Source organism: Vibrio sp. 10N.261.55.A10, assembly GCF_041470825.1.
GTDB lineage: Bacteria > Pseudomonadota > Gammaproteobacteria > Enterobacterales > Vibrionaceae > Vibrio > Vibrio crassostreae_C.
In genome coordinates, this window is the sequence record NZ_JBFRNC010000057.1 from 1 (window position 1) to 83,197 (window position 83,197).

The following is an 83,197-nucleotide window of genomic DNA, read 5'->3' on the forward strand; positions in this document are numbered from 1 at the left end:
AGATCAACACGCCCTAGTGATGTCATCGTGCGAACTTGACGCCAAATGTAGTAGAAAATACCTAACATCATCAGCATGCTTGGGATGGCGATTGCTGGGTAGCTGTAAAGTGTCAGCTTGCCAAGTTCTTCATTAAAGGCAGCGGTGCCAGCAGGGCTAGTCACAATCCAAGTCGCTAGGAAGTAGTTCATAGCTGAAGAAAATGCGAAAGTACTCGCGAATAGGTAGTTGGATGTCATTAGACAACGATCAAACTTTGCTTGGTTACCGAACTGCTTTAGGCGCTCTTCAATAAGAGAGATATTTAACAGGGCCGGTGTGAAGATAACTTTCTGGATAAACGGGTAGCGGGTGAAGGTAGAGCCAAGAACCGCCAAACCAATTAGACCAGGGATTAATGCTTCTTTTAGTGCTAACCAACGAGTGTCTAGCTCAAAGAAACCAATACCGCCCGTTAATAGCACGCTGACGAAGCCAAGCGCCGCTATGAAGTTGAACTTCTTGTTGCGGATCAACTCCATGCCACCGTAAGCAATAGGGAAGGCTAGTGCGACAAGTAATGCTAAGCCTGTTCCGAGAAGCTCATCTCCACTGAACTTCATTAAAATGAATGAAGGAAGAAAGACGTTAAACACGACTTCGAAAAGAGGACTCGATTTTTTGTTTTCTGTGTTACTCATAATTTCTAAATACATTATGTTATGGATTTATTCTCAGGGATTGTTGTTTACCTCGCCCAAGATGTAAAGCCTTAAGGCGTCATGCTGTGTAACGACATGTGACATCAACGACATCTCTGAGCCTATATAACGCTCAATTTAATACTTTGTGAGGGATGTTTATCTGGTCGACTTGGGGAAATCGAGTGGAAATTTTGGTTTAGTTTATTCAAACCTAATTCAGTTTATTGCGTTGTCGCGTACTCTTACTCACATTCACCGCTCTCAAACGATTGATGAATGTGAAATGAGGGAGAATAGAAAGGAATAGTTATAAGTCCATTATTGGTCGAAAAGTAGGTTAAAGCTTAAAGGGATTTGGTCGGAAATCGCTAATCCACCCACGGTCGCTGAAAGTTTGTTTAGATTCTCTGTCGATATCCCAAAATCAGCGCCGTTGACGATGATTGTCGAAGCTGAGCTAACCATGACAAACCCTGAGGATGGAACCACCACAACTGGGAAATCGATCGTTTTGGTTACGCCGTGTAAAGTAACTTCCGCTGCTACTGTTGTTCTTTTTGGATCACCAGATAGCATCGACGGTTCAACCTTCCCAGAGATCTTCACTTCAGGAAAAGTCATCGATTCAAAGTAGAGTTCATTCAGTCTCTGGTCACGAATAGCGACTCCGGTGCTCACGCTTTTCAAGTCCAATACTATTGAAAACTAACCCTCTTCGGTAAGTCCTCCAGACATAGGTTTGATGGATGCGGGCTCGACAATAAACTGCTTTTTAATGGTCGCGAATGTGATGTTCGATAACTTCGGATCTAATGTGTAGCCCGACTCCGCGAAAGATTGAGCGGAGATAGCGGTGCATAGGAGGCCGAATGTAGAGATTAGTTTTTTCATAAGTTGTCACCAGATTGATGAATTCACAGGTTTACGTTCTTGAGTTGTACGTTTTTAAAATGACTTTTTGGAAAGAGTGATTGAGAGAAGCTTAGTTCAGCATTCGAAAAATTACCGCAGGAAAAGAAGAGCGTCGCTGTATTACTGGAATCATGATCGACGAAGTGACTTGTTTAATTTTGGCTATGTTATAACATAACCAAAATTACTCTTGCCAAGAATAATTATTCTGTTGGTAAAAGGGAAGCGATGAGCATGTATCAAGGAGACGACGTAATGAATGTCGTGTTAACCAAGCCTTTGGCAACCAATAACAACCAGCCACTCAACATTAGTTCAGCTGTGAGTATTCAGGATAAGGCAAATCACAAGCCAAGCTCGAGTGCTTCTGAGCAGCCAACGGTATTAGCGGATATCTACCAAAGTGATATTAATATAGCGGTATGGCAGCGACAGTTTGATGAAGGCTTAACGACGGCAATTAGTGAATTTATCGCCTTGAATCCAAACTTTAGTAAGTCTGTTAGCGTGTCACCTGAAAATGCTTTCGATAAGTTGGAATTTGCCACCGATGGCACCGCCTCTAAAGCGCTGTTAGAAAACATGGCAGAGCTGGTGGATATGTTCTGTTGTTTGTTTGAGCTTGAAGAAGTCGGGTTACGTTTAGCCGTTCTGAATAAAGCGATGTGCCCACGTTTCCATTTTGATCAAGTGCCTTGCCGCTTGGTGACAACTTATCATGGTGTTGCGACTCAATGGTTGCCAAACGACTTAGTCGACCGTTCTAAGCTAGGGCGAGGGGCTAACGGACACCCAGATTCAGAGTCCGGCTTATACAATCATGAGTCAGATATCTAACAACTGTCGACTGGTGATGTGGCATTACTAAAAGGGGAGCGCTGGAGTGGCAACGAAAATGCGGGTCTTGTGCATCGTTCACCAGTCACTTCATCTGACGAGACACGATTGCTGTTAACGTTGGACTTTGGTTGATCAACTTTTGACTATTTAGTCCGCAACCTGTTTCTATTTAGACGTTCAACACATTTAAATACCTTCCTAATGAGCTAACGGTATAGCGCGATCTGTACCGTTATTACTCTCAAACAGAGACACTCATCAGCTGACCTTGATTAGCACATTAATTCAAAATTTAGAGTTTACCATTCTCTAAATCAATGGGTTACGATGCGTGCACTTACTCACATATATCAATATTTCAGTTCATCATCGGTTTCTTAATTTATTTTAAAGCGTAAAATATATCCCGCTTGCAAACCTCTTTGGCAACCAATTTGTTCGCCACGGTTTTTTACTTCCACATTATAGGTTTCCTATGTTCAAGAAACTCTCGCTTAAAAATAAACTGGCGATTTCAGCCAGTATGGCCATTATCCTGGGGGGGATTTTGGTCGAGGCATTGTCTTTTCGTGCTTCACTGCAAAGGTTGGATACAGAAGTTGAACAGCGTTTAGAAGGCGCATCGGCTTCTTACAATCAATATGTATCGGATTGGATCTTATCCAAAGAGCGTGCGCTTACTTCTCTTTCGAAAGAATCCAAACAAGAAAGCTTGGTGACTCACCTAAAACAGGTTCGTGATTCAGCCTCTTTTGATAATGTCTTCTTGGCGTTTCCAGACGGTTCGCAAAAGAACGCAAACGGAGTGGTATTGCCGCCGGGCAATGATGACCCACGTCTATGGGGTTGGTACACCAACGCGGTAGCAAACCCTAGTAAGGTGTTCATGGATAATCCAACCGTTGCAGCTGCAACTGGGGCGAATGTTGTGTCGCTGGGTACTGCCATGCAATTACATGGTCAACAGGTTGTGTTAGGCGCGGATGTTGAAATTACCGACATTCTTAATAGCCTAGAGCAAGTGATTCTTCCGGGTGAAGGTTACATGTTCATCGCGACCAATAAAGGCACGGTTTATACGCACCCTGACACCAAGTTACTGAACAGAAATATCAGCTCACTTGGGTTAGATTTTGCGGACGTACAAAAGGCGCTGACTAGCGGTAAAGACACTTCTATCGAGTTGAACGGCAGCGACTATGTTCTGTACGCACGTGCGATTGATGGAACGAGCCTGATTACTGTGAGCGTTGTTAACCATGACTCTCTGGTTGCGCCACTATTTGATGCAGTGATTGGTCAAGTGTTGGTGACGCTACTTGTGGTGATCGTATGTACCATACTGTTTAACCTGCTGTGTACGATTCTATTCCGCCCGTTGAACCACGTTTCTCAAGCACTGGCGCAAATCGCGAATGGTAGTGGTGATTTAACTCAACGCATTCATGTTGAAAACCAAGATGAAGTGGGCGAGTTGGCTCATAACTTCAATACCTTTGTTGGAAGCTTACAGCAGTTGATTGGCCATATCCGTGGGCAGTCAGAACAGCTAAACAGCCAGTCAGAGCAAAGTGCTCAGCGTGCGAACCGTTCGGTGGATGAGCTTAATCATCAGCAGCAAGAAATCACTATGGTCGCGACGGCCGTAACTGAAATGGCGAGCGCCACGCAAGAGATAGCATCGCATGCCGAGCAAACAGCAAAAGCGGCGCAAGATTCAGCGACAAGTACTAACAGTGGTCACGCTCTGGTTGTGGATACCAAAGGTTCTATCAATAACCTAGCCAATGAAGTGAACGAAGCAGGTAATGTGATCAGCGAGCTAAACAAGCACGCTCAAGAGATCTCGACCGTACTCGCAACGATTCAAGGTATTGCAGAACAAACCAACTTACTTGCTTTGAATGCAGCGATTGAAGCGGCTCGTGCTGGTGAACAAGGTCGTGGATTTGCTGTGGTAGCGGATGAAGTACGTGTGCTTTCACAGCGTACCCACTCTTCAACGGAAGAGATCAAATCAACAATTGATATCCTGCAGCGTACAACGGCGCAAGCGGTTGAGCTGATGGAGAGCAGTTCTAAGTTGGCAATACATTCAGTAGAAGATGCCGATCGAGCTTCGCATGCGCTTGAAGAGATCAATACTGCAGTTGCTTTGATCAGCGATATGGCGACTCAAATCGCGACGGCTGCTGAAGAGCAAACACATGTGACGGGTGAAATTACCCAGAACGTGACGACCATTAAAGATGTTACCGACCACTTAGTTGTGGGCGCACAGGACAGCTTAACTGAGTCGAACGAACTTAAGAGCCAAGCCGCTGGCTTAAGTGACAAAGTGGCGACTTTTAAGCTTGCTTAACTGGTTCGCTCACTGATGCCTGAGCAGTGAGTGCACGTTAAGCAATAAGCCAAAGCGACGTAGATTACGTCGCTTTTTTTGTGTCTGTGAACAATCGAATTCTTTACTAATCCGCTTCAGAAAATTCTCTAAGCGCACTCATTGCGGCTTCAGCTTTGTCTTTCTGAACGAAGATATGGTCGTGATAAAAGCCAGCAATCACGTTGGCGCTAATGCCGTAAGAACCAAGCTTGGTGGCAAAAGCTGCTGTTAATCCAACCGCTTCAAGACTGGAATGTACCGACAATGTAATCAGGCTAAATACACCGTCGAAGTTTAGCTGAGCTTTGGTCGCAACGTCTTCTTCCAGAACCAGCGTTAAACCTTCTTTCTCACGAAAAGTTGAGATTGGATTGAGCTGAACATAGTCTGTTAACGCTCCGTCGACAGTACAGAAAACATAGTTGCCTTCAATGAGTTCTGGTGACATGGACTTTAACAAAATGTCTAAATCGGTAATGGCAGTCATAGTCAGTTTCCCTGCGTTAATAAGCTAATTGATGATGTATGCAGTCACGATAGAAGCAACTGACAGTTAAGTAAAATTAATGATTTTAATTCTGCATCAGTTTTACTAATGGCAAGTTTTCCTCCTTAGTGATGGCATCGTACTTCTACCAACTTGTCGATTGTTCCATCTCGTCAGATAAATGGTCGATAAAGGCTCTTAACAGCGGTGTGACTTGTTTACGCGTTCCATAAATAGCATGAACACCGAGCGTTTTAGGTTGCCATTCAGAAAGCAGTGGCACTAATAGACCATCACGCATCAAGGTTTCCACTGAAGGGAAGGGCAGTAAACAGATACCGTTGCCTTTGAGTGTGGCAGAAAGCAGAACCTCTGAGGTGTTTGCACTGATATTCCCTTTAATCGGAACCGATTCGAGCCCATTGGGGCCATTGAACGTCCAAGCGGTTTTGCCAAAGTAACTGAACGATAAACAGTTGTGGTGCGCTAGATCTTGGGCTTCTGTGGGTGTGCCTTTCTCTTTTAGATATTGAGGCGATGCGCAAATCACGGAGCGGCATTCACCGATCTGCTTCGCGACAATATTGGGCGTCAGTTCGTTGGTTATGCGAATGGCCAAATCGATGCGTGACTCAACCAGGTTGACGGTCTGATCAGTCGAGATAATGTCGATAGAAACCTCTGGCCATTTGGCGATGAAGCGACTAATTGATTCCATCAAGAAGCTATCGACAATCGAGTAGCTCGCAGTAATACGCAGCTGACCTTTTAAATGCTCTCGGTTTTGGTTTCTGATCCCAGCTAGGGATGTTTCCAGTGCCAAAAGTTCTCTGGCGACCTCAAGTGTTTCTTTACCTGCGCTGGTTAAACTCAAGCTTCGTGTTGTTCTGTGAAGCAAGCGTGTGTCCATCCATGTTTCTAACTCACCCAAATAACGAGTGACCTTGGTTCGTGAGAGATCAAGGTGCTCTGCCGCTGCGCTCAAACTGCCACGTTCCACTATGGTGACAAAGACATTCATTGCCTCGAGTTTATCCATTGTTTTATTGCCTAGAGAATTAAACCGACCTCAGTATATGTCCGAAAACTGCAATAGTTAAAGTCAATTTGATATCTATTTCATCTAAAAACAATCAAATAAGATGTTTGGACATTCAACGAGTTGGCAGGTGTTCAACTCCAAGTATCGGAATAAAGCCATGAATACGTTATCGAAAAACCTGTTATCAAAAAGCATGCTTTTAGGAACCATAAGCCTAGGAACCGTGCTGGCATCAAGTGTTGCTTTAGCTGTGGATCTGAACATCACTCACTATAACCCCGGTGAGAACGCGATATTCCCTGCAAGCTCGGTATTGGTTTCGGGTGAGAAAGAAGTGATTCTATTTGACGCACAATTCAGTGTCGCAGACGGACAAAATTTGGTGGAGCAAATCAAAGCCACAGGCAAAAAATTATCGATGGTTTACATCAGCAGCGGCGACCCAGATTACTACTTTGGTTTGGAACCGATAGTTTCGGCATTTCCTAACGTTAAAGTCGTTGCCAGTGAAGCCGTTGTCGCGCATATCAAACGCACCAAAGATGCAAAGCTTGAATACTGGGGGCCTATATTAGAAGGCAACGCGCCCTCTAAGGTGATTGTTCCAATGGTGATGAACGACACAACATTAAGCATCGAAGGTGAAACCATCGAAGTGAAAGAGATAAATACACACCAAGCTTACCTATGGGTTCCGTCTGAAAAAACGGTGTTTGGTGGCGTGTCGGTGTATAGCGGTGTGCATGTATGGATGGCAGATACTGCATCGAAAGAGATTCGTAGCCAGTGGTCACAATCGTTGGAGCGTATGAAAGCACTAGAGCCAGAGGTTGTAATTCCGGGTCACTATTTAGGTGAAATGCCAACAGGAATAAATGCAGTTCACTTCACGAAGGATTATGTGGCTGATATTGAAAAAGCGTTGGCGAGCAAAAGTAATCCAACATCGGTCGAGATCAGTGATTACATGAAGAAAGCCTACCCGAAATTTGAGGCTACGGAAGGCGATTTAGAACTTGGCGCGAAAGTGCTAAGCGGCGAAATGGCTTGGCACTAGAGTTGATTATCTCGGTTGTGTCCCAGAACAGTCTGAAGATTGTATGCTAGATTTATTGGTGATACACAACTGGAGATATCGATGATCTGGCTTTCAGTGAAAGTACTACAGATTGGACTTGTCTATAGATACAGGAAGTATCAAAAAACGAAAAGAGCTCCAGCTTAGGAGCTCTTTTTTTGTTTCGGAGAGACGACTTTCTATTTCAAGTGAGAAAGAAAATCAGCATTTACCCGGTTTACAGTTAGTAGTCAGATTAGCCTAGTAGCCAGATCCGCCCTGCAACTCAATATCACCAATAAGCGAAAGTATGTTGAAAATAGAACCCATTACTCCTCACATCGGCGCTCGTATTCACGAACTAGAGCTTTCTACATGCAGTGCTGATGAACTCGATAAGGTGTATCAGGCACTTATTGCCCATCAAGTGATCTTTCTCGACGGGCAGACTTTGTCTCCAGAACAACACTTGATGATTGCACAGCGCTTTGGAACGTTAGAACCTGCACATCCTTTCTTCCCTCGCGTGGAAAGTGCGCCACAGGTGAGTGTGATTGAAACAACCCGTGGCAATGCGCCAAAGGAAAGTTATTGGCATACCGACTTAACGTGGCGCAGCTTGCCGTCGAAAGCTTCCCTGTTGCATGCTCAACACATTCCAAGCATTGGTGGTGACACTATCTGGTGTTCTATGACTGCGGTTTTTGAATCTCTACATGAAGATATGAAAGCTAAGTTGAGAGGGTTGTCGGCGACTCATTCGCTTGTGGCCTTTGAAGGTATAGAATCAGAAGACATTGATCTCGATTGGCACAAATCCTTGATTAAAACAGCACAGGAGAATCCGCCAGTGGTTCACTCTGTTGTTCAAGTTCATCCTGAAACGGATAAAGAAACGCTCTGTATCAATGAACAGTTTACTCGTTATATCAACGAACTCGACCGCAAAGAGAGTGATGTTTTACTCAGCCAACTGTTTGAAATTGCGAGACGCCCTGAGTTTCAAGTTCGTTTCAAATGGAACAACGGCTCAATGGCGATCTGGGATAACAGGGTAACGCAACATTACGCAGTGATAGATTACGGGGATACTCCAAGAAAAATGCATCGAGTAACAGTGACATAGCGGTAAGCTGAACACAGTTATCAAAAGAACACCGCGCATGCCCATCCCTGAACCAAGCACTCGTACTTAAATTTAAGCGTCAGCAGGGTGCATCATTCATCTACGCTTAATAATAAAAACAAATGCGTTGGTACATATTTGATTGAAACCTCACTGCTCGGACGTGATGTGTAATATAATCGGCGCCAAAATATAAGTATAAAAACCAAATCATAGAATTAATAAACGTCAGGGCTTAGAGAGCAAAGTATTTCGTATGAACGCGATTCGTAAAGTTTACCAGTACGCAGAACCGAATTTAACCCTCGTGGGTTGGATGGGCTTTGTCGGCTTCCCAATTTACTACATTGTGTGGGAGTTTTTGTTCCCGCAACCCTACGAAAACTTAGCGCTTCGCCTGTTTTGCTCGGTATTGTTCTTTGGCATTATATTTCGCAATCGCGTCCCATTTGAATGGCGAAAATACCTTCCGGCTTATTATCAAGTTGCCGTAACTATCTGTTTGCCAGGTTTCTTCTTCTACATGCTGCTAATGAATAATTGGTCCAACGTTTGGGTTATGTCATTCATGTCGGCTATTTTCCTCCATATTTTATTGGTGCACGTGACGAGAGTGATGTTTGCACAAACCTTTGCCGGTATTGGGATTGCCACCTTATGCGCTTGGGTAGCACAAGGCTTCTACCTAGAACTCACAATGGATTGGACGCATGTGCCAATCTTTTTGTTTATCTACTTATTCGGCAACTTGTTCTACTTCCGCAATCAGGTGGAACATGAAAACAAGGTGTCATTGGCGAAGTCTTTTGGTGCGGGTATTGCCCATGAGATGCGAAACCCTCTAAGCGGATTACTTACCTCTATTGATGTCATGCAGTCCATATTGCCGAACCCTAAAAGTGGCGATCAAAAAGGGCAATATGCGTTAAGCAATGAAGAAGTGATTCAGTTGCGTGAAGTGGGCGATGAAGCGATGGAGATCATTCATTCCGGTAACGAAACGATAGATCTGTTACTGACTTCAATTGATGAAAACCGAGTCTCTCGATCTACGTTTAAGAAGCATTCAGCGCAAGCGGTGGTTGAGGATGCGATAGACAGTTTCAATTACAAGCGCTCTGCTGATAAATCAGCAATCTCTTTAGACGTACAGAGTAACTTTGATTTCTTGGGTAGCGACACTTTGTTGAAGTACGTGATGTATAACTTGTTCAAGAACGCATTCCACCATCGCAGCCCTGAAGATTTTCATATTCATGTCACCATGTGTAGTGATGAAGTGGCCAATCAAATAATGGTTACCGATAACGGATCAGGCATCTCAAATGATGTGATTCGACGCATTTTTCAGGACTTTTATACTACTGGCCAATCGGGTAATTACGGCTTAGGTTTGCCATTTTGTCAGAAGGTAATGCGCTCGTTTGGTGGTGAAATTAAATGTCAGTCTGAAGTGGATCAATGGACACAGTTCACGATGACTTTTCCGTCTTTGTCTTCCCATTCGGTGAAAGAAATCAAGAATGAACTGACTAAACTTAAGACTGTGCTAATGGTGAGTGACCAGAAAGTTCTCACCAATAAAATGACTGAGGTAGCCCGTTTTATGGGGTTTGAGCTCACGGTGTTGGATGTAGCATCAGCGCTTAAAAATAAGGAATACCAGTTCGAATTCGACTTGATATTCGTTGACATGGAGAGCTTGGATTTAAGAGCCAATTGCCTCGATAAGATTGAATCTTTACTTTCATTCACTGAAGCTCGAATCATCTATTTGTATGAACATCACCCAATTAAACGTGTCCGAAACGTTGCTTTTGAACCTATTTGGGTGGAAACACAAGTTTGGCTACTGAATACCAAGGCGACCATCGAACGCTTACTTTTCGACTCCAACTATGTGATGCCATCAGTTTCTGTAAAACCGTTAGAGGCTACCAATAAGCGCACGATCATGGTGGTCGATGATAACGAATCTCTGCGCCGATTTACCGCAATGTTATTGGAAAAACAGGGCTTTGATGTTGTGCAAAAAGAAGACGGACAACAAGCCTTAGATGCGCTTGATACCGACGAAATCGACTTGATCCTAATGGATATTGAAATGCCAATCATGGACGGTGTTGAAGCTTCTCGCCGAATTCGCAGTGCCGACAAAGAATACTCTTCGGTGCCGATTATTGCTCACACGGGTGACAGTTCTCCCGTTACTTTGGAAAAGATGGAATCATCAGGCATGTCGGACTTTATTGTTAAACCTGCCGATAAAAACCGACTGTTTGATAAAATTGCTCACTGGATTTAGCGGGTGTAATAGTCTGAAGTTCACGGCCATTGGGTAGACATAGATACAAGAAAGAGCTCAGCGAATGGCTGGGCTCTTTTTGTATCGCGACATGATAGCGTCCATTCAGTCCTGCCGTTGGTGTTGGTTATAAATATGGTTTGAACAAGGTTACACGAACTCTAACTCGGGGTGATGGTACGCTTCGTGACAAACCGTGAGCACATGGTCAATGTCTCTTGGCGTCATGTCGGCATTCACTGAAAAACGGATGATGTTTTTGTTCTTGCCAGTCGCAGGGCGGCAGAATACTGCACCGAACACATCACGCTGTTCTAGGAAGTCACGCACACGTTCAGTGTTTCTTTCATTGCCGCACTCTAGCGCTACAATTTGAGACTCACTGCGGATATTAAAGCCAATTCGCTTTAGCCCCGTAGTCAGCGATTTTGCCCGATTGAATAAGGCTTCTCGTTTGTCTTCCGCACCTTTGATCACCTCCAACGTTTTCTCTAAACGAACCACCTCTTGTGGTAACACCGTCGAGCTAAAAATCGCAGGGTACGCGACAAACGGCAAGGTTCTAGACAGTTGTTTAGGACCAAGGATTGCCCCGGCGCGATAAGCAAAGGTTTTTGCCAAGCTAACGGTGATGAAGTCTACTTGGTTGGTGAGCCCTAATGCTTGTACTAAGCCTGCACCATTTTCTCCATGTGTACCCAGTGAATGGGATTCATCAACGACGACCGCACAATCAAACTCTTGCGCCATTTCGTAGATGTCGCGTAGTGGGGCAATGGTGCCTATTGTGCTGTAAACAGAGTCGACAACAATGACGCCTGAGCCGTGGCGCTCTAACTGTTTGCGTAGGTGATTCATATTGTTATGCATAAACGGATGGGCAACTGCGCCGGCAGCGCGAATGCCTTCCCAGAGTGACATGTGTGCAAGGAAATCAATATACACAGGTGTCCCCGGTGGGCAGATGGTTTGCAATAGCCCAATATTGGCCGCCCAGCCTGATTGAGAAAGCAAACAGCTCTCCATTCCGACATAGTTAGCGAGTTCTGTTTCAAATGCGGGTTTAGACTGCTCATTTTGTAAGAAAATCGCAGACATCACCACGTTGTCATCGTGCTCACAGATCGCCGCTTGATGGGCTTGTTGGATCTGTTTGTTGTGTGACAGCGCTAGGTAATCATTGCTCTGCATCACAACGGAATTACGCTGGGGGCGTTTACCCAATACTAAATGCTTCTGGCTTTGGTTCTGGGTAATCAGGTCTTGAATATAGAAGTTCAAGCGTTCTTCGATAAAGGAAGGTAGTGGTTTGTTTTTTGTTTTATCACTCATAATAGTTCTCTTCAAATACAGGAAAACGCCAGCGCTGACGGCTGTATATTGACGATAAAAAGTGATGTGTCATTAGCCAAGTTGCATAATTTTGTGGGTGCTTGCAAACTCAGCATTTAAGGGTTTTGAGGCGAGTGGGTTTCCTTACGGTTCGGGGCTTTACCCGAATTAAGATAGGAATAATAGCCTTCTTTTTTATGACAAAAGGCTATTAGAATTCGGCATTCGAAGGCATTTAAAAAAGCGGATTTTGAAAGGCTACTTGCTACTTGCTACGTGCTGTTAGCTGTGAATATGGATAAGCTCGATTAAGGCATCCAATTGCTGCTTGGCTCCACCCTCTAACGAATACCCAATATTGATGCGTAAGCAATTGCTGTAAAGGTCGAGAGTGCTGAACAGGTGTCCAAGCCTAATATCAATGTTCTTCTCGGTAATGCCCTGAGCAAAGGCTGACTGGTTCAAGCTTGGGATTTGCAGCCAAAGCACCATGCCACCTTGTGGATTACTTATCTTCACATCTTGAGGAAGGTGCTGAGCCAAATAACTTAGGTATTGTTGGCGCAAAGACAAGATCTGAGTGCATCTTCTCCTCACGTGCTTAGCGTATTGGCCAGATCCAATAAAGTCAGCAGCCGCAAGCTGAGTGGGCAGGGCAACGCCGTAGCTCGCAGCTGAGAACTGAGCCTTGTATTCGTTGATAAACCTGCCCGGCAAGCACCATCCCAAACGGTAACTCGGTGACAAACTTTTCGATACTGATCCACACCATAAGACAAAACCGCCTTTGTCGTAGTATTTCGCGGGGAGCGGCGTGTGTGAGGAGTAGGACAGTTCCAGATACACATCATCTTCAATGATCGGCACTCGATAGTGATTCGCTAATTCAGCCAGTTTCTGCTTTTGAGTGGCTGACATGTTGATCCCTTGAGGGTTCATATGAGAGGTACAAAAGATCGCGGCATCGACTTGTTTATTTTTCAAATGCGCTTCCAGTTGTTGCAAGTCGACACCATCATCTAGAGACGGGATCTCGATGATTTTTCGCGACATTTGTCCGAGCAATTCCAGAATACCGTTGAAACATGGCGAGCTAATAGCGATGGTGTCGCCTTCTTTAGTGCAAGATTCAAGTGCGGCCTTAATCGCAGACATACAGCCAGCCGTAATCACCATCTCTTCAGGTGAAAAGTGCACATCGAGCTTGGCAAAATGAGTGGATAATGCCTGTCGTAAAATCGGCTCACCTTGTGTATCTGGGTAATGGTTAAGCCTGTTGCTCATACGCCTAATAGCGCGACGAAAACTTCGTTCCAGTTCAACGATCGACTGCTCATCATTAGTGGTGCTCGAAACCCCTAAAGGCCCATTGATTGAGTTGTGAGTCGATGAGGTTTGCCTAACGCTGGACACCTTACTCTCAAACTGTGCCCACTCTGGGGTTGAGTGAGCAGGTTTATGAGGAGAAACAAAATATCCCGCTTGCGGTCGAGAATGAATCCAACCTTGTGATTCCAGTTTTTGGTAGCAGCTCACCACGGTCGACATGCTGATCGCCTGTTGCTTGGCGCTACTTAGTCAGTTATGGCTTTGTGTTCGGTGTGGGTATCTGGGGTATGGCTTCATGGTCGATCACTGCTGGTTTATCGTCTGGGCTTTCATCGGTCTTGCTTTCAACCAACGTATTAATCGGCATGGCGGTAGGCGTGTGGTTGTTCAAGGAGAGTGCTTCTATTCGTAAATTATTGGGTGCGATGCGAGCTATGTGTGCATTGGCGGTATTGGTATCTGCAGCTACGGGTAATGTCACCGTTAATGGCGTGATCTTGATTATGATTGCGGCGTGCAGTTGGACCTTGATGGGCGTGATTGTTAAGGCATCGAAAACCACTCAAGCTTTTGCGTTCAATGTCTGGGGGATGCTGTTTGCTCCAGTGCCATTTGCCGTGATGTTACACGGTGACCAAATAATCTGGCAGGGCATCGAACAATGGGATTGGAACACGACGATTGCGGTGCTGTTTCAAGCTTACCCAACCACGCTATTTGGTTATTGGGTATGGAATAAGCTGCTAATCCAATACCCGTTAAGTACGACCGCGCCGTTAACCTTGTTAGTGCCTATCTTCGCATTGATTAGCGGTTACTTTATGTATGATGAGGTGCTGTCTGTGGCTCAGGTTGTTGCATCAATACTGTTTCTTGTCGGGATTGGTTTGATTGTGAAACCTGCGAATGTAACGAATACCAAAGCGACACAAACACTTGCTGAACAAAAATGATTGAAGAAAGCTGATATTGCATGAGCAGCTTTGAATGACAAATAAGACCTCGCACTTGTGAGGTCTTATTCTATGTCGAAGAAGTGAAGTTATTTAAATAACCAACTTACTAAGCAATCAACTAACCATACACGCAAGTAACTGGCTCTCAAGATCATATTCTATTTCTAGACCGATCATTTCTATTCTGATTTCGATACACTCATCGAGTTCTGATTCCGTCAAGCCATCCTCTGTTAAGTTGTAACCGAAAACCTCAAAAGAACATAGGCTTTTATAAGTGAATTCGAATTAAATTCTGAAATGATACAAATCTTATATTTAATAACGCTTATTTAGTAACCTTTGTTGAGTCCCATATCAAATCAAGTGGCTGATTTTATTGGGTATCGGAGAAAAGTCTCAAAAATTATTATTTAGTTCGCTAAAGTTTTAAATTCTATTAATGGTTGTTTGTATGGGGTATAACTCCATTTCGCTACTGTTGAGTAGATGGTTTTTAGCTATATATGTGAAATTTGAAGCGAGTTATCTTTCTGATTTGAAAGAATAATTAAATAGTTAAGATAAAAAAGTTGGCGAAAATCAGAAGCTTGGCATACACTTTCCTTGTAAATGACCTTATCTCATTGATTGAATAGGGTAAATGCTTTGGCGCTACTGGCGATGGTAGCAATGTTTAACATAGCTTTGAGGAAAGTTTTATGGCACTCACGAAGGCCGATTTGGCTGAGAACCTGTTTGAGACACTCGGATACAGCAAGCGGGATGCCAAGGAAACGGTGGAAGTGTTTTTCGAAGAAGTTCGTAAAGCGCTCGAAAATGGCGAACAGGTAAAACTGTCTGGTTTTGGTAATTTTGATCTTCGCGAGAAAAACGAGCGACCTGGTCGTAACCCGAAAACTGGTGAAGACATTCCAATTTCTGCTCGACGTGTTGTTACTTTTAGACCGGGACAAAAACTAAAGGCCCGTGTCGAAAATATTAAAATCGAGAAGTAGCCAAGCAATAGACCACGCCTAGCGTGGTCTTTTTGTATCTGCATAGAGTTTAAGCTAAACGCATTTCTTTAATTTTTAGTAACCTTTCTCAAACTCCATCTATTTACTGTCCGGTAAGAACTTGCTTTAGATGCGAAAACAGAGGCTAGGCCTCTGACTTTGAATCTTCACTCTAAAGGGCTTGTTGAACCTTACTTGCGATGTCTTCAGACACCCAAGGCTTCCATACCTGTGGTGAGCTTTCTAGAAAGTAATACATGGCTTCTTCGGCGTCGGCTTGGTTGTCTTCCATCCAGGCCAGCAACTCACTCATTTGTTTATTGGTAAAACCACGCTTTTCAAAGTATTGGTAGGCAAGAGGTTCGTTATTAGCAAAGGCTTCTGTGGTGATTGTGTGAACCGGTGCTGGTGGATACATGGTCACTTTAGGAGGTTCACAATCAGGTTGTGTCGTACAGTTACGGAATTCCTCAATGTCAGTACCACTTCCGAAATCAACCTTCACCATTTCATACTTACCTAGCACAGGCGTAGGCGACCAGTAATATCCAAACCATGCTTTTTTGCGTTCGTAAGCTTTCGCTATCGTACCTGCTAAAGCGGCGCCTGAGCCGGGATCAACCATTTCAAAATTGTGATCTTCTAACTTAAGCGCATCGAATAGGTGACCGGAGGTAATCTGACAAGTCCAACCCGCAGGGCAGCTATAAAACGCAAACTTCTCATCATCTTCTGGGTGTTCAAACAGCTTTGCGTTTTTAATCACACCTTCAATGGTTGTAAGCTCTGGGTACTGTTCAACAAGGTAGTTTGGTACCCAGAAACCTTCTTCCCCGCCGTTGACCAAAGACTTGCCCGCGTAACGTAGACGCTTATCCGCAACACCCTTATCCAACGCTTCTTTGATGCCATTAGTCCAAAGCTCTGGCGCAACATCAGGTTGACCTTTTTCAATCATTGACGTGCCCGTAGGGACGCTATCACCGGGGATTAAGTCCGCTTCACAGCCGTAGCCGTTATTCAAAATGAATTGGTCGACATGAGCAATAGGCTCGCCGAGTTCCAGTTCATGTCTGCAATGGTGATCTTTCCGCATTCGTCAGCACTAGCGTGTACAGAAAACGCAGCAAGTAGCGCGATGGAAAGCATGGATTTGTTATTCTGCATTGACGTAATTCCTTTTCTTGTCAGAAGCTTATTCGCTATAGAAACAGAAATGTTCGATGGAGAAAAGAGACTGAGATCTAAATTTAAACGATCTGATTATTTGGGATAGGAAGTGGAGAGGCTACTCAACAAGTACTAAAAAGGGCTGCGAGTGCAGCCCTTGTGATGTTTATTGGAATAGCCTATCTATGTGTCAAGCCGCTTTAATGTGCGTTGTAATGTACGGTTGCCATGCTTGTTGGTAAAGCTCTAAAGATTGGCGTCGTAGGCTATTAATTTGTGCCGCTTCGATATCGTTGATTGGGCGATGTTCTGCAATTGCGTGACGCTCAATGCCTTGGATAATTTCGTACAGCTCGTGCTCAGGACCACTTTTCACGTCAGCAATCGCTTTTAAGTGAAGTTGAACCTCTGCAATGATGTTGGTTTTAGGCAAACGAACCAACAAGTTAAGGTCACGGTAACCAGAGTCAGCCGGCGATTTAAACTTATTTTTCAGCTTAACAACGTCTGCTTCACGGCTTAGCGCTTCGTAAACTTCAACCAAGCTCTCTACATCGTTCGCGATGATAGTTGCACGGGCTAAGTCGGTAATTTTTGTCACATCACCATCAAGCTCAAGGGCGATTTTTTCTTCTGCGCGAGCTTGAGATTTAACGCCAGCAAATAGCGCTTCAGAATTGGTGAGTAGGGCAGTACTTTTACAGATAGTTTCTAGTTCAGCTTGGCCTTGATGCGCTTTGCTGTACAAAATATCGAAGTCGGTGTAAGGCTGAGTCGGGCGTGAGTCGAAGGCTTTGATGCCGTAAAGGCCGCTCAAACTATGACGGAATACGTTTGAAGATACTTGGTTTTGCGCAGGAGTGCGCGTTTGATCTGTTGAACTTGTTGAAACAGGTGCTGCTGCGAATGCAGGCGCTCGGCTCAATACCAAAAGCATTAGGGCCGCCGTACGGAGAAATACACTCATTCAAACTCCAAAATACAAGGTTACAAAAAACGGGTAGTCAAAAGGGCTAACCAGTAACGCACAAGAGTAAAAACAGCTTAACTAATTTCACTACATATTAAATGAGGCTAGCTAAGACAGAAACCAATTCTAACGTTTAATATTGCTTTAAAATGTGAAGATATAGCCAAATAACCCAACCGTTAGTTCCGCAATTATCAGAACTTTGAACTTAGCCAGTTTCTGATTTTATCGAAATCAATTTAGTACTTTAAACCAAGCTAAGGTTGCTCTTACCTCTCTATACTGTACCCTTGCATTATGACTGTTTAACATGAACGAAAGATGAATAATCCTGAATTTTGGCACAATAAATGGGCAGCCAACCAAATTGGTTTCCACCTCGAAGATGTAAACCCACTTCTGATTAAATTTTGGGAAAAGACTGAGCCTAGCTACGAGAAGAGTGTGTTTGTTCCACTTTGTGGCAAAAGTGAAGATCTGATTTGGCTAGCTTCAAAGCATGAAGATGTTCAAGGTGTCGAGTTAAGCCAGATTGCGGTTCGCGCATTTTTTGCAGAGCACCTTTATACCCCGACTGTGACTCAAATTAGCGGTCAGCACGAGCTCTACCAATTCGATGAACTGAACATCTACACGGGCGATTACTTTTCAGCGCCAATCCAACCTGTCGATACCATTTATGATCGCGCGTCTTTAGTCGCATTGCCTGAAGAGATGCGAGTGCAGTACGTAGAGCGCTTAAAACAACTGCTGAAACCGGGCGGTAAGATCCTTCTGGTGACTCTGGATTATGATCAAAGCGAGATGGCGGGGCCTCCGTTTAGCGTACCTAAGTTAGAGATTGCTCAATTGTTTGCAGGATACAAAATTACATTGTTGAATCAAGATATAGCGAACGATGAACATCCGAAGATTGCTAAGAAAGGCTTGTCTCGCTTCTGTGAAGAAGTGTATTTGATTGAGTCAGACGCTTAAGTTCAGTCTGCTTAGTTAAGCGAACAGATAACACCAACAAAAAGACGGGCTCGATAGCCCGTCTTTTTATGGTTCAGATTTGAACTCGTGATTGTTCAGAATTGAATAGCAGGTTAGTAAATCACTTTTACTTTTGACGCGCTCTCAATGGCATCTTCAATCGCTGTTTCTGTGCTGTTACGACGAGTAAGCGCCACACCTAAACGACGGCGACCATCGATATCAGGCTTACCAAACAAGCGAACTTGCGTTTGTGGTGCGTCTAGCGCTTCTGCAAGGCCTTCAAAGCGGATATTCGTTGATGTGCCTTGACCAAGGATAACCGCTGATGCACAAGGGCCGTATTGCGTGATGGATTTGATCGGCATACCTGTAAATGCGCGTACGTGTAGTGCAAATTCCGATGAGTCTTGAGACATCAGAGTAACCAAGCCAGTATCATGTGGGCGAGGGGAGACTTCATTGAAGATCACGTGGTCGCCTTTAACGAACAGTTCAACACCAAAGATTCCGTGACCGCCTAATGCGTTAACCACTTGCTCTGCCGTGTATTGCGCCGCTTTAAGTGCGTTGTCAGACATGACCTGTGGCTGCCATGATTCACGGTAATCACCGTCTTCTTGACGGTGACCGATAGGTGCACAGAAGTGAACACCGTCGACAGCACGAACGGTTAGAAGCGTGATTTCGTAATCAAAGTCGATGAAGCCTTCAACGATTACACGACCCGCGCCAGTACGGCCACCTTCTTGTGCGTAGTCCCAAGACTTCTGAATGTCTTCTTCTGTTTTGATAACGCTTTGGCCTTTGCCTGAAGAACTCATTACCGGCTTAACAACGCAAGGCATACCTACGAACTCAACAGCAGCGGCGAAATCTTCAAAAGTGTCTGCAAAGCGGTAAGGCGAAGTGCTCAGTTTGAGTTCTTCTGCCGCTAGACGACGGATACCTTCGCGGTTCATCGTTAGCTTGGTCGCATTCGCAGTTGGAACGACATTTAAGCCTTGCGCTTCTAGCTCTACCAACTTGCTGGTGGCAATAGCTTCAATTTCAGGAACCACATAATCTGGCTTTTCTAGTTCAATGATCGCTTGAAGTGCATCGCCGTCTAACATGTCTAATACATGGCTACGATGCGCAACTTGCATCGCTGGTGCGTCTGCATAACGGTCACAAGCAATAACTTCCAAACCTAAACGTTGGCACTCGATAGCAACTTCTTTGCCGAGTTCACCTGAACCTAATAGAAGTACACGAGTAGCATTTTCACGAGTAGCAGTACCAAACATAGAAATTCCTTCCGATCTTTTGAACGATTGATTGAAAACGGGGTGATCATACTTATTTCAATGACAAAAGCAAACGTTTGCGCAAGTTGTTGCTTTAATTACAGGCATAAAAAAAGCAGCCCTGTTAAATAGGGCTGCTTATTTAAATTTTTGTTAATCAGATGTACTTAGATTGCTAAGTAAGTCACTGGAATGTCGGGATTAATCGCTTCTAATGTAGATTGCGTATCCGCTAGGTGACTGATGCTACCTTCTGCGATTTCAACCAAAGCAGCACTTTCAATTTGTTCGAAATCGAAGCCAGCCAGTTTAAGTTGAATTAACGCGACTTGCAGAGGTGGTAGGCTCGGGTTGAACGCTGCATTTTCAGCGTAAGCACCGGTGAAAACCTCACCCGACGTCAGTTGTAGTGAAACACCACTTAGGTTTTTGGTGTAAGGAGCATGGCTGCGGTTTAGTGCTGCTAGCGCTTCTACAACAATAGGCGTTGTTTCTTCGGTCGTGTATTTATGATCAAGCTTAGTCATTAGGCCAGTTGTTACACCTAAGTCTGCAGGGCCGAACGAGTCTGGCAGGTACTCCTGCAGAGACATTTCATCACGCTGTGGAAGCTGAACTTTAAGTTCTTTTGCTGTTGTCAGTTCGTTCATGAATTGACGACAGTGACCACAAGGACTGAAGTTGATCGTGATATCTGAGATACCTAGTTCGCCTTTCATCCAAGCGTGGCTGATTGCAGATTGCTCAGCGTGAACGGTTTGACCAAGTTGAGCACCAGCGATTTCAAGGTTTGCACCAAAATACAGAGTACCAGACAAACCACGCACGATTGCACCAACATAAAAGTCAGATAACGGAGCGTAAGAATACGCTGCGGCAAAAGGAAGTAGCGCAATACGTAGCTCGTCATCCGCTAGACCACTTGCTTGCAGTAGGCTAGCAAATTGTTCTGGAGACAATGTCGCGTCAAAGTTGTCTGCTAATACGATGTCACTCAAAAGCGCTTTCATTGATGATGGAGCACTTTCCAGCGCCAGGGTAATACGACTGTTCATGTTGAATCCTTAATTGACCTTAGGCTTTAAGTTTATGCATTGCTCAGGAATTTTCTGTGATAAAGATCGCTATTGAGTTGTTGTTGTTACATTGGTTTGCATAATTAGAGTGAGGTCACACTTGAAATCGATTACAAGAGCCATTTATACAGCTGATATCGCACTTATTGCTCGTAAAAGACCGTGACTTGACTGCTATTGCTAAATAAATGCGAATAAAAAGCCCAAACAGACACTGTAATAAACAGCATTCTGGTTGGGCTGAATCGCGTAGTGATCGTTTAGGTTAAGAGTAGAACCAAACCACGAGCGAAAATATACTCGGTGCGATGATTGAGGTAATGACGCCACAAAGCACAAGAGCCAAAGAACTGAATGCTGCATCTTCCTGATTCTTTTCCGCACAAGTCGCGGTGCCTAAAGCGTGAGACACGGTACCCATGGTTAAACCACGGGCGATCGGGCTCTTAATACCAATGAGGTTGTAGATTGGGTAAGCAAAAATTGCCCCAAATAGACCCACAATCAATACCAGTATTGCCGCAATCGCTGCTTCACCACCTAAATGGCTCGATACTTCCATTGCAATTGGCGTGGTGACTGATTTGCCTAACAAGCTCGCAATCAAAGTTAAGTCCGCTTTAAATGCTACTGCGATCACTGCCGTTGTTGTCATCGACATCACACTGCCTAGCGTGCACGCAAAGGTAATGATGCGCCAGTTGGCTCTGATTTGAGGTAGCTGCTCATAAAGTGGGTAAGCAAGTGCAACAACCGCAGGCTGCAGCATGTAGGTAATCCAAGTGTTGTCAGCATAGTAAGTCTCAAACGGTACTCTAAAGAACGTGAGAATCGGAATGATGATACCAATGCTGATAAGCAGGGGGTTACACAGCGGCGAGTTTACTTTTTGACTTACCCAGCGAGCAAATAGGAATACCACGATGGTGAGTAGAATCCACATGATCAGTTACCTCTCGAAAGCAAGCGGTCTAAGAACCATGATAAGGATACTAACACCAATAATGTGCCACCAACGGCGCTCGCCATAATTGGCAATGCGTTCGCGATGAGCATGTCGAAGTGATCCATCAACCCAACACTGATCGGAACAAACAGTAAGATCATTAGGCGGATAATCAAGCTTGCGCCGGGTTGTACCCAGTGCGAAGGAACAATACCAATCACCATGGCGGCAAACAGAATCAACATGCCAAAAATACTGCCAGGGATTGAGGTATCCAAAAAGTGCTGTAACGCGTTACCTGCTGTAAGTGCACCTATGATTAAGGTGAAGGAGATTAAGCAGTAAACCAGTTGGATCAATCTTTCTTTCAAAGTGTTACGTCTCTTGATAATGGAATTAGCTAGCTAACTTTTCTACGTACTGATAAACCGCCTTCAAGATAGCCATTTTCTTCTCGTCGCTTTCATGTTCGTGCGCGAGGTTTTCAAGGTTGAGCATGTACTCTTCTAAACGGCACTCATAAAACTCACGACAATGGTTCGCCCATTTCAATTGCTCAGCTTCGTCGAGCGTCCATGGGAAGTTACGCGCACGGTAACGGAACAGTAACGGTTTAATTCGTTCGTCACTGAAGGTGATATCCAAAGCCGCCAAGTTGTTCGGGTCAGTTTCGCGAATGATGTTCATCGCTGTTTTATCAGCAGGTGAAAAGAAACCGTCGTAAAGGTGTGTATCAACATCATCACTCTTTTCGTACTCGCGCTCTTGTGAATACAGGCCGATCAGTTTTTCGCGGATCTCTGGGTGTTCGCGCAGCAGTGCCAAGTTTTTCAGGCATTGTTGGCGATCGATACCGATGGTTTCAGCATTTTCAGCCGTTAGCGTTTTGGCTGGAGCAAGAATAGGGCACTTGTTTAGCTGAACCAATTTGATGGGTACGGGTAGTTCGTCTTCACCCAGTTCACTGCGTTTGGTATAGAGCCTTTCTCTGAGTTCATCAGCGTCCAGTTCTAACAGTGGGCTTGGATCTTTGGCTAAATCAACCACGATAACCGCATTTTGATTGGTTGGGTGCCAAGCCATAGGCACAATCCAGCTGGTGTAGTTGCAGTCACGGCCAAACATGCCTGAAACGTGCATTAATGGTGTCATGTTTACGATATCAACCAGATCATTCAGCTTACGCTTATGACGCATGTTGTAAAGGTAATCGAACATCTTAGGTTGCGCAGCTTTCAGCTTCTTCGCTAACTCGATGGTCGCAATAACATCGGCCATGGCATCGTGCGCGTTCTCATGTTCAATGCCGTTTGCCACAGATAGGTGTTCCAGTTTGAAGCTTGGATAACCTTCTTCGTTCTCTGGCCAAACAATGCCTTCAGGGCGCAGTGCGTGAACAGCGCGCATTACATCTAATAAATCCCAACGCGAGTTGCCGTTCTGCCAGCTCCACGCATATGGGTCGATGAAGTTTCGGTAGCAGGTGTAACGCGTTACCTCGTCATCGAATCGAATACTGTTGTAGCCAAGGCTTGTGGTGTTTGGTTTGGCTAACTCAGCATGGATCTTAGCGATAAACTCTGGTTCAGGAAGACCTTGTGAAGCCGCTTTTTGTGGTGTGATACGGGTGATCAGTGCAGCTTCAGGCGCAGGGAGGTAATCAGCGGGAGGTTGGCAATAGATAACCAGAGGCTCTCCAATAACATTGAAATCTTGGTCGGTACGAACACCCGCAAACTGACTCGGACGGTCTTTTGCTGGGCTAACGCCCCATGTTTCGTAATCGAAAAAGAAGTAGGTTGGCTGATTATCTGAACTCATTGAATTTCCTGAACAGCAAGCGCGGAACGTTTACTGTGGCTGAAGGTTAGTTTTGTTCAGTATCTGATAGTATGCGGTACGCGTGCAACCCAGATCACAAATAAATTGCCGGAAAACGGTGCTTTACTATTCAATCGAGTCAGTGGGGAAGGTTTTGAAACCAATTGAGGCGGTTTCTTAGTTAATACAATCTGTCTATCGTCCGTTTAATCCGATGGAGGCGAGAGTATCAACTGGACTTTCTGCTTCATGGTTAACTCTCGGTTCTTCAAATCTTTGAATATGGCCTTCCATTCTTGAAAGGTGACCACTATCGGATTAAAACTGTTCACGGGTTTGGTGACGCCATAACGTACAGTTTCAACTTCAGGTTCGAATGTACCAAATAACTTATCCCAGATAATAAGAACGCCGGCGTAGTTCTTATCAATGTATTGCGGGTTTTTGCCGTGATGTACTCGATGATGAGAAGGGGTATTAAAGATGTATTCAAGTGGCCCCAAGCTTCGTATCCATTGTGTATGGACGAAGAACTGCAAACCTAGATTGAGAAGCACCACAAAGATGACCCACTTAGGGGCAAAACCTATGATGACCAACGGTATCCAGAAAAGCCACATCCCAGCAAGTGGATACATTAAGCTTTGACGGAAAGCCGTACTGAAGTTCATGCTTTCTGAACTGTGGTGTGCCACGTGTGCTGCCCACATCCAGCGAACACGATGGCTTGCTCTGTGGAACCAGTAATAGTAAAAGTCTTGCAACACCATCAATACAACAAAACTCAGCACGCCCATTTCAATGTCCATTAAGCGCCAACCAAACATCCAGAGATACAGCTGCACGACCAATAACCCGGTGAGCAAATCGGAGAGTTGATGCATTCCCGCCAGCGTGAAATTACACATCACTTCTGAAAGCTTATAGCTGGAGTTATCAGGCAGTCGACCTTGCTTCTGACCGATAAAATACTCAGCCAACATGCACACCACGAACAAGGGCGCTAATACCAGCAGTAGCCATTCTGGGTAATTGATTAATGCGTCGATATTCATGTTTTATCCTTGTTGAGACGCCATACGCGTTCTTAGTATCAAGTTTACTTAGACTTGCTCGCCTGAAATTCAGTTAGCAAAATTTCGCTACCAGCGAGCAAAGTGATCTTCTGTTAGGCCAAGAACACCATCGAGTTGATGTGTCACTCCATTGTTGTCTTCAATCGAGCCAGAAAAGTGACCAATGAACTGACGAAAGTTACTTTTTAACAGCCATAAATTGAGCTTTTCGCTGCGATTATTTAAGGGCGTAAAGGTCAGGTTTATACGTCCATCTTGTGATGTTATCTGCCAAGGTAAATTGGTGTCTTGGCGACTAAACGCAAACTGTACCGGGTTAAGTAAGTGCCGAGTTCCATTGATCCATAAAACGTTCTCGCAGCCTCCGGTTTCATTGACGCCTGCTGCGAGGTTCAAGCCAATATCTGTCCCATTGGATTGCGTGTTGATGCTTGCCCAGTGCCAACTGGTTTCACGTCTCATGTAACCCGCTGAAAAGTCATAACCGGCACGAGCTTGTTCGAGAACGAGTGATTCTCCCTTGATTTGGATTTCACCGCTGATGCGCAAAGCATTGTGCTTTTGGGTGTAAGTCCAACCTGAATAACCCGTTGGGCTGCACATCGCCATGGGCAAGCTGTCGGTTTCAGGCTCTAAAGAAATATTGGCCTTGATGAATTTCGTATTCAAGCGAACTCGCCATTGTCCGCCCTCGATATAGAAAGCAATGCTTTGATCTGCAATGCTTGTCTTTCCTTCAAATGGTGAAGGCGTTACATGCTTATCAAACCCTAATGGCCTCAACCAAGATGACTCTTGCAGATGGTTGTTTTCTATGTCGTACAGATAACAAAATGCCGAGCCTAAGTAGCGAATATCCGCGATAGCGACGCCGATAATGTGTGTGTCGGTGACGATGCTGACAAATTGAAATTGCTTGTAGTGGAAGTGCTTCTGCCAAAGGTTTGCTTTTGAATCCATCGAGTTTCGGTAGTCAAAGTTCTCGATGTTCAGGTGTTTAAGGATGCCATCGAAATGCCCAATGATCGGCTGACCATTAGAATCAATCAAACTGTGTGGAGCAGGATTCGTTTTTATCATTGCGATAGTTCACATTAATTTAACAACTAAAGCCATTGTGCGATGAGTAGCGTAGAATTGGGAGGTCATATTCGGACAAGAGCGCGTTGCCAATCACGATTTTGTCAGTAGTGTTGTTGAAGCTGAGTAGTCATGTTGATGTGAATGGGCTCGATATAAGGAGAGACTATTGGAGATTATCGCGGAGTATAAGCCAACCGGACATCGGCATCAGTTGGGGACATTAGATATCGCGCTGCTGTTGAATACGTTAGAGCAACGAGGTATCGATATTGAAAGGCTACTCAATGATGTGGGTTTGCCGAATATGGATTGGCGAGACTCGAATGGAAAGCTGACTTACGCTGACAAGCTTGCGTTATTTAGCGCGGCGAATCAGAGCTTTCCTCACGATGGCTTGGGGCTTTGGTTGGGAGAACACGCTAGCTTGAGCCATTTTGGTGTGTTGGGTTATGCGCTATCAACCAGTCAAAATGTCAGGGAGGCCATCAAGTCGGGCTTCAAATATCTGCGCCTGAACGGTCCTATTTTCTCGGTTAAATTGTTTCTAGATTCCGAGCAAGCAGTGATTCAGATTGAGAACACCTTGGAAGTGGGCGATCTCCTACCTTTCTGCAGTGAGTATTTCTTGAGTTCCATCGTCTCTTTGTTCAAAGAACTCACTGGTCATGAATTGGATATTCACACTTTGGCTTTGCCTTATGCTCGCCCTAACTACGCCAAGCTCTATGACGACAGTTTCCAGTGCCCGGTGATTTTTGAGCAAAGCCATTGTGAACTGCGTTTTGATGCCTCGGTTTTATCACAAACCTTATTGACTCATGATGCCGCGACACTGAAGCGCTATCTTGCGTCTTGCCAGTCGATAGTGGAAACGCTGGACTCTGAGCATCTGCTGACTAACCAAATCAAAACGATCTTTTATCAAACCGCAGGCAGTTTCCCGAATATTGAACAACTCACGGATGAGTTTGGTTGTAGCTCTCGTACACTCAGGCGAGAGCTAGTGACCCATGATTCCAGTTATCAAATATTGCTTACCGAAGTTCGAGTGGAACTGGCCAAAGAGCTGTTACTCGGCACAACCATGAGTATCGATGATATCGGTGAAAGGCTCGGTTATAGCGACCCTGCAAATTTCAGAAGGGCGTTTAAAGGTTGGCTCAATAAAACGCCCGCGCAGTTTCGTGACGGTTTAAGTTAAAGCGTTACTTGCTAAAAAACTGTTCTCTGAAATCGGTGACTTGCTGTTGATAGTAACTGTCCCAATCGTGTTGAGTCCAAGTGGCATAACTCGAGCTTCGCTGAGAGTCTAAGGTCGCTTTGAGCTGATCCAGTTGCTCGTGATAACTCATCACGGTTTGTTGCTGTTGTGCGACTTGCTGTTCTCGCGCGGCAATGTTGCTAGCCTTCGCTTCATCTAAGTAGGCATCTTGAAGGTCGGCTTTGACTGATACTATCTCAGCAGGGCTATAGCTGCTGGGTATCAAAGAGACTGCCAATTCATATTTTTGAAGCTGTGTTTCGGCGTTTAACGTGTCCGTATTGTTTTGCCATTCACTAAGCAAATCTTGATAGTAGGCCAAAAACTGGCTCGCTTCGTTTTCTTTAAGGGTGTTTGCGTCGAGCGTAAAATCTAGATGCGCAAACTGGTCTGCGAATAGCTGGTGGGCCAACTCGCCCCATATTTGCTGTGCAGACTGCTTGAATAAGGCAACACGATCTTCAAGAGTCTCTATGGATTCAAGTGGGATGGTACTTTGGGCTAATTGCCAGTCGACTGATAACTGCGGATAGTCGCTCAGTAACTCAAACCATATGCTCGGCAATTCTGATTTCAATCATGCGAGTTGCTCTGCGCAGTCATCGCGTTGTTGACAAAGCTTCCAGAACCCATCGAGTTCATCGAATAAAGCCTTACCTTCGAATTCACTCAAGTTTTCAGCAAGAATTTTACCGTCCAGTGCTCCAGCTTGGGCTTGATTGCTCTGCGATGCTGAATTTCCCGAACTGGTGGTTGCAGTTGGTGTGAAATTATCGTCATCAGTTGTCGTAGAAACACGCGGCTTAGCTTCTGTGTGTTGAGCAGAAGATAGCGGTGTTTCAATTGATTTTGATGACCATGAGTAGCCAACAATGCTCGTCACCGCGACGAGCATTAGGATTAATATAACTCGATGCATTATTGGTTCACCGCGCTACTTGATCACGGCGCTAACAGGGAAGTGGTCTGAAAGGTTGTAGTGCTTCCATAACTCACTGCTTGTTGAACGAGGAACATCAACGCGGTTATTGTTGTGAGTTTTTTGTGCGTACTCCGAACTCACCACTACGTAATCCAAGTATTCGACGTTTTCCCCGCCAGACATAGGTTCGCCTGCAAAGTTGTTGATACGAGGATCAAAGGTGGAAGCAGTATAACCTGAATACTCCGGCTCAGCGGCTTGCAGGTTAGCGAACATTTGTTGGTAGTCGCCTGGGAACTTCAGCTTGTTCACGTTGAAGTCACCGCTATAAATAACCGTCTCTGAAGTTGGTATTTCCAGTGATTGAGCAAGCTGACGCATCTGTTTAAATTGGCGCTGTCGGTAGTCACGAGCGGTATCGGTATCGAATGATGCCGTGTGGGTGCCGAAAACATGGTAAGCCTGACCATTCTTGATAACCTCGGCATAATTCACGCCCTTATCAGCGAAACAATCTGTGCCTGTACAATCAGGGAACACGTATTGCGCTTCGTTGACAATAGGGTAGCGGCTGACAATGATCACGCCGCCGTCATAGATGTTAATCCCATCTTTATCGAGCATTTTAGTTTGATAAGGATACTCTTTTGCAAGCTCACGTAGGAACTTATCTCGTCCGTTGGCAAACACCTCTTGAAGCGCCAGCACGTCGTAGCCCTTTACGTATTGAGGGAGCAGGTCATAGCGGTCACCAATATGTGAAGCGATGGCAGGCAGCGCCCAGATGTTGTAAGTCATGACTTTCAGTGTATTGGCATCCGGCTCTGGCTGCTCATCCACTTTGGGCGGGGTGATGGTGTAATAAATATCATCGTAGCGCGCCGTAGAATCGGCTTTAAGTGCTAGCTCTGCATTGACCCCGAACGCATCGGTTGTGCTGCGATGAATATTACGATCGTCATGCAATGTTAGGTTGACGTCTGCAGCACTCAAACCATGTTGCAGTGTCGAGTTATACCAATGTCCCTTCATGGTTTGGTTGAGCGTGACACTTTCGCCCACAGCGTTTGATACCACAGTGTCAAACTCATAGGTCTTCCCAGATTTCACACCAGTCCAGCGGTTGAAACTTATCAGCTTCTTCGTCTCCCAAGGACCAATCTGTTCAACATGCTGTTGCCACTCATCACCGAGTTGAAGCAGGTCGGTACCAGTGTGGTTGGCTTGAATGGTCATCACTTGATTGGTGTTATTGGTGAGATACACGTCGGTGTCTGCGATCGCAGAGGTCGAAGCGATTGATGTGGATGCCACAAGTGCAGCTAACCAAGTCCATTGAGTTTTCATCGTTTACGTTATCCTTATTGATTGATGTCTAGAATAACGTAGTCAAGAGTTATGACATTGGAGTTATAACTCTATGGCATTTATTCAAATATGAGATATATGCCAAGGTTTTATAAAATTGATTAACCATTGAAAATTAACATATTGTCTTATCGGAATGATAAGTGGTACGCGCGCGAATAATAGGGTCAGTTAATGCTTTCGAGTCGGTGGAACAGCCAATATTGGCGTGCTTAAGTGAAAACTGTGTGTCGCGGTAAAGTGGAGGTTGTGAGCAACAAGAAGGGAATATGGACACAGCTTAGAGCTATCAGCATAAATTTTGCGATTGTTCTGTAATTTACTCTTGTTCAGTAAACAGAAACCTCAAAAACAGGTATGATAGTGCCGTTTTTAATCCTGAACTGGGAAAGTCATGGCAAAGTTAACACTCCAAGAGCAGATGCTTAAAGCTGGCTTGGTAAATGAGAAAAAATTAAAGAAGGCGAAGAAAGGCTCTAAAAAGTCTCGCGTTCAGTCTCGTGAAGCAAAAGCGGCAGCTGAAGAAACTAAACTGGCGCAGCAAGCGAAAGACAAAGAGCTAAACCAACAGTTGAAAGAACAACAGTTGAGCAAAGAAATTAAAGCTCAAGTGAAGCAACTGATTGAGATGAACAAGATCGAACAGAAGAACGGTGAGATCAAATACAACTTCACCGACGGTACGCTAGTTAAATATCTTTACGTAGAAGAGCTGACTCAAAAGCAACTAAGTAAAGGCATTCTAAGTATTGCTCGTCAAGGCGAGAGCTATGTTGTTATTCCAACAGCAGTAGCGAACAAGATTGCTATGCGCGACGAAGAATCTATCGTTGAGACGCAGGCAGGTAGCACAGACGAAGTAGACGAAGATGACCCGTACAAAGACTTCGTGATCCCAGATGATCTAATGTGGTAATCCGTTTTACCTAGCTCCATTTTAATGGTTAGCTAAGTTTACAGGATCTAAGAATGCAGCGAACAATCACTCGATTGGCGCTGCATTTTTTTTGGCGCGAAATGACTTCAACAAATCTTGAATAAAGCTTAGTGTTCTGACATGCCGTAAACAAGGCTATCATTGGCACTTGCATGATCGATAAAATCGGTATTAGCGCGCTGTTCGTGTTGGTCATAGCCATCGAAGTAACAGTCGCCAATTTCATTGCGCGGGCAAACGTGAATGTGGTCTTTGATGACCAGTTCGGTAGAGCAGCATGGGCAGTGTTTTACATGTCCAGTGAGTACCGTAGATCGATTTGGTTTCATACATCCTCCTGATAGGCACTGTAATCTGATTGCCTATTTGCACCCTAAGTTACGCAAATTAGTGTGTCGTTATGATTTCATTTTTAAGTCAATGAAAAACGATTCGTAGAGTGAATGTTTAGGTATTAATGTAAATGTAAGAGCAAGAAAAAATAAAAGAACTAGGACGAGTAGGCTTGAAAGTAGATCGGCCATATAGTCGACTTTCACTGGTATCACATTCAGCCGAAGAGGTTGAAGTAGAGCTCGCTACGACGAATATGTTGGCCAGATGAAACCAACAAGCCCTAGTGAGCTGTGCATCATTTTATCGACTTAAGCTTTCAAAGTAATGCTGAACAAATTTAACGAACACTTGGTGTTTCTTTGCCGGATAAATAACTTGCGGATAGAACAGATAAATACTGTTGCCTTGTTGCAGACATTCATCAGGCAGCACTCGCTCTAATTCTCCCAGTTCGACCTCTTTCGCAACGTAGTAACTTGCAATACGGATGATGCCACTGCCTGCCATAGCTTGTTGCTTAAGCAGGTGGTTGTCATTACTTGAAAGCCAGCCGGACACATCAATATTTACCGATTTTAAAGGCCACTCGGTTTGGTGCAGAGTTGCTAAGCATTGATGATCACTTAAGTCACTCACATTGGTAGGGCGACCAAATTGGTTAAGATAACCGGGAGTCGCGACTAAATCATGTTGATAGCTAATCAAGTGTTTCGCCACCATGTTGTCAGGTGGCGTATTGGTGGCACGAAACGCGATATCGATATCATCTTGATTGAGATTAAAGTTGGTGTAGCTACTGTTTATCTCGAAACGAATCTCAGGGTATTGCTGCCTAAACTGTTGGCAGATATCGAATAGATATACCTCAGTAAACATCTTTGGCGCAGTGAGGCGTAATAGGCCTTTGACGATGTCGTGTTGCTCAGAAACACTGCGTTCAAGCTGTAAGACTTGCGAGCGAATCGTTAAGCCTTGTTGTAACGCGCGTTCGCCTTCTTGGGTTAAACGAACACTGCGCGTGGTTCTGACCAAAAGCGGGCACTGTAAATCGTTCTCTAAACGTTTGATCTGTTCAGAAAGGTAGCTCTTAGAGATACCGAGCTTTTCGGCTGCCTTGGTAAAGTTGAGTTGCTGAGCAAGTTCTACAAACAGGATCAGTCGTTCTATTCTTTTGTGTTCGTTCATTCGCGCGTTCCTACCAATCTATTGTTCGTCATATCAAACAATCATTTCGTAACTAGCATATTCTGTTTTTTAAAAAGAACAATATGATAGAGGCATATTTCTGGTCAGCAAATCTTCTAAGCGAGAATCGATATGACGAACAGCACTGAATCTACAAACAAAACGAATGACAAAAAACGTATCCCATTATCAAATTATCTACCGAATGTTGGGCAAATTGCCTATGGCTGCATGGGGTTAGGTGGTGGCTGGAATGATAATCCAGTGACGAGTGCGGATGTTGCTCAAACACGAAGCGTAATCGGCACCGCGCTAGAATCGGGCATTAACTTATTCGACCATGCGGATATCTATACCTTCAGCAAAGCTGAGCAAGCCTTTGGTCAAGCATTACAACAAGCGCCTGATCTGCGTGAACAGATGTTCATTCAATCTAAGTGTGGGATTCGTTTTGAAGGCGAGGGCAATGTTGGTCGTTATGATTTCTCGGCTGATTGGGTAGGCCAATCGGTAGACGGTATTCTCAACCGATTGAATACTGAAAAGCTTGATGTGCTGTTATTACATCGCCCTGACCCTTTGATGGAACTCGATGAGTTAGCAAGAACGTTAGAGAACATAAAAGCGCAAGGTAAGGTCGATTTCTTTGGTGCGTCGAATATGAACAGCCATCAAATTCAGTATCTGCAATCTGCGCTTGGGCAACCTATCGTCGCGAATCAAGTTGAGATGAGCTTAGCCAAATTGGATTGGTTGAATGATGGGGTGATGATTAACTCGCAAGGGCACCATCAATCAGACTTCGCCGCAGGCACTCTTGAACATTGCCAATTGAATAACATCCAACTGCAAGCTTGGGGCTGTTTGGCACAAGGCCGATTTGCTGAGCAAGGTTTGTATTCAGAACATGAAAACGTGAAAAAGACAGCGCACTACGTGGCTCAGTTAGCGAACCAATATGGCGTAGAAAGTGAAGCGATTGTGTTGGCATTTTTGCTTCGTCACCCTGCTCGTATGCAACCTGTAATTGGCACCACAAATCTAGAGCGAATCAAAGCTTCGGCAGTCGCGACTCAGATAAACCTGTCTCGTGAAGAGTGGTACAACCTATACGTGTACTCACGTGGTCAAGCACTGCCATAAGGAATGAATATGTTGAATCAAAAGATCGCGCAACAACTGGTGTCTAACGCTCTAGACATTGCTGAGCGTAATCAACAAGCAATCGCGGTGAGCGTGTGTGATACGCACGGTGAGTTACTGGCGTTTATTCGCATGGATAATGTGAGTGTTCAAGCCGGATTGTTAGCACAGAACAAAGCTTATACATCTGCAAGAGATAGACAGCCAAGCGGTAACTTAGGTGCTTGGGCGAGAGAAACTGGTAAAGACTTAAGTTACTGGACTGACCCAAAGATCACTGGCTTTAAAGGCGGTGTTCCCATTGAATTAAATGGGCTGGTGATTGGCGCTATTGGTATCAGCGGATTAAGTGAAGATGACGATGAAGCACTTGCTGAGAAAGTGATTCAACTTGTGCTCTAAGTGCTGTTGCTTGTGAAGCAATGGAAGTTAGAAGTAACAGATAATAAAAAACCGATGCATGTGCATCGGTTTTTTGTTTAACGAGACTCAAGTTATTGAATCAATCGAACTCATTAAGCGTTCGCTTGTTCCAGATCTTGTTGCTTGTCTTTCTTACCCAATAGGCGGCTTGTGATCGTACCGGCTGTCATTGCACCAGATACGTTAAGCGCCGTACGTGCCATATCGATAAGTGGCTCGATAGAGATAAGCAGTGCTGCAATCGTTACAGGAAGGCCCATAGCAGGAAGTACGATAAGCGCCGCGAACGTTGCACCGCCACCTACGCCAGCAATACCGAATGAGCTCACTGTGATAATAGCAATCAGAGACAGAATGAAGTTGATGTCCATTGGGTCGATGCCAACCGTAGGTGCAACCATGACTGCTAGCATTGCAGGGTAGATACCCGCACAACCGTTTTGACCAATCGTTGCACCGAAAGAGGCAGACAGGTTAGCAATCGCTGGTGGCACGTTTAGCTTAGTGATTTGAGCTTCAACGTTCAGTGGAATCGTTGCTGCAGAACTACGAGACGTGAAAGCGAACGTCAGTACAGGCCAGATCTTTTGGAAATACTCTTTCGGGTTTACACCAACAAAAGAAACCAACACACCGTGTACAACGAACATCAGTAGAATCGCAACGTAAGATGCAACGATGAAACCCAGTAGGCTGAGGATGTCAGAAGCACTTGATGTTGCAACTACCTTCGCCATTAACGCTGCGATGCCGTATGGCGTTAGTGCCATGATCATCTTAACTAAGCGCATAACGATAGATTGTGACGCTTCAACGAAAGTACGGATTGGAGATTCTAGTTCTTCTTTCTCTGCCATCACTTTACGAGCAGCGATGCCCGTTAGCACACCAAAGATAACAACCGCGATGATAGACGTAGAGCGAGCCCCCGTTAGGTCTGCAAATGGGTTAGTCGGAATAAAGCTGATCAGCATTTGTGGAATTGTTAGGTCTGAAACGCTACCGATGCGGCTTTCAAGTGTTGCGATACGTGCTGTTTCGCGAGCGCCTTCTGTTAAACCTTCAGCAGACAGGCCGAATGCTTGCGTTACAACAATACCAACAATCGCAGAAATCGCGGTTGTTGCTAACAGTACAGAAATGGTGATACCAGAAATCTTGCCCAGTGAGCCGCCTTTTTCAAGCTTCACTACTGCTGCAATCATTGAAACCAATACTAATGGCATGATCACCATTTTCAGTAGGCCAACATAACCACGGCCAACAATATTTACCCAGTCTAGTGTTTCGTTGATGACCGGATTGCCTTCACCAAATAACAGCTGTAGACCAAGACCAAATGCGCTACCAAATACTAAACCGAGTAAAACGAGGCGAGAAAGTGTGTTTTCTTTTTTCTGCTGTCCGTAGAGAAAAAAGAGGATACCAGTGAATACCGCTAAGGCAGCGATAGCTGAAAATGACATTTATTTTCCTTATGAATTTCTTTAAATCGATAGGGCGCTTAGATATATGGGCGCAAATACTGTTAGCTACAGTAGCGACCTGTAACAAAACGTAAAATAAGGAAAAGTAATTTATTAGAACGATTAGTAATATCCACTCAATAGGATGGGTGGATATTCAACATTGTGATGAATAGGTGAGCTTTTTAGCGATATTTTGCCAATAAATTGAGCATGTCACTTGACGAGTAAATTTCGATATTTTGGAAATTATTTTCGAATAACCGGAACAACATTGCTTTGGCTACGTCTTCCGACTGAATAGGGCGTAGGTTTTTGAACTTACCAAGCATAAATGGAGACAGCAGAGGAAAGACACTTTGCAGGAGTTTTTCATCAGCTCTAGGTTCATCACGCTCACCCACCAGAGGCCCAGGGCGTGCGATGAAAAGCTGCTTGAAGCCAATACGTTTTAAATTTTGTTCCATTTGTCCTTTACAGCGAAGGTAGTGCGAATAGGAATCTGGTGAAGCGCCATAGCTAGAAACGACCGCTACGCGTTGAACCCCAAGAAACTTCATCGACTGTGCGACTTGGCTAACCAGTTCCACATCGATTTTGCGAAGCGCTTCTTTTGATCCTGCCTTTTTCTTAGTCGTACCTAAGCAGATAACGCCAAGATTAGGCGTCGCATTCGTATCATCCCAACTCGTGACTTGCAGGTCATTGTGAATGAGCGTGTGGAGTTTATTGGAGTCAAACTTTGCATTGAGGGATCTGCGGGATAACGCATAGATATTGTCGACAGCGGGCTCATCAATGAGCTGCCTCATCACATGATGACCAATTAGCCCTGTTGCACCAGCCACCACGACCGATGTTTTGTCTCCAGAAATGCTCATTTTAATCCCTTCTTCACTCCACAAGTGCTTGTTTAATATAAACAGTGTTTGAATTTTAAGCGAATAAAAGTTTGTTAAACGAGTGGTCAGTAGTATGTGGGGAGTCGCCTGTTTATGGAAAAAGAGATGATTTAGTTTGGCTCGACGCATAAGTACGGTCTGAAGCATAAGTACGATATGAAACATAATGGCGGTGGGAAAGATAAATGCGGTTTGAAACTTAAGTTAGGCGTTAAACATAACAAAGCCCGCTGGGCGACGGGCTTTGTTACTTTTCTTGCTTCTTACTAGGTAAAGGACAGTGGGATTTTCCTTACCTTTTTGCTAGCTTTCTTACTTGATTTATTTGGTTTTCTTTTACTTGAATTTGGAATCATTACACCTCCTAAATCGTTGTTCTGTTTTGTCTTTCAATCGATTGTCTTTCTTCGTGTAGCGTCAGTGTTGTGGGCATTCACTGTATGGGTACTTATCAATGGAGAGATTAATAAGTAATTTAGATAAGGCATAAACGATGCCAAAATGTAAGTTATTGATAAATCTATTATCAGTATTATTTGTGTTTTAGGGTTCGTCAATTTGACTGTCAATCTGAGAAAAAACCAGTGTGATCTGTTTAAATTAAGAACACTCTCTGCGGTTTCTGCCACATAGCCATAGATACAGCCTTGCTTAACACGTAAACTGAGTCGTAATTCACATAGACCAAGGACGTGCTATGAACCTCAAGCTTGATACTCTTGCTCCCACTCAGATTTATCACCTGATGACACAAACCGTTGTTCCTCGCCCGATTGCGTGGGCATTGACGGAATCTTCTGACCAAGAGTACAACCTCGCGCCTTTCTCTTATTTCACGCCTGTTTCTAGTAATCCGCCGTTACTGATGTTATCGGTTGGGAAGAAGCCGTCCGGCGAAATCAAAGATACCACTCGTAATGCCCTAGAAACGGGTAAGCTAGTGATTCACATTGCTTCTTCAAGTTCTGCCGAAACCATGACGGCGACAGCAGCTACCCTTGAACATGGTGATTCGGAAGTCACCGCGAATAACATTGATCTGGTTGAATTTGAAGGCTTCTCTTTACCGAGATTGAAAGAGTGCGCGGTCGCTTTTGGATGCACCTTGTACGAAGTAAAAGAGGTTGGAGAAGTGCCACAAAGCCTTATCTTTGCTCAAGTCGAAACCGTGTACATTTCCGAAGACGTGATCGACAAAGACAGTGAGCGTCTTAAGATCGACGCGTTAGCACTTGATCCTTTATCTCGATTGGGTGGCGGTGAATACGCCACGCTTTCCAATGTGTTTTCTGTCGCACGCCCTAAGTAGCAGCCCTATATCAACGTACCCAGAATAAGCGTTTTTAAAAACTATGTTAGATACCCAATACTCGCAGTACATCCAACACCGAATTGACCAAAAAACCAAGCCACTTGGCGCACTTGGCTTACTAGAAAAAGTCGCACATCAACTGGCTTTGATTCAGAGCCAAGGCAAAGAAGCTGCGGTTGAACACATCGAATTGAATAAGCCAAGTATCATCATTTTTGCTGGCGACCATGGCATTGCTGACGAAGGCGTGAGTATTGCTCCAAGCGCGGTAACACAACAGATGGTGTTGAACTTCTTAAGCGATGGCGCGGCGATCAATTGCTTCTGTGCGGTGAATAATATCGATATCACGGTAGTCGACACGGGGATATTGTTGCCTGTGGAATCAGACAGTGACATGTTGATCTCTCAGCGTTTGGGTACGCGAACCAATAACTTTGCCAATGAAGCGGCAATGAGTTTAGAAACGGTTGAACGTGGGATTGAACTGGGTACAGATCTTGTATCTAAAACCATTTCGAATGGCACCAATATCATCATGTTTGGTGAAATGGGTATCGGAAATACCAGCAGCGCATCAGCGATCTTAAGTGCATTAGCGAATCGTGCTGCAGCGGAGTGTGTTGGCCTAGGCACTGGCATCAACAATGAACAGCTTGCACGTAAAGTGGCTGTGGTTGAGCAAGGTGTCGCGCGTTGCAAAGGTTTAGATGCGAATGAAGTTAAAGATATTAAAGAGGTACTCGCACAAGTCGGTGGCTATGAAATCGTTCAAATGGTCGGTGCTTTCCTTGGCGCTTACCAAAACAAAACCCCAGTATTAGTCGATGGCTTTATCGTGTCGGTTGCGGCGTATGTCGCGACTTTAATTGAACCGAGTTGCCGAGACTATATGATCTTCGCCCATCGCTCTGAAGAGTCAGGACACAAAATTCTGTTAGAGCTGCTCGACGCTGAGCCACTGCTCGATCTTGGATTGAGATTAGGCGAGGGCACAGGTGCTGCGCTAGCTATGCCAATCATTCGTGCGGCAGCCGAGTTCTATAACAACATGGCGAGCTTCGAAAGTGCTGGAGTCACGGTTTAATGAGTGATGTACCAGAAAGATCGTTGAAAGATCGAGTCACCCATCAGTGGGAGCTGTTTGCACTGGCGATGGGTTTCTTTTCTCGCTTGCCAATGCCGAAGAATATGCCCTATTCATCAGAGCGAATGAATCGTTCGGGTCGTTACTTTTCAACGGTTGGTTTGTTGCTTGGTGTTCTGTGTGGCGGTGTGTTTTTGCTACTTGATGCGGTACTGCCGAGTGCAGTAGCGATTTTCTTGATGATGAGTTTTAGCCTGATGCTCACAGGTGCATTCCATGAAGACGGCTTGACCGATATGGCAGATGGTATTGGTGGCGGTATGACCCTAGAACGCCGTTTGACCATCATGAAAGACAGTCGAATTGGCACTTATGGCGCGTCTGCTCTGGTTATGGCTTTGCTCGGCAAGTGGGTTTTATTGAATGAACTCATAAGCATGACTGGTCTTTTGATGGTTATCGTGACCAGTTATACCTTCAGCCGCGCGATTGCAGCATCACTGATTTACGACATGCCTTATGTTAGCGATTTAGATACCAGTAAAAGTAAGCCATTGGCCAACAAGCAAACCAAAGGTGAACTTACCTTCTTATTGCTTGTAGGCGTGCTGCCTAGCCTGTGGTTTGGTCTTGAATTCGCTTTGGTTTTATCTGTCGTCGCTTATCTGTTCAGAACCGGATTCAAAAAGTGGTTAATGGCTCGAATTGGCGGCTTTACTGGGGACTGCTTGGGTGCGGCTCAACAGTTAATGGAGTTGCTGACTTACCTTGTATTCATTACTGCATTTTACAATGGCTTTCTATAACGGCTTCCTATGACCAACACGAATGAAACTATTCAAGCTAATCAAATTAATCAAGCAAGTCAGCGAAACAGCCATTTGGTATTGGGCGGGGCTCGTTCTGGTAAGTCTAGTTTTGCAGAGCAACAAGCATTATGTGCGCTTGAAGCATGTTCAAATGGACGCCTCAATTATATTGCGACAGCGACATATCTTGATGATGAAATGCGAGAACGAATCGCGCACCATCAACAACGTCGTGGCGAGCAGTGGATTGAGCATGAAGTACCCGTCGAATTAGCCGAAAAACTGCAGTCTTTTGAGAAAGAAGATGTGGTATTGATTGATTGCCTAACCTTGTGGTTGAACAACATCATCTTTGAACTGGGTGATGACGCAACTAATGAACAGGTTGAAGCCGTGGTTGAAGTATTGGTCAAAAGCGTCGAGCAAAGTCCGGCGCAAATTATCATGGTCTCTAACGAAGTCGGTTTAGGTGTGGTGCCGCTGGGTAAAGTGTCTCGCTTGTTTGTGGACAATGCAGGACGAATGAACCAAGCGCTAGCTCGCGTCGTTGAGCGCGTCACGCTGGTTGCTGCCGGATTGCCGCTGCACTTAAAACCATCTAATCACTTGCTTGATATTCAAGGCTAGGTCGCACACATGGTCAATGGAACAACCAAAAACATCTATTTGTTAAGACATGGCAAAGTCGAAGGAAAAGCTGCGCTCAATGGTTTATCTGATGTGCTGGTCAACTCTGATCTTCAAGAACAGATATGTGAGGCACTAACTACACAAGACATTACCTTTGATAGCGTGGTTAGCTCTCCACTAAGACGATGTGGTGATTTCGCGAGCTTGTTTGCAGAGCGTATGTCTGTGCCTTTATCAGTTGCATCGGGTTTTCAGGAAATGAACTTCGGTGAAGTAGATGGTGTCCCATTTGATGAACTTGAAGACAAGTGGGGAATGTTAGAAACCTTTTGGAAAGACCCTGCTAATCATCAATTAACTGGCGCAGAAAGTTTACAGAGCTTCCACGACAGAGTAACTCAAGCTTGGTCGCAACTTTTGAATGATTCAAGTGACAACATATTGTTGGTTACTCATGGTGGTGTGATTCGCATACTGCTAGCGCACTGCCTTAATATTGATTGGAAAAACCCGAGCTTGTATTCGAAGTTATCGATAGAGAATGCATCAATAACCCATATTCAAGTCACTCAGTTTGCACAGAGCTTTATCAGCGTCAAAGCGATAGGCCTGCCTGTTCTCTGAGTGTTAAAAATACACAGTTTTAAGAATTAACAATCTATTAGAACTGTAAATAGAAATAGAAATAGAAATAGAAATAGAAACAGAAATATAAATAGAAGTATAAAGCGGCGTTCACAGCCGCTATACCTGATTGGTATTACTACCTACGTGAAAGGAATTTAGTCATGACAACACCAAGTTGGGATCTAAGCATTGCTTATAGCGATCTTAATGATGCAAAAATCGAACAGGACATTGAACTCATTCAGCAGTGCATTGAGCTGTTGAACCTACACGTTGAAAAGCGTCATATCATTCTAGCGATGCAAAACGCGATTCAGACTTCAGAAGCGGCAGGCACATTACTGAGTACAATCAACACCTTCGCTAATTGCCACGCATCGGTCGACGCGACACACACAGAAGCGAAAGTATTGCTTGGTCGTGTAGCGAAGCTGAACTCTGAAATGTCTCAAGCGTTCAGCCCTTACGAAGATACGCTAATTCACGCAGAACCAGAATTTATTGATGCAGTATTAGAGCATGATAGTGCGGACGTAGCAGGGCAGCGCTTTGCGATTGAAAGCTCTCGTAAGTTATCAAGCAGCCGACTCAGTGTTGCTGAAGAGCAGTTATTGGCAGCGATGAAGGTTGATGGTCGTGACGGATGGGGTCGTTTATACGATAACCTAACCGGATCTTTAAAACTGTCGCTAAAGCTGGACGGTGAAGAGGAAGCCCTAGGCTTTTCACAAGCCGCGAGCCTGTTGTACGGCAGCGAATTCGACAAACAAGAACCAGCATGGCGCGCGGTTCAAGGTGCGATGAAAACGCACCAAGAGTCTTTTGCTTCGATTCTAAATGCATTGGCGGGTTGGCGACTGACTGAAAACAAAAAGCGTTCGAAGATTAGCGATGTGCATTTCCTAGATCCAAGCCTACACGGCAGCCGCATTGTGCCTGAAACGCTAGACACCATGATGTCGGTAGCGAAAGCTAATCGAGCTGTTGGTCAGAAAGCAGGTTTGTTAATGGCAAGAGTTCACGGGCTAGATGAAATGAAGCCTTGGAATCACTTAGCTGCGATGCCGCCGCTGGGTGGCGCTGAATCTAAGGTTTACCCATTTGATGAGGCGATCGACGTGATCAAAACTGCGTTCGCTGAAGTAAATCCAGAGATGGCTGATTTTGTCGCTTTGATGGTTGATAATGGTTGGATTGATGCCGCACCAGCAGCCAACAAACGTTTAGGCGCTTACTGCACCAAGTTTGCTGCTACACGCACTCCGCTTGTGTTCATGACATGGAGCGGTAGCCGCTCAGATTTAATGACATTGGCACACGAGTTAGGCCACGCGTTCCACAACTGGGTGATGAAAGACATGCCGTTGTGTCAAACACGCTACCCAATGACGCTAGCAGAAACCGCTTCGATCTTTGCTGAAAATATCGTTCGAGACCATTTGTTAAAACAAGCACAAACACGTAATGAGAAACTTGAAATGCTGTGGGAAGAGCTTTCTTCTTCTTTGGCATTAATGGTGAACATTCCCGTTCGTTTTGAGTTTGAAAAAGCCTTCTACGAGCAGCGTGAAAAAGGCGAGCTAACGGCTCAGCAGCTGTGTGACTTGATGGAAACGACTTGGAAAGAGTGGTATGGCGATGCAATGACAGAAGCTGACCCTTACTTCTGGGCGAGCAAACTGCATTTCAGCATCTCTCAAGTAAGCTTCTACAACTACCCATACTTGTTCGGTTACCTGTTCAGTAAAGGTGTTTACGCTCAGCGCGATGCGAAAGGTGAGCAATTCTACGGCGATTACGTTTCGTTGCTTCGTGATACGGGCAGCATGATGGCGGAAGAAGTCGTTCAAAAGCACTTAGGAATGGACCTGACTCAAGCTGATTTTTGGCAACAAAGCATCGACATGGTCAAAGTTCAAATCGATGAATTTGAAAGATTGCTCGATCAGGAAGATTAATTGATCTCAATCTGTTCATAGCAGGTAAGAGCTGTGTTAGCTTACGTGGCTCTTATCTTGCTGGCATAACCTGAGATAAGCCGAAACAACCAAAAGTCTCTTTAAATAGAGAAAGTTATTTGGAACAGATGTCGGTTAGTAAAGTCAGCAGGTAATATAAAAATATATGGGTAGTATTTGTGAGTGATAACGGAGTTTCTGTTGATAAGTGCGATCCTAGCAACACAATTTCTATGTACAATTTATTAACATACGGCCGTGCAATTAAGGAGTAGCGCATGACGAAGACCCTCTTTCGCCAATCATTTCTTTTTGACAGCCTAGATCTTGAGCAAGAAGTGTTTGCAGGACAGACCGTACTGAGTAACGGTGTTCAAATTAAGCTTCATCAACGCGGTGTCTTGGAAGTGATTCCCGCGGATTTTAATTCTGAAACCAAGAACATCATTTTTTCAACCGGTGTTCATGGCGACGAAACTTCACCAATGGAGCTGATCGATAAGCTCATTGAGGATATTGAAACAGGTTTCCAAGTAGTAAACGCGAGATGCTTGTTTATCATAGCTCACCCAGAAGCCACTAACGCGCATACTCGTTTTCTTGATGTGAACATGAATCGTCTGTTTGATGAAAAGCAGTACGAGAGCAATCGAGAAGTGGATATCGCGAAGAACTTGAAGTTCTTGGTGACTGAGTTTTACAAAGAAACGGAACCTGCCACTCGTTGGCATCTAGATTTGCACTGTGCAATCCGTTTATCTAAGCATTACTCGTTTGCAGTGAGCCCTAAAGTTCGCCACGAAGTACGCAGTAAAGAGCTGTTTGATTTCATTAACAGTGCGCACGTGGAAGCAGTGTTGTTGTCAAATGCGCCAACCAGTACATTCAGTTGGTACAGTGCTGAAAACTTCGAAGCGCAAGCACTGACAATGGAACTAGGGCAGGTCGCGAGAATTGGTGAGAACCAACTTGATAAGCTAACGGCTTTTGACTTGGCGATGCGTAACTTGATTGCTGAAGTTGAGCCAGAGCATTTACCTAAGCGAACCATCACTTATCGCGTGAGCAGAACCATTGTTCGTTTGCACGATGACTTTGATTTCATGTTCTCTGATGACGTAGAAAACTTTACGGCATTCAAGCACGGAGAAGTGTTTGGTCATGATGGTGATAAGCCATTGATGGCGAAGAATGAAAACGAAGCAGTGGTATTCCCAAATCGTAACGTGGCTATCGGTCAACGAGCGGCCTTAATGGTGTGCGAAGTTGAAACACGATTCGACCACGGTCAGCTTGTATACGATTAATACTGAGCTGGGTTAAAGCGACGAAAACAACCGCTCAACTGGTTGAAATATCAAGGTTCACATTACTGTGTGAGCCTTGAGTTTATTTAGGGATACAGGTAAGGTTACGCGAACAATTTCAAAGTAGCTTGATATGGATTTCCAACAACTTCTTCACCAAAAACAGCGCAAATGGACCCGAGCCATTTATCTGATGGCAGCACTGCTTGTCGCGCTGAGTGCGATTTACCTAATGGTTGGCGATCTTTTCATTTCCCCTCTGGGCACCTTGTCCACGTTAGAACAAAAACTACTGGTTGATTTACGCTTACCTCGACTATTGGCGGCTATTGCTATCGGGGCAGGGTTAGCCGTATCTGGCGCAAGTTTACAAGTCTTATTGGGTAACGTATTAGCAGAGCCCGGTGTGCTCGGCATTTCTGGTGGTGCAAGCTTGGCGATGGTTATCGTACTGTTCTTCTTGCCGTTTGCTCCTACCCCAGAACTGTTCATGATTGCCGCCGTTTTAGGGTCACTTTGTTTTACCGTGATTCTAGTGAGCATGGTAAAAACCATGCGACTCACCACGGCTAAATTACTGCTAGTGGGTGTCGCGTTAGGCATTCTTTCTGGCGCGATGGTGACATGGGCGTTCTATTTTAGTGATGACTTAAGTCTACGCTTATTGATGTATTGGCTGATGGGCAGCTTAGGTGGCGTCACTTGGTATCAACACTCGCTCACGTTGGTGATGATCCCCGTGATTATTTGGCTGTGCCTGCAAGGTAGTAAGCTAGATAAGTTAATGATTGGCGAAACGCATGCCGCACAGTTAGGCGTAAACGTACCGAGATTGCGCTGGCGTCTAATTTTCGCCGTGTCTATTTTAGTCGGCTGCGCGGTAGCTTTAGGTGGCGTGATCAGCTTTGTTGGCTTGGTTGTGCCACACTTGTTGCGTTTAGCGATTGGTACTGATAACAAATACCTTCTTCCTTTGTCTGCCGTTGCTGGCGCTGCGTTGTTGGTGTTTGCTGATATCTGTGCAAGAACCTTATTAGATTCCGCAGAGCTGCCTTTGGGTGTGATGACCACCAGTATCGGTGCGCCTATCTTCATTTGGATGTTAATTAAAAATCATGATTCAAATTAAGAGCCTGAGCGTCGGCGCTCGTTTATTACCACTATCATTTGAGCTCAAGCAAGGGCAGGTGACTCACGTTATCGGCCCTAATGGCAGCGGTAAAAGTACCTTGCTCGAAGCGGTATCTGGAATTGGTGATGGTTACAAAGGCGATATAAAGATCGACGGGCAGGATTTGTCGGAGCTGTCTTTACAAGATTTATCATTGCATCGCGCTTACTTGTGCCAAAGCGCAAGGCCAGCCTTCAACTTAGAAGTGTTCCAATATCTTGCATTGTCACTGCCAAGCTCCTCACACGGCCTTGATGCTGAAATCAACGCAGCTTTGGAAGAAATCAGCCAGATGCTAGACATTGCAGACAAACTTCATCGCTCAATTCAGACACTGTCTGGTGGTGAATGGCAACGCGTACGTTTGGCGGGAATGTGCCTGCAAATTTGGCCGACACTTAACCCATACGCGAAGCTGCTGATCCTCGACGAACCCGCAGCTCCGTTGGATATTGCTCAAGAAGCCTTGTTGTACAAGTTTATCGAACGAGTGGCTGAGAAGGGCATCGCCGTGATCATGGCTAACCATGATTTGAACAGAACACTAAGACACGCAGACCAAGTGTTGTTGCTCGATAAAGGTGTACTTCAAGCATCAGGCTCAGCTGATCAAGTGCTTACCCCTGAGCAGCTAGAGTCCGTGTTCAACACCGAAGTCAAAAGTATCTCAGTCGACAATCAGACCTATCTGCTGTTTGGTTAACTTAAGCTCATCAATACAAGGCAATCTATATGTTGAGATATATTCAACGACGACGAATCAAGAAAGTAATCAAATCACTTTCTGCAAAGTTGGTGAAAGCGTACGGAAGCAGTGACTTTTTCTCTGTTGGGCAAGTAGAAACGAGTTCATGTGAATTAAGTAAGCGCCAACAACTGGTTGCCTTAGCATTGTTTGCTGATCCACAAGACCTTGCTGCTGAAATTGCTCCAGCCATTCAATTGCTGCGTAATAATGTGTCTAATGACTTCTTCGGTGGTGAGGAATATAACGCGCGTGATGTACTTAATTTGTTGGGCGGTGGCGGTTGGAAGGGCGGTCGTATGGACGATGATATGTCGAATCGATTTGGCATGAATAGCCGCTATTAGTTTAGCTCGTTCAAATTAACGTTTAATGATTTATCCATTTATAAACGTATACGCTCAATAGCTTAACGACTTTACAGCAGTCTCAACAACGTAATAATAATGATGATAAAAAGCACTCAATATCATTATTTATGCGAGCGTTTCACTCCAATTAATTCAATGAAAAAATACCTTCCTAGCGATCTATTTTCTTAGGGAATGCGTAATTTTTGTCGGTAAAAATTGATAATTCGAACCAATATCATCTATCTACAACGCATTTGTTTGAGTTGTGTGATGCTGATTCCTATTAATATAAAACCCGCTGTTATTGATAAAATTGACGTATATATTTTTCGTTGTTCTTTAAGTCGGAAACTATAAACCTTCGAATTACAGTGCTGGTTGGTTAGTAACCAATTGGTTTTGTGTTTAGGGTAAAATAATAGAGAGTGGGAAAGTGACAACAATAAATAATAATATTCTAAAAATAGCAGTGGGTATGGCTATGCTATCGAGTGTGCCGTCAGTGGCAAATGCTCATGGTTGGTCTGAGTTTCCAAGCGCGCGTCAGAACACGTGTTACGAGCAAGGCGGGATTTGGTCGGGTACACCACCTAATGCTGCGTGTGCTCAAGCAAAAGACATTTCGGGTTCATACCCGTTTGTTCAACGTAACGAGTACGCGAAAAATGTCCAAGATTTCAATAATATCAATGCTGTAAAAGCGGCGATTCCTGACGGCACGTTATGTTATGCCAACGATTCGCAAAAACGCGGCATGGGTGCGCCTCATACTGGTTGGACTCGTACCGAGCTAAATACTGGTACGTTTGAATATGTATTCAATGCGACAGCGCCACACAACCCTTCTTTCTGGGAGTTCTACCTAACGAAACCAAACGCGGACCTAAGCAAAGGCCTAGCGTGGGGAGACTTAGATCTTATCCAAGAAGAGGGTAACGTTCCGGTTAATGGCGGCAAGTACCGCATTAATGTCACTATTCCTTCAGACCGTTCTGGCGATGCGATTCTATTCGTTCGTTGGCAACGTGATGATGCTGTGGGCGAAGGCTTCTACAACTGTTCAGACATCACTATCGCGGGTGGCACAACCCCTCCACCAGAGCCTACACCTCAACCTGATCTAGTCCGTGGCGACCTGTTTGTTTCTGACCAGTTTGGTACGCCAGAAATTGGTGATACGGTTAAGTACGACATCATCAACAAGTACGGTGAAGTCGCGCGTAGCTTCGACATCGTTATCGACGCTTCAAACGTTAACGATTGGGCTCGCTTGTTGGCTTCAGAGATTAACGGCTGGCACGAAGAGTTTAAAGATGGCGCGATCTTCATTGGTGATTGGCACGCTGAAATGCAGCACTACATGTACTTCCAAAACGATCCTTCACGTAACTTCTTTAACTCAAAAGATAGCCGTGCTTCTGGTCAGTTAACGCTGATTGATGGTGGCGACGGTGGTGTTGAACCATTAAAAGGCGACATCTACGAGCTAGTGAAGAGTGACAACGTAGTGAATGCTGGCGACAAAGTTGTAATTGCAACAAGCGAAGCGGCGACATTGACTCAAACTCAAGGTACTTCTGTAAGCATTCAAAATAACGGCACGGCTTCTATCGTAGTTGATACCACTGGCATCACTGCAAACGAAACTTTATCGTTTATGGCTAGCTCGATTGAAAGCGACAGTTTTGAAACCTTCACTTTTGAAGTAATTGCTGATGACGGTGGCGTAACACCAGACCCAGACCCTACGCCAGATCCAGGTACGTGGGACTCATCAGCGACTTACCTTGGTGGCGAAGTCGTGACTTACTCGAACCAGTCATGGAAAGCACAATGGTGGGTTCAAGGTGGTACTAACCCTAAAGCGACTTACGAAAATGACAAATGGGGCGTTTGGCGTCCAGCCAACTAATCTTAACTATTGTTAGTTAATTAGCCTTGCAATAATAACCAAGACACCACACTTTTTGACGAGTGTGGTGTCTTTTTTAGCGTCTGCATTTGCGGTTTTGAATGTCATCAGCCTAGAAAAAGTGATTCAGGAACGGAGTCTTAATCACTCAGCACGGCTCTATAACAAGATGAGAGTTATATAGAAAACAAGAGCTATATAACGTTTTGTAATGTGTTGAAGAATTATTCCAGAGTAAGGTTTTGCTTAATCTCATCGTTAAGATACCCCTGATCAAAATCTGGTGTCATGAATTCGACGAAGGAGGAGTCTAGATAGCTGGTTTCTAGATAACTCGGCTCTAGATAATGGGAGTCTAAGTGATCAGCACTTACGTAGGTGGGAATCGCAGAAAACAAAACGATACTGATCGCTGCAGCGATATTAATGGCTTTGTTACGTTGAGAAGTAATTTTCATAGTAGTGCCCTCGAAAGGTGGGCAAATCCATCTGCCTATGAGAATTGAATCTGAGATATTTAGAAGTCGTAAGACAAACCAAGTGTGATGATGCTGTCGTTGTCGATCGGGCCCATCGATTGGCCGTTCAAGTAAAGGTCACCTTCGTTGGTGTTGAAATAGGTGTATTTCACGTAGGGTGTCCAGTCGTCGATGCTTTTAGAGAGAACGACTTCGTGCTCATTGGTACGGTAGTCGCCTTGATGAAAGATTACGTTGTCATCGTTGTGGGTAAACCCGCCATTGGATCCATCACTGTTTTCGTGAGTGTATTGATAAGCTAAATCCCAGCCTGCGAGTGAGTACCCCGCACCGGCGATGAACTTATTGGTGTTGATCGTGGTGTCGCTTACATTCTCGAGTACTTGCCCTGACTGGTTATATCCCAATCCACCGAATACATTGAAGTTGTCGTTCACTTGATAATCGATAATACCTTCGATTAATAACTCTTCACCGTTGTCCCATTTACCGAGTTCACCGTATAGGTTGAACGTGAAGGATTCGCTGATGTGAAAGTCGTGTCCGTAACCCGCGGCTAGCCAACCCTGGTCATCAAAACCTATATAGACTTGTCCATTTTCTGAGGTATCGATTAATGCGCCAGCTTCTGTGGTGTAGACACCGTTATCAGCAGCATTAGAGGCAACGTTTTGTTCGATGTAAACTTGAGTCGAAGTCGCAAACGCTGCGCTGCTGAGTAACGTAAGTGGTAGAGCAATAAGGTTAAGTTTTTTCATGGATTCTCCAGTGTCGTTCTATTGAATTAACTTGCTAGAGAGTATGTGATTAAACTGAATTTATATTAATAGGGTTAACTTTAGTTAAAACCTCAGTTTCATTTATGTTTCCTTAATGCTGATTTGATTGCTTCACGGGTTTTGATGTGCTGTTCGTCTTTAGCGTAGCGGCGGTGATAGAGCATTCGAAACGTGATCGGTCTTAATTTGATGGGGATAGGGTGAACGCGTAAGCCAAGCGCTGGTGCAAGCATTTCTGCAAAAGAGCGAGTAGAAGCGGCGATATAATCTGTCGTGCTTGCCAAAATCAGCATGCTTGAAATTGAGCTGGTTTCAATTCTGACTTTTCTCGGCTCGATATCGCTCTCTGATAAAAACTCGACCGTGTTCATGTTGGCGCGTTTGATCTTGAGCGCAATATGTTCCTCTTGGAAATACTCTTCTTTACTTAGTGTCTCACCAATTCGAGGGTGGTTGATTCGAGTCAGACACACGGGCTCCTCATCGACGATGGTTTCTTCAATCAATGAGTGTTTCTTACTCGAAAGTACATCAATGACGATATCTACTTTTTGTGCAGTAAGCGCATCAAACAGTTCTTCCTCTTCGAGTGGCGCTTCCGTAAAGCTTACGCCTTCAACCTGGCTAACGAAATGAAGCAAGCTCTCTGTGCAATAGACTTTAAGGTCATTCTTTTGCTGCTCAACCGTTCCAATGATGTTCAATGGGTCTTCTATCTTATTAGCGAGTGATACCGCTGCTCCAGTGGGCGCGATACCTCGTCCTTCTCTCACAAATAAAGCCTTGCCCACGACACCTTCGAGTCTCTTAATCGCCGCGCTTACCGCGGGTTGAGAAATATCGAGCTGCTCTGATGCCACGGTGATAGAGCTGTGTTTGTAAACGGCCAAAAATGTCGTCAGTAGATTAAGGTCCAAATTCAGTTCCCTCTATTCTTATTGCCACTCATCCAAATCATGGTGGAGTCGTTATTAACTCATAAATGAAATGGAGGTTTTAAGTAAAGTTTACACTATATATCAAGGTTCTGTTTATTAATAAACTTGTTTGCATCGGAGTGAGGAAGGAACTTCATTCATTTACTAAATACTCAGACCGATAGGTGAAACTATGAGAACTTTCGCAAAATTATCAATCATCTCTACAGCAATGATCATCACGACCACCGCTTTTGCTGCTGACCCAATGATGCAATACAACACCAAGCAAACTAACTCTGATATTCAAAAACTCGAGAAATTTGAATATCACGAGGGTGAAACCCTTGAAGAGTATCTGAGCACTCAACCTAAGGGGAACTTGTATTCTTCAGAAGAAGAAGTGCTTTCTGTGTTAATGGGCGGTGTAAACAATGGTGACTATCGCAAAGAAACCAATTCAGGTTGGAAAGAAGGCCTGATGTTTGAGGGCATTGCACCTTATGGGGATCACATGGTGTCGGGCGCCAACTGGTTCCCACGCACTGAAGAAGTCCAACCGGATGAAATGCGTGTCACGTTCATGGGGACATCACCAATGATTCGCCCGGGGCAGGCAAACACCTCGATATACGTCGAATTGGGTAACGGCTCTAACTTTGTCTTTGATTTAGGTGAAGGATCAATTGCGAACTACGTAGCGGCGGGTGTCGCGATGAATGAACTCGACCATATCTTCATTACTCACTTACACGTAGATCACTACGGATCATTACCTTACCTGTATCAATTTGGTGGTTGGAATGGTCGCTGGGAAAAGCCGCTTAACATTTATGGCCCGAGTGGTGCGACTCCAGAATATGGCACTCGTCATATGATTGAAGGCATGCAGCAAATGTTGAACTGGCACACCGATGCATTTGATGTGTTTCCATCAGGCAACGACATAGTGGTACACGAGTTTGATTTCCGCGACGACGGTGGCGTTATCTATGACCAAGACAATGTGGAAGTGATTCACTGGCGACGCAGTCACGCAAAAGATGGCGCGTCTGGTTACCGCTTGAATTGGACTCAAGATGACGGCCGAGTGCTTTCATTTGTTTGGACAGGAGACGGTCGCCCAACAGAGTTGGATTTGAAATACGCAAAAGGCGCAGACTTGTTCATTACTGAACTGCAAACCGAAACGTTTGGTGTGTCTTCGATTATTCAAGGTGTGCCGCCATTCTTAGCACGTTACACCGTTGATACTCACCATACACCAGCGTACGCGGCGGGTTATGTGGCGAATGAAGTACAACCGCGCTTGTTCATGACAACGCACATGACATTCGACCCATATCTCAATGAGGAAACCGTTGCAGAGGTTCGACACCATTGGCAAGGGCCTTACCACTTCGGTGCGCCAGATGGCATTGTCGTTAACATGACTAAAGATAATGCGTGGGTTCGTGAAGGTATTTTACCTGATTTCCCGAATGCGCGAGCGCCACAATTTGATATGGCCGATGGGTCTGACTTTAGAATCCCGCTGCCGAAAAACAGCCGTGAAGACATACAAGAACAAGAGATTCGTGATTTAGAGTTGGATCCAAAACTGTACTACCCAGAAGGCTACCACCCAGAGCTGTTGACTGAGTGGCCAGTCGACCGTGACATCGTGATCCCAGCTGAACAAGTACCAGAAGCAATGAAGCAAGGTATGAACACCAAGCAAGAATACATGGATAGAGTGCGTGCTCACCACAACCTTGAGCGCAAGTCGGTAAGTCGTCCAACTGAGCCTGGTGAAGGAGCAGGAACCGACAACAAATAGGGTATTTGCAGTGAGGGCTGATATTGCCCTCACATCCTAAAAAGTTAGGTAAATAAACCCATTCTCTTACTCAATCATAAAAACTATTGCTTACAACATCTTTGCTTAGAATATCTGGAGTTCATTATGAAAAAATCAATTTTAGCGGTCGTCATTCTATCTTTAGTGTCAGCGTCTGTTTTCGCTAACGGACAATCCAATGCTCACAACTATCAACCTGGTGCGACGAATAACTCAGAACGTTTAGCGGATATTGATCCTAACTACGAACTGACCTTACCTTCAGAAAAAGAAGGCTACACCATGTATGACAACCAATCCATGTCAGATGGTGGGACCTACACAACGTATGTCAAACCGAATCCTTCCGATGCAATGCATGTCGCCGATGAAGGCTCGCTAAAAATAACGCATGGAGAAGGTGGTGTCATTATGACGGAATACACCACAAAGAATGGGCAACACACGTTTTCAGTGATGTGCGGCTACACTTCGGGTCCATCATACTGGGCTGACGGAAAACCAGCGAAGGTATGTGAAGAGGCGCAAGCACTAGCGGTTGCATTGGAAGCAAAAGGTGAATGGGAGGTGAAGCCAATGACTTACACCATCGCACCAGCAAGAATCGTAGTTGATAAGTGATTTTTGTCTATAGAACGCTCGTTATATCGAGCCTCGTTATCCAATCATATTGATTATTTGTAGTGAGACAGAGGGGTACTCAGGCTGAAATGGTCTTGAAGTTCCCCTTAACTTAGCTCATCTCACAAGAAGCTAAGTCAGCCAACTAATCAAATTTGTATTCGAAAATACAGAAGGTCTATCCCATGAAAAATACCATTAAGCTACTGGCTATCGCATGTGTTTTACTTACTCCAATGCTTGTCGCCGCTGCCGAACATAATCATAGTCACAATCATTTTAACCCTGAATTAGAGAAACTTGGCGACGATATTATTGGTCTAACCGTGTGTTACAAAAATGGTCATCTATCAGATGAGAATCAAGAGCCTGCGTTTATGAACCTTATCAACCACGCCAATGTAGAAGGTGAGGAGCTGGGGATGTTCTACATGGACAAATTGGGCCCTAAAGCCGAGCAAATCATGAGTGATGATGAGGCTCGACGTTTATGGACCGAAGAATATTGTGCTGATTTAACTGATACCTATTTGGACTCACACAAGTTAGCTCAAAGAGCAAATGAACACAAAGGTTATTCCCACGGACACGATCATGGTCATCACCATAATCATGACCACCATGGACATGGCGATTTAACGCCGGAGGTACTTGAGCAAGATATTGAGAGAGGGCGTTTACTCAGTATCAATTAAGCCCAATAAGATAAGTTCATCTAACCTATTGTTAAATATTCACTATTTGATAGTGTGTCTAGGTGCACATTAAGGATGTGTTTCATATTTAGCGATGAAAATAGTAGGAGTTGCGATGAGTATTATAGTGAGACGGTCTGAACCGTCAGATGCAAAGGGAATAAAAGAAGTTTACGAATGCACTAATGCTTATACCGGTACGCTGCAACTCCCAAATCCATCTCTGGAAAGCTGGCAAAAACGAATCTCTAATATGCCTGATAACGTGTACTCGTATGTCGCGATGATCGACGATGAGATTGTTGGCAACTTGGGAATGGAAGTGTGCGTGAATCCAAGAAGACGACATGTGGCTTCATTTGGTATGGGTGTTAAAGACGATGTGCTAGGCAAAGGTGTGGGTAGTCAGCTGCTCGCGACCGCGATCGACTTGTGTGATAACTGGATTAACATCAAGCGAATGGAGTTAACGGTATACACCGATAATGAAAGAGCGATCAGCCTGTATAAGAAGTTCGGTTTCGTGATTGAAGGAGAGTCCGCAGGGTTCGCTTTCAGAAATGGCGAATATGTGGCGGCTTATCATATGGCTCGACTGGTATAGCATTTAGCTACGATTAACACAGTTAGAATTAACTGACAGATAATAAAACGCCACGTTATTTAAACGTGGCGTTTGCTATTTTGGTGCGCTGGTGCTTTAAAGAGCTACAGCCATAACCTTAGTTCAGTCGTAAACTTAGTTAAGCCGTTAGTGGCTCAAGGTTCGCAGGACGGTAGTGTACAGATTTTAGTACTTTACCTTGGCGAACTGTCTTGCCTTCCGATACGAAATCTTCCGCACACTTAGCGATGATGTATTCGCCTTTTTGAACCGCCATCAGCTTGATGTTCTGCTCAGCATAGAAAGCTTCTGTTTCAGCATATTCAGTTTCGTTGCGACATACTTTGCTCATGTTGCTTGAGTGTACTTCGTCCCAGCAAGGTAAGAAGTCAATTGAGCGGTTTTTAGAAACATTCAACAGTAGGTCGATCAGGTAGCTGATTGCTAGGTTGTCTTCAACCTTAGCCTGGCCAAGGTGAACCAGACGTCCCATCAAAACATAAACGCTGTCTACGATAGCGTCCGCTTGTTCGATTTTAGAGTCAGCTTCTGCAAGTTCTGTTAGTTCTTCGATCGCTAGAGAGGTATGTAGCGTATCGCCTTTTTCGTCCATTGTTTCAGGAGCAGCAACAGGCAGATCAAAAGTACTGCGGAACTCTTCAATGTCGCGGTAAAGGTGATCGTAGATTTCTTGGCTTAGTTGAGAAAGGTTCATTTTCCTATCCATTCTGTTTCGTTAATGGATTATTTTACCAAAGCTAGGAATAGGGTGCTAACGCAAAGTCGAAGAAGTCGACTTTTATTCATTGGACCAATGAGGTATTTTGCATACAAACCAATTGATTATTATGTTTTTTTACACTTTACTCTTCTTAATATACCAAATATTAATGTTGCCATTAACTTCGGCTGCAGTGGGATCCCAGTTATGAACCAAGCCAGTGAAAGCGAAATTGTTATACGTCGCTTGTATCAAATCACCAATGATTACCGGAAGGGCTTCGATATTCAGATCGCTCAGCTGCTTATCATGGGGCTTGAACGCTTCAACCTTGATATCGGTATTTTATCTAAAGTCGAGGGTAATTCTTATTTAGTCGAGCACTGTGTTACGCCAGAAGGGGTTGAACTCAATAGCGGTGACACCTTCGATTATCGTTCAACCTATTGCGAAATTACCTGTAAATCGATTGGTCCTATCTGCATTGAGCATTGTGGCAAACACGATAAGTATGCGACGCATCCCGCTTACCAGTCTTTTGGTTTAGAGTCTTATATTGGCATCCCGATTTTCGTTAATGATGAGCTTTATGGCACTTTAAACTTCTCAAGCCCAGCCCCCTATCATCGCGAGTTCAAAGAGTTCGATGTCGACGTGATGAGACTAATGGCATCATGGATTGAAGTGGAGCTGGTTAGAAGACAGCAAGAACGAAAACTCAAAGAGCTGAATGAGAAGTTAGAGTACCAAGCTCTGTATGATCCTTTGACCCATTTGCCAAATAGACGTTGCTTGTTCAAAACATTGAATGCAGAAGTGGAGCAGTTAAAAGGATCTTTAGGAAAGGGAACCTTGGCCGTTGTCGATATCGACTTCTTTAAACAGGTCAACGACACCTACGGCCACCAAATGGGTGATGTTGTCTTAAAGAAAGTGGCGAACGTGCTGAGCAATAACACTCAAGAGGGTGAGTTTGTGGCGCGTTTTGGTGGTGAAGAGTTCATTCTTTGGTATCCAAATAAAACACCAAGTTGTGTTGAAGATAAGTTCATGACTCTTTTGCAAGAGATGAAGAAAATCACACTGGATAGAAAGCCTGTCACTATATCAATCGGTGCGTGTCATTTTGAGTTGAGTACCGGGGATACCAAAGGGGAAAGGATGTCGGCACTCGACTCTTTGATCAAAGTGGCTGACGAGTGTTTATATATCGCCAAACAAAATGGACGAGATCAGTTTGTATCTCGTCCATATCATCAAGAACGCGCAAGTTCGTAAATACAGAAAACGTATTGCATTTTCCGATTCGGAATAGCTTAACTGAACAGGTAAGGGAACAGTTTACGACGCTCTTCTGGCGTTAAAGACTCAACTCTTGCGATGTTGGTGTCTGGGATCGCTTCAGGGTTAGGGTAGTGCTTCAGTACCTTTTCCATGCTTGCTTCACGAATCAAATGGTAAACAGGGTATGGAGAGCGATTCGTTAGGTTTTCATCGTCTTCTGGATCCGCACCACCAAAGCAATAGTCAGGATGGAACGTTGCCACTTGGTAAACGCCTTCCCAGTCTTGCTGTTTGATCAACGCTTCAACCCAATCAATGAACATGTTGTAGTCGAAGAAGTCTTGCAGCATGTTAGGAACCACCACTAAAGTCGTCTCTAATTCAGCGACTGGCGTGTTATCTAACTCTACGAAATGCGTCATGATGTCTTGCAACAACGCTTCTTCCGTATTTGCTTCACTCACAAAGATCTTAATCTGTTTATTACGTTGTGGCTTGGCTGCGAATGGACACAGGTTTAGGCCAATAACGACATCGTCTAACCACTGTTTTACTTGGTCGTGGATGGTTTGAAGATCTGTGCTTTGAGTGTTCGACATAACAGGTTCCGAAATGAAATTTTGCGTAGGATATCAGAACGGACGTCAATCAAAAGCAATAATTGAGTTACAACCTTAGTCGTACTTATGCTTGTGCAAGTTTAGACGCCGATACTTGTAGCTGTTTCAACTGGTAGACCCAAGCAAATATCGCGACATAGAAGATTGAACCGCCCGCAATCACGCCATTCCAACCGAACAGCTGCCAACAATATAAGAGTAAGAAACCACCTAAGCTCCCGCCAATGTAGTAGTGAACTAAGTAAAGTGCCGTTGCTGTCGCTTTGGCGCTCGGTGCTTTTTGACTTACCCAAGAGTAGGCAAGGGTATGGGCGAAGAACGCGCCGCCACTAATCAATAACAAGCCTGCTAGCATGAACGGAACTTTGTCGACTGCAGAAATTAGCATTCCGATTAAGCTAATACACACGCCCATCAATATTCCGCTTAACGGGTCAAAGCGAAGTGTCCATTTGTTGGAGAGCTTAGAGCTTACCGTACCGGCCAAGTAACAGAGGAATATCAGTGAAGCTAAACCAACGGGTACCGAGTGAGGTTCGGATACTAGCCTAAAGCCCATTACAGAGTACAGGTTAACAAACAGCGCGAAGTTAGCACCACCAATCAACATGGCAAGCCACAAGGTACGGTTTCTTAAGTGCATTACAACGGAGCGGTTGTGATGAAAGAACAGCCCTTTTTGAGGTTTGAAGTTCTGTTGGTCAGGTAGGCGATAGGCAATAAAGAGTGCACCAAGCAATGAACCGACAACGAAAAACAGTACAGTTGCATGCCAATCGAAATAGTCTGTAATTAAGCCGCCTAATACACGTCCGAAGATTCCACCCAATGAGTTGGCCGCAATATAACCTCCAATCGCGACAGCAAAGGCTTTGGGTGTTAACTCCTCAACCATATAGGCAACCGCCACACCAGCAAACGCCGCCACAGCGATGCCCATAAATGCGCGGGCAATCACGAGTTGCAACAAGGTAGTCGTGAACACCATGCTTAACCCTATTAATGGGATAGCGAACAGACTGAACAGAATAATGGGTTTACGACCAAAGGTTTCAGAGGCAATTGCCCAAGGTACCAAGCTAATCGAAAGGCCGAGTGTTGTAGCAGCAAATAACCAGTTGATCTGAGTTTCAGATACTTGGAAGTGCTCCGCCATGTGCGGCAAGATAGGCTGAAAGAGGTAAAGGTTACAGAAAATGATAAATGAACCAATCGCCAATGATTGAGTGATACGTTTGTATTGAGGACTGCCTTTATCAAACATTTACGTTGTGCCTGCGCGAGTTAGTAAGCTATTTGTGAACAAGTTATCAGTACAGATGTGATTAAAGAAATATATTAAAAATATCACCTCTATATATTAAATATATCGCCATGCTTGAATCAAAACCACTTCGACATTTTCTGGCTGTTGCTCAGTTTGGTAACTTCACCCAGGCGGCCAAAGCGCTGCATATCGCACAGCCTGCATTGAGTATCTCCATTAAAAAACTAGAACAGACACTAGAGTTGATTCTATTTCGTCGAGGCGATAAATCCGTCACTTTAACGGAGGAGGGCAAAGTACTGTTTGAGCATGCAAAGCGAATCGCCCAGCAGTTTGATGATGCTCAGCTCGCGATGAATGAACTAAAGGGGCTAGAAAAAGGCGAGGTTCGATTAGGCGCTCCAAGTATGATGGGCAGTTACTTTTTCCCCCAAGTAGTGATGGCATTTAAAAGCCAATACCCAAACCTAAAGTTGACCTTGATTGATGCTGGCACCGCATCGATTCGTGAAATGCTGTTAAACGGCGAACTCGATATTGGCGTAATTAATCATGAGAACGTTCCAGATGATTTGGAAACGGATCATCTGTTAAGCTCAGAAATGTTAGCTGTAGTTGGCAAAGATCACCCACTGGCAACGCAACCATCCATCACCTTTGAAGAATTTTTTGCTCAAGAGCTGATCATGTTCAAATCGGGCTACTTCCACCGCGATTTTATCGATGCGACTTGTAAGAAGTACAATCTCGATATGACCATTGCGTTCGAAACCAATTTATTGCCAATGATTCTTTCTATCGTGAAGCGAGAGTTTGCCATCACCGCGTTGCTTAGCTTGGTGACAGAATACGAGGAAGATGTCGTAGGCGTGCCATTTAAAGACCCTGTGAAACTGAACCTATCTTTGGCGTGGAGAAAGGAAGGGTATCTGTCAAAAGCAGACCGAACCTTTATTGATTTCGTTAAGCGGTATGTGTGATTTAGTAAGATTTAAATAAACAAAGCCCGAACATCCTAGATTGGATATTCGGGCTTTGTTGTATAGAAGTATGACTGGCTCAGAGCACGTTAGGTGTTCTTTGAGTTATACATCTTATCGAAGTTTTTCTGATTCCAGCCGACCATCACTTGATCGCCGATTTTAAGCACGGGGATAGAACGAGCACCCATTGCTTGCAATTCTTTACGGCCACGCTGCATCTTTGCATTCGTCAGGCGGTAAACAATTTTCTTAGAGTCTAAATACCTTTGGGCATCTTTACAGTGCGGGCATTTGTCTGCGACGTACAATACAACACGTTTCATTTTTTCATTCTCTTGGTGAATCTCGCTAAAGTGTAACGAATCCTAGGTGATTAGAAAAGTGTGATCAGTTACACTATGCGGCTCAATTTTCAAGACCACAACGTATTGTCGTGGTGTAACTTGTACGGTCTTTCAGCATGCATCCTTCTTTACGCTATATTCAAGGCTATCCTAAGCACATTCTTGATCCTGTTACTCAACTTGTAGAGTCGGGTAAATTGGTGCCTTGGTTTGAAGCTCGCTACCCAAAGAATCATGAAATAAAAAGCGAGAAAGCCCTGTTTGACTATGCGATTGAGATAAAAAATCGCTACATGAAAAAAACACCACCGATCAGCAAAGTGATTTACGACGGCAAGATACACCTAATCAATAATGCGTTAGGTCTGCATTCTTACGTTGCTAAGAATCACGGTGGAAAGATCAAATCAAAGAATGAAATTCGTATCGCCAGTGTTTTTAAAAATGCACCAGAACCTTTGCTAAGAATGCTGGTGGTACACGAACTGGCGCATATCAAAGAGAAAGAGCACGACAAAGCCTTTTACCAACTATGCTGTCACATGGAACCGGAATATCATCAACTTGAGTTGGATGCCCGTTTATTCATGATGTATTTAGATTTAAAGAAGTAGCCCAATGAGCCAATCACAAAATAGAACGACGCTAAGCCTGTCGAAAAACAGCACTTCATCAGCAAAAACAAAAGACAACCAAGCTGATGTTAAGCCAAGTACAGCTAAGCCAAGCAGCGACAAGCGTATTTCTACAAAGAACACATCTGATAAAAGCCGCAAGAATAGTGCACCTAAAGGCGCGGGCAATAACAAAGCAAAGCGACCTTTTGCAAAAGATAGCAGAGGTAAACCGGGTGCCAATAAAGGATCATCGAATAAGGGTTCTTTCAATAAAACGGCTTTTAACAAGAACGCAGCTCAGAAAAGACGCTCGGCTGAAAAACCTCAAGGTGGATTACACCCAAGAAACCAGCACACTGGCCGCTATAACTTCGAGTTACTAGTTGCAGCCTTGCCTGAGCTAAAAGAGCATCTGATCAAGAATCCGGTTGGCGAAGACACCATTAATTTCTCTGATCCATTGGCCGTTAAGCTACTCAACAAAGCTTTGTTGGCGCATCACTATGGCGTTAAACATTGGGATATTCCTGCTGGTTACTTGTGCCCGCCAATTCCTGGTCGTGCAGACTACATTCACAGAGTGGCCGACATCCTTAATAGCGATGGCCAAGGTGAACCCTATAACCACGCGTCTGTGAAAGCATTAGATATTGGTGTCGGTGCAAACTGTATCTACCCAATCATTGGTGCGACAGAGTATAAGTGGCGTTGTACAGGGACAGATGTTGATTCAGTCTCCATCAAAACAGCGAACTTCATTGCGGAAAGCAACCCTAATCTAAAAGGTAAGATCCGCGCTCGCCTACAAGCTGACTCTGAATCTATCTTTAAGGGCGTGATTAAGGATAATGAACGTTACGATGTCACTATTTGTAACCCGCCATTCCACAGCTCTCTTGAAGAGGCTGAAAAGGGGTCACAACGTAAACTGGATAATCTAGCGGCGAACCGTGCTAAGAAAGCCGGTCAGTCGTTCAAGCCAGAAATGAATAAGAAGCCAGTTAAGTTAGATAAATCAACTAAGCAAGCTAAACCAACCTTAAACTTTGGTGGTCAAAAAGCCGAGCTTTGGTGCCCAGGTGGTGAAGCCGCTTTCATTATGAAGATGGCGAGAGAGAGTCAACTTTTTGCTACTCAAGTTTTGTGGTTTACGACATTGATTTCTAAGAAAGATAACGTCGATATGGTTCGTTCAGAGCTTGGCAAGCTTAGAGCTAAACAAGTGAAAGTCGTCGAGATGTCACAAGGCCAGAAGGTAAGTCGCTTTATCGCATGGACCTTTATGGACGATGAGCAAAGACAAGAGTGGATCGCGCTAAAATAGCGGCTGCACTTAGTTAAGATATTAAGTTGAAATTACGTAGGGGCTTGTTGTTAACGCAACAAGCCCGTTTTTTTGTGTTTTTCATATGCGCTAAGCAGAAAGTAACTCATCTAACTTACTCTGATATTTCTGCTCTAGAGCTTTGTTACCTGCTTTGTTTTCGAGATCGACCAAGATTTTAAGCGATGGAATTTGATAGCCATAACGCTGGTGGAATTTGAATAAACGGATTCGAGCGTCATTGTAATCGGCGTCACTCACTTCAATTTTTGATAACTGTAGTATCGATTTTACGCGGTTTGGATCGTGGTCAATCGCTCTGCTGAAGTAGTACTTCGCTTGGTCGGTATTGCCAGCCTTAAATGCGCAAAACGCGGCGTTTTCATAACTTGCAGACACCAAGTAGTAGTAGGGTTGGTCGATGGCGCGATTGAAGTAATTATCGGCTTGTTCGTATTCGCCCTGTTTACACAAGAAGGTACCGTAGTTGTTCAATACATTGCCATTTCTTGAATCAAGACTGAGTGCTTTGCGGTAAGTGCTTCTCGCTTCATCTACTTCACCCACTTGTTCGTAGTAATGCGCCATTGAAAGCCGAGCACGGTAGTAGCTAGGTGCGTGTTTAATCGCGAGCTCAAGGTTTTCACGCGCTCTCACCATATTGCCTTGTCCCATATAGCCCAAACCTAATTCGATTCGAGATTCAGACATCGCGATAGGATCACTTTCAATCTTTGGCGGTCCTTCAGTGACAGAGACACAACCGGCCAAGGAAAGCGAGGCAAGTAGTACCACACTTGATAACGAAAGAGGGCGGGACAACGAAATCGGATTTGAAAATGATGGCTTGGCAGGCATGTGAAGCTCCTTATGAACACCAACCCATCATATGAAATCAAACCCATTGAAGTCGTAAATCTATCATGGAATGCGACCCACACACCATAAAAAAACCGCGTCCAATTCGTCGTTTTATCAACAACATACTGAACACGGTTTATGTGTTTGTGAATCGGAAGAAAGAACTTAATCGTCTTTGGTAAAGTTGTCTTCGCTGAAATGATCCAGATCGTAAGGCGTTTGTTGGTAAACGCAGTAGTTTAGCCAGTTTGAGAACAACAAGTGTCCGTGGCTGCGCCAGCTTGCAACCGGTTTGTTGTCTGGATTGTTATTCGGGTAGTAGTTGATTGGTATCACAGGCTCCATGCCTTCACCCAAATCTCGAATGTACTCATTGTGAAGTGTGTGAGAGTCGTACTCAGGGTGACCCGTTACAAACACGTTTCGCTTATCTTTGGTTGCTGCTAGGTATACGCCTGCAACATCAGAAGTTGCAAGAACATCAAGGTCAGTATGTTCCGCTAAGTACTCTTGAGAGAAGTCCGCATAGCGAGAGTGCGGAGCCAAGAATGTATCGTCGAAGCCACGTAAAATAGGGTGGTATGGGTTATGTATCTCGTGGTTGTAAACACCAGACAGCTTCTCTTTACGAGTGCGTTTTGGCAAATCATAGAGTAATTTCAAACCAGCCTGAGCTGCCCAACACACGTATAGCGTTGAAGTAACGTGCTTGTTTGCCCATTCCATGATGGTTTTCAGGTGATCCCAGTAGATCACATCTTCAAATTGAACCAAGCCAAGCGGCGCACCAGTGATGATCAATCCATCAAAGTTTCTTTCTTTGACCATTTCAAATTGGCGGTAGAAGTTATCAAGGTGTTCAGTCGGTGTGTTTTTACTTGGTCGGTCATCAATGCGCAGCAGCTCTACATCCACTTGCAATGGGCTGTTCGATAGTAGGCGTAAAAATTGAGTTTCAGTTTCAATCTTCTTCGGCATTAGGTTGAGGATCAAGACTCGAAGTGGACGAATTTCCTGTGTCGATGCTCTTGATAACGGCATAACGAAGATGTTTTCTTCACGAAGAACATCGGATGCTGGCAATTGGTCTGGAATGCGAATAGGCACAGCTTTCTCCCTAAGCTAGATATGTAGACGTCTATACATCTAAATCTATAGTAGTTTGATACGCTTGTCGATATGCAAAATGGATAGATGTAAATTATTTGTGTTTTCTATCAGAAGCAATCCACGCGCTTCGAGGGGAGTCTCATTGTATTCAGTGATTGTCTGAGTCGTGTGTAAGTACTTGGTTTTCGTATGCTGAGCAGAGGCAGTTATCAGAGCAACTCGTTACTATTTACGATAAACTCATGTTTTCGAATTAGCCTGTAAAGTGACAGATGAAGTTAATACTCATTCGAGGGTTGCCCGGCTCTGGCAAATCAACAAAAGCAAAAACCTACGATGCATTGCATGTCGAAGCCGATATGTATTATGTGAATGAGCAAGGTGAGTACCATTTTGATCCTAGGCAGCTGCAACAAGCTCATGAGTGGTGTCAAAACACAGCTGAAAACGGCTTAAAGCAAGGGTTTGATGTGGTTGTTTCGAATACCTTTATTAAGCATTGGGAAATGAAAGCCTACCGCCAACTTGCACTCAAATATAAAGCAGAATTAATTATCGAAGTGTGCCGAGAGCAATATGGCACTATTCACGACATTGAACCTTCAGTAATTAAGCGTATGGCGAAAGACTGGCAAGAATAGCCTCGTTCTTCTTCTGCTTGCGTGGCTGAATGGCAAATAGAATTAAATTAATAGAACAACTTCAAGGTAACGATTGAAATGGCAAAGCGCTCTGTTGTGGTCGACATGACTTCTTATGGTATCTATTCCACATGGGATTCCAAATCTAAAGATCTTCCAAAAATCCAAAAGTTCACCACTACCGTTGATGCCGAAATCGATGTGGAATTTGGCTATATCTTGAATATCAAGAAAGCCAAAGGCGAAAAGATTCGTTACTGCATTTATCACCCAAACATCACCACAGACAAAGGTGAAGTGCTCGAACCGTTCGATGGTGAAGAGTATGTCGGCAACAATGACTGGGATTTCTACTTAGGTGACACTATCTGGGCACCTGTCTCGAACAAGTTAGGTAAATGGCGCATGACGGTTGAGCTAAAAGGCAACATTATTGCTGATAAGACATTCGACCTCGTAGCAAAAGACGAAGGCCAATTCTGGAAGCGTAGAGGGTTTTAGATTCGACCTTCTATGTTCACCTAAATAGCAAAAAGCCGAGCATCGTGTTGATGTCTCGGCTTTTTTCATTGTGCTAGATAGAAGTGACTACCCAACTAATGGATTCGATTATTGCGTTACGTAAGCCACAACAAACTCAGTGATTGCGACCATGTCTTTCACTGCAATGTACTCTTCAGTGGTGTGAACTTTCGCCATACCAGTAGAAAGGTTAACTGTAGTCAGGCCTTTTGCGTTGAAGTTGTTTGCATCGCTACCGCCGCCAGTGCGTTTAGTGTTCGCTGTGACGCCAAGCTTCTCAAACGCCGATTTGATAGAAAGAATGTGCGGATGATCGTCTGCAATAACGAATGCATCGTAAGCACGAGTTGATTCGATTTCTACTTCAGCGCCGAACTGCTTAGCACTTTCTTGGAATGTAGAGATCATATGTTCAACTTGAGCCGTTAGCTTTTCGCCGTTTAGAGAACGTGCTTCAGCCACGACTTTAAGCTCTGGCATTACGATGTTAGTTGCTTGACCACCTTCAACAATACCAACGTTTGCTGTCGTTTCTTCATCGATACGAAGTAGGTTCATCTTAGTGATAGCGTCTGCAGCAACTTGAATTGCGCTGATGCCTTCTTCTGGTGCTAAACCAGCGTGAGCAGGGCGACCTTTGATTTTAGCAACAATCTTCTGCTGGCCAGGCGCTGCGTTTACGATAGTGCCAATTGGACCGCCTGTATCAAGTACGATTGCGTGCTCAGATTGAATGTAAGACATATCGAAGTTCAAAGAGCCGAACAGACCGCCTTCTTCGAATACAGTAAATGCAATCTCGATAGTTTTGTGCTCTTGTCCTTCAGCTTTAATGCAACGAACCGCTTCCATGATAGCTGCGATACCAGACTTGTCGTCACCACCTAGAATTGTGTTGCCTTTTGAACGGATGATACCGTCTTCGATGATTGGCTCAATGCCGATGCCTGGCGTTACTGTGTCCATGTGGCAGCTGAACACTGTGCTACCTGGAAGAGTGCCATCTAGACGAGCGTAGATGTTGAAACCATTAGACACTTCTTCAGGAACCGCCAGTTTGTGAACTTCAAAACCTAGTTCACCGAGTTGCTCAGCCAAAGCTTCAGCAATCGCTTTTTCGTTACGAGATTCACTATCAATTTTCACTAGATCGCAGAAATGTTCTACAAGACGTTGTTCATTAATTTGGGTCATTGTTAATTCTCATTATGCTTCCGCTTGTTCAAAAAGAAGCCGCGGAGGTAGGAACAGGAAAATCACTATAACGCCAATGAGGTAGATGATTGTCTGAGTTAAATCAAGAAAGTTGCCTGATTATTCTAATTAATGAGAAAAACCCAATTCAGATCCACCAGTGCACAGGATTTTAATCTGTATATCTGTCGGGTATAATGTTTGACCGCTCTTAAATAAACGTCAATAAAATTGGAATTCAATCAATAATGGCCCTGATAAATGAATAGAAACAATGTGTTAGGTTCATTCCTTTTCGTGGTGCTGATGAGTATTGTGCTGGGGCTGTATTTGCTCTATCCAACTTATGACGACGATTTAAAGCATATTCGCCCTGAAAACCCGAGTGTTTATAGTCCAGAGAAAGAGTTATCACTCTCTCAATATGGATCTGCGTTGATCGATATTCTCGATGTATCTCGCGGTGACCCTAATTTAGCTTCCCAACAACTTGAGGCTCTCCAAGCCAAGTTCCCAGACCAAGATAAAGCCATCTATCGTGCTTACGAATTGATGATTTTGTCCAACCTCGCGCAACATAAGTTGGATACCGAAGCGGTTTCCGAATACGTCAGGCAGATTAAAGCACTCGCACAACACGAACATATGGGTTGGTTAAAGGCCCAATCTCTCGTTGAATTAGCGATCGAATACATCAGTAAGGGTGAGCTAGCGGAATCTGAAATCCAAATCAGAGCTGCGATAGATATCGCAGAATCGCTCCACTATGAAGAGTTGTTGATTAAGGCCTATAACACGGCTGGTGTCATCAATAACATCCGCAATGACTTTCCTGAAGCTCAATACTTTTTCCATAAAGGTTTAGACCTTGGTAAGAAGTACCCTCATCACATCTACAACAGCAAGTTAGTGTCAAATATGGCACTGCTTTATATCTATTTGGAAGACTGGCCTAAAGCGCTCAAGCTGATTAAAAGAGCCAAAAAGCTCTATTACAAGAGTGGACTACTCGAAGCGTCTACCATCGGCGTGCTGCATGTGAATGAGTCTTTTGCTTATCTGCGCAGTGGTGATTTAGTCAAAGGCCGAGAAGCATATCAAAGTGCGGCTAAGCTAAATGGCGATAACGTGAGTGAACGATACAAAATCATCCTATTAAAAGCAGAGAGTGATGTGTTGTTGGCGGAAAAGAACTTTGAGTCAGCACGACAAGTCGCAAACTTGTGTCTTAGATACCCAGGCGTGGACAAATACACACTTCAATTGGGGCAGTGTTACCTAAATAGAGCCTTAGCGAACATTGGTTTGAACCGAGATAATTTTGTTTTTGCTGATCTAAAGCGATCGTCTGCAATGTTCGATGTTGTGGGGACTCGCAGCTGGAAGGTCCTCGGCTTAAGAACACTTGCTGAATACTATGATTCAAGAGGCGACAGCGAGAACGCACTTCGCTACTTCAAGCTCTATTACAAGGGTAATAAAGCGCTGCTATTTGATAAGCGCCAGAGTGATATCTTTTTACTCGAGCAAGATTTCGCTACGGCATCATTAGCTCAAGAAAACGAACTGCTTAACGCAGAAAAAGAGTTGGGTGAGCTGACATTAGATAAGCAGCAATTACGGAATCGAATCGTCGTCGCTTTGGGTATCATGGTGATGATAAGCGCCACGTTACTATTGATAAGGTTACGCTCGATCCAGAAGACCAACAAAGAACTACTTAAGCAATCAACAAGATGCGAACTGACAGGCTTATACAATAGGCGTTACTTAGAGCAACGGTTAACTCAGCCGATGCCACATCATTTGTCGTCGTTTGGGTATACGCTCGCTATTCTAGATTTAGACCGCTTCAAACAAGTTAATGACACTTATGGCCATGATATTGGTGACCAAGTGCTGGTGGAAGTCGCTAAGCGTTTAGAGAAAATCTTATCAACAAACGATGTAGTGGCAAGATGGGGTGGGGAAGAGTTTGTTTTGTTGCTGGCTGGGAATCAAGATCCTAATAAAGAGCTTAAGCTTATAAGGCAAGCGATCGCTGACCGAGCGATTGAAACGCATTCTGGCCCATTAGAATTAACCACATCGATTGGTGCGACGACTCATCTAACGGAGCAACAGTTGAATAGCCGTACCTATAAGAAACACTTGAAATCGGCAGACGATGCTTTGTATCAAGCTAAGCAGTCAGGGCGCAATAAAGTCGTTATCATTTGAGTTCCTAAACTTAGTTAATCCCCTGCAATCAAGAAACCTGAACTTCAATAACTAAGCGAATAAGAGTGCTTATCTGAACTAATACGGCTATTTACTCTTATTCGCTTAATTCATACTGTGATTTGGCTTGGTGGGTTACTTAGCGACACCTTGAAGCATTTCAACCAATTCGCCTTCTGTCGCTGGTTCGCTAGCGAGTTCAATCACAGCCGAAGCTCCTCCCTTTAACATGTAGGCTTGGGTTCCGCAGTGGTCATAGTGGAACCATTTACCATCTACACATACGTCGGTATAACATCTTGGGTCTTGTTTAAGTTCCATATCAATTTCCTTATTAACATTTGCCTAACGTTTTTCAGACTAGTTGATCACAAATCTAGGTAAATTGATCTAAATCAATCTAGAGTGTAATTGATGATTTAATTATCAAAATAAGAGAGGTGTGTCTAGCGAAGGAGCGACCTCTCGTTGGGCACTGCGCTCAAAGGTCGTGATTCTGGTTGGCGACTCTCGCTCTTTTGCTTGCCAGGTGATGCTTTTCTACATACGCTAGCTACTCTCTTAATCCCTATACAGACTTGATTGTGTTGGAAAATGACTAATATCTTTATCGTTGTAATTGTTCTGGTTGTGTTCTTTTACTTTATTCAAAAGTATGTGGTGAAACACGATGACACCAAAGACCACGCTTATCAGAAGAAAGGCGCGTTGATGTCGGCGCAACAGGCGACATACTATAATGCGCTAAAATCAGCTGTGGGCAACCATGGGGAAGTGTTTGCTAAAGTCAGCATGTCGAACGTACTTGTTCCTGCTAAGACGAACAATAAGAAGAATTGGTTTATCGCCAACAACAAGATTTCACGTAGTTACTTCGACTTTGTTGTTTGCGACCCGCGAACGCTAGAGCCCCGCGTTATTATCGAACTTGATAACGGCAAAGAGCTCAATAAAGGGAAAGTCGATCGCGAAAAGCTACTAATTCACGTGTGTAAATCGGCAGGTTTACCTCTGATTGGTGCATCTATTAAACACAGCTACCAAGTGAGCCGTTTGAAGAGGTTACTGGCAGCACACATCGATTTAATCGAGCCATCAAAAGAAGTGCGATTTTGTAAGAAGTGTGGTAGCCCAATGATCATCAAACTGGCAAGCCAAGGCGATTACAAAGGCCGACGCTTCTTCACTTGTAGCCGCCAGCCAAACTGCACCTATACCGAAAACTACAACGTTGTATTCGATGTTGAAGAATAGTTGGTATCGATAGTAATGCATCCGGTTGGACTCCATTCAATCGCTTAGATACGAATAAGTTATACAAACTAAAAAGCCGAGCATTGATTATGCTCGGCTTTACTAATATTAAGTGGATTGGTTTAGACTAAAACGCGTAACGCATACCGAGCTGTAGCTCATCTTCGTCGTTATCGCCTTCCCCACCTTCGCCCTCGTCTAACATGTTAAACTTATAACTACCAAAGAAGGCCACATCGCCAATATAACGTGCGTATTCTAGACCGATAAAGTTAATGTCGTAATCTGCAATATCGTCAGCTTCAAAGTAGCTGTAGGTCAGGTTGACGGTGTTGGCACCAAACGAGTATCCCAAGTAAGCATCGGCAGAATCGTAGTCTGAATCTTTTACGCGTCGACCTGAAATACTACCAAATTGATAGAGTGCGGCGAACCAAACCCCCTGATCGTTGGTGTACTTAACCGCACCAATATAGGCATCAGAAGTTTCTGTATCTGTCCCAACGCCATAGGTTTCATCACTTGACGCATAACCGACGCCAATATCTAACCCAATCGAAGTGCTGCCGGCGACAACTGCACCGAAGCCGTCACTTTGTGCTGATTCACTATCTGAATTGAAATTGCCATCAATTTGAAAGGTGATGTTGTCGCTTGTCAGTTCATAACGTAAAACATTTTTTGCTCGATCAGCAGTCGACACCGTGTATTCATTGATATAGCCGCTGAAGGTTTCAGCCATATCCGTCCAATCGGTTAAGTAGGTAACGGCATTATTTTGGTGGCCATAATAGACGTTACCGTGATTGGTTTGAACACCCGTATATAAGAATCGAGTGTTAATGTCGATATCATCTGATGCGTCATCTTCAGACTCTGTTAGTTCGAATTCATATTTCCCAAAAAAGGAAACATCGTCCGACGCTTTTTGTGTGCCATCGACACTTAAGCGGACACGTGATCTATCACTATAGGTGCTATTACCAGTACTTTTATTCTCATCAGAGAAATTCCCTCGAACTTCTGCGCGGCCGCCGATATTGAATACTGTTTCATCTGTCTCATAAATGGTCGCTGCCGATACGGCAGATGTCGATAGTATGCTCACCACTGCAATGGCGATATGTGATTTTTTCATAATTTATTCCCTATTTTTCACACTTGTATTTATCGTAAACCATAAATTCACGTATAGTATTGAATTTAGATTATTGATTCCTACAGGTTATGAATATAGGCGCGCTTTACCATTATGCAAATTTCATTATGTATTACTGTGCTGTATGTATTCAAAATAGCTATGATGTGTGGGGTTGGGTTTTGAATTGCTTATAGATTGTTGCTCTTGAGGAAGATTAATTGTAGCTGATGTTTTTCGACTATAGAGTGCTATCGTATTTATGTATGTTGGTAATAACCCGGCCACTTTATATGAAAAATCCGAATTTAGTCATTGCGGCCTAGTAATTCGATGACGACGATTACAAAATCGTGGTGATTTTTATGAATGATGTATTTCAGTGAGTTACAAAGCCTCTGCGTGCCTTTCACTTATAATGATCAAAATACTACGGTAACCCAGTGGGCAAGCAAAATTTTTGACACTAAATATAGGCATTGATCTATACCTGTATGGTTACTGTAAAGGCCAAGAAAAACGGTATAGATAACAAAAATCCCAAATTGAACACATTAGGTTAGTTAATTGGTTGTCATCAAGGATTAGAATTTTTTCTAACTAAACTTTGTTTTTCAGCGGTTTGACGATAATCTGGGTGTAAAATCGACATGTTGTTATATCTTTGATTGCAAAGTGAGCAAACGAATCGCAAGATGCCAGTTAATACTTGCACCATCTGTTTATCATGGATATCATCGTTGGCGTTCTAAGGGAATGCGTCCGTAGCTCAGTTGGTTAGAGTACCGCCTTGACATGGCGGGGGTCGGTGATTCGAGTTCACTCGGACGCACCATTCCTTCTTTAGTTTTTATTGCATAACTATTGAGTTTGTCACAATGGTAGTAATAAGAAATTAGAACATCGCCCGCTTAGCTCAGTTGGTTAGAGTACTTGCATGACATGCAAGGTGTCACTGGTTCGAGTCCAGTAGCGGGCACCAAATTCGTTCTTTATGAACAAGCAAAAAAGCCCACCTAGTGTGGGCTTTTTTGTACCTCTCATATTTGCATAGTTATTCATTTCGTATCAGCCTCAATGGTTTTGTTTCAGCTGACTCTTGTCTGGTTAGGCACAATTAGTTCCTTTCGTGCCCATGCTGTGCCCACGTTCAATGGTTACGGTTAGTTTTACAAGAACGAAATAAGTTGCCAATAAGCCCTCAGACTTCAGCTTACTTTTGGACAATAACAAGTTAGGAGCAGTCATAAACTGCAGTCTCATTCGAAGCGATTAAAAAAGCACTTCTAAACGAGATGTTAGAAGTGCTAATTATTGAGTAAATTTAATAAACTTCTTATACCCAGACTTGATCAAATACTCGGTACATGTTGCCACCTAAGAACTTGCTGCAGTCTTCTTCTGAGTATCCATTTTCAAGCATGGTATCAATTAGAGCTGCAACAATTTGATATGGTGCTGGGGTAGGAAACCCTTTTGCTCCTACAGCGGCACTATAGCCACCATCAGGGAATACGTTCTGCCCCATTGGTGTTTGAATAATAGACGCTGTAAAATTGATGTTCGGGATATAGTCTGAACCGAAGCCAACGTGGTCTATACCGACTAAGTTGACCATATAATCAATATGTCGAAATAATTGTTCAGTCGTCAATATATCTGGGTTAGATGTATCCATAAAGGCAGCCACCATATTTATTGAGCAAACCCCACCGGTTGCCGCAACACCTTTAATCACAGCGTCAGAAAGGCTTCTCTGATAATCGGCAATGGCTTTCGCACCTGAATGCGAAGAAATGACAGGTTGGCTACTGCGTTCAATCGCATCTAAGGAGGTTCGTTCGCCAGTATGGCTTACATCAACAGGCATACCGTATCGGTTATAAGCGTCGACAAGTTTTTTTCCATATTCAGTTAGACCACGGTTCTCAATTTCGAAGCAGCCATCACCCACATCATTACGTTGATTATATGCCAATAAACAGTAACCATAGCCCATCTCACGCCATAGTCCTACGCGATCAACATCACCACCAAATATTTGAGTACCTTGGTGAGTGAAGTAAATACCCAATTTGTTTTGTTTTACCGCTTCATCAATATCTTTGGTAGTGCGGATCATCATATAGTCGTCTGGGCGTTCTTTCATTTTGCTTAGGTAGAACTGAGCGCCTTTCATAATGCCTTCAACCGAGGCATCTAACGAGTCTGCGGAAGGACATGCTGCTAGTACCTTGAATCCAGCGGCTTTGCACTTGTCCATTTCATCATGGAATTCTGGTGCTTCAGGTGAAGACCATTGAGAGGGCCAAAGACCGGAAAAAAGGCTGTCAATAGCCATAGAATCTCGAACAATTTTTTTTGCACGTTCAGATGCAGGATATTTGTGTGTTCGTTGAGGGATTTTTGAATAATCTTTTATTTCAAATTCTGGTAATTTTGGTGCACCTGACTTTGTCGCTTTATCATTACTTGGTTCGATTTCAGATTTGTTGTCCATATTTGAAATTTTCCTTAACAGTGTTAGCTTCTATAAAATATAAATATGTTGGAAGTTTGGAAGTAAAGATAGGTACGGATTTATATCAAACGGAGTGTTAAGCCCTTTGTACGCACCTTTTTATGCACCTTTTTTATAAATAAACTACGCCCAATGACATGATAAAAACGTGATTTATGTCGAATATTTTTGGCAAATCTATCTAAATGTTACCTCAATTAGAAAATTCATTTAAAAGTATTATATGTGACACTTTAAGAAATTATCGAAGAGGTGAGATAAAAAAGCGATACCTGAGTATCGCTTTCTATAGTCTGATTTATCATTGATTAGGTGAATTAACGTCGAATGGCTTCGCCTGCTTTAACGTCTGTATCTAGTTGTGTGTTGTTGACAACGATTTTGCCGTTAACCAATAACCAATGTACGCCTACGGCTGGGTGGTTAGGATCTTGGTAGGTGCCCACATCAGCGATAGTTTCTGGGTCGAATACCACGATATCTGCGTCCATATTAGTTTGGATTCGTCCTTTATTTTTCATTTGAGGGACAAAATCTTCTATTAATTGAGCTGGCATCAGTGTCATTTTACGTAGTGCTTCCGTCATCGTTAACAAGCCGCGCTCACGAACATAGACTCTGAGTACTTTAGCAAAGGTGCCATTTGATCTAGGATGAGAGAATAGATCTTTTGGTAATGGCCACTCGTCACCTGCATAATTTTCAATGTGGCCGTCTTCGTCCATATGCATCCAGAACATTTCGTCAGATTCAATCAACACATTAGGATTTAGAATCGAAGCGTCTAATAGAGCAAGATCTTTTGGGTTTTGCTCGTCTAGGAAGTGCCAGACAATAAAGGTACCAGGTTTATTTTCTTGGTAGTCTTTCAACTGTTCTTCTGTCATACGTTCTTTACCTAGCTGAAAGTTTTCAGCGGTTGAACCCATACGTTCCCGCCAGCCTTCACCAGAAAACATGGCTGCGCCAACGACAGTACTTGCTGCGCCCCAAGGGTAAGCGCCCACAGTAACATTGATTCCTTGTTCTTGAGCCTTATTGACCATAGGTAAGATGGTTTCGATATCTTTTAATGAAGTACTGTTAATATGACAAAAGTGCATATGAGCGCCAGTGATAGCGGCATTGCCCACTAATTCTTTAACGGCTTCAAACGAGCTTTGTGGCTCGGCATTGCTGGCATAGCGAACGTGAGTATAGGTTGCTACGTCTCTTTCTGCGGCTAATTCAGCCAATGCATAATATTCTTTTTGACCATGGCCCGGTGCATAGCCAGCGTTAATCCCGATACCTAGGCCACCTTCATCAAGGCCTTGCTCAATCAGCTTGATGATTTTACTTTCTTGCTCAGGTGTTGCTATATCCATCTTCCAATCATTACGTGATTGAGCTTTTTGGAAATAGCCAACGGTCGCTTCGGGTTCCGTCTCACTAAATGTAGCAATACGAGCGTAAGTCCAACCAGCTGCTGCACCATAGTTTAATGGTAAGCCTTTTTCAGCTTGTCCTGCATACCAGTCACTGATAGGTAGAACACCAGATTCGAGTTCCAGCATAGTGGTAACGCCTTGCATCGCCTGCATTCTGTAGTCACCAATGTTTTGACCATGAGCGTGGACGTCGATGAATCCAGGGGCAACAACTTTACCTGTAGCGTCAATAGTTTTATCCCCAGAAATACTATCGGTCGTTATTGCTGTGATCTTATTATCTTTGATCCCGACATTAACAACAGAATCGAAATTTGTTTCAGGGTCGATAACTCTGCCGTTCAAAATTACAACATCATAATTAGCGGCGATAACAAGTGGTGACATAAGGCCAAAGCCGACGATCGTAGCCTTTTTAATGAATGATTCTAGTGGTTTCATAATTTTATCCCGTGTGTGTGAGATGAACTATAAGTGTTACGTGTCAAAAATCTTAGACCAATAATTTCACGCTATCTACCTGATCCTCATCTTTGCTCATTGATAAGACAAATCTAACGTGACAAGAGAAAGTGACTCAAAAACAATCACTTTTACGCTCATCTCACCCACAGCTATTGACTTTGCCGCTCCAGAGCTGCCCTTCTCTATAAAGGCAACTTTGACAAAATAATCCTTCATAGCTAAACGTTTATGTACCAACGTTTTCGTCAGGGAAAAAAAATGCCAAACCTTAAATTACGAAGTTTAAGCGCGATATTCTTCTTTGCTGTCACTCTTCCCATCGTAGTGTTAGCCGACGAGGGGCAAGATGTAGAGGAGGTAGCTAAAGAGCTAGCCAACCCAAACACAACGCTTGGCTCGATGTCCTTTAACTTGGATTGGACGAACTATCAAGGCGACTTAAATTCAGCGAACAGTCAGAACGGGTATCGCTTGAGCTTTCAACCTGTTCTCCCTGTGCCAATTGCAGAGCGAACCAACTTATTTATCAGACCAAATATACCTTTAATATTTGACCAACCCTATTACAAGGGCGATAGATTTGAAAATTCAGATGCAGGTCTCGGTGATATCGGCTTTGATGTGGCCGTTGGTCATACCTTTGAGAGCGGCATGATTGTCGTGGGGGGGATAGTGGGTACACTGCCCACCGCAACAAGCGATGAACTGGGTAACGATCAATTCTTACTCGGTCCAGAGTTTGCCTTAGCCTACGTACAAAGCTGGGGGGTTATCGGGGCGTTAATTACCCATCAATGGAACGCTGGCGGAAGCAATGACGCCGACGCGAGTATTACTGGTGGACAGTACTTCTATACCGCGAATCTAGACGATGGATGGCAAATTCAAGCGCAACCAACTTGGAGCTATAATCACGAAGCGAGCAGTGGAAATAAATTGTCATTCCCTATTGGTATTGGGTTCGCTAAGACGACTCTCATTGGTGGCAAACCCATCAAGTTTGGTCTTCAATACTGGAACTACATTGAAAGCCCTGACGCGTTTGGGATAGAGCATCAACTTCGACTGGTCATCACACCTGTTGTTGCTCTTCCTTGGTGATAACAGGTCGCAGGATAAAATTAGACATAAAAAAACCGCAGCGAACTGCTGCGGTCTTAAATTTGGCGGTGAGTGAGGAATCCGACTTATTTATTTAAGATGCTGATATATATCCATAAAAAAACTCGCAAAGAGAGCGGTAATACTTATGGTAGTACTTTTAACCAAGCGGTGTTTTTCAAGGTAGTTGTCATCATTTGCTTACTTATTAAGCAGCTTCTCTTTCTGGATTTAGGTGAACGTCACCAACAGGTTCACAGTTTCTGATATCACCAGGCCAGCGTTCAGGGTTTAGCTCTTTTGCAGCGAGTAGTACCTCCGCTCGGCGCTTCAAGATCTCTTTATCTTTTCCATTGTGACGCTCTGAAGGCGTGACATAATTCAGCTTACTGTGCTTGTGCTCCGTGTTGTACCAGCGTACGAAGGCTTCAACCCAACTTCGACTATTGTCGATTGTTTCAAAGCCCTTTGTTGGCCAGCTTGGCATGTACTTTACCGTGCGGAACAATGACTCAACATACGGGTTATCATCACTGACTTTTGGGCGACTATACGATGAAGTAATACCTAACTCTTCCATTTTTGCTTTGAACGTCAACGACTTCATCGGCGCACCATTATCTGAGTGAAGAACCAGTGCTTGATTGAAGCACTGCTCTCGCATCAACGTTCGTTGCAGAAGTTGTGACGCTAGCTCACCGCATTCATGCTCATACACTTCATAACCAACAATTTTTCGACTGTAGATGTCCTCAATGACATACAGGTAATAGTGTTGGCCTCGAACTTTTGAAGGTAAGTAATTGATATCCCACGTATAGACTTGGTTTGAGTCCGTCGCTGTGTAACTGGTTGGCTTCGCTTGCTTCTGTCTGCTCCGCTGACGACCTCGCTTGTGAAGTTGCCCCTGCGTACTCAGTACTCGATAGTAGCTCGACTCAGAGGCGATATACTCACCTCTATCAAGCAGTGTCGGGACGATTTGAGTTGGAGGCAAGCTTGCGAACTCAGAGCGGTTACACACCTCGACAATCGCATCACGCTCTTCCTGAGACAGCTTGTTAGCAGGCTCAGGTCTGATGCATATTGGCCTTTTGTCAGCTTGAACTTCTCCTTGCTGATACCAGCGACGATAGGTTCTCAAGTCAATTTGAACTTCATGGCAAGCTAGCTGTAAACGGCATCCGCATTGCTTCGCTTCAAGGATTAGAGTCACTATGGTCTGCCTTTCATCGGTTGAGGTTAGTCGTCCTCTGGCTCTTCCCCGTAAAAGGCTCTCAGCTTTTTTCTTAGTACCAAGAGGGCGGCCGTTTCAGCGAGTGCTTTTTCTTTGAGTCGTAAATCTTTCTTCAAATCTTTGATTTCAAGTTTGTCAGCTTTAGCCTGCTTCTTTGCTTCAGCTTCCTGCTCTTTACTCGACTTAAACCCTTGCTTACATTCGCTGCGCCAACTTTGGATTTGTTCAGGGAAAAGACCTTTTTCACGACAATATTGGCTGAGTTCACTTTCGGTCATCGAGTAAGTCTCGGCAACAATGGCGAGTTTAGTTTGAGCAGACCACTGCTCTGATGAAGTGTTGCTATTTGGCACGGCGGCTCCTGAACCTCTGAGTTGCTGGCGCCAATGATACAGGGTCGCAGTGCTAATTCCTTCCTCTTCCGACACTTCTTTCACTGGCATCGAATAGGGAGGTAATAGCTTCTTCAAGATAGCTTCTTTTCTTTCTACTGAGATACGAGACACAATTACTCTTTATCGCCCAAACTGGTTAAATTTTAACAGTGACAACTACCCTGCCAGATAGGGAGCCTGTCTTATCCCAGTACAGTACCTTGATCTTATCGCGCTGTTTATTGGTAAATAGGAACAGCGCACCGCTGCCAAGAGGCAAGTCAGTATCATTTTCGATAATCGCTGCGAGACCATTGATGGACTTTCTAAAATCGACGCTTTCACGATAAAGGTAAATGTTTGGAGCGCTGAGCATACCTTTCATGACAACGCTCCAATGAGTTCAGCAAGATAGGTGGCTGGCGTACCTTGAGGAATGCTCAGCTCCACATCATTGATGAGAAGTGTCATGTTAGCCGTAGCTATCTGGGCCTGATACTTGGTTGTCTTTTCAACGATTTCAGCTTTAATAAATCCGACAGATTCCGATGGGGTTGCTGTTTGGAGTTGACGCCGTTTGGCAAAGAACGTGGATAAACTCAGTCCATGCTCTTCACAAAAAGCGCGTTGGGTAACACTGCTGCTTTCATATTGTTCAAACAGTGTTTGCCATTCTAGGTTGGTGCGTCGTTTTACCATTTCAACTCTCCTTTGGGTTGGAGAGATGATCTTATTCTTCGTGCTGGTTAATTAGAATGCGGGGTTCGTGACACGCTTACATTTATCATAATAGGAATATTGAACGCCGATTTTTTTAGGTTTGATTGTTTTCGCTTAATAGAATGTCCAGTTTAAATTGTGCCGATCATAAGTTAGCCTCACGGAATAAAATCCGTAAGTAACGAGTTCTTCTTAGCCAAAACGGTTTTCACAAGCTTATGAAGCTTATTCGTATGTCCCTTTCTAATATTATGCTTCTCAACGAAATGACTTAAATTGAGAGGCCTATCATGTGCAAACTATCTAGCTACAGCAAATACCAAAAGCGTGTAATCAAGTTCTTAAATGACCAACTTGGTACCGATACGCCTTTCACTTATGAAAGAACCCAAACAAATCACTTAAAAGTACTTATTGATGGTGTGCCTAAGCCTATTTTTACTGGGTCGACGCCATCTGATTTTAAATCCATTAATAATTTCATGGCTGAAGTAAAGCGTGAAATTAGAGCGAGTAAAGTTGAAGAGGATGATTGCAAACCGACTCCTCAATTACCAAATCCGATAGTGGTATCTAACGATAAGCTAATACAGGGGTGCATCAAATCGCTGCGCACACGCTTGCCTGTTTTGAAGTCTCAAGAAGAAACTCGTGTTTTAGAGACTCATGAGTTAGAGGATATCAACTCGAATCGCTTAGATGCGGTAAAACATTCTATCTCATTCGCACTACAGGCTCGTAAAGACGGTGTTTACATAAAGCGAAATGAAATGAAAGAGCTTGAGCAAGCAATTCTAAAGCATTTAAATTTCATGCTGCCAACAATGGCTTATTACGCTGAACTTCTCGTTAATAAAAACAAGTGTAACCAGAAGAGTCTTGAACCTTTACCTGCAGAAACCGTGATGAACGAGTCTGATGTTCGAGAGTTTCGAGCTACGACTGTCGTGAGCATAGATTCTCCGTCGAGAGAGAGGGAGAAAGAAGAAAGCCTAACCACTTCTAAAGAAGCAAAAAAGCAGAACATTGCTCATTCAGCTAAACAAACCAAAGATTCCGCCTTAGAGTTGATGACAATGTCAGCGGATAATCGAGTGAGTTTGCTACGAAATCTGACCAAAGCGCAGGCACTAACACTCATTGATGACTTAAACTATGCGTTAGCTTTGAACCGCGAACAAGATATTGAAGCCGTTGTTGAGTTAATCCGTGAAAAAGACCTGCCTTTAGAAGCCATCATTTCTCGTTTAGAGGCCGCTTAAGGTGAAAAAAATTAACCCGCTATCGTTTAACAGTTTGGTGTTTGAATAATATGAAAACTTCTTTAGCAACTATACCTACTAGTTCAATAGGATATAACTTTGATATCGTTATTTGTCATTGGAGCGATCGCTTAACGGCTTATCGCAACTATCCAGATGGTAGACAAGATATGATTGAGGGAGGTATTGGTATTGGCCTAGATTTTATCTGTAATGAGGCGACCAGAGATGGGTGGTTATCTGCCATTCCTAAACCGTTGTTAGCTCAGAGTGAAATTTTTCCAGATCACCAGTACCAAATGCTCTGGCTTGCAGCTAATAGTGTCAACGCTAGAGAGATACTAAATGTCCGACCGATTATTCTAGCGATGCTCTGTGAGCATTACCCTGTTGATAATGAACAGGCTCTAGGACTAGCAAATCAGGGACAAAGAAAGATCCTAGAGCAACTTGGACTGGCAGGCACCAAGTCTGCGTTAAGATTTATCGATAAGTTAGATTTGACGTATGAACGTGCGGGGGAAATCTTCCACGTGATGAAGCTCCTTGATGCCAGAACTTGCCATTATAAGAGGTTCAGTCATTACAAAAAAATCAACTTCTCTAGCTTATCATTAGACAATACACATCCATTTCTGACAGGTACACGTCTAGGTCAATCATTGGAGAACACCGGCTACACAACGCGACTAAAACTAACGTTATGCATCGAAGATTCATTGCGACTTGGTCAAGCGTTGGGAGTACAAGAGCCAATGCAAAACATTGTTCGCCTTGAAAACAATGAGGCTTTGGTTGCGTTGCATGATGATTGGGTGCAAAGACATAACTTAGCTCGAACACAGTCTATGAGGCCCATTGACGCCAATATACCCTATATGCGCTACCTTTGTAAGACAGACAAGATAGAGCAGATCCAAGATTATGATGACCTATGCAAGGAAGGCGCTGAGATGCGCCATTGTATCGCTGTTTATCATAACCGTATTGCTCAAGGTCGGTATGCTGTATTTAGACTTTTTCAACCTGAGCGAATGACCATTGGGGTTAGTATTCTTCCCGGCAAATCATTTCCCTTTGAAATCGATCAAATTGCTGGCGCTCGAAATAAACTAGCAACCGAAAGTACCCGTAAAGTTATATTTGATTGGCTTGAATCAGCAAGAAAAGCCAAGATAAATTGATTGTTTTTTGTAAGCTTACCAATATCCCACACATTTTATTTTAGGTAAACGGGTCACATAATCAAAACGTAATATCGTATATCGTAGCAGTCCAATAAATCGTGACAAGGAACCTTCATGAATCTTATGCAGCAGTACCGATATAAACGCTACATAGCGAGGAGTCACGAGTTGGCAATATTGCGAGGATAAAATCGCCCAATAGCCAGCGGGCGATTCAATAACCCACTCACCATTCGATAATCATCAATAAACAGCGTCAGCAGTAGGAGCACTCCTTGGCCTTAATTGAAAGCAAATATATTACCACTCTGTTCAGTGAATTAAACCAATACGGCCTGCGTGGTAACAGCGCATTATGGTCCATCTTACCCGTCGAGTTAATCGCCAATAGCGACCGCTACACCACCGTAGGCTTACTTAAATGGGTGGATGATTACGTTGTGACACTACTTGAGCAAGCAAGGCTTGCATCGAGTGAAGCAGGACTAGTCGGATGGCGAGCAAACGACAGCAATGACATCTATATCGAGTCTCTTAATCAAGGTGGTATGTCGGGTGGGCTACTTGATATACGTTATTGGCAAGAGGTGATGCGGCCAATGCTTGAGCAGCGCTGTCTGCAGCTAGAGCAAGGGTTACAGTTTAAGCAACAGCATCATTTGGAAAGCGTGTTTTTTATTGGCGATCTTCATGCTCAGCAAGATAAATTAACCACTTTGCTCGACACCCAAGGGCTACCAGAACAGAGTGATGACTCTAATACCACCATTGTCTTCATTGGGGATTTAGTTGATAACAGCCCAAATTCAGCAACCGATCATATCGCGACGCTGAATACGGTTAAAAACTTAGTCGACAATAAACAAGCGCTTTGCTTACTAGGCAACCACGAGTTTAATGCGGTGGGTTGGTACCTAAAGGGCGCTGACGGAAAGCACCTTCGCGATCGCAGTAAAGCAGGCAATCAAAAACAACACGCGCATTTTCTCGCGCAGGTTGGTGAAGACTCGCCATTACATCAACATTGGGTCGAGTGGTTTATGACCCTGCCTTTGTATCTTAATTGTGGCGATATTCGTGCTATTCATGCCTGCTGGCACGAAGAGAGCATCGCACGCTTAGAGCAGTACCTTAATCCAGACCGTTCACTAAAATCAGAACATTGGGAAGAGGCTTTTAATCGTAATCACGAACTGTTTGGTCTAATTGAAACTCTGCTTAAAGGGCCAGAAGCACATTTGCCACAAGGCATTAGCTTTGCAGATAAGAATGGCATTGAGCGTAACGACATTCGTGTTGCTTGGTGGAAAGACGAGTACGCAGTAGATAGCTATCGAGAATTGGCGGTGGTTCCAGCTGCTCAAAAAACATCCATCCCCGATACGCCCGTTGAGTGTGGTGCAATGGCTTACAACACGCCACCTTTGTTTCCTGTCATCGTCGGCCACTACACACTCCCCCTGACACCGTTTCCGCAACCTGTGAGCGAGAGTGTCGTGTGCGTTGATTATAACGCCGCGAAGGAAGAGAACCCATTGGTGGGCTATCACGCTTATCTGCCCGGTTGGGACGAGTCACCCAACGAGTTAATCGGATCGCATGGCTTTGCGTATGCGAATGAACTGAACTGTGCTGAGGTGGTTAGCAACGGTATTACTCAACTGCTAAACGCGATGTTAGCCACGCTACCGGCAGCAAAAGCTGACAATGGCTTTTCTCAAACAGTGAGTGAAGTGCTGCTAACCGAATGGGACCCAATTGGGGTTTATGACCCTGATGAGGTGGATGAAGATTTGGCGGATGAGTATTCGCAATACGAGCCTGATGTTAATCGGTTGGCACAAACAGGCAATCTTCAGCAACTCGCGGCTTATTTACTGTTAACTGAGCAGCATGTTATTGGTGTTGAGCGAGAAGATGGCGCAGATTACTGCACAAAAACAGCGTACAAATTGGTAGAAAAATGGTCAGAGCTATTATCACAACAAAGTGAAGGCGATTTTGATAGTTTGTTCTGATAATTATTCGATATTTTTACAGTTACTCCAAACCGATGAGTTCTAAATGACTAAATATACAAGAAAAGCCAGTAAACATGGCCAGAAACCAACCTACACATTTACCGAAGTTAATAATCGAACGCTCAACGTGGTTAGAGACAATGCTGGTGATCTGTTTGAGTACAATTTTTCTATTGGGCACAAATTTGAAACGTACGCTGGTACACCAGTAGAAATGATTGGTCTTAACCCTAATGGGGGGAACCCAGATTCAGGCTACTACATCATTGTGCGAGAAATTACACCGGAAGGTTTAGGTAAGTTAACAGATGTCAGCGCACAGAATCAGGTTGATAAAATTTATTGGGGTCTTAAACAAGCTGATGATTCTTCGATCAGTGGTGAAATCAATACACAAGAGCCACAGGAGTATGTTGAAGGAGCTGTTAAACAAGTCACTGTTAATAAATATGAAAGGGATCCAAAGGCAAGAAAAGCATGTATCGAATATTACGGTACAAGATGCCAGATTTGCAGTTTCGACTTTGCGAAAAAGTACGGACCTCATGGGTCGGGGTTCATTGAAGTTCATCATATCAAACCCCTTAATACCATCGCTAAAAGCTACAAGGTAGATCCAGTTAAAGACTTAATCCCAGTCTGTTCAAACTGCCATTCAATTTTACATCGAGGAACAAATCCTCTGAGTGTTGACGGCTTACGCTCAATTCTGAATTAAGGGAGTAAAATGATGGAAAATGAAATAGTTCAACGAATTATCGCACATTTTAACAATGACGAATGTCTCGTTACAGGTAAGAAAAGCTATGAAGCGACCCTAAGAGGCAAGACTATCATTGTGAAGTGCAATGGCTGCATTGAAGAAAATATTAAAGTGCTAGATGATGGTTCTATTAGACACAAAGAGATGACATTTAATAGCTTCGTTGAATGGCTATATTGGTATGAGATGTAAGCTTATAAGTCGCTATCATTTACGCGCTTCAATTAGAATACCTCTCGTCAATGAAAGGTATCTATCATGTACAAACAATCAGGCTTTGCTCTATTTAAGAGCATAACCTTGATGTCGTGGTGATCCCCACTCGTGTAAAGACTTACAAATAACTGGCACTATTTCCGACTTTTGCTGCA

Annotated in this window: 73 protein-coding genes, 2 tRNA genes and 7 pseudogenes; 43 read left to right on the forward strand and 39 right to left on the reverse strand. The window is 44.0% G+C overall.

Features of this window, described 5'->3' with window-relative positions:
• Both AB4274_RS17515 and AB4274_RS17520 read right to left on the reverse strand, forming a co-directional pair.
• The coding region (locus AB4274_RS17515; protein WP_372112747.1) for a VC0807 family protein at positions 1-680 on the reverse strand (680 nt) is incomplete at its 3' end.
• Between the two features lie 321 nt (positions 681-1,001).
• Positions 1,002-1,574, reverse strand: a pseudogene (locus tag AB4274_RS17520) (YceI family protein).
• Positions 1,575-1,850: 276 nt separating this feature from the next.
• Here AB4274_RS17520 and AB4274_RS17525 point away from each other — a divergent pair.
• Both AB4274_RS17525 and AB4274_RS17530 read left to right on the forward strand, forming a co-directional pair.
• Positions 1,851-2,567, forward strand: a pseudogene (locus AB4274_RS17525) (DUF1826 domain-containing protein).
• A 343-nt stretch (positions 2,568-2,910) separates the two neighbouring features.
• Positions 2,911-4,797: a methyl-accepting chemotaxis protein gene (locus tag AB4274_RS17530; RefSeq protein WP_372112749.1), complete on the forward strand. Its 1,887-nt coding sequence runs from the start codon at positions 2,911-2,913 to the stop codon at positions 4,795-4,797.
• Between the two features lie 106 nt (positions 4,798-4,903).
• Here AB4274_RS17530 and AB4274_RS17535 read toward each other — a convergent pair whose 3' ends face one another.
• The gene (locus AB4274_RS17535) at positions 4,904-5,305 is read right to left on the reverse strand and encodes an ACT domain-containing protein (protein WP_136982154.1); all 402 of its coding nucleotides are present in this window, start codon (positions 5,303-5,305) and stop codon (positions 4,904-4,906) included.
• A 145-nt stretch (positions 5,306-5,450) separates the two neighbouring features.
• A complete protein-coding gene (locus tag AB4274_RS17540) occupies positions 5,451-6,344 on the reverse strand; it encodes a LysR family transcriptional regulator (protein WP_017059121.1) in 894 nt (297 codons plus the stop codon).
• A 160-nt stretch (positions 6,345-6,504) separates the two neighbouring features.
• Between AB4274_RS17540 and AB4274_RS17545 the strand changes: the two genes are divergently transcribed.
• The 3 genes from AB4274_RS17545 (at position 6,505) to AB4274_RS17555 (ending at position 10,835) form a co-directional block, all read left to right on the forward strand.
• Positions 6,505-7,404 (forward strand): Vmh family MBL fold metallo-hydrolase, encoded by a 900-nt coding sequence (locus AB4274_RS17545; protein ID WP_017059122.1) that lies wholly within the window; start codon positions 6,505-6,507, stop codon positions 7,402-7,404.
• A gap of 310 nt (positions 7,405-7,714) precedes the next feature.
• Entirely contained in the window at positions 7,715-8,530 is an 816-nt protein-coding gene (locus tag AB4274_RS17550) for a TauD/TfdA dioxygenase family protein (RefSeq protein ID WP_372112751.1), read from the forward strand.
• Between the two features lie 256 nt (positions 8,531-8,786).
• Positions 8,787-10,835, forward strand: coding sequence for a response regulator (locus tag AB4274_RS17555; protein WP_372112753.1), 2,049 nt, complete (start codon positions 8,787-8,789; stop codon positions 10,833-10,835).
• 150 nt (positions 10,836-10,985) lie between these two features.
• Here the strand turns inward: AB4274_RS17555 and cqsA are convergent, their stop codons facing one another.
• Positions 10,986-12,167 carry an alpha-hydroxyketone-type quorum-sensing autoinducer synthase gene (gene cqsA / locus AB4274_RS17560; RefSeq protein ID WP_372112755.1) on the reverse strand — a complete coding sequence of 394 codons (1,182 nt, stop codon included), beginning with the start codon at positions 12,165-12,167 and terminating at the stop codon, positions 10,986-10,988.
• Between the two features lie 282 nt (positions 12,168-12,449).
• Positions 12,450-13,736 (reverse strand): annotated as a pseudogene (locus tag AB4274_RS17565) (PLP-dependent aminotransferase family protein); the annotation flags it as partial.
• On the opposite strand from AB4274_RS17565, the pseudogene AB4274_RS17570 reads away from it, so the two are divergent.
• Positions 13,727-14,449, forward strand: a pseudogene (locus AB4274_RS17570) (DMT family transporter); the annotation flags it as partial. The pseudogenes AB4274_RS17565 and AB4274_RS17570 overlap by 10 nt on opposite strands.
• Before the next feature lie 117 nt (positions 14,450-14,566).
• Here the strand turns inward: AB4274_RS17570 and AB4274_RS17575 are convergent.
• Positions 14,567-14,704 (reverse strand): annotated as a pseudogene (locus AB4274_RS17575) (GTP-binding protein); the annotation flags it as partial.
• 449 nt (positions 14,705-15,153) lie between these two features.
• Here AB4274_RS17575 and ihfA point away from each other — a divergent pair.
• Positions 15,154-15,450, forward strand: coding sequence for an integration host factor subunit alpha (gene ihfA / locus AB4274_RS17580; protein ID WP_004734853.1), 297 nt, complete (start codon positions 15,154-15,156; stop codon positions 15,448-15,450).
• 172 nt (positions 15,451-15,622) lie between these two features.
• Here the strand turns inward: ihfA and AB4274_RS17585 are convergent.
• A pseudogene (locus tag AB4274_RS17585) lies at positions 15,623-16,617 on the reverse strand (ABC transporter substrate-binding protein).
• A 193-nt stretch (positions 16,618-16,810) separates the two neighbouring features.
• Complete coding sequence (locus AB4274_RS17590) at positions 16,811-17,587, reverse strand: RelA/SpoT domain-containing protein (protein ID WP_102320071.1); 777 nt, start codon at positions 17,585-17,587, stop codon at positions 16,811-16,813.
• 324 nt (positions 17,588-17,911) lie between these two features.
• Between AB4274_RS17590 and AB4274_RS17595 the strand changes: the two genes are divergently transcribed.
• Positions 17,912-18,565: a thiopurine S-methyltransferase gene (locus tag AB4274_RS17595; protein WP_017065505.1), complete on the forward strand. Its 654-nt coding sequence runs from the start codon at positions 17,912-17,914 to the stop codon at positions 18,563-18,565.
• A 113-nt stretch (positions 18,566-18,678) separates the two neighbouring features.
• Here the strand turns inward: AB4274_RS17595 and purT are convergent, their stop codons facing one another.
• The 7 genes from purT to AB4274_RS17630 all read right to left on the reverse strand — a co-directional run bounded on the left by purT (position 18,679) and on the right by AB4274_RS17630 (position 25,853).
• On the reverse strand, positions 18,679-19,854 hold the full coding sequence (purT, locus tag AB4274_RS17600; RefSeq protein WP_372112758.1) for a formate-dependent phosphoribosylglycinamide formyltransferase: 1,176 nt from the start codon (positions 19,852-19,854) through the stop codon (positions 18,679-18,681).
• A 167-nt stretch (positions 19,855-20,021) separates the two neighbouring features.
• Complete coding sequence (gene cdd / locus AB4274_RS17605; protein WP_372112760.1) at positions 20,022-20,909, reverse strand: cytidine deaminase; 888 nt, start codon at positions 20,907-20,909, stop codon at positions 20,022-20,024.
• Positions 20,910-21,195: 286 nt separating this feature from the next.
• Positions 21,196-21,873: an LrgB family protein gene (locus AB4274_RS17610; RefSeq protein ID WP_017059134.1), complete on the reverse strand. Its 678-nt coding sequence runs from the start codon at positions 21,871-21,873 to the stop codon at positions 21,196-21,198.
• Positions 21,874-21,875: 2 nt separating this feature from the next.
• A complete protein-coding gene (locus AB4274_RS17615) occupies positions 21,876-22,247 on the reverse strand; it encodes a CidA/LrgA family protein (protein WP_004734867.1) in 372 nt (123 codons plus the stop codon).
• A gap of 25 nt (positions 22,248-22,272) precedes the next feature.
• Positions 22,273-23,697, reverse strand: coding sequence for an exodeoxyribonuclease I (gene sbcB / locus AB4274_RS17620; protein ID WP_017070926.1), 1,425 nt, complete (start codon positions 23,695-23,697; stop codon positions 22,273-22,275).
• Positions 23,698-23,903: 206 nt separating this feature from the next.
• Complete coding sequence (locus tag AB4274_RS17625; protein ID WP_136974856.1) at positions 23,904-24,752, reverse strand: sterol desaturase family protein; 849 nt, start codon at positions 24,750-24,752, stop codon at positions 23,904-23,906.
• Between the two features lie 87 nt (positions 24,753-24,839).
• Positions 24,840-25,853: a DUF2804 domain-containing protein gene (locus AB4274_RS17630; RefSeq protein WP_372112762.1), complete on the reverse strand. Its 1,014-nt coding sequence runs from the start codon at positions 25,851-25,853 to the stop codon at positions 24,840-24,842.
• Positions 25,854-26,022: 169 nt separating this feature from the next.
• Here AB4274_RS17630 and AB4274_RS17635 point away from each other — a divergent pair, with 169 nt between their 5' ends.
• The gene (locus AB4274_RS17635) at positions 26,023-27,057 is read left to right on the forward strand and encodes an AraC family transcriptional regulator (RefSeq protein ID WP_102447982.1); all 1,035 of its coding nucleotides are present in this window, start codon (positions 26,023-26,025) and stop codon (positions 27,055-27,057) included.
• A 4-nt stretch (positions 27,058-27,061) separates the two neighbouring features.
• Here AB4274_RS17635 and AB4274_RS17640 read toward each other — a convergent pair.
• Both AB4274_RS17640 and AB4274_RS17645 read right to left on the reverse strand, forming a co-directional pair.
• A pseudogene (locus tag AB4274_RS17640) lies at positions 27,062-28,012 on the reverse strand (chromosome partitioning protein ParA).
• Positions 28,013-28,051: 39 nt separating this feature from the next.
• The gene (locus AB4274_RS17645) at positions 28,052-29,386 is read right to left on the reverse strand and encodes a sphingomyelin phosphodiesterase (protein ID WP_372112764.1); all 1,335 of its coding nucleotides are present in this window, start codon (positions 29,384-29,386) and stop codon (positions 28,052-28,054) included.
• A 415-nt stretch (positions 29,387-29,801) separates the two neighbouring features.
• On the opposite strand from AB4274_RS17645, the gene AB4274_RS17650 reads away from it, so the two are divergent.
• Positions 29,802-30,323 (forward strand): DUF2058 domain-containing protein, encoded by a 522-nt coding sequence (locus tag AB4274_RS17650; RefSeq protein ID WP_372089874.1) that lies wholly within the window; start codon positions 29,802-29,804, stop codon positions 30,321-30,323.
• Positions 30,324-30,451: 128 nt separating this feature from the next.
• On the opposite strand, the gene AB4274_RS17655 is transcribed toward AB4274_RS17650, so the two are convergent.
• Both AB4274_RS17655 and AB4274_RS17660 read right to left on the reverse strand, forming a co-directional pair.
• On the reverse strand, positions 30,452-30,673 hold the full coding sequence (locus tag AB4274_RS17655; protein ID WP_017059142.1) for a hypothetical protein: 222 nt from the start codon (positions 30,671-30,673) through the stop codon (positions 30,452-30,454).
• Between the two features lie 307 nt (positions 30,674-30,980).
• Positions 30,981-31,865 (reverse strand): LysR family transcriptional regulator, encoded by an 885-nt coding sequence (locus AB4274_RS17660; RefSeq protein WP_017068270.1) that lies wholly within the window; start codon positions 31,863-31,865, stop codon positions 30,981-30,983.
• A gap of 132 nt (positions 31,866-31,997) precedes the next feature.
• Between AB4274_RS17660 and AB4274_RS17665 the strand changes: the two genes are divergently transcribed.
• A complete protein-coding gene (locus AB4274_RS17665) occupies positions 31,998-33,008 on the forward strand; it encodes an aldo/keto reductase family oxidoreductase (protein WP_372112766.1) in 1,011 nt (336 codons plus the stop codon).
• A gap of 9 nt (positions 33,009-33,017) precedes the next feature.
• Positions 33,018-33,410 (forward strand): heme-binding protein, encoded by a 393-nt coding sequence (locus AB4274_RS17670; protein WP_372112768.1) that lies wholly within the window; start codon positions 33,018-33,020, stop codon positions 33,408-33,410.
• Between the two features lie 113 nt (positions 33,411-33,523).
• On the opposite strand, the gene AB4274_RS17675 is transcribed toward AB4274_RS17670, so the two are convergent.
• Both AB4274_RS17675 and AB4274_RS17680 read right to left on the reverse strand, forming a co-directional pair.
• On the reverse strand, positions 33,524-34,897 hold the full coding sequence (locus tag AB4274_RS17675; protein WP_017059148.1) for an L-cystine transporter: 1,374 nt from the start codon (positions 34,895-34,897) through the stop codon (positions 33,524-33,526).
• A gap of 185 nt (positions 34,898-35,082) precedes the next feature.
• On the reverse strand, positions 35,083-35,778 hold the full coding sequence (locus tag AB4274_RS17680; protein ID WP_372112770.1) for an NAD-dependent epimerase/dehydratase family protein: 696 nt from the start codon (positions 35,776-35,778) through the stop codon (positions 35,083-35,085).
• 718 nt (positions 35,779-36,496) lie between these two features.
• On the opposite strand from AB4274_RS17680, the gene AB4274_RS17685 reads away from it, so the two are divergent.
• The 11 genes from AB4274_RS17685 to AB4274_RS17735 all read left to right on the forward strand — a co-directional run bounded on the left by AB4274_RS17685 (position 36,497) and on the right by AB4274_RS17735 (position 47,710).
• The gene (locus tag AB4274_RS17685) at positions 36,497-37,108 is read left to right on the forward strand and encodes a flavin reductase family protein (protein WP_017065519.1); all 612 of its coding nucleotides are present in this window, start codon (positions 36,497-36,499) and stop codon (positions 37,106-37,108) included.
• Positions 37,109-37,151: 43 nt separating this feature from the next.
• The gene (gene cobT, locus AB4274_RS17690; protein WP_017065520.1) at positions 37,152-38,198 is read left to right on the forward strand and encodes a nicotinate-nucleotide--dimethylbenzimidazole phosphoribosyltransferase; all 1,047 of its coding nucleotides are present in this window, start codon (positions 37,152-37,154) and stop codon (positions 38,196-38,198) included.
• Positions 38,198-39,004, forward strand: a complete 807-nt coding sequence (locus AB4274_RS17695) for an adenosylcobinamide-GDP ribazoletransferase (protein ID WP_372112772.1) — start codon at positions 38,198-38,200, stop codon at positions 39,002-39,004. Before cobT ends, AB4274_RS17695 begins: the two co-directional genes overlap by 1 nt.
• A gap of 9 nt (positions 39,005-39,013) precedes the next feature.
• A complete protein-coding gene (gene cobU / locus AB4274_RS17700; protein WP_017059154.1) occupies positions 39,014-39,634 on the forward strand; it encodes a bifunctional adenosylcobinamide kinase/adenosylcobinamide-phosphate guanylyltransferase in 621 nt (206 codons plus the stop codon).
• A 9-nt stretch (positions 39,635-39,643) separates the two neighbouring features.
• Entirely contained in the window at positions 39,644-40,261 is a 618-nt protein-coding gene (cobC, locus tag AB4274_RS17705) for an alpha-ribazole phosphatase family protein (protein WP_372112774.1), read from the forward strand.
• Positions 40,262-40,425: 164 nt separating this feature from the next.
• On the forward strand, positions 40,426-42,222 hold the full coding sequence (locus AB4274_RS17710) for a M3 family oligoendopeptidase (protein WP_372112776.1): 1,797 nt from the start codon (positions 40,426-40,428) through the stop codon (positions 42,220-42,222).
• A gap of 278 nt (positions 42,223-42,500) precedes the next feature.
• Positions 42,501-43,529: a succinylglutamate desuccinylase gene (locus tag AB4274_RS17715; protein WP_372098028.1), complete on the forward strand. Its 1,029-nt coding sequence runs from the start codon at positions 42,501-42,503 to the stop codon at positions 43,527-43,529.
• A gap of 133 nt (positions 43,530-43,662) precedes the next feature.
• Complete coding sequence (gene btuC / locus AB4274_RS17720) at positions 43,663-44,658, forward strand: vitamin B12 ABC transporter permease BtuC (protein ID WP_017065523.1); 996 nt, start codon at positions 43,663-43,665, stop codon at positions 44,656-44,658.
• On the forward strand, positions 44,645-45,403 hold the full coding sequence (btuD, locus tag AB4274_RS17725; protein ID WP_372112778.1) for a vitamin B12 ABC transporter ATP-binding protein BtuD: 759 nt from the start codon (positions 44,645-44,647) through the stop codon (positions 45,401-45,403). The genes btuC and btuD overlap by 14 nt, the downstream gene beginning before the upstream one ends.
• A 29-nt stretch (positions 45,404-45,432) precedes the next feature.
• Positions 45,433-45,792 (forward strand): DUF6559 family protein, encoded by a 360-nt coding sequence (locus AB4274_RS17730; RefSeq protein ID WP_372112780.1) that lies wholly within the window; start codon positions 45,433-45,435, stop codon positions 45,790-45,792.
• Between the two features lie 487 nt (positions 45,793-46,279).
• Positions 46,280-47,710 (forward strand): lytic polysaccharide monooxygenase, encoded by a 1,431-nt coding sequence (locus AB4274_RS17735; protein WP_372112825.1) that lies wholly within the window; start codon positions 46,280-46,282, stop codon positions 47,708-47,710.
• Between the two features lie 224 nt (positions 47,711-47,934).
• Here AB4274_RS17735 and AB4274_RS17740 read toward each other — a convergent pair whose 3' ends face one another.
• The 3 genes from AB4274_RS17740 to AB4274_RS17750 all read right to left on the reverse strand — a co-directional run bounded on the left by AB4274_RS17740 (position 47,935) and on the right by AB4274_RS17750 (position 49,885).
• Complete coding sequence (locus tag AB4274_RS17740) at positions 47,935-48,168, reverse strand: hypothetical protein (RefSeq protein WP_017068278.1); 234 nt, start codon at positions 48,166-48,168, stop codon at positions 47,935-47,937.
• Positions 48,169-48,227: 59 nt separating this feature from the next.
• The gene (locus tag AB4274_RS17745; RefSeq protein WP_017068279.1) at positions 48,228-48,947 is read right to left on the reverse strand and encodes a hypothetical protein; all 720 of its coding nucleotides are present in this window, start codon (positions 48,945-48,947) and stop codon (positions 48,228-48,230) included.
• Between the two features lie 98 nt (positions 48,948-49,045).
• Positions 49,046-49,885: a LysR family transcriptional regulator gene (locus AB4274_RS17750; protein ID WP_017068280.1), complete on the reverse strand. Its 840-nt coding sequence runs from the start codon at positions 49,883-49,885 to the stop codon at positions 49,046-49,048.
• Between the two features lie 193 nt (positions 49,886-50,078).
• On the opposite strand from AB4274_RS17750, the gene gntH reads away from it, so the two are divergent.
• From gntH to AB4274_RS17770, 4 genes are all read left to right on the forward strand, one after another.
• Entirely contained in the window at positions 50,079-51,704 is a 1,626-nt protein-coding gene (gene gntH / locus AB4274_RS17755) for a guanitoxin biosynthesis MBL fold metallo-hydrolase GntH (RefSeq protein WP_017068281.1), read from the forward strand.
• Between the two features lie 126 nt (positions 51,705-51,830).
• A complete protein-coding gene (locus AB4274_RS17760) occupies positions 51,831-52,346 on the forward strand; it encodes a hypothetical protein (protein ID WP_017068282.1) in 516 nt (171 codons plus the stop codon).
• A gap of 185 nt (positions 52,347-52,531) precedes the next feature.
• Entirely contained in the window at positions 52,532-53,041 is a 510-nt protein-coding gene (locus AB4274_RS17765) for a hypothetical protein (protein WP_017070904.1), read from the forward strand.
• 115 nt (positions 53,042-53,156) lie between these two features.
• Entirely contained in the window at positions 53,157-53,645 is a 489-nt protein-coding gene (locus AB4274_RS17770) for a GNAT family N-acetyltransferase (RefSeq protein WP_017068284.1), read from the forward strand.
• 139 nt (positions 53,646-53,784) lie between these two features.
• On the opposite strand, the gene AB4274_RS17775 is transcribed toward AB4274_RS17770, so the two are convergent.
• Entirely contained in the window at positions 53,785-54,360 is a 576-nt protein-coding gene (locus tag AB4274_RS17775) for a nucleoside triphosphate pyrophosphohydrolase family protein (RefSeq protein WP_017059167.1), read from the reverse strand.
• Between the two features lie 213 nt (positions 54,361-54,573).
• Here AB4274_RS17775 and AB4274_RS17780 point away from each other — a divergent pair, with 213 nt between their 5' ends.
• Positions 54,574-55,644, forward strand: coding sequence for a diguanylate cyclase domain-containing protein (locus AB4274_RS17780; protein WP_372112782.1), 1,071 nt, complete (start codon positions 54,574-54,576; stop codon positions 55,642-55,644).
• A gap of 38 nt (positions 55,645-55,682) precedes the next feature.
• Here the strand turns inward: AB4274_RS17780 and AB4274_RS17785 are convergent, their stop codons facing one another.
• Both AB4274_RS17785 and AB4274_RS17790 read right to left on the reverse strand, forming a co-directional pair.
• Positions 55,683-56,249, reverse strand: coding sequence for a DUF1415 domain-containing protein (locus tag AB4274_RS17785; protein ID WP_017066169.1), 567 nt, complete (start codon positions 56,247-56,249; stop codon positions 55,683-55,685).
• Positions 56,250-56,334: 85 nt separating this feature from the next.
• Positions 56,335-57,534 carry an MFS transporter gene (locus AB4274_RS17790; RefSeq protein WP_017065532.1) on the reverse strand — a complete coding sequence of 400 codons (1,200 nt, stop codon included), beginning with the start codon at positions 57,532-57,534 and terminating at the stop codon, positions 56,335-56,337.
• Between the two features lie 110 nt (positions 57,535-57,644).
• On the opposite strand from AB4274_RS17790, the gene AB4274_RS17795 reads away from it, so the two are divergent.
• Positions 57,645-58,517 (forward strand): LysR family transcriptional regulator, encoded by an 873-nt coding sequence (locus tag AB4274_RS17795; RefSeq protein WP_017065533.1) that lies wholly within the window; start codon positions 57,645-57,647, stop codon positions 58,515-58,517.
• An 89-nt stretch (positions 58,518-58,606) separates the two neighbouring features.
• Here the strand turns inward: AB4274_RS17795 and AB4274_RS17800 are convergent, their stop codons facing one another.
• Complete coding sequence (locus tag AB4274_RS17800; protein WP_016786183.1) at positions 58,607-58,843, reverse strand: glutaredoxin family protein; 237 nt, start codon at positions 58,841-58,843, stop codon at positions 58,607-58,609.
• Positions 58,844-58,980: 137 nt separating this feature from the next.
• Between AB4274_RS17800 and AB4274_RS17805 the strand changes: the two genes are divergently transcribed.
• Both AB4274_RS17805 and rlmF read left to right on the forward strand, forming a co-directional pair.
• A complete protein-coding gene (locus AB4274_RS17805; RefSeq protein ID WP_004734935.1) occupies positions 58,981-59,478 on the forward strand; it encodes a YgjP-like metallopeptidase domain-containing protein in 498 nt (165 codons plus the stop codon).
• Between the two features lie 4 nt (positions 59,479-59,482).
• Entirely contained in the window at positions 59,483-60,805 is a 1,323-nt protein-coding gene (rlmF, locus tag AB4274_RS17810) for a 23S rRNA (adenine(1618)-N(6))-methyltransferase RlmF (RefSeq protein ID WP_372112784.1), read from the forward strand.
• 90 nt (positions 60,806-60,895) lie between these two features.
• Here rlmF and pilW read toward each other — a convergent pair whose 3' ends face one another.
• Together pilW and metA are read right to left on the reverse strand one after the other, a co-directional pair.
• Complete coding sequence (gene pilW, locus AB4274_RS17815) at positions 60,896-61,663, reverse strand: type IV pilus biogenesis/stability protein PilW (RefSeq protein ID WP_017065536.1); 768 nt, start codon at positions 61,661-61,663, stop codon at positions 60,896-60,898.
• 168 nt (positions 61,664-61,831) lie between these two features.
• Complete coding sequence (gene metA / locus AB4274_RS17820) at positions 61,832-62,773, reverse strand: homoserine O-succinyltransferase (RefSeq protein ID WP_017066439.1); 942 nt, start codon at positions 62,771-62,773, stop codon at positions 61,832-61,834.
• Positions 62,774-63,048: 275 nt separating this feature from the next.
• Here metA and AB4274_RS17825 point away from each other — a divergent pair, with 275 nt between their 5' ends.
• Together AB4274_RS17825 and AB4274_RS17830 are read left to right on the forward strand one after the other, a co-directional pair.
• Positions 63,049-63,417: an ATP-binding protein gene (locus AB4274_RS17825; protein WP_017065537.1), complete on the forward strand. Its 369-nt coding sequence runs from the start codon at positions 63,049-63,051 to the stop codon at positions 63,415-63,417.
• Positions 63,418-63,495: 78 nt separating this feature from the next.
• Positions 63,496-63,918, forward strand: a complete 423-nt coding sequence (locus AB4274_RS17830) for a DUF3859 domain-containing protein (RefSeq protein WP_017065538.1) — start codon at positions 63,496-63,498, stop codon at positions 63,916-63,918.
• Between the two features lie 108 nt (positions 63,919-64,026).
• On the opposite strand, the gene AB4274_RS17835 is transcribed toward AB4274_RS17830, so the two are convergent.
• The gene (locus AB4274_RS17835; RefSeq protein WP_017059177.1) at positions 64,027-65,133 is read right to left on the reverse strand and encodes a M20/M25/M40 family metallo-hydrolase; all 1,107 of its coding nucleotides are present in this window, start codon (positions 65,131-65,133) and stop codon (positions 64,027-64,029) included.
• 261 nt (positions 65,134-65,394) lie between these two features.
• On the opposite strand from AB4274_RS17835, the gene AB4274_RS17840 reads away from it, so the two are divergent.
• Complete coding sequence (locus AB4274_RS17840) at positions 65,395-67,353, forward strand: diguanylate cyclase domain-containing protein (protein WP_372112786.1); 1,959 nt, start codon at positions 65,395-65,397, stop codon at positions 67,351-67,353.
• Positions 67,354-67,488: 135 nt separating this feature from the next.
• Here the strand turns inward: AB4274_RS17840 and AB4274_RS17845 are convergent, their stop codons facing one another.
• Positions 67,489-67,674: a hypothetical protein gene (locus AB4274_RS17845; protein WP_017059179.1), complete on the reverse strand. Its 186-nt coding sequence runs from the start codon at positions 67,672-67,674 to the stop codon at positions 67,489-67,491.
• A 273-nt stretch (positions 67,675-67,947) separates the two neighbouring features.
• On the opposite strand from AB4274_RS17845, the gene AB4274_RS17850 reads away from it, so the two are divergent.
• Complete coding sequence (locus tag AB4274_RS17850; protein WP_372112788.1) at positions 67,948-68,607, forward strand: DUF2726 domain-containing protein; 660 nt, start codon at positions 67,948-67,950, stop codon at positions 68,605-68,607.
• A 127-nt stretch (positions 68,608-68,734) separates the two neighbouring features.
• On the opposite strand, the gene AB4274_RS17855 is transcribed toward AB4274_RS17850, so the two are convergent.
• Entirely contained in the window at positions 68,735-69,745 is a 1,011-nt protein-coding gene (locus tag AB4274_RS17855) for a porin (RefSeq protein WP_372112790.1), read from the reverse strand.
• A gap of 758 nt (positions 69,746-70,503) precedes the next feature.
• On the opposite strand from AB4274_RS17855, the gene AB4274_RS17860 reads away from it, so the two are divergent.
• Positions 70,504-70,580, forward strand: a tRNA-Val gene (locus AB4274_RS17860).
• A 70-nt stretch (positions 70,581-70,650) separates the two neighbouring features.
• Positions 70,651-70,727: transfer RNA gene (locus tag AB4274_RS17865), tRNA-Val, on the forward strand.
• A gap of 354 nt (positions 70,728-71,081) precedes the next feature.
• On the opposite strand, the gene AB4274_RS17870 is transcribed toward AB4274_RS17865, so the two are convergent.
• Both AB4274_RS17870 and AB4274_RS17875 read right to left on the reverse strand, forming a co-directional pair.
• The gene (locus tag AB4274_RS17870; protein ID WP_017029485.1) at positions 71,082-72,245 is read right to left on the reverse strand and encodes a dipeptidase; all 1,164 of its coding nucleotides are present in this window, start codon (positions 72,243-72,245) and stop codon (positions 71,082-71,084) included.
• A gap of 338 nt (positions 72,246-72,583) precedes the next feature.
• The gene (locus AB4274_RS17875) at positions 72,584-74,137 is read right to left on the reverse strand and encodes an amidohydrolase family protein (protein ID WP_102393107.1); all 1,554 of its coding nucleotides are present in this window, start codon (positions 74,135-74,137) and stop codon (positions 72,584-72,586) included.
• A 282-nt stretch (positions 74,138-74,419) separates the two neighbouring features.
• On the opposite strand from AB4274_RS17875, the gene AB4274_RS17880 reads away from it, so the two are divergent.
• Complete coding sequence (locus tag AB4274_RS17880) at positions 74,420-75,262, forward strand: hypothetical protein (protein WP_017062424.1); 843 nt, start codon at positions 74,420-74,422, stop codon at positions 75,260-75,262.
• Between the two features lie 208 nt (positions 75,263-75,470).
• Here the strand turns inward: AB4274_RS17880 and AB4274_RS17885 are convergent.
• The 3 genes from AB4274_RS17885 to tnpA all read right to left on the reverse strand — a co-directional run bounded on the left by AB4274_RS17885 (position 75,471) and on the right by tnpA (position 77,572).
• Positions 75,471-77,005 (reverse strand): IS3 family transposase gene (locus AB4274_RS17885; protein ID WP_372112792.1). Its coding sequence is split into 2 segments (ribosomal slippage): positions 75,471-76,552 and positions 76,552-77,005, totalling 1,536 coding nucleotides; the frame shifts between segments, so codons are not numbered across the junction.
• Positions 77,006-77,030: 25 nt separating this feature from the next.
• Positions 77,031-77,258, reverse strand: a complete 228-nt coding sequence (gene tnpB / locus AB4274_RS17890) for an IS66 family insertion sequence element accessory protein TnpB (protein ID WP_372112794.1) — start codon at positions 77,256-77,258, stop codon at positions 77,031-77,033.
• Positions 77,255-77,572 (reverse strand): IS66 family insertion sequence element accessory protein TnpA, encoded by a 318-nt coding sequence (gene tnpA / locus AB4274_RS17895; RefSeq protein WP_372112796.1) that lies wholly within the window; start codon positions 77,570-77,572, stop codon positions 77,255-77,257. Before tnpA ends, tnpB begins: the two co-directional genes overlap by 4 nt.
• Before the next feature lie 311 nt (positions 77,573-77,883).
• On the opposite strand from tnpA, the gene AB4274_RS17900 reads away from it, so the two are divergent.
• The 5 genes from AB4274_RS17900 (at position 77,884) to AB4274_RS17920 (ending at position 83,018) form a co-directional block, all read left to right on the forward strand.
• Positions 77,884-78,855: a hypothetical protein gene (locus AB4274_RS17900; protein WP_372112797.1), complete on the forward strand. Its 972-nt coding sequence runs from the start codon at positions 77,884-77,886 to the stop codon at positions 78,853-78,855.
• A 50-nt stretch (positions 78,856-78,905) separates the two neighbouring features.
• Positions 78,906-80,039 (forward strand): PcfJ domain-containing protein, encoded by a 1,134-nt coding sequence (locus tag AB4274_RS17905; protein ID WP_372112799.1) that lies wholly within the window; start codon positions 78,906-78,908, stop codon positions 80,037-80,039.
• Between the two features lie 278 nt (positions 80,040-80,317).
• Positions 80,318-82,060, forward strand: coding sequence for a metallophosphoesterase (locus AB4274_RS17910; RefSeq protein ID WP_372112801.1), 1,743 nt, complete (start codon positions 80,318-80,320; stop codon positions 82,058-82,060).
• 46 nt (positions 82,061-82,106) lie between these two features.
• Positions 82,107-82,781, forward strand: a complete 675-nt coding sequence (locus AB4274_RS17915; RefSeq protein ID WP_372112803.1) for an HNH endonuclease — start codon at positions 82,107-82,109, stop codon at positions 82,779-82,781.
• Between the two features lie 9 nt (positions 82,782-82,790).
• The gene (locus AB4274_RS17920; RefSeq protein WP_133151372.1) at positions 82,791-83,018 is read left to right on the forward strand and encodes a hypothetical protein; all 228 of its coding nucleotides are present in this window, start codon (positions 82,791-82,793) and stop codon (positions 83,016-83,018) included.
• Positions 83,019-83,197 lie beyond the last annotated feature (179 nt).

Excerpts from the sequence above, each read along its gene's own strand:
- purT (WP_372112758.1), bottom strand. The coding sequence starts at position 19,854 with ATGTTTGGTACTGCTACTCGTGAAAATGCTACTCGTGTACTTCTATTA.
- AB4274_RS17765 (WP_017070904.1), top strand. The coding sequence starts at position 52,532 with ATGAAAAATACCATTAAGCTACTGGCTATCGCATGTGTTTTACTTACT.
- AB4274_RS17670 (WP_372112768.1), top strand. The coding sequence starts at position 33,018 with ATGTTGAATCAAAAGATCGCGCAACAACTGGTGTCTAACGCTCTAGAC.
- AB4274_RS17595 (WP_017065505.1), top strand. The coding sequence starts at position 17,912 with ATGAATAATCCTGAATTTTGGCACAATAAATGGGCAGCCAACCAAATT.
- AB4274_RS17780 (WP_372112782.1), top strand. The coding sequence starts at position 54,574 with ATGAACCAAGCCAGTGAAAGCGAAATTGTTATACGTCGCTTGTATCAA.
- btuD (WP_372112778.1), top strand. The coding sequence starts at position 44,645 with ATGATTCAAATTAAGAGCCTGAGCGTCGGCGCTCGTTTATTACCACTA.
- AB4274_RS17660 (WP_017068270.1), bottom strand. The coding sequence starts at position 31,865 with ATGAACGAACACAAAAGAATAGAACGACTGATCCTGTTTGTAGAACTT.
- AB4274_RS17770 (WP_017068284.1), top strand. The coding sequence starts at position 53,157 with ATGAGTATTATAGTGAGACGGTCTGAACCGTCAGATGCAAAGGGAATA.
- AB4274_RS17590 (WP_102320071.1), bottom strand. The coding sequence starts at position 17,587 with ATGAGTGTATTTCTCCGTACGGCGGCCCTAATGCTTTTGGTATTGAGC.
- btuC (WP_017065523.1), top strand. The coding sequence starts at position 43,663 with ATGGATTTCCAACAACTTCTTCACCAAAAACAGCGCAAATGGACCCGA.
- AB4274_RS17875 (WP_102393107.1), bottom strand. The coding sequence starts at position 74,137 with ATGAAACCACTAGAATCATTCATTAAAAAGGCTACGATCGTCGGCTTT.
- AB4274_RS17625 (WP_136974856.1), bottom strand. The coding sequence starts at position 24,752 with ATGAATATCGACGCATTAATCAATTACCCAGAATGGCTACTGCTGGTA.
- AB4274_RS17715 (WP_372098028.1), top strand. The coding sequence starts at position 42,501 with ATGACGAAGACCCTCTTTCGCCAATCATTTCTTTTTGACAGCCTAGAT.
- AB4274_RS17775 (WP_017059167.1), bottom strand. The coding sequence starts at position 54,360 with ATGAACCTTTCTCAACTAAGCCAAGAAATCTACGATCACCTTTACCGC.
- AB4274_RS17920 (WP_133151372.1), top strand. The coding sequence starts at position 82,791 with ATGATGGAAAATGAAATAGTTCAACGAATTATCGCACATTTTAACAAT.
- AB4274_RS17680 (WP_372112770.1), bottom strand. The coding sequence starts at position 35,778 with ATGAGCATTTCTGGAGACAAAACATCGGTCGTGGTGGCTGGTGCAACA.
- AB4274_RS17830 (WP_017065538.1), top strand. The coding sequence starts at position 63,496 with ATGGCAAAGCGCTCTGTTGTGGTCGACATGACTTCTTATGGTATCTAT.
- AB4274_RS17610 (WP_017059134.1), bottom strand. The coding sequence starts at position 21,873 with ATGTGGATTCTACTCACCATCGTGGTATTCCTATTTGCTCGCTGGGTA.
- AB4274_RS17845 (WP_017059179.1), bottom strand. The coding sequence starts at position 67,674 with ATGGAACTTAAACAAGACCCAAGATGTTATACCGACGTATGTGTAGAT.
- AB4274_RS17790 (WP_017065532.1), bottom strand. The coding sequence starts at position 57,534 with ATGTTTGATAAAGGCAGTCCTCAATACAAACGTATCACTCAATCATTG.
- AB4274_RS17650 (WP_372089874.1), top strand. The coding sequence starts at position 29,802 with ATGGCAAAGTTAACACTCCAAGAGCAGATGCTTAAAGCTGGCTTGGTA.
- AB4274_RS17710 (WP_372112776.1), top strand. The coding sequence starts at position 40,426 with ATGACAACACCAAGTTGGGATCTAAGCATTGCTTATAGCGATCTTAAT.
- AB4274_RS17740 (WP_017068278.1), bottom strand. The coding sequence starts at position 48,168 with ATGAAAATTACTTCTCAACGTAACAAAGCCATTAATATCGCTGCAGCG.
- AB4274_RS17550 (WP_372112751.1), top strand. The coding sequence starts at position 7,715 with ATGTTGAAAATAGAACCCATTACTCCTCACATCGGCGCTCGTATTCAC.
- AB4274_RS17825 (WP_017065537.1), top strand. The coding sequence starts at position 63,049 with ATGAAGTTAATACTCATTCGAGGGTTGCCCGGCTCTGGCAAATCAACA.
- gntH (WP_017068281.1), top strand. The coding sequence starts at position 50,079 with ATGAGAACTTTCGCAAAATTATCAATCATCTCTACAGCAATGATCATC.
- AB4274_RS17880 (WP_017062424.1), top strand. The coding sequence starts at position 74,420 with ATGCCAAACCTTAAATTACGAAGTTTAAGCGCGATATTCTTCTTTGCT.
- pilW (WP_017065536.1), bottom strand. The coding sequence starts at position 61,663 with ATGCCTGCCAAGCCATCATTTTCAAATCCGATTTCGTTGTCCCGCCCT.
- cqsA (WP_372112755.1), bottom strand. The coding sequence starts at position 12,167 with ATGAGTGATAAAACAAAAAACAAACCACTACCTTCCTTTATCGAAGAA.
- tnpB (WP_372112794.1), bottom strand. The coding sequence starts at position 77,258 with ATGAAAGGTATGCTCAGCGCTCCAAACATTTACCTTTATCGTGAAAGC.
- AB4274_RS17905 (WP_372112799.1), top strand. The coding sequence starts at position 78,906 with ATGAAAACTTCTTTAGCAACTATACCTACTAGTTCAATAGGATATAAC.
- AB4274_RS17835 (WP_017059177.1), bottom strand. The coding sequence starts at position 65,133 with ATGACCCAAATTAATGAACAACGTCTTGTAGAACATTTCTGCGATCTA.
- AB4274_RS17785 (WP_017066169.1), bottom strand. The coding sequence starts at position 56,249 with ATGTCGAACACTCAAAGCACAGATCTTCAAACCATCCACGACCAAGTA.
- AB4274_RS17665 (WP_372112766.1), top strand. The coding sequence starts at position 31,998 with ATGACGAACAGCACTGAATCTACAAACAAAACGAATGACAAAAAACGT.
- rlmF (WP_372112784.1), top strand. The coding sequence starts at position 59,483 with ATGAGCCAATCACAAAATAGAACGACGCTAAGCCTGTCGAAAAACAGC.
- AB4274_RS17840 (WP_372112786.1), top strand. The coding sequence starts at position 65,395 with ATGAATAGAAACAATGTGTTAGGTTCATTCCTTTTCGTGGTGCTGATG.
- AB4274_RS17555 (WP_372112753.1), top strand. The coding sequence starts at position 8,787 with ATGAACGCGATTCGTAAAGTTTACCAGTACGCAGAACCGAATTTAACC.
- AB4274_RS17655 (WP_017059142.1), bottom strand. The coding sequence starts at position 30,673 with ATGAAACCAAATCGATCTACGGTACTCACTGGACATGTAAAACACTGC.
- AB4274_RS17805 (WP_004734935.1), top strand. The coding sequence starts at position 58,981 with ATGCATCCTTCTTTACGCTATATTCAAGGCTATCCTAAGCACATTCTT.
- ihfA (WP_004734853.1), top strand. The coding sequence starts at position 15,154 with ATGGCACTCACGAAGGCCGATTTGGCTGAGAACCTGTTTGAGACACTC.
- AB4274_RS17630 (WP_372112762.1), bottom strand. The coding sequence starts at position 25,853 with ATGATAAAAACGAATCCTGCTCCACACAGTTTGATTGATTCTAATGGT.
- AB4274_RS17540 (WP_017059121.1), bottom strand. The coding sequence starts at position 6,344 with ATGGATAAACTCGAGGCAATGAATGTCTTTGTCACCATAGTGGAACGT.
- AB4274_RS17545 (WP_017059122.1), top strand. The coding sequence starts at position 6,505 with ATGAATACGTTATCGAAAAACCTGTTATCAAAAAGCATGCTTTTAGGA.
- cdd (WP_372112760.1), bottom strand. The coding sequence starts at position 20,909 with ATGAACAGTCGTATTACCCTGGCGCTGGAAAGTGCTCCATCATCAATG.
- AB4274_RS17535 (WP_136982154.1), bottom strand. The coding sequence starts at position 5,305 with ATGACTGCCATTACCGATTTAGACATTTTGTTAAAGTCCATGTCACCA.
- AB4274_RS17760 (WP_017068282.1), top strand. The coding sequence starts at position 51,831 with ATGAAAAAATCAATTTTAGCGGTCGTCATTCTATCTTTAGTGTCAGCG.
- AB4274_RS17530 (WP_372112749.1), top strand. The coding sequence starts at position 2,911 with ATGTTCAAGAAACTCTCGCTTAAAAATAAACTGGCGATTTCAGCCAGT.
- AB4274_RS17745 (WP_017068279.1), bottom strand. The coding sequence starts at position 48,947 with ATGAAAAAACTTAACCTTATTGCTCTACCACTTACGTTACTCAGCAGC.
- AB4274_RS17900 (WP_372112797.1), top strand. The coding sequence starts at position 77,884 with ATGTGCAAACTATCTAGCTACAGCAAATACCAAAAGCGTGTAATCAAG.
- AB4274_RS17735 (WP_372112825.1), top strand. The coding sequence starts at position 46,280 with ATGCTATCGAGTGTGCCGTCAGTGGCAAATGCTCATGGTTGGTCTGAG.
- AB4274_RS17795 (WP_017065533.1), top strand. The coding sequence starts at position 57,645 with ATGCTTGAATCAAAACCACTTCGACATTTTCTGGCTGTTGCTCAGTTT.
- AB4274_RS17915 (WP_372112803.1), top strand. The coding sequence starts at position 82,107 with ATGACTAAATATACAAGAAAAGCCAGTAAACATGGCCAGAAACCAACC.
- tnpA (WP_372112796.1), bottom strand. The coding sequence starts at position 77,572 with ATGGTAAAACGACGCACCAACCTAGAATGGCAAACACTGTTTGAACAA.
- AB4274_RS17800 (WP_016786183.1), bottom strand. The coding sequence starts at position 58,843 with ATGAAACGTGTTGTATTGTACGTCGCAGACAAATGCCCGCACTGTAAA.
- cobC (WP_372112774.1), top strand. The coding sequence starts at position 39,644 with ATGGTCAATGGAACAACCAAAAACATCTATTTGTTAAGACATGGCAAA.
- AB4274_RS17685 (WP_017065519.1), top strand. The coding sequence starts at position 36,497 with ATGAACCTCAAGCTTGATACTCTTGCTCCCACTCAGATTTATCACCTG.
- sbcB (WP_017070926.1), bottom strand. The coding sequence starts at position 23,697 with ATGAGTTCAGATAATCAGCCAACCTACTTCTTTTTCGATTACGAAACA.
- cobT (WP_017065520.1), top strand. The coding sequence starts at position 37,152 with ATGTTAGATACCCAATACTCGCAGTACATCCAACACCGAATTGACCAA.
- AB4274_RS17870 (WP_017029485.1), bottom strand. The coding sequence starts at position 72,245 with ATGGACAACAAATCTGAAATCGAACCAAGTAATGATAAAGCGACAAAG.
- AB4274_RS17730 (WP_372112780.1), top strand. The coding sequence starts at position 45,433 with ATGTTGAGATATATTCAACGACGACGAATCAAGAAAGTAATCAAATCA.
- AB4274_RS17695 (WP_372112772.1), top strand. The coding sequence starts at position 38,198 with ATGAGTGATGTACCAGAAAGATCGTTGAAAGATCGAGTCACCCATCAG.
- AB4274_RS17850 (WP_372112788.1), top strand. The coding sequence starts at position 67,948 with ATGACTAATATCTTTATCGTTGTAATTGTTCTGGTTGTGTTCTTTTAC.
- AB4274_RS17675 (WP_017059148.1), bottom strand. The coding sequence starts at position 34,897 with ATGTCATTTTCAGCTATCGCTGCCTTAGCGGTATTCACTGGTATCCTC.
- AB4274_RS17645 (WP_372112764.1), bottom strand. The coding sequence starts at position 29,386 with ATGAAAACTCAATGGACTTGGTTAGCTGCACTTGTGGCATCCACATCA.
- AB4274_RS17855 (WP_372112790.1), bottom strand. The coding sequence starts at position 69,745 with ATGAAAAAATCACATATCGCCATTGCAGTGGTGAGCATACTATCGACA.
- cobU (WP_017059154.1), top strand. The coding sequence starts at position 39,014 with ATGACCAACACGAATGAAACTATTCAAGCTAATCAAATTAATCAAGCA.